Origin of the sequence: Pseudomonas sp. NFACC04-2 (assembly GCF_900119265.1) — a bacterium.
GTDB lineage: Bacteria > Pseudomonadota > Gammaproteobacteria > Pseudomonadales > Pseudomonadaceae > Aquipseudomonas > Aquipseudomonas fluorescens_AA.
Genome location: NZ_FPJC01000002.1, coordinates 401705 through 515435 on the forward strand (window position 1 = coordinate 401705; position 113731 = coordinate 515435).

Consider the following 113731-nt stretch of genomic DNA (forward strand, 5'->3'; position numbering starts at 1 on the left):
TCTCGACGTTGACCGACTGGTAGCCATACTGCGGGTCCATGATCGGCGGCAGTACCAGGCTGGCCGGGTCGGCGCGGGAGAAGCCGCCGTTACGGTCGATGGACCATTGCATCGGCGTACGCACGCCATCGCGGTCGCCCAGGTAGATGTTGTCGCCCATGCCGATTTCATCACCGTAGTACAGCGTCGGTGTGCCGGGCATCGACAACAGCAGGCTGTTGAGCAACTCCACGCGACGACGGTCGCGCTCCACCAGCGGCGCCAGGCGCCGACGAATGCCTAAGTTGATGCGCGCCCGACGGTCGGCTGCGTAATAGTTCCACAGGTAGTCGCGCTCCTTGTCGGTGACCATCTCCAGGGTCAGTTCATCGTGGTTGCGCAGGAAAATCGCCCACTGGCAATTGGCGGGGATCTCCGGGGTCTGGCGCAGGATGTCGGTGATGGGGAAACGATCTTCCTGGGCCAGTGCCATGTACATACGCGGCATCAACGGGAAGTGAAAAGCCATGTGGCATTCGTCACCGTTCATCCCTTGGGCGTCGACATCACCGAAGTACAACTGGGTGTCTTCCGGCCACTGATTGGCTTCGGCCAGCAGCATGCGGTCAGGATAGTTGGCGTCGATTTCGGCACGGATCAGCTTCAGGACATCATGGGTCTCGGGCAGGTTCTCGTTGTTGGTGCCGTCGCGCTCGATCAGGTACGGGATGGCGTCCAGGCGCAGGCCGTCGATGCCCATGTCCAGCCAGTAGCGCATCACCGACAACACGGCCTTGATGACCTGCGGGTTGTCGAAGTTGAGGTCGGGCTGGTGGGAGTAGAAACGGTGCCAGAAATACTGGCCCGCCACCGGGTCCCAGGTCCAGTTGGACTTTTCGGTGTCGAGGAAGATGATCCGCGTGCCATCGTACTTGTGGTCGTCATCGGACCAGACATAGAAGTCACGCGCCTTCGAACCCGGCTTGGCCTTGCGCGCGCGCTGGAACCAGGGGTGCTGGTCCGACGTGTGGTTGATGACCAGCTCGGTGATCACCCGCAGATTGCGCTTGTGGGCCTCGGCAATGAACCGACGGGCATCGGCCATAGTGCCGTAGTCGGGGCTGACGCCACGGTACTCGGCAATGTCATAACCGTCGTCTCGCCGGGGAGAAGGATAGAACGGCAGCAGCCAGATGGTGTTGACGCCCAGATCGGCAATGTAGTCGAGTTTCTCGATCAGGCCGGGGAAATCACCGATCCCGTCGTTATTAGAGTCGAAATAGGATTTAACGTGGACTTGGTAAATCACCGCATCCTTGTACCAGAGCGGATCCTTGATGAAGGTGGCAGACCGGGGTTTCTTCGCCATTTGCAACTCCTGATAATTCATTAAAGCCGCGGGACACAGGCTTGAAAGGTCTGTTATGCGGGATCTTTCGTGGCGAAGGGATAAATCCCCTCGCCACAACAGCCTCACTCAACATTGCACTGCGTTACGCCACGCTGATCCGCCAAATACCGAACGGCTGGTACGCCGGATCGATGCGCATGAACTGGTACTTGCCGTACCAGGTCCAGCGATGCCCGTTCATCAAATCCTCGCCCTGGGTCTGGGCGTCGTCGGGCAGGCCCATTTCCCACAGCGGCAATTCGAAATTGGCTTCCTGCGGGTTGTGCGGATCAAGGCTCACCGCCACCAGGATGAAATTGCTGCCGTCGGCGGTGCGCTTGCCGAAATAGAGAATGTTGTCGTTCCACGCGTTGTAGATTTTCAGGCCCAAGTGGGTATGCAGCGCCGGGTTCTGTCGGCGGATGCGGTTGAGCTGGGCGATCTCGGCAATGATGTTGCCCGGCGCGGTGAAGTCGCGAGGACGGATCTCGTACTTCTCCGAATCGAGGTATTCCTCTTTGCCCGGTACCGGGGCCGATTCGCATAGTTCGAAGCCCGAATACATGCCCCACAGACCCGAGCCCATGGTGGCCAGGGCTGCGCGGATCAAGAAGCCCGGGCGCCCCGACTCATGGAGAAAGGCCGGGTTGATGTCGGGCGTATTGACGAAAAAATTCGGTCGGTAGCATTCACGCCAAGGCGATTCGTTGAGCTCGCTGAAATAGGTCGCTAGCTCGGCCTTGGTGTTGCGCCAGGTGAAATAGGTGTAGCTCTGGGAATAACCGACCTTGCCCAGTCGCGCCATCATGGCCGGGGTGGTGAACGCCTCAGCCAGGAAGATCACTTCGGGGTATTGAGCGCGGACATCGGCGATCAGCCATTGCCAGAACGGCAGGGGTTTGGTGTGAGGGTTGTCGACGCGGAATATCTTCACGCCTTCCTTGACCCAGCCCACCACGATGTCCCGCAGTTCCATCCACAGGCTGGGAATCGCGTCGGCCGCGTAGAAATCGACATTGACGATGTCCTGGTATTTCTTCGGCGGGTTTTCCGCGTATTTGATCGTGCCGTCCGGCCGCCAGCTGAACCAGCCCGGGTGCTGCTTGAGCCAAGGGTGGTCCTGGGAACACTGGATCGCGAAGTCGAGGGCAATCTCCAGGCCGTGCTGCGCGGCGGCCTCCACCAGGCGTCGGAAATCCTCGCGGCTGCCCAATTGCGGGTGAATGGCCTCGTGCCCGCCCTCCTCGCTGCCGATGGCATAGGGGCTGCCCGGGTCGTCGGGACCGGCAGTGAGGGAATTGTTCGGGCCCTTGCGGAAACTGCGACCGATGGGGTGGATCGGCGGGAAGTACAGCACGTCGAACCCCATGTCCTGGATCACCGCCAGGCGTGAATGCACATCATTGAACGTGCCATGGCGCTGGGGATCGTCGGTGATCGAGCGGGGAAACAGCTCATACCAACTGGCAAACTCGGACAGCTTGCGCTCCACATCCAACGGGTATTCGGGGCTGATGCTCAAGTAAGGTCGATGATCGGCCAGGGACATCAGGTCGGCGCTGCGCGGTGCCAGGAACAGCGCCACCTGCTCCGTCGGCAACAGGCCGGAAAGCTCGTGGTGCAAGGCCGCCAGTTGCTCGCTCAGTTCTCCCGTGCTGCGCTCGGCGGCCATTTGCACTTGGTTGCGTCCTTCCTGCAACTCCAGGCTGATCGGCACCCCGGCACCGAACTTCTTCTCCAGTTCATAGCGGAAACTGGCGAACTGATCGATCCAGGCCTCGATGCAAAAGACATAGCGACCTTGCTCCGGCACGTTGAACTGGCCGCGCCAGCCGTTATTGCCCAGGTCGCTCATGACCTCGCTGTTCCATACCTCATCCTGCAGCGAACGCCAGCGAATGCGCACCGCCAACTTGTCGTGGCCGTCGGCGAACACTTTACTGGTCACCGTCACGTCCTGCCCGGCCACGGCCTTGACGGCAAATTGCCCGCCGTCGATCACCGGCATGGTGTTTTCAATCGCGATACGCGGTAACAACAAGGCTTGAGACAACGGCAAATGCGGGTTGTAGGCCAGGTCAGACGGGTGTTCAGCAGTCATCGAGCATCGCTCCTTTTACGCCCCATGGACGCGCTTGTGGCGGTAAAGGCCCAACGGGTCCCTGAAAAAAACTCACTTAAACTCCGAACCGGGGCGACGGCTAAAAGTTCAGCGGGATTTGCCCTCGATGTATCGGGATCGAACCCGGCACAGGGTGGTCAACAACAATAAGCACGACTCAAGCCATGTGCGTTACGGAGATCCATTCCTGATGAATATTCCCATCCCGGCCGAAACACCCGATCCAAACATCGACGACCCGACCTTGCCCCCGCCCGGTCCTGATCCGGAACCGATTCCAGAGAAAGACCCGCCGTTGGCTCCACAACCGCCCAAGGGCGACCCGCCCAGCGAGGCGCCGCCGGAGCGGGTCTGATTTAACGACTCGATGCCAATCCCTTGACCCTGTGGGAGCCAGCTCGCCCTCACAGGCCTTACATTCAAGCCGATGGCTTGTCGCCCTTCTCCAGCGCCCGAACAATGACCGGCATCACACTGAAGATGGCCAGGGCCAACACCGTACTGAGTACCGCAGTCGCTTCCCGGCCCAGTCCGGCGGCGACGCCGATCGCCGCGGTCATCCACAGGCCGGCGGCGGTGGTCAGGCCTTTGACATGACTTTCATCGCCGTCGCTGTTTTTCAGGATCGTGCCGGCACCGAGAAAACCGATGCCGGCGACCACCCCTTGTATCACCCGGCTCATGGCGTCGGCCTGGGACCCGGACATCTGTGGCACCAACACGAACAACGCCGCTCCCAGCGCCACGAGCATGTGGGTTCGCACGCCGGCAGCCTTGCCCTTGTGTTCACGCTCGAAACCCAGGATGCCGCCCAGCAGCGCCGCCATGACCAGCCGCACCGTGACCCGGGTCATCTGCTGGGCATCGGTGATGTCGGCGAATTCCGCTTGCAGGGTTATCCAGACTTCATGCCACCAAGCTTCCATGGACCGTCCTCTTTCTCATTGGATAAACGATGGACCGCAAGCGAAGCCAGAGGTGCACCCGACCGCTGATCAGCCACAACGAACCCTGGCTTGGCCGCGCGACCTAACGTTCATGACCCCTGAAGGAGGAACACCATGACTGTCCGTATCGATGAGAACCAGACCTGCCATTTCGAAACCCCCGACGGCACCGAACAGCGCCCCGCCAGCGAGCTGACCATCATCACCGACCCGGACAAGGCCATGTCAGTCGTGGAGCTCAATGGCGACCGGTTCTATATCACCGAGGCCGAGGCCGATGCACTGACCGTGGCCGGCGCAGTCGACGGGCGCAAGCATCTGAAGGCCAGCGACAGCGGCTCGGCGATCTGACGCCACCCACCAACTGCGACTGTACGAACTGAGTAGGAGCTGTCGAGCGAAGCGAGGCTGCGATCTTTCCATTCCTCATTGAGTCCAAAGCGAAAGATCAAGATAAAAAGATCGCAGGCTTCGCCAGCTCCTACAGAGCCCAACGGGGGCAAGGTGTTGTTCGCTCGCCCCCCGATGCATCAAAGTGTCGCAGGGCTTGGGCTTTGCGGCATCTGATCCGGTTTTTATCGAAACACCTGAGTCTGTTATGCAAACAGTTCCATGGTCATAGTGCGCCGGCCAGATAGAGGCTGATGAGCGACCGACCATGAGCGATAGAATCCCCGCCCAGTTGATACAGACGTTCGAACCTGCGCCAACGAAGATCAAGGCCAGGACCACCGACAACCTGATCCACACCCGCAGCTTCACCGGTTTGTTCCGCACCTTGCGCATCAGCGGTGCGGGGGTTCTGTTCCTGCTGTTCTTTGGCACGGTGTGGTTGAACTGGGGTAACCGCCAGGCGGTGCTCTGGGACCTTTCCGAAAGCAAATTCCACATTTTTGGCGCAACCTTCTGGCCCCAGGATTTCATCCTGCTGTCGGCGCTGTTGATCATCGCCGCTTTCGGCCTGTTCGCGATCACCGTGTTCGCCGGGCGTGTGTGGTGCGGCTACACCTGCCCACAGAGCTCCTGGACCTGGCTGTTCATGTGGTGCGAGAAAATCACCGAAGGCGAACGCAACCAGCGGATCAAGCTGCAAGCGGCCCCCTGGGGCCTGAACAAACTGTTGCGCCGCAGCGCCAAGCACACCTTGTGGCTGGCCATCAGCCTGCTCACCGGCCTGACGTTCGTGGGCTACTTCACGCCGATCCGCCCCTTGGCCGAAGAGCTGCTGACGTTGCAAATGGCTGGCGTGAGCCTGTTCTGGGTGCTGTTCTTTACCGCCGCCACCTACCTCAACGCCGGCTGGCTGCGGGAAGCGGTGTGCATGCATATGTGCCCCTATGCACGTTTTCAGAGCGTGATGTTCGACAAGGACACGTTGACCATCTCCTACGACACGGCCCGTGGCGAAATCCGCGGCCCGCGCAAGCGCGAGGTGAAGCCGGCCAATATTGGCCTGGGGGACTGCATCGACTGCCAGATGTGCGTGCAGGTCTGTCCCACCGGCATCGACATCCGCGACGGCTTGCAGATGGAATGCATCGGCTGCGCGGCGTGCATCGACGCCTGCGACTCGATCATGGACAAGATGGGCTACGCCCGTGGCCTGATCAAATACACCTCGGAGCATCAATTGCAGGGGGGCAAGACTCATCTGCTCAGACCTCGGCTGATCGGCTATACCGCCGTGCTCCTGGTGATGATCGGCGCGCTGGCCCTGGCGCTGGTGGAGCGGCCCATGGTGTCGCTGGACGTCAGCAAGGACCGTGGCCTGTTCCGCGAAAACAGCGCGGGCCAGATCGAAAACATCTACAGCCTGAAAATCATCAACAAGACCCAGCAACGCCAGGACTATCAGCTGTCCCTGGTGGACGGTGACGGTTTTGTCCTGCAAGGCAAGACGCAACTGAGTCTGGCGCCCGGGGAAATCGTCGATGTGCCGGTGTCGGTGGCGATGCTCAGCGAGCGGCCTCGCAGCGGCTCCCAGGAAATGACCTTCAAGGTAGCCGACAGCGATGAACCCGGCATCTACAGCCTGGCCAAGAGCCGTTTTGTCGCGCCGATGAATCGTTGAAGCTTTAAGATGCCGTGCGCCCTGTGGGAGCGAGCTTGCTCGCGATAGCGGTGGTTCATGTGCCTCCGTCATCGTCGGAACGCCGCCCGGAGCAAGCTCGCCCCACAGTGAAGTCCACACATGCCACCCAAGACTGGGCCCGCCATGAAACGCTATGAAAAATTCGCCGACGACATCGCTGAACTGATCCGCTCCGGCATGCTGGGGCCCGGCCAGCGCGTACCCTCGGTGCGTTATGCCAGCCAGACCTACGGCGTCAGCCCGTCCACCGTGTTCCAGGCCTATTATCTGCTGGAGCGCCGCGGCCTGATCCGCGCCCGGCCACGCTCGGGCTATTTCGTCAACACCCATGCGCCGAGCCCGTTTTCCGAACCGGCCATCAGCCCCCAGGTGCACGAATCCACCGAAGTGGACGTCAGCGAACTGGTGTTTTCGGTGCTGGACTCGATCAAGGACCCGGCCACCGTACCGTTCGGCTCGGCATTCCCCAGCCCGATGCTGTTTCCGTTGCAACGCTTGTCTCGCTCGCTGTCCAGCGCCACACGGGACATGGACCCACGGGTAGTGGTCACGGACATGTCGCCAGGTAATCCACAATTGCGTCGACAGATCGCGTTGCGCTACATGGTCGGCGGATTGATGCTGCCCATGGAGGAACTGCTGGTCACCAACGGCGCCCTGGAAGCCTTGAACCTGTGCCTGCAAGCCGTGACCGAACCCGGCGACCTGGTGGCGATCGAGGCGCCGGCGTTCTATGCCAGCCTGCAGGTATTGGAACGGCTCAAGCTCAAGGCCGTGGAAATCCCCGTCCACCCACGCGACGGCATCGACCTGGACGTGTTGGAACAGACCCTCGAACGCCATCCGATCAAGGCCTGCTGGTGCATGACCAGTTTCCAGAACCCCATGGGCGCGACCATGCCCGAGGCAAGGAAAAAGGCCTTGGTGGAACTGTTGCGCCGCCACCAAGTGCCGTTGATCGAAGACGACGTTTACGCCGAGCTCTACTACGGCCAACAGGCCCCCAAACCCGCCAAGGCATTCGACACCGAAGGGCTGGTGATGCATTGCGGTTCATTCGCCAAGAGCCTGGCGCCGGGCTATCGCATCGGCTGGGTCGCGGCCGGGCGCTACGCGCAGAAGATCGAACGGCTCAAGCTCATGACCTCGCTGTGCGCCTCGATGCCGGCCCAGGCCGCCATCGCCGACTACCTGCAGCACGGCGGCTACGACCGTCACCTGCGCAAACTGCGCTATGCCCTGGAAGAACAGCAGAGCGCGATGCTCGCCTCCATTGCCCGCTATTTCCCAGCCCAGACCCGGGTCAGCCAGCCAGCGGGCGGTTACTTCCTGTGGCTGGAACTGCCGGCGCAGATGGATTCGCTGAAACTGTTCCAGATGGCCCTGGCCCAAGGCATCAGCATCGCCCCGGGGCCGATCTTCTCACCGACCCGGCGTTTCAGGAATTGCATCCGCTTGAATTACGGCAGCCCGTGGACCGAGACCTCGGAAAAAGCCATGGAGACGTTGGGGCGGATTATTCGATCGTTTTGATAGGGGGTTGTCGGTAAGGACGCCATCGCGAGCAAGCTCGCTCCCACATTGGAACACCGTCCCCTGTGAGAGCGAGCTTGCTCGCGATGGGGCCAGACCAGACAACCCGGGGGTCAGCGCCCACCCCCCAGGTCCACAAATGTCCCGGTGGCGTAGGAAGCCTTGTCCGACAGCAGCCAGATAATCGCCTCCGCGACTTCATCCGGCCGCCCGCCCCGGGCCATGGGAATCGCCGATTCCAGCTTGCTGACCCGATCCGGATCGCCGCTCAGGGCATGAAAGTCGGTGTAGATATAGCCGGGGCGCACCGCGTTGACGCGGATGCCTTCGCCGGCGACTTCTTTGGACAGGCCGACGGTGAACGTGTCCAAGGCGCCCTTGGAGGCCGCGTAGTCGATGTACTCGTTGGGTGAGCCCAGGCGCGCGGCCACCGACGAGACGTTGACGATGCTGCCGCCCTGCCCGCCATGCCGGGGAGACATGCGCAGCACCGCGTGCTTGGCGCAGAGCATCGGGCCCAGCACGTTGGTCTTCAGAATCTTGAGAATGCGAAATTCGGACATCTCATCGAGCCGGGACTTGTGGGCGACCGTGCCAGCGTTGTTCACCAGGGCGGTGACACGGCCGAGCTCGGCATCCACCCGACTGAACAGGGCGATCACTTCGTCCTCGATGCTGATATCGGCGCGCACGGCAATCGCCTGCGCGCCCTTGGCCCGGACCTGTTCGAGCACCTCTTGCGCGGCGCTTTCGTCGGACTGGTAGTTGATGCAGATCCGATAGCCCAACTCGGCAGCCAACAGCGCCGTGGCCGCCCCGATTCCGCGGCCGCCACCGGTGATGACGATGACTTTATCCACGCTTGCTTCTCCCATTCCACGGATAGACGTCCGGCCCAAGGATAGCGTTCACGTCACGCTTTGCACAAACCGCGGCGCCTACCGGGCCAAGGCGCGCAGATCCAGGCGTCCGTCCCGCAACGGCGGGCACCAGTAATAGCCGCCGGTGATCGGTCGGCTCATGCGGTACAAGCCGTCGGTGATGCCGTCTTCCAGGCCACTCATGCGCCGCAATTGGGCCTCGAAGGCATCGAGGGAGAAACCGAACGCCAGGAACATCAGCCCTGCACGGTCGCCTTCGATCCAGGGCATGGACCGACGGACCACGAATGCCTCCGGGGCAAAGCTTTCCTGGGCGGTGCGCTTGACGTGGGCCGATTCCGGCGCGTCATCGATTTCTTCGTTGTCGCTCAGGCGCCGGCCCATGATGTTGTCGCGCTCATGGGGCTGCATCGCCGCGAAACCGTCCAGGTCGTGCTGCCACTGCTGGATCGCGGCGAAACTGCCACCGCGGACCCCGTCGGCGCCCTGGGCCAGGGCGGCGGCGATGGCCGCTTCGTCGTGGGGGTTTTCGGTGCCGTCTTCATAGCCGGTCAGGTCATGGCCGGTCATGTGGCGGAAAGTTTCGTTCATCTGCACCAGGCGCAGCGCCGGGGCCAGTGCCGCTTCGATGACGCGGCTGCGGTGCATCAGCTCGCCGCGGTCTTCACCGTGCAACCAGCACCACAGGGCGTGTTGGGTCGAGGGGTTGTCCACGCCCACGCCGGCCAGCGCCGGAAAAGCCCGCAGGCCAGCAATCTGGGCGCCCAGCGCCTGGACCAGCGATTCGCCAAAGCCGATCACGGCACGGTTATCGAGCAACAACAGGAGTTTGTCTAGCGCAGCCGGCAATGCCTCGACCGATTCCAGGGCAAAAAACAAATGACGGGCCTGAGGCGGAACAGGGGTGGCGAGAATGCCGGGCTGGTAGTAACTCATGTGAACTCCTTTAGAAAGAGCCGCGAGTTTACCCGGCGTCTGCCGCTTTGTGTGGTTTGGCTTGAGGTCCGGTGGCGTCGGGCAACCCGACCGTTTTGTGGGAAGGTTCCCGTGGCCCCGTCAGACAACTCAGAAACATCCCCCCGGCCCGATAGCCTCGGATTGCCGGGCCGCCAAAAACGCCCTAGATTGAGCCCCCTCCAGGAAGGCCAACGAGAACGCTGCACCATGCCAATTGCCAGATCGATAATCGTGGGGATTTTTGTCCTGGTCTGCGGGACGTCCGTAAGCTTTGCCCAGGAACGCATTGAAGACACGGTCAATGCCGTCATCCAGCCCTTGATGAAACAACAGGACATCGCCGGCATGGCCGTGGCGATCACCTACAACGGTCAACGCCATTATTTCAACTACGGCGTGGTCTCCAAGGACACGAAAAAGCCGGTCACCGACCAGACCCTTTTCGAAATCGGCTCGGTCAGCAAGACCTTCACCGCCACCCTCGGCGCCTATGCCCAGGCCCAGGGCAAACTGTCCCTGGCGGATCCGGCCAGTCGCTTTGCGCCGGAGCTGCGCGACAGCGCCTTGGAGGGCACCCGCCTGCTCGACCTTGCCACCTACACTGCCGGCGGCCTGCCATTGCAGTTTCCCGACGAGGCGGATCATCCGGACCGGATGTTCAGTTACTACAAGAACTGGAAACCGCTCTACCCGGCCGGCACCCAGCGGCTCTACTCAAACCCGAGCATCGGCCTGTTCGGCTATCTGGCGGCCCGCAGCCTGGGCCGGCCATTTGACGAGGTGATGGAGCGCACGCTGATGCCTGGGTTGGGCCTCAAGCACAGCTATGTGCGGGTGCCGCAGGATCAGATGGGCCGATACGCCCAAGGCTATGCAAAGGACGGCAAGCCTGTGCGAGTCGGCGCCGGCGCATTGGATTCCGAAGCCTACGGGGTCAAGATCAGTTCAACGGACCTGATTCGTTTCGTCGAGGCCAACCTGCGACCTGAAAAACTGGACGCGGACCTGAAGCAAGCCATCGCCACGACGCATACGGGTTTCTATAAGGTTGGCGGAATGAATCAGGGGCTCGGATGGGAGTTCTACCCCGCGCCGTTCACCTTGGACGACCTGCTCGCTGGCAACACACCGCAGATGGCCCTGGCCCCACAAAAAGCCGAATCTCTCGACCCGCCCCATCCGGCGCCGGACGGCGCCTGGATCAACAAGACCGGATCCACCAACGGTTTCGGCGCGTACGCAGCGTTCGTGCCCGGGAAGGACATGGGGATCGTCATGCTTGCCAACAGGAACTACCCGATCGAGGAACGGGTGAAGGCGGCACACCGGATCCTGATGGCGTTGGATGGCCTATAACAAGGGCTTTCGGCGCTATTGGAAATCAATCCTCCAATGGCTTAACCACCGCCGGCTTGGTTGCCTTGCCAGGCTTGGTGCCTTTCGCATCCTTGGCCGGTGCGGGCTCCGGAGCGGGAGGGGGGGCCGGGGGGGTCGCTTCTTTTTCCGCGACGGGAAGTTTATCGACGGTGTCGAAGAGGTCTTTCAATTCGATCGCCCCGGAATGCTCAAGCTTCTTTTCCCCGTCCTTGCCCACCAGGATGATCTTGGTCTGGGCCCCGGCGCCCAGCTTGAGGGAGCGGATCAGCGCCATGGTGCTTTGCGGGTCCAGGTCCTTGCCATCGCGCTGCCCAATGGTATTGAGCACGGTGTAGAGCACCATGTTGCGCTCGGAAAAACCCTGCTTGCCTGCCGGCTCATCCAAGGCCTTTTTCAGGCTGACCCAGACCGGGTCGACCGTACTCGGCGCGATGACGATCAGGGGGCGTGCCCTGCCTGCATCCGCCACCAGGGGTGAGTCGCCATCGGCAGCGAACAGGGGGCCGGCGATGGCCAGCAAGGTAGCGAAGGTCAACGACCGAATGAGCATGCGCCTCTCCTTTTGATATTTACGCTGTACTGATTGCACAGGGCGGCGATTGTTCCGCGAGAGTCGCTCAATACTGCGCCTGCCTGCCTTGAAGCTTAGGCCAGGGGAATCATTGCGCAACCGTAAGGAGAGTGCGGCGCGAGAGTTGGGATGGGGACCACTGTGGGAGCGAGCTTGCCCGCGATAGCGATCGAACCGTCGACTTCGATGTCGACTGTCATGCCGCTATCGCGAGCAAGCTCGCTCCCACATTTGACCGGGGTGATCGTTCTAGAACGCCAGCTTGAACCCGATCATCGCCAGCATCACCGCCAGGCAAGGGCGCAGCAGCTCATCGGAGATACGTCCCGACAAATGACTACCCAGGTAGATCCCCGGCAACGAACCAATCAGCAGGAAGCCCAGGATGTGCCAGTCCATGTTGCCCATGCTCGCATGGCCCAGGCCAGCGACCAGGGTCAGCGGCACGGCGTGGGCGATCTCGGTGCCCACCAGGCGCTTGGTGACCAGGAACGGGTAGAGAATGAACAGCGCGACGGTGCCCAGGGCGCCGGCGCCAATGGACGTCAACGCGACCATCGTCCCCAGCACGAGACCGGTGATGACCGTCAGCACATTGAGACGCGCGCCAGAGGGATTGTAGTGACCACCGGCACGGTCGTGGGCGAATTGCAGCAGACGCTTCTTGAACAGGATTGCCAGGGCAGTGGCGAACAACACGAAGCCTAAGGCTTGCTTGATCACCGCGTTCATGGCGTCCGGCGAGCTGTGCAGGCTGCTGAGGAACCACAAGGTCAAGCCGACCGCCGGCACGCTGCCCAACGTCAACCAGCCGGTGATGGCCCAGTCGATGTTGCGGTTCTTGGCATGAACCAACACACCGCCAGACTTGGTAATGGCCGCATACAGCAGGTCCGTACCCACTGCCGTCGCCGGGTTGATACCAAACCACAACAGGATCGGGGTCATCAGCGAACCACCGCCGACGCCGGTCATTCCAACGATGAAGCCGACCACCAGGCCCGCAACGACTAAACCGACATTACCGAAATCCATTAAACCCGTCTCAGCACGACCGCATGAAAAATCTGGCCGCGAGCATAGCGATTTTTCTTATAACTCCCTATATCGATATGATCTATCTTTATTCCTTTTCACCTCTATTCACTGAACCGGCAGGAAATTGAGGAACAGCAGGCTCTGGGCATAATTCAAACCGATACGCCGGTAGCGCTCGTCGAGCATCTGGGTCAGCAGGTCCAATCGGGCAACAATTTTCCCGAACTCGACGGCGAAACTCAGGTTGCTGCCCTCCTCCGAAATCTCATTGGAAAACAGCAGCGGCTTGCCGTCCTTGTTCTGCCGCTGGCTAAGCAGCCAAGTGGCTTTTTCGATGTTGCGCGCCGCATTGCTGACAAAACGCGGGTCGATGGTGTCGGTCATGTAGAACTCGAGGCGATTGCCATGAGCGGTGACCAGCATGCTGCCGATGGCATAGATGAACGCCCCGACCCGATCACCGAGAAACTCCGGGCTCATGGCATAGCTCAGGGCGGCCAGGTCCTTCTTGCCACCCAGGGTCGGCAAGGGTTGTTGCTGCTCGATGGCCATGCGCACCTGTTTTTCCGCGGTGCGGGCGTCAAGAAAGCCGGATTTGCGCAACTCCTCGGGGTTGCGCAGGTAAAGCTTGCTCATCAGCAGGTAGAGGCTTTGCAGGTTGTCGTGCATGGCCAACGTTGCCATGCGGTCGACACTGGTCTGCAAGAACTCCTGGGGCTTGGCATTGCTGAACTGCGTGACCATGTCCTGCCCCTGCTGATGGCTGCAGCCGCCGCTGAGCAGCATCGACACACCGAGCAACCCTGCCATGCAGGCACGGTGCAACCTCGTCACAGAAGAAAAAACACCGGCCATCGAGTCTCGATCTGGGCTGGGGGAAGCGACGGGGGTCGCCGCTTCCAGGCCATGGATAGAGCGGCAAAAATCGCAAAAGTGCAGTGCCCAGAGAAAATCCTCGCCCTTTAGTAAAGTCTTTTTTGTCTAATTAGTATTACTTTTTAATTGATAAATCTTCATTTATGGCTATAAATCCCTTTTCATCCTTTAAATAGAAAGACTACTAGACACAAAAGCCTTCATCGCTGTCCGACCAGTAACGGACTCGACCCGCGTTAAAACAACAACAAAACAACAGGAAGGAAGGTCACCATGCTTGAATCAAAACAACTGCTCACGGCCCTCGGAGTGTCTCTGATGATCGCCACCTCGGCTTCCCAGGCTGCCGGCCTGACCAATGAACGCGGTGCGTTCGGCAAGACCGACGACGGCACGGCGGTGGAAAAATTCGTACTGCGCAACAGCCATGGCATGGAGGCCACGGTCATCACCTATGGCGGCATCCTCCAGTCATTGAGCGTGCCGGACAAAAACGGCAAGGTCGCCGACATCGTGCTCGGCTTCGACGATGTGCAGGGTTACCAGAAGAATGGCAGCGTGTATTTCGGCGCGACCATCGGCCGTTTCGGCAATCGCCTGGCAGACGGGGCTTTCGAGCTGGACGGCAAGCGTTACCAAGTGCCGCAGAACGACCATGGCAACTCCTTGCACGGCGGGCCGCAAGGGTTCGACAAGCGTGTCTGGAAGGCCCAACCCCATAATGCCAAGGACTCGGTGGGCGTCACCCTGACCTACCTGTCACCCGATGGCGAGATGGGCTTTCCCGGTACACTGAAAACCGACGTCACCTATAGCCTCAACGAACAGAACGAGTTGCGCATTGAGTACAAGGCCACCACCGACAAGCCCACGGTGCTGAACCTGACCAACCACAGCTATTTCAACCTGGCCGGGGCAGGCAACGGCGACATACTCGAGCAGGTCGCGACCCTGCACGCGGCCCACTACACTCCAGTCACCGGCAAACTCATTCCCACCGGCGAACTGGCCCCGGTGGCTGGCACGCCGATGGACTTCACCCAACCCACCGCCATCGGCACCCATATCAAGGCTGATCACCCACAACTCAAGTTCGCCGAACCGAAACAGGGCGGCTTCGACTTCAACTGGGCACTAGACGCCAAGGGTGACGTGACCAAACTGGCCGCCGAGGTGTATGACACGGAGTCCGGACGACGCCTGCAGTTGTACACCACCGAGCCTGGCGTGCAGTTCTACACCAGCAACTTCCTCGATGGCACCGTCAAGGGCAAACAAGGCAAGGTCTATCCGCATTGGGGCGCGTTCACCCTGGAAACCCAGCACTATCCCGACTCGCCCAACCAGCCGAACTTCCCTTCGACGCGACTTGATCCGGGCCAGACCTACACCCAGACCATGGTGTTGAGGTTCTCCGCGAAGTAACTCCCCGCCGAATCGTTCCCATGCTCTTGTGGGAGCGAGCTTGCTCGCGATAGCGGTGTGTCTGCCTGTGATGATGCTGGATGGGCCGACGCCTTCGCGAGCAAGCTCGCTCCCACGGGTTGGTGTTGAGTTCGGATGCTGCGGGCTCGCGCAGAGCATGGGAACGATCCATCCGGGAACACTTGGTCTATCCTGCTGCCACACGTCAAAGCAAAAAAAACAGGAGATAGGCATGAGGACGCTGGAATTGGCGGGTGTGTCCGTACCGGTAATCGGCCAGGGCACCTGGCGCATGGGTGAAGAACCGTCCCATCACAAGAAAGAAGTAGCGGCCCTGCGGTTGGGGATCGAACTGGGCATGACCCTGATCGACACGGCGGAGATGTATGCCGAAGGCGGTGCGGAGACCGTCGTTGGCGAAGCGATCACCGGCCTGCGTGACCAGGTGTTCCTGGTGAGCAAGGTCTATCCCCACAACGCCAGTCGCAAAGGCATCCCCCTGGCCTGCGAACGCAGCTTGCGCCGGCTCGACACCGATTACATCGACCTTTATCTGTTGCACTGGCGCGGGCAGTACCCCTTGGCAGAAACCGTCGAAGCGTTCGAACGCCTGCGCGAAGAAGGAAAGATCGGCCGTTGGGGTGTGTCGAACTTTGACGTCGATGACCTCGAGGAGTTGGCCTCGCCGGCCTGCGCCACCAACCAAGTGCTGTACAACCTGCAGGAGCGCGGCATCGAATTCGACCTGCTGCCCTGGTGCCAGCAACGACGCATGCCGATCATGGCTTACTGCCCGGTCGGCCAGGGCGGGCACCTGCTCAAGGATCACACTCTGGAAAAAATCGCCGAACGCCATCGGGCAACACCGGCGCAGATCGCACTGGCCTGGCTGTTGCGCCAGGACAGTGTCATTGCCATTCCCAAGGCCGTACAGCCTGAGCACGTACGCCTGAATGCCGAGGCGACGAACCTGAAGCTTGAACCGCAGGATTTGGCGGCCCTTGACCTGATGTTTCCCCAGCCTCAGAGCAAGCAGCGGTTGGCGATGGTCTGACGCCTAAATACGGACCATCGGGAACACACTGATTTGTGGCGAAGGGATTTATCCCCGCTCAAATGCGCAGCACTCGCAACTTTATCGGTACTACGAAATCTCAGGGGCCGCTGAGCGCCCCAACGGGGATAAATCCCCTCGCCACAGATCCACCACGTCTCCGGTCCAAAGACTTCTGCAGGAATACACGGAAATCTCAGAACAACCCCATCTGCCCCCCCACCAACGTCGAAAAATCATCGTCCACAAACGGCAGGATCGCATCCGCCACCGGTTGCAGCTGTTTGCTCACGTAGTGATCGTAATCAATCGGCGCACTGCGAATTTCCAGCGGCTCGGGGCCGGCGACGGTGATGACGTAGCTGATCCAGCCGCCATTCTGGTACTGCCGCGGACGGCCCTGGCGCTGGTTGAACTCATCGGCCAGCCGCGCGGCCCGCACGTGGGGTGGGACGTTGCGCTCGTAATCTTCCAGCGGCCGCCGCAGGCGCTTGCGGTAGACCAGCCGATCATCGAACGCACCGGCCAGGGTCTGCTGCACATAATCACGCACATACTCCTGGTAGGGCTGGCGGTGGAAGATCCGCCCGTACAATTCCTGCTGGAACTGCCGGGCCAGCGGCGACCAGTCGGTACGCACGGTTTCCAGGCCTTTGTAGACGATTTCATCGCTGCCGTCGGCGCGGGTCACCAGCCCGGCGTAGCGTTTCTTGCTGCCCTCCTCGGCCCCCCGGATGGTCGGCATCAGAAAGCGCTTGAAGTGCGTTTCGAACTGCAGCTCCAGCGCGCTCTCCAACCCGAACTCGGCACGCACCTGCTCACGCCACCATTGGTTGACGTGTGCCACCAACTCCCGACCAATCCTGGCCGCTTCCTCCTGACCATGGGCACGACGCAACCAGACGAACGTCGAGTCGGTATCGCCATAGATCACCACATGGCCCTGGGCTTCGATCAACTGGCGGGTGCGCTGCATGATCTGGTGGCCGCGCAGGGTAATGGACGAGGCCAGGCGCGGATCGAAGAAGCGACAACCACTGGAGCCGAGCACGCCATAAAAGGCGTTCATGATGATTTTCAACGCCTGGGACAGCGGCGCATTGTGTTCGCGCTTGGCGGTCTCCCGGCCTTCGGACACCCGCGCGACGATGGCCGGCAGGCAATGTCGAGTCCGGGAAAAGCGCGCCCCGCGAAAGCCCGGCACCGACTCACGGTCATCCGGGTGGCGCAGCCCTTCGATCAAGCCCACCGGGTCGATCAGGAAGGTGCGGATGATCGACGGATACAGGCTCTTGTAGTCCAGCACCAGCACCGACTCGTAGAGCCCTGGCTGGGAATCCATGACAAAACCACCCGGGCTGGCCTCGGGCGGACGCTGGCCGAGATTGGGGGCAACAAAACCCTGGCGGTGCATCAGCGGCATGTACAGGTGCGTGAAGGCCGCCACCGAACCGCCGCTACGGTCCGCTGGCAGGCCGGTGACGCTGGCCCGTTCCAGCAGGAACTTGAGTAGCTCGGTCTTGGCGAAGATCCGCGTCACCAGCTCGCAGTCCTTGAGGTTGTAGCGGGCCAGGGCCGGCTTGTCCTCGGCGAACATGCGGTTGATCTCGTCCATGCGCTGGTACGGGTTGTCGATGGACTTGCCCTCCCCCAGCAGCGTCTGGGCGACGTTTTCCAGGCTGAACGACGGGAAGCTCCAGGTCGCCGAGCGCAGGGACTCGATCCCGTCGATGATCAACCGGCCGGCCGCCGAGGCGAAGAAGTGATTATTGCGCGCGCCGTGCTCGCGCCATTGCATTTCTTCGCCGCCGCGCCCCAGGCGCAACGGCACCGCCAGTCGCCGGGCATGTTCATGCAGCACCCGCAGGTCGAATTGCACCAGGTTCCAGCCAATGATCGCGTCAGGGTCGAAACGGGCGAACCAGTCGTTGAGTTTCTTCAGCAGAAGCGTGCGCGACTCGCAGTATTCCAGCTGGAAATCCACGCCGCTATCGTCGCCATTAGGCGGCCCGAGCATATAGACCTGGCGCTCGCCGCAGCCTTCCAGGGCAATGGAATACAAATCGCCCTGGGCGGTGGTTTCGATGTCCAGGGACACCAGGCGCAACGGTGGACGGTAGTCGGGCGCCGGTTTCATCTGGGCATCCACCAGCAGGCCATCGGCGGCCGGCGTACCGCCGAACCACACCGGGGCGGTGATGAAGCGCTCCATCAGGTAGCGCTCCGGTGGCCGGATGTCCGCTTCGAACACCTCCACACCGGCGCGGCGCAAGGTGCCGTCCAGGCGCATCAGTTGGGCGTGTTGCTGGCAATACAGGCCCAGCACCGGGCGATGCTCGAAATCCAGCAGGTCCAGGGGGCGTAGCTCTATCTCCTTCTCCCCTTGCAGCAAGGCTTCGAGCTGGCCGCGCTGGATCTGCGGCACGAAGGCCACCGACGTCTGCACCGGCAGGCGCACATGCCGGGGACCGGCGTCGGTCGCCAGCCAGAATTCGACTTCGGTGCCGGCCGGGGTGTCGCGCCAATGCCGGGTCAGGACGAAGCCCTGCTGTAAATCCACCGCTGAAACCTCGAATTTTGCGTAGGCGACGATTCTACCTGTGGCGAGGGGATTTATCCCCGCTGGGCTGCGAAGCAGTCCAAAAACCTGCCAGCGCGGTGTGTCAGGTCGATGTCATCAGCTTATTGGGGCTGCTGCGCAGCCCAACGGGGATAAATCCCCTCGCCACAACAGCGCCTGACCACGGGATGGGTGGTAATTTCCCGGGCAATGACGCTTTTGGACGATTGGCCGCCGCTTTACCGCTTGCTCTGCGCCGTTGGGTCTACGATGCTTTAACAACCAGCAAAAACAACACCCCGAGGCTTCCCCATGAAAACCGTCGCGCAGTTGCTCCGGCTAAAAGACGATAAGAACCAGCAAGTGCACACCATCTCACCGGACGACATGGTATTGCAGGCCCTGATGCGCATGGCCGAGAAGAACGTCGGCGCCTTGCTGGTGGTGAAGGACGAGAAAGTGCTTGGGATCATCAGCGAGCGCGACTATGCACGCAAAATGGTCCTGCACGGTCGCTCGTCAGTGGGCACGAAAGTGAGCGACATCATGGTATCCCCCGTGATCACCATCGACCCGCATCAGAATGTCGAGACCTGCCTGAGCATCATGACTGACAAGCACTTGCGACATTTGCCGGTGGTAGAAGACGGCAAGCTCGTCGGCCTGCTGTCCATTGGCGACCTGGTCAAGGAAGCCATCGCCGAACAGGCCGACCTGATCCGACAACTGGAGCAATACATTCGCGGCGAATGATCCTTTCCATCGGGTTGCTCATTCTCAACACACTTCTATATTGAAGGGGTTGTTCCTGCGAGCATCCCGATGGCCGCCACCGACCGACTGATCATTTGTGAACATTGCGATGCGGTGTACGAGCCGGTTGTGCTCGCCCCGCATCAGAAAGCCACGTGCGTGCGCTGCCACGCGGTGATCCAGCGCTACAACGGCCTGACCATCGAACAGCGCCTGGCCTTGAGCCTGACGGCCGCGGTGCTGTGGGCGTTCGCCAACCTCTACCCGGTGATGAGCATCCGTCTCCAGGGCCTGAGCAACAGCGCGACGTTGTGGGATTCCATCGTGGCGCTGAGCCAGGGTCCCATCACCTTCATCGCCCTGGTGACAGCGGTGGCGATCATCGTTGCACCGGCCTTCCAACTGGCGCTTCTGCTCTGGGTACTGAGCCATGCCTACCTCCAGCGGCGGGCGCCTGGATTCAGCCTGTGCATGCGCAGCCTGGAAACCCTGCGGCCCTGGAGCATGCTGGAGGTGTGCCTGCTGGGCGCGCTGGTGGCGGTGATCAAGCTCGCCGGCCTGCTGGATGTGCTCCCGGGTATCGGCCTGTTCGCCCTGGCGGCCTTGAGCCTGCTGATGATCCGTATTGCCGGGCGCGATGTCCGCGACCTGTGGGACAGCCTATGAACGGCCGGCCGCAGGACACCCCGCCAGAGGCCCGCGACCTGAACCTCTGCCTGTGCCACAGTTGCGGCCTGGCCTGCGACATGGCCGACGGCCCCCAGACCTGCCCGCGTTGCGACGCCGCCCTGCACCGCCGCAAACCCGACGCCATCACCCGCACCTGGGCCTACATGCTCGCGGCGCTGGTGTTCTATATCCCGGCCAACCTGCTGCCGGTCATGAACACCCAGATGCTCGGCGAAGGTGCCGACAGCACCATCATCAGCGGGGTCATCGAGTTCTGGCACAGCGGCGCCTGGGACATCGCGCTGATCATCTTCATCGCCAGCATCGCGGTGCCCGGCATCAAGTTCGTGGTACTGACCCTGCTGCTGGTGACCGTACAACGACGCAGTACCTGGGCCCAGGTCCAGCGGGCGAAGCTGTACCGGCTGGTGGAAGTCATCGGCTATTGGTCGATGCTCGATGTGCTGGTGGTGGCCCTGGTGGCCGCCCTGGTCAAGTTCCAGGCACTGAGCGATATCGAGCCTCGACCGGGTATCCTGTTCTTCGGCCTCGTGGTGCTGTTCACCATGCTCTCGGCCATGAGTTTCGACCCCCGACTGATCTGGGACACTCAACCATCCGAGGAGGTCATGAATGAAGTCGCAAGCCACTGACGGGCAACAACCCGCCCCCGGCCGGGCCCACGTCACCACCCGCCGCTGGACGGTGTCGCTGGTGTGGATCGTGCCGATCATCGCGGTGCTGGTGGGTGTTTCCCTGGTGGTCCACAACTGGCTGCAGGAAGGCCCGACCATCACCATCACCTTCAAGACCGGCCAGGGCCTGACCGCCAACAAGACCCAGGTGAAATACCGCAACGTGGTCATCGGCCAGGTCACCGACGTGCAACTGAGCCAGGACCAGAAGAACGTCACCGCCACGGTCAAGCTCGCCAAGACCGCCGACACCTTCACCCATGAAGACTCGGTGTTCTGGGTCGTACGGCCGCGCATCGGGGCCGGCGGGATCTCGGGGATTGACACACTGCTGTCCGGTGATTTCATCGGTGCCGACGCCGGCCAGTCAAAAGTACGCGCCAAGTCCTTCACGGGGCTGGAGAACCCGCCGCCGATCACTTATGGCGAACCGGGCAAGCGCTTCACCCTGCACGCCCAGGACCTCGGCTCGCTGGACATCGGCTCGCCGGTGTACCTGCGCAAGATCCCGGTGGGCCAGGTGGTGTCCTACGCCTTGGACGCCGACGGCAAAGGCGTCAACATCGACGTGTTCGTCAACGCGCCCAACGATGTGTATGTCACCGAAAACACCCGGTTCTGGAACGTCAGCGGCGTGGACGTGAACGTCGGCGCCAACGGTTTCGCCGTCAAGACCGAATCGCTCTCGGCCTTGTTGCTGGGCGGCATCGCGTTCCGGGCACCGGAGTACAGCCCCAATGACACCGCCGCCAGTGAAGACAAGACTTTCGAGCTGTTTGCCGACCAGCAGAGCGCCCTCGCCCCACCCGATGGCAAGGGCCAATACCTGGCCTTGCGTTTCGACCAGGCCCTGCGCGGGTTGCGCGTCGGTGCGCCGGTAGAGTTCCTCGGCGTGGAAGTCGGCAGGGTGGTGGCCATCAACCTCGATTTCGATGAGAAGCAACGCAGCTTTCCGGTCAACGTCGGCGTGGTGATCTACCCTCAGCGCCTGGGCAAGGCCCATGAAAAACTGCTCAAGTCGCTCAATCATGATCCCGAAGACGAAGCGGCCGGTGCCCGCCTGATCGGCAGCTTCGTCGAGCGCGGCCTGCGCGCCCAGGCCCGCAGCGGCAACCTGCTGACCGGGCAGTTGTACATCTCGCTGGACTTCTACCCCAAGGCCGAAAAAGTGGCCTTCGACCCCAGCGCCCGCCCCGTGCGTATCCCGACCCTCCCGGGCAGCCTCCAGCAATTGCAGGAACAGCTGCAGACGATGGTCGAACGGATCAACAAGCTGCCACTGGAGAGTATCGCCGGCAACCTGGATGGCAATCTGGTGGAGCTGCGCAAAGGCCTGGCCCAGTTCAACAGCAAGACCCTGCCAAGCGTGCAACACACCTTGCAAGACGTCAGCAAGACCCTGCAATCGGCCAATTCGACCCTGGCCGAAGATTCCCCCCAGCGCGAACAACTGACCCAGACCCTGGACGACCTGGGGCGCATGTCGCGCTCGCTGCGCGAGCTGTCGGACTACCTGAGCCGGCATCCCGAATCGCTGCTTCGCGGTCGTCCCAAGGACGCACCGGCACAGAACCTCACATTGCCGGTGAAAGAATGAGTACAGGAGCCCGTCCCATGCCACTGACGCTGAAATTCACCTTGGTCGCCGTGGCACTGCTGCTCGGCGCCTGTCGCAGCGATCCGATTCATTACCACACCCTTAGCCCGGCTCAGCCGACAGGCCCGTCACGCTCCGGCGTGGATATCCAGATCGAACAAGTGAGCGTCCCACCCCAGGTGGATCGCACCCAAATGGTCATTCGCCAGGGCAACAGCGGATTGGCGATCCTGGAAACCGAATGGTGGGGCGCCAGCCTGGCAGATGAACTGCACAGCAGCCTGGACGAACAACTGAACAACCCTGGCGCGCCGAAATCATCGCTGCGGGTGGACGTGCAGCGCTTTGATTCGATCCCCGGCCGCTATGCCCGCATGGACGTGCAATGGCGCCTGCGCAACCTGGGTGGCGATACCCGCCTCCTCACCTGTCGCAGCAGCTTGCAAACGCCAGCGGGGGCCAGTATCGACGAACTGGTGACGGCGCATCAGCAGAACGTCCAGCAATTTGTCGGCTTGGTTGAGCAGGCGGCTGTACGCAAGGCTTGTCCTTGACCCGTAGGCGCTGCCGAAGGCTGCGATCTTTTGATCATTTGATTTTTCGCTTGAGATTCCAGCGTTAGCGCAAAGATCGCAGCCTCGCTTCGCTCGGCAGCGCCTACAAAGGCCAATGCAACGACAGCATCGGTGCAACGCGCGGATGGTGATCGATGCGCTCCAACAATCCGTAAAACTCCGGACGGGCGTTCAGCATTGCCTCCCGCGTGTTTCTCCACTTCGTGATCACCGCCGCCAGGATATCCATCGCCCCCGGCTCGGCACCGCCGAGAAAGGGCCGAGCCGGGAACTGATCGGCAAACAGCGCCCAGTTGCGATACAGCCGTTGCTGGGTGCCCGCTACCAAGCGCTGCCGAGTCGCTTCGTCCGCATCGTCCAGCCAGCGTTCCGGAAAATCGATGATGCCGATGGGCGTGTAGCAATTGGCTGCGATATAGACCAGCCCCCGTATGGCTTGCGCACGCTGGGTTGGGTCATCAGGGAGCAGCTTCGAGGCCGGAAAGGTCAGCCCGAGGTGAATCAGGATCGCCGCCGCTTCGGTCAGCACCGAGCCGTCCGGCAACTGCAAGGTCGGGACCTGCTTCTGAGGGTTGAGTGCCTCGAGTGCTTTCGCGGCGTCGCTGTCCTGGGTCGAATAGGCATCGACCCGCCGATACGCCACATTACAAAGATCCAGGGCAATCTCCACCGCCGCAGAACCGGATTGCCTGTAACCGAATAACTGATACATGAACTTGCCTCCTGCCTGTGGTTACCCGGTAGAGCCCACAAACCTGGCTGTGTTCCACCCGGAGGACGACACGCACGTTGTGGCCCAGCTTCGCTGGATCAACCGACATCGATGGACTGACGAGCTATCACTGTCGTCGATGTTCACCATCATGCCAATGAAGTTCTCTTGATGGTCGCCCGGGACAACAATGGCCCCACACAAAACCACTGCACCCCCGGAGCACACCATCATGAAACGCCAAGTCATCCTCAGCCTCGCTTTCTCCGTACTGGCCGCCAACGTATTTGCCGCCTCCTCGCAACCCGTCGTCGCCGAAGGCGGTTCTGATCGCCTGATCGAAAACCGTGTCGCCGAAGGTGGCTCTGACCGCCTGCTGGAACGCCGCGTCGCCGAAGGTGGCTCCGATCGTCTGCTGGAACGCCGCGTCGCCGAAGGTGGCTCTGACCGCCTGCTGGAACGCCGTGTCGCTGAAGGTGGCTCTGACCGCCTGCTGGAACGCCGTGTCGCCGAAGGTGGCTCTGACCGTCTGCTGGAACGCCGCGTCGCCGAAGGTGGCTCCGATCGTTTGATCGAGAACCGTGTCGCTGAAGGCGGTGCCGATCGTCTGCTGGAACGCCGCGTTGCCGAAGGTGGCTCCGATCGTCTGATCGAAAACCGCGTATGAGTTGCTTGACCGCAATGCCTGGAAATATCGCAAATGATGGGCAACACACCCCGTGGCGAGGGAGCTTGCTCCCGCTCGGGCGCGCAGCGGCCGCAACCTTCACGCAGTCGCTGCGCAGTTCACCCGATACACCGTTGCAGAACACTCCCAATCCAAACCCATCACAATAAAAGCCCGGCCTCATCCGCCGGGCTTTTTCATGCCTCAACGCCTGGCTAGCGCCCCGCCGCCCGCGCCATGCAGCGCTGATAACGCTCATCCACCCGCTTGGCGAACCACGCTGTGGTCAGCTTGCGCGTGATTTTCGGGCTCTTGAGCACGATCCCCGGCAATACCGCCCGCGGCAACGGCTTGCCCTCGGCCCGCTCAGCCAGTTCGAACACACGCTTGTAGAGCGTGCTGTCCTCGAAGGCCAGGCTGTCGCCCTGCTCCAATTGATCGCGAATGGTCGGGTTGCGCATTCCCAACGACTTGCCCAGCGTGCGTACCGCCAACTCCGTGCTGCCCGGCATGATTGAATCATGGGCAACCAGATCGCCATCCAGCGCCAGGGAGATGCCCGACGCTACACTCACCGCATGCTGGAAAGCCGCGTTGCGACTGGCGTACCACCCGGCATTGAAATCGGCGAAACGATACAACGGCTCGGTATAGTTCACCGGATAGCCCAGCAAATGCGCGATACCGAAATACATCCCGCCACGGCGACTGAACACTTCGCGACGAATCGAGCCATCCACTGTGTAGGGATAATCCCGCGCATTGGCTTGGGCAAACGCGATACTGACCTGCATCGGCCCACCCGTGTGCACCGGATTGAAACCGCCGAACAGCGTCTTGCCCAGCGGCACCATGCCAATGAAGTCATCGAAGATCCCGCTCAGCTCTTTCTCGCTACGGGCCGCGTTGAGCCTGTCGCTGTAGCTTTTGCCATTGGGCGAGCGCACCTGGAGCGCGCCGCTGACCAGCAGCTCCGGAATGTGCACCTTCGCCGCACGGCGGTTGATCTCCTGACGGGCGATTTTGCCCAGCCCCGGCACCGGTGGGTCGGCCTGGAACGTCGACTCCTGCTCGGTCACCGCCAGGACCGCACAGATATTCTGCGTCGTGGACGGAATCTGCTGGGCCGCAAAGGCCACGTAGATGTCAGTCGCCCAACCTTCACGATCCGCCGTCTTGACCGGCAACAACTGCACGATCTGCTTCTTGACCTCGGCGGGCTGGCGCTCGGGCTCCTGCAACTGACGGCTGCCGCAACCGGCCAGGGCCAGCAATGCCGCGAGACTGATCATCAACTGGTTGAATTGCATGGTGCTCCATCGCGTTCGTTATTCCGGAGCAACCATACGATCAAAAGCGGATGCGGGCTATGCCCAATGTGGGAGCGAGCTTGCTCGCGATGACGGTGGCACAGGCGCCCTCCATGCAAGCTGACCCACCGCTATCGCGAGCAAGCTCGCTCCCACAGGGATCAGATCCCGCTCAGCGCCAGGTCCATGGCGAAATAGGTGAAGATCAGGTCTGCCCCCGCCCGCTTGATTGCGCCAAGGCTCTCGCGTACCACCCGGGCTTCGTCGATGGCGCCGGCCTGGGCGGCGAATTTGATCATCGCGTATTCGCCACTGACCTGGTAAGCCGACAGCGGCAGGTTCGAAGCCTGGCGAATATCGCGGATGATGTCGAGGTAGGCACCGGCCGGCTTGACCATCAGCGCATCGGCACCTTCCTGCTCATCGAGCAGGGATTCACGCAGGGCTTCGCGGCGGTTCATCGGGTTCATCTGGTAGCTCTTGCGGTCACCTTTCAGCGCACTGCCGCCGGCCTCGCGGAACGGCCCATACAGCGCCGAGGCGAATTTGGTCGAATAGGCCATGATCGCCGTCTGGCTGAAACCGGCTTCATCCAAAGCCTTGCGAATCGCCTGCACCTGGCCGTCCATGGCCGCCGACGGCGCGATCACATCGGCACCGGCGCGGGCCGCCGCCACGGCTTGCTTGCCCAGGTTGATCAAGGTCCGGTCGTTGTCCACTTCATCGCCGTGGAGCACGCCACAGTGACCATGGTCGGTGTATTCACAGAAGCAGGTGTCGGACATCACGATCATTTCCGGCACCGCGTCCTTGCAGATCCCGGCCATGCGTGACACCAGGCCGCGCTCACGCCAGGTGTCGCTGCCATCATTGTCCAGGTGATGGGACACACCAAAGGTCATCACCGACTTGATGCCAGCACGGGCATAGCGCTCGATCTCACCGGCCAGCTTCGACTCAGGGATGCGCACCACGCCGGGCATGCTCTTGATCGGTACGAAATCGTCGATTTCTTCTTCGACGAAGATCGGCAACACCAGATCATTCAGGGTTAATTCGGTTTCCTGGAACAGGCTGCGCAGGCTTGCATTGCGACGCAGGCGGCGTGGACGTGCTTCGGGGAACTGGCTGGACATGGGACTCCTGGGCAAAAAATGCGGCTCGATCACAGGGAGCGAAGCTTATGCCCAGGCCAGCCAGGGCACAAACGCCAGCTGGAAAACAGAGTGTTACCAGCCGGGTAATAATCGCCTCCTCACAAGGTCAACGAGCCATTGATGCACGTCACCACCGCGCCACCAACCCAGACCTCTTCCCCCAACTGCTCGACATGAATTCGCCCGGCCCGGCCCATCGTCAGCCCCTGGCTGACCACGTAGGACGCAGGCGCCAACCCTTTGCCGAGCATCCATTGCGCAAGCCCGGCGTTCAGGCTGCCGGTGGCCGGATCCTCGGGCATGCCATCACCGGCGATGAAGCCGCGCACTTCGAAGTGGGCCTCATCGCCATCCACGGCCCGATCCCAGGGTGCGATCACGCCCACGGCCAGGTCCAGCAACTGCTGGTAATCAGGCTCGAGCGTCAGGACTTGCTGGCGATCCTTGAGCATCACCGCCAGCCAGCCGGCACCGTTATCGACCCATTGCGCCTCGACAATCGCCTGCGCTGCTAGCCCCAGCCCCTTGCGCACCCGCTCCAGCAGTTCGGCTTCCAGCGGACCGGACTTGAGCAAGGGCGGCGCGAGGAACGCCAATCCATGATCGCTGCGGCGCACCCTGACCAGGCCGACGCCACATTCCTGCACGATCTCCAGCCCCTTGGGCACGCCTCCGGCTTCCAGCCAGGCGTGACAACTGCCCAGGGTCGGATGCCCGGCAAACGGCAACTCGGTGGAGGTGGTGAAAATACGCACCCGGTAATCGGCTTCCGGGTGCTGCGGCGCCAGCAGGAACGTGGTTTCGCTGAGGTTGGTCCAGTTGGCAAAAGCGGCCATGCGCGAGTCACTGAGCCCATCGGCTCCCAGCACCACCGCCAGCGGATTGCCCTTGAGCGGTGCATCGCTGAACACATCCAGTTGCTTGTAATCGAATCGGCTGGTCGTCGGCTTGCTCATTCCGGAATCTTCAACCCACGGGCCACGGCCGGCCGCGCCAGGAAGCGCTCCAATACCCGCGTCACATTGGGGAAGTGCTGGATGCCCACCAAATCACCGGCTTCATAAAAACCGATCAAATTGCGCACCCAAGGAAACGTGGCGATATCGGCAATGGTGTAGCGCTCGCCCATGATCCAGTCCCGCCCCTGCAGACGGCCATCGAGCACCTTGAGCAGGCGCCTGCTTTCTTCGACATAACGATCACGTGGCCGCTTGTCCTCGTAGTCCTTGCCGGCGAACTTGTTGAAGAACCCCAACTGCCCGAACATTGGCCCGATCCCACCCATCTGGAACATCAGCCACTGGATCGTCTCGTAGCGCGCCGCCGACTCCTGGGCCAGCAACTGTCCGCTCTTGTCCGCCAGATAAATCAGGATCGCCCCCGACTCAAACAACGCCAACGGCTGGTCCCCTGGTCCATGGGGATCGAGAATCGCCGGGATCTTGTTGTTGGGGTTCAGGGAAAGGAACTCGGGCGACAGCTGGTCGTTGCTGGCGAAGTCCACTTTGTGGGGCTCGTAGGGCAGGCCGGTCTCTTCCAGCATGATCGAGACCTTCACGCCGTTGGGGGTTGGCAGGGAGTAGAGCTGGATCCACTCCGGGTATTGGGCGGGCCATTTTTGGGTGACGAGGTATGGCGTCAAGTCGGGCATGGGGTCGGCTCGGAAATGAAGGAAACCCCGAGGATAATCCAAGATGTTGGGGACGACATCACTGCCCGTCACACAATTCACGTCGTCCCTTCTTAATTCAGCAACATCCTGTCGTTAACGTTCGTCCCATCTCCTGACGGAGATCGCTACAGTGCACCGGAATCGAACCAAAGCGCTCGAAGGGACTCTGAGCAATGCCCCCAAAGAACCAACGAGGCGTAACGACAGGGAAAACACCCGAGGCCAAGCGCTTCGCGGTGCCAGGGTTTGTCAGCCTGACTCAAGCGTGCTGAAGACTATTATTCGATGATGAACCCACTGAATTTCGCCAGACGCTTCAAACACCGTTCGTGGCTGATGCTGCCAACGCTGCTTGTGGTCTGTGGCCTGGTGCTGTCGCTGGAATCCAGCGTCAGCCGCGCCCAACCAGCCGACGGAGTACAGACGCTGGTGTTCCTGCGCCACGCCGAGAAACCCGCCGGTGGCCTGGGCCAGCTCAACTGCCAGGGCCTCAACCGCGCCATCGACCTGGCCACCCTGCTGCCGGAAAAATTCGGCAAGGCCGACTACGTGTTCGCGGCCAACCCGACCCGCAATGTCGAAGAGGGTGAACTGGACAACTCCTACAGCTATATTCGCCCGCTGATGACCATCAGCCCCAGCGCCATCAAGCTCGGGCTGCCGGTAAACATCAATTTTTCAGCCAACGACACCAGCGACCTGGCTGACGAGTTGCTGCACGACAAGTATCACAACTCCACCATCTATACCGCCTGGTCCCATGGCTACCTGCCGGAGCTGATCAACAAGGTCGCCGCAGAGGCGGTGGGCAAGAAGCAGACCATTACCGAAGACTGGGCCTCCGGGGACTTTGATTCGCTGTATGTGCTGACCCTGACCTGGCACAACGGCAAGGCCAGCCTTACCAGCCAGAGCTACAAGCAAGGTTTGGACAATGGCCAGCAAACCTGTCCGACCTGATCACCAGTGTGGGAGCGAGCTTGCTCGCGATAGCGGTGGGTCAGCTTGCATCAAGGGTGCCTGTGTCGCCGCCATCGCGAACAAGCTCGCTCCCACAGGTCACCCTCCCCGGGCCGCCCGCTCGCGCAAGTACTCCAGCACCGCCGCCTGCTCGCCCGAGAACTCGATCCGCAAGCCCTTCTTTTCCCGCTGGAACACGTACATCGGGTCGTAATACTCACGCAGCAAACCCTCGATCCAACCGCGATGCACATCGACGGCGCCGCTGTGGGCCTGCTCGGCCAGGGCTGTTTCCAGGATGTCTTTCAAGCGCCGGTGACGGTCGCCACCCAGGCGTTTGTGGATGTTGTCCAGGCTTGCCAGCAATCGCTCGGAAAACAGCGAAAAACCTTCGTCGCCATGTACCACGACAAATTCCGCACACAGGTCAATGACGTAATCCTGCAGGATCCGATCGACCCGGCCCTCCAGGCTGTCTTCCAGCCAGACCATCGGAACCCGCTGCATGCGCTGGTACAAGGACAGCGGCAAGGCGCAGCTGCCGACCGCACGGCTCTCATCTTCCAGCACAAACTGTTCGATGCCGCCGGCGCGTTTTTTCAGCACATCCACGGCCAGGCGGTTTTCAAAATCGATGTTGGAAGGCTGGCCGGTGGCGCGTTTGCCGAAGCTCGAACCGCGATGGTTGGCATACCCTTCCAGATCCAGGCTGTTGCCCAGTTGGCCCAGCACTTCGGTCTTGCCGGTACCAGTCATGCCGCCCAGCAGCACCAGGTCGCACTCGGCGACCGCCTGTTCGATGGTGTCCAGCAAGAACGTGCGCATGGCCTTGTAGCCACCGCCGACCCGAGGGTAATCAATGCCCGCTTCGTCCTTGAGCCATTGCTGGACGATCTGCGAACGCAAGCCGCCGCGAAAGCAATACAACAGACCATCGGGGTGGGCCTTGGCGAACGCCGCCCAAGCCTGGATGCGTTGGGCCTTGGTCTCACCGGACACCAGTTGATGCCCCAGGACGATAGCGGCCTGTTGCCCCTGTTGTTTGTAGCAGGTCCCGACACGTTGCCGTTCGTTGTCGGTCATCAACGGCAAATTGACCACGCCGGGGAAAGCGCCCTTGATGAATTCGACAGGGGCGCGCGTGTCCATCATCGGTCGGTCATGGAGGAAGATGTCGCGGTAATCGGTGATGTCATGGCTCATCAAGACACCTCGACCGCGTAACGCTGTCGTTCGACCAACTCGCCGATGGGCTCCAGCGCAAGGCCGAGTTCAGTGGCCACCCGCAGGAATTCGTCCTCGCCTTCGGGGGTGACGGCAATCAACAGGCCGCCGCTGGTCTGCGGGTCGCACAGCACTCGCTTGTGCAACTCCTGGACCCGACCGACCTTGCTGGCGTAGCTGTCGTAGTTGCGCAGCGTACCGCCCGGCACACATCCCAGGTCCAGATAGTATTCGACGCCCGGCAGACGCGGCACCGCGTCATAGCGGATGCGCGCGGTCAACTGGCTGCCGTCGGCCATTTCCACCAGGTGCCCGAGCAGGCCGAAACCGGTGACGTCGGTCATCGCCGTCACGCCATCGAGCTTGCCGAAGCGGCTGCCGGGTTTATTGAGGGTGCACATCCAGTCACGGGCCAGGCCAACATCGGCGGCGCGCAGCTTGCCTTTCTTTTCCGCCGTGGTGAGGATGCCGATGCCCAGGGGCTTGGTCAGGTACAGGCGGCAACCGGCGGTGGCCGTGTCGTTGCGTTTCATATGGCGCTTTTGCACCAGGCCCGTGACTGCCAGGCCGAAGATCGGCTCGGGCGCATCGATCGAATGCCCGCCAGCCAGAGGAATACCGGCCTCGTCACACACGGAACGACCGCCGCGAATCACCTCCCGGGCAATCTCCGGGGCCAGTACGTTGACCGGCCAGCCAAGAATCGCGATGGCCATCAGCGGATCACCGCCCATGGCGTAGATGTCGCTGATGGCATTGGTGGCGGCGATGCGACCGAAATCGAAGGGATCGTCGACAATCGGCATGAAAAAATCGGTGGTCGAGACCACCCCACGCTCTTCGTCGATGGCATACACCGCAGCGTCGTCGCGAGAAGCATTGCCGACCCACAGCTTGGGATCGAGGTTCTGCGCACCACTGCCGGCCAGGATCACTTCCAGCACTTGGGGCGAAATCTTGCAGCCGCAACCGGCGCCGTGGCTGTACTGGGTCAGGCGAATCGGCTCGCTCATGGGCATATCTCCGGTCAGTCAAGGGGGTCGATTCTAACAGCAACGTCGCCGACTCAGTGCCGTGCCGAGCATTCGCCCGTGCAACACTTTGGTGCTGCTTCAGGCGGGCATGAAGCATTCGGCGCACCTAGCCTGACCAAAAGGACAGGAAAATCGCCTCAATCTCAAGCTTTTCAAGCCACTGCATAAAATTGGTATGGGATGTGCAAACGTTTGCGCATTCGCTCTCCTCCAGCGGATCGACGTTTTTTTCAATCACGGAACACGGGCTTCGGCCCGCACGAACAAGGACTTTCCATGCACTTCACTTCCCGGTGTCGCGCCACGCCCGGCGTATGGGCAACCACCCTGCTACTGACCGCCGTTACCGGACTACTCAGCGCCACGACCCACGCCCAACCCACCGAGGTGTCCGCCCAAGGCGAAACCCTCAGTCCTGAAGCCACCCCGTCGAAAAAAGGCGTCTACCTGTCGGACTGGTACAACCAGGACCTGACGCTCATCGGCAGCAAGGACATCAGCTTCGGCCCGCAACCGGTCGACGATGTCTATCTGGAATATGAATACTTCGGACGCAAGGGGCCCTTCGAGCTCTATGGCTACGTCGACATCCCGAAGATTTTCAACATTGGCAACAGCCACGACAAAGGTGCGTGGGACCACGGCTCACCCGTGTTCATGGAGCACGAACCGCGGATTTCCATCGACTACCTGGCCGGCCGCAGCCTGGCCATCGGGCCGTTCAAGGAATGGTATGTGGCGTTCGACTGGATCTACGACCACGGCAGCAACAGCGCCAATCGCGCGAACACCCTGTACAGCGGCCTGGGCACCGACATCGACACTCACTCGAAAGTCAACTTGTCGGCCAACTTCTATGGCCGTTATCAATGGGAAAACTATGGCGCCAGCAATGAATATTCCTGGGACGGCTACCGCGCTCAACTCAAGTACATCGTGCCGATCAGCCAGTTCAGCAATGGTGCCTCGCTGACGTACATTGGCTTCACCAACTTCGACTTCGGTTCGGACCTGCACAAGGACAACCCGGCCCGCACCGCCAACGCCACGGTCGCCACCAATGTCTTGCTGTACGCGTTCACCCACGTACGCTTCACTCTGGTGGGCCGCTACTTCCACAACGGCGGCAACTGGCAGGATGGCAGTGAACTCAACTTTGGCGATGGCAACTTCCGCGCCCGCTCCGATGGGTGGGGGTATTACGCCGGAGTCGGTTATCAATTCTGAGCAAACCGTCGCAGTACCCTTTCGAATCCATGGAGGTCACGAACACATGATCAATCGCCTGTTTGCTTCAATCGGCCTGGCAAGTACTGCACTCTTTGCGGCAAGCGCCGGGGCCGCTCCGCCACTTCAACCCAAAGTGATGCTGATCACGATGTTCGCCCCCGAAGCGCAGAACTGGATCGATCGCTTGCAGCTCAAGGATGAAATCCGTGTACCGGGGCTGTCCGCCGAGTACCCGACGATCCGCTGCAATGCCGAACGGGTCTGCCTGCTGATCACCGGCATGGGCCAGACCAACGCGGCGGCTTCGACCCTGGCCCTGGCGCTCTCCCCGACCTTCGACCTGCGCAAGAGCTATTTCCTGGTGGCTGGGATCGCCGGCATCAACCCGCACCACGGCACACTTGGCACAACCGCCTGGGCCCATTACCTGGTGGAGTTCGGTACTCAATGGGAGCTGGATTCACGGGATGCGCCCAAGGACTGGCCCACCGGCTACCTGGGCATCAACACCAAGGGGCCGAACGAAAAGCCGCCGCTGGACTACAAGACAGAAGTCTTCGAACTCAACCCGGCCCTGCAAGCCAAGGCCTTTGCGCTCAGCCAGCAGGTGACCTTGGCCGAAAGCAAGGAATCGGCAGCCTGGCGCTTGAAGTATCCGTATGCCCCGGCCAACCAGCCGCCGGTGGTGACCCGCTGTGACACCCTGGCCGGCAACACTTGGTTCTCGGGCACGCGCCTGAGCGAGCGCGCCGAAGTCTGGACCCGCCTGCTCACCGACAACAAAGGCGTCTACTGCACGACCCAACAGGAAGACAACTCGACTTACGAGGCCTTGCTGCGGGCCAGCCGTGAAGGTCGGGTGGACATCAACCGGCTGGCTGTGCTGCGGGCCGGATCCGATTTCGACCGCCCCGAGCCCGGTGGCAATGAAGTGGACAACCTGCTCAAGTACGCCGACCAGGGCGCCTTCGTCCCGGCGTTGGAAAATCTGTTCCGCACCGGCAACCCGCTGGTGCAGGACATCGTGAAGAACTGGTCGGCGTGGAAGAACGGCGTGCCAGGCCTCTGATTGCTCCTCCGTGGCGAGGGAGCTTGCTCCCGCTGGGCTGCGCAGCGGCCCCTGGCTCTTAGCGGCTGCTGCGCACCCGAGCGGGAGCAAGCTCCCTCGCCACGGGGCTATCGAGCTGAACCCCAGGGCTGTTCCCAACGGCTCAGCCAATGGAATTTTCCGTCCCGGGCAGGATCATTTGAACATCAGCCGCGCGCCCCCAGGAGACCGCCGATGCCTCTCACACCCTCCGCCGCCGACAGCACTCACCTGGACTACGGTCTCGACACCCTGTTCGGCCGCCAGACCAAAAGTATCGACTGCCAATACGCCGTCCAGCGCCTCGACGAGGACAAGCCGGTGTGGTTCGCGCTGCACGTTCAACCGCCGATGCCGGACGACCTGGACAAGGCCGAGATCGTGGTGTTCAGCGCCGAGGGCCGACGCCTGAGCGGAATCGTGCGCAGCGCTGAACGCCTGGCCGATGGCAGCCTGCAACTCAACGTGGAACCCGACTGAACCGTTCAGGCCTGACGGGCATTGCTGCGATACATGAACACCAGCGCCAATGCCAGGCAGGCCATGGCAAGGACTCGACTGCCGGACAATTCGATGGCCGGGTTGCCCAGCCAGCCGAAATTGTCGATCAGCATGCCCATGCCCAGTTGCCCGACAATGACCGCCACGGTGGCCACGGCCGTGCCAACCCTGGGCACCGCGCCCACCATCACTATCATGTACACGACACCGAACAAGGCCCCGCTGAGTTGCCATTTCGGCATGTCCAACAGCGTCAACCCGTGGGCCGGTTCGAAAAACACGATCAGCAGCCCGGTGGTCACCGTGCCCACCGTGAACGTCAGCAAGCTGCTGCGCAACACACCGACCGTCTGGCCCAGGCGCCCGTTGATAGCCGCCTGCACACTCAATACCGCACCGGCCGCGACGACCAGCAGCAACAACACAAACAGGTTCATGTTCAACCTCGGGCAATCAGGACAAGGGCGACGACAATCAGGGCCAACGCCAGCCAGCGCTCGCCATTGACCCGCTTGCGGGCCGTGCCGAACCAGCCGAAATGATCGATCAGGACACTTTTGCCCACCTGGCCGGAGAGAATCGCGATCATGGTCATGGCGATGCCGATGTGCGGCGTGGCGAGTGTCAGCACCACCACATAAATCGGACCGAGGAAACCGCCGATCAATTGCCAGCGTGGCAACTCATGCAAGGCTGGGCCTTGCTGCCGGCCACTGAGTAATAACAGCAGGAAAAGAATCGCCGAACCGACGCCGAAGATGCTCAGCGTGGCCCACAGATGCCCGACCTGGGCCCCGAGCGGCCCGAGCAGGCCGGCTTCCACCGACAAGCCCATGCCGGCCAGGATCACCAGGGGCAGCAATAGCCAGCGCAGCAATGTCCGGGGTCTGGCGGGCGTCGATACCGGCACGGCCTCGCTCAGTGAAGATGTTTGCATGATCAGAACCTGTTCAGTGGAAAGATGGCCGGCATTATCGGCTGGTGTCGCTGTGCAATAAATGTGAGTATCCCGACAACACTTTTGCGCAATACGCACAGGAACGCCCGCACCATGCACGGTCTCAATGAACTGGGCTTCAAGGCATTGCGATTGTTCGTTGCCGTGCTCGATCACGGCAATTTTTCGGAAGTCGCACGGCGCGAAGGCCTGGCGCCATCCTCGATTTCCCGGCAGATCCAGTTGATGGAACAGGCCCTGAACCAACAGTTGCTCTATCGCCACACCCGCGCCGTTTCACCCACCGAGGCTGGCCGCCTGTTGGGGCATCATGCACGACTGCTGCTGGTGCAACTGGAGGAAGCCGAGCAGGCGCTGCAGGAGCAACACAGCGAGCCGTCCGGACTGGTGCGGATCAACGCCCCGGTGGTGTTTGGCCAGCGCCACCTGACACCGTGGTTGGGGCAGCTATGCGAGCGTTATCCGAAGCTGCAACTGGAGATCCAGCAGACCGACAGCTACGTCGATCCACTGCAGGAAGGCGCCGACCTGCTGTTCCGCATCGGTGCGCTGCACGATTCGAGCATGCAGGCGCGCATCCTCGCGCCCCATCGCTTCCAGATCGCCGCCAGCCCGACCTACCTGGCCCGCCACGGCGCGCCACTCAAGCCCCAAGACCTGGCTCACCACCAGTGCCTGGCCTACAAAGGCGTGACCGGTCAGCAGCGCTGGTTCTTCCGCCGCCCGGGCCAGGCCTGGACACCCTACAGCGTCAGCGGCCCGATCACCGGCAACCACGCCGATACCTTGACCCAGGCCGCCGAACAAGGCCTGGGGCTGGTGATGTTCCCTTCGTGGCTGATCGGCGAAGCCGTGCGTAACGGCACGCTGGTCCCGGTGCTACAGGATTACCAGGCGTCCAACAGCCTCGAACCGCAACAGATCGCCATCCTCTGGCCGGGCAGTCGACGCCTGTCGGTGAAGGTCCGCACGGTCATCGATTTCTTCCTCGAGTGTTTTGGCGAAGTGCCCTACTGGGATCGCTGAACACGGCGCGGCCTCAGTCGAACTTGACCAGGTTCAGCACCGGCAGCGGGCCGCCCGGGAATTGGGTCAAGCGTGCGCCGACACTCAAAGGGCCCAGGTCCACGCCGAAAAAGCCCAGGCGCTCGATCAACTGCGCGACTTCACTCCGTGCCTGCGCGTCGTCACCGGTCAGGAACAGCACCCGCTTGCCGCCTTCGGACGCCGGGTCTGCCTCCAGCAGGCGCGCCAGCAGATGATTGAAGGCCTTGACCACCCGCGCGCCCGGCACCCACTCGCTGAATACCTCGGTCGAAGCCCGGCCCTGGAGATCCACGGCCTTGAACCCGGGCACTTCGATCGCGTTGTTGGCGTCGATCACGATGCGCCCGGCAAAATCCGGCAGACCGCCCAGCGCCTGGGGCAACTTCGACCAGTTGACCGCCACCAGCACCATCGGCTGGGCGGCGGCCTCCCCCACGGTCCCGGCGCGCACGCTTGGACCGAGGTCAGCCACAAGTTCGGCCAGGCTTTGCGGGCCTCGGCTGTTGGCAATCACGACATTGATGTTCTGGCGGGCCAGGGCGCGGGCGAAAGCACTGCCGATGGCGCCAGCGCCAATGATGCCGATAGTGTCGATGTCGCTCATGTTTTGTGTCCTCAAAGTTGGATAAGCCTGGCGGTGATGTCCGCCGTTGAGGTACATGATGGCCTTGCCATTACCCATTGATTAGCCGGTAATATGGCGAATCATTTTCAAGTATTACTATCAGGTCGACTGACATGGAAAGCCTCGCCAACCTCGAATGCTTTGTCCGCAGCGCCGAAACCGGCAGTTTCTCGGCGGCCGCGAGGCTACTCGCCCTGACGCCCGCTGCCGTGAGCCGCAACGTGGCGATGCTGGAGCGCAACCTGGGGGTGCGGCTGTTCCAGCGCTCGACCCGCAAGCTGTCCCTGACCGAAACGGGGGAACATTTCCTGGCCAGCATCGGCGGCAACCTGCACGCCCTGCAGGCGGCCATTGGTGCGGTGACCACGGAGCGCGGCGAACCGGCCGGCGTCTTGCGCGTCAGCCTCTCGCCAAGTTTTGGCATCGGCCAGATACTGCCGTTGATGCCGCAATGGCTGGCCCGCTACCCGCTGATTCGTCCGGACTGGCATTTCGAAAACCGCCCGGTGGACCTGATCGCCGAAAGTTTCGACGCGGCCATCGGAGGCGGCTTCGCACTGACGCCCGGGGTGGTATCGCGCACCCTGGCGCCCGCGCACCTGATTGCCGTCGCCAGCCCCGCCTATCTGGCCGGACGCACCCTGCCCCGGCAACCCGAGGACCTGGCCGGCCTGGACAACATCGTGCTGCGGGCCAGCCGCACCGGCCGGGTGCGCCAGACCGTGCTGCGCAACGCCGCCGGGTGCGAATGCGCCGTGCAACTGGCCGAATCCATGATCTTCAATGATCCGGTCGCCATGCGAGAGGCCGCCTTGCTTGGCCTGGGCGTGACCCTGCTGGTGGTGCCCGACGCCTTGCCCTGGCTGGAACGTGGCGAATTGGTGCGACTGTTACCGGATTGGTACGTCGATCTGGGGGTGATTTCCCTCTACTACCCCAGTCGCACGCTGATGCCGGCCAAGACCCGGGCCTTTATCGACTTCATCACCGAGCACTTCGAGCGCGAGGCGTTGGCTCGGCGCTTCAGGGCCGGGCCGGGTTGAACATCGGCGACACGCATTGATGGCGCATCGGCTGTCGGTGGCTGACCTGGGCGAGGCGGTGCTAACGTGACGGCCCACCTCCGACAAGGATGATCGCGTGCTGCTGCTCAAACTGCTGGTGATTCCCGCCTTCCTGCTGCTGATTTCCCGGGCGGGAAGGTGTTGGGGACCGAGCGTGGCCGGCTGGCTGTCGGGACTGCCGGTGGTGGTGGGGCCGATTCTGCTGTTCCTGGCCTTGGAACAAGGCGAGGTGTTCGCCGCGCAGTCGGCGACTGCGGCGCTGGCGGCGATGTTCGCGATGATTGCCTTCTGCGTGGTGTACGCCCAGGTCGCCCAGTATCGCAACTGGCCCTGGGCGCTGGGCATCGCGCTAGGCGTCTGGGCCTTGGTGGCGTTGATCCTGTCCTGGCTACCGGCTTCGCTGCCGCTGTCGGGCCTGATCGCCCTGGTCGCGCTGCTGGGGGCGCCGTATCTGTTCCCGACGGTCCGGCCGGTGATGAACGGGCCGACGGCCAAATCCGACAAATTGCTGCTACGCATGATCGCTGGCGCACTATTGACCCTGGCAGTGACGCTGCTGGCCAGCACCGTGGGCGAACGCTGGAGCGGGCTGCTGGCGGTGTTCCCGGTGCTGGGCAGTGTCATGGCGGTGTTCTCCCAACAAACCCGCGGGCCGGACTTCACCGCCGCGCTGCTGCGGGCCACGGCCACCGGCATGTATTGTTTCGCCGCCTTCTGCCTGACCCTGGCTCTCGCCCTGCCGGTGCTGGGCATGCCGGCCTTTGCCTTGGGCGTCGCGGTGTCGATGGCCATGTTGCTGGTGACCCGCCGCCTGCTGGTGCAGGCCGCATCGCCAAAATGACGGTCTCTTGCTGGAGTCCGGTACGACGCCCATGGGATGATCGGCCTTCAAGCGCGACCTTCTGTGGAGATTTTCAATGTCATTGCTGACTAAACAAGCCGCCGCCCTGTTGCTGGGGGCCTTCGCCAGCCTGGTCGTGGTATCCGCCCTGGCGGCCCCGGCCAAACCTGCCAGCGATGCACCGGCTCAGAAGGTGTCGATGCTGGGCGGCAAGTTCGCCTTCACCTTGCCCAAGGGGTTTACGGCGACGCCATTGCCCGCTGGCGAAGCCGCCCAGGGCACCGCCGGGGCGACGGGGACGATGTACAGCAATGCCACCAGCAAGACCGTGGTGATCGCAGCGGAAAACATCATCATCGACGGTGCGAACGTGAAAGATGACGATGGCGCGTTCCTCGACACCACCATGGCCGACTTCGCCGCCCAGCGCCTCAAGTCCTTGCCGGATGCCAAGATCCTCAGCGAAAAAAGCCTGAAACAAAAAGGCACCGGCCTGGGCCTGCGCCAGCTCGACACCCGCGCGACCCAGGGCGGTGGGCCGACCCTCGACACCACCTTGCTGGGTGCCTCCGGCATGCGCATGGCAGTGGTGCAGATCATCTCCCGGGCCAGCGACAAGACCGGCCATGAAGCCTTGGTGAAACAGATCGCCAGCGGTCAATAAGCGCCCCGGAACATGCGGGAGCGAGCTTGCTCGCGATGGCGTCGGTACACCTGGCATCGATGCAAGCTGACTCTTCCCTATCGCGAGCCCCCCGCTCCCACAGGGATTTAGAGTGATCGGGGATTGAGCCGCTCCAGCCAAGCCCGCAGGTCCTGCACCTCCAGGGCACTGATGCTGTGGCCGACCCCGGGGTAGGCATGAAATTCCGGCTCCAGCGCCAGGGTCTTGAGGAAGGTGTTGGCCTCGGTGCCATCGTGGTAGGGAATGATTGGGTCTGCCGTGCCATGGCCGATGAACACCGCCAGTGTCCGTCGTGACTCGTCGGGGGTCAGTTCCGCCCGCAGCACCGACAGGACCCGTCCGCCCATCGCGGCGATGCCGCCGACGGCTTCGGGGTGTCGCAAGGCCACTTCGTAGCTCATCATCGCTCCCTGGCTGAACCCCACCAGATAGACCTTGCTCGCGTCGGTCGAATACTTGGCCCGGGCTTTGTCGATGAACTCCAGCAGCATCTGGCCGCTCGCCTTCAGGTCGGAGGTGTCACCGTCGTAGGCGCCCTCGCCCTTCTTGGCGAACCACTGGTAACGGTCCTGCTCCATGCTCTTCGGCGCCCGCACCGAGAGGTAGTTGTAATCCTGCGGCAACTCGTCCTTCAGTGCGAACAGGTCCTGCTCGTTACTGCCGGAACCGTGCAGGAAGATCACCAGCGGTCGGTTCCGCGCCTGCTCATCGACTTGGGCCAAGTAGTTGAGCGGCAAGTCCGTGTGCAGCGAAGGTTGAGCCTGCAACCCGGACGAGACCAGCAACAGGAACAGGGCGAGCGCTTTGAACATCGATCTTCCTCCATCGTTTCGATAGCCGCACGGCAAGGCCCGTGCGGTGAGGTAGACAGCAGTTATCAGTCGTTGATCAATTTCCCCGTACGAATCGGTTCACGCCCGGCGACTTTTGCCTGCCAGATCCCGGGCTGCGTGTAGCGTCCACGGTCCAGGGCAAACAGCACACCACTGGTGCCGGCCCGCACGGTGGTGACCCGATCATTCAGCGGGTCGACCACTTCGAACAACGGATCGCCCCGCTCCACCCATTCACCAGCCTCCCGCAGGAAACTCACCACGCCATGGTGCGGCGCGAACAGGTATTGCGTGCCCTCGAACGGAAAGCCCTCGCAGCATTCGCTGGGAGCGGGCGGCCAGTCCCCAGCGATAAGTCCCTGCTCGGCGAGAAACCCGAGGATGGCTTCACAATTGGCCTGGGCCTGCTCCACACGGGTATCGCCCATGCTGCCCAACTCCAGCGTCGTCGCCAGGTTCGCCGGTGGGATCGCCGCCGCAGGAAAGGCCTTGGCCAGGCGCAACCAGGGCGAGGAGCAGGACTCATCGAACGAACTGCCGCCCGAATCCTCGCACAGCAACGCCACACCGGCTTTCAAGCGTGCGGCCAAAGAACGCCATTGCGGCCACTGCTGTGGCAAGGCATACAAATGGATCGCCGCCTCGAAATCGCAATGCAGGTCCAAGGTGATGTCGGCGTCGCAGGCATGGCGCAGCAGCAGGCGATGCAGCGCTTCGAGTTGCGAAGGGGGTGGCGACAGGTCATCGAGGACCTCGGCCATGGTCTGGCGGATCAAGGTGATATTGGCGGCCGGGTCATCCCCCAGGCGATCACCGATGCGTTGCGCCACCGGCGCACTGAGTTCCACGAAGGAACGGTTGAAATTCTTGCCGCTGCCCAGTTCGAAACGCCCCATGTGGGCGCTTTGCAGGTGTTGATCCAGACCGATAGGGTTGGCCACCGGCACCAGCTCGATCACCCCCTTGAGCATGCCCTGGGTCTCAAGATCGTTGAGCCGCTGCTTCAGCTCCCAGGCAGTACGCATGCCGGGCAATTCATCGGCGTGCAGGCTGGCCTGGATATAGGCCTTGCGCGGCCCATGGCCGTAGCGAAACACACTGAGCCGGCGCTCGGTGCCCAGGTGGCTCCATGGCAGGGTATGGTCGATGCGTTGCATGAAATCTCCGAATGACCCGGTGTAGGAGCTGTCGAGTGCAACGAGGCTGCGATCTTTCCCCAGACAGTTGAATCTTAAAGCGCAAGATCAAAAGATTAAAAGATCGCAGCCTTCGGCAGCTCCTACCGATTAATGCCCGTAGACGTCAAAGGCAAAATATTTGTCCTGCACTTTCTTGTACGTGCCGTTGGCGCGGATTTCGGTGATGGCCGCGTTGAATTGATCGGCCAGGGCCTTATCACCCTTGCGCACCGCAATGCCGGCACCGCCGCCGAAGTATTTCGCATCTTCATAGGTCGGGCCGACGAAGGCGAAGCCTTTGCCTGCGTCGGTTTTCAGGAAACCTTCGTCGAGGTTCACCGAGTCGGCCAGCATGGCATCGAGGCGGCCGGCGACCATGTCCAGATTGGCTTCCTGCTGGGAGCTGTAGCGCACCAGGTCGATACCGGCGGGCACCAGCACTTCGGTAGCGAAACGGTCATGGGTGCTGGCGCGCAGCACACCGACTTTCTTGCTCTTGAGTTCGGTCAGCGGATCCTTGACGCTGGAGCCCTCCTTCATCACGAAGCGCGCTGGGGTGTGGTAGTACTTGATGGTGAAATCGACGTTTTTCTTGCGGTCGTCGGTGATGGTCATGGACGACAGGATCGCGTCGATTTTCTTCACTTTCAGCGCAGGGATCAGGCCATCGAACTCCTGCTCGACCCAGACGCACTTGACCTTCATCTGTTCACACAGCGCATCGCCGATATCGACATCGAAGCCGGCCAGCTTGCCGTCGGGGGTTTTCATCGAAAAAGGCGGGTAACCGGCTTCGATCCCGAGGCGGATCGGCTTGGCGTCTTCGGCCACGGCCGACAGGGATAACACGGACAGTGCCAGGGCACCGAACATGGCTAGCTTCTTCATTTTCGCTCCTGAGTGTGCAGGGGTTTTATTGGTCATTATTGGCAGATTCGTAGGCAGCGTTCGGTCAACGAGGAACCGAAGTGGGCGGGAGTCTAGAGGGGTGTCCAGGAGGGGAATTGTGTGGAGGCGACAAATAGTTACGAAAACAGCTTGATTTGTGTGTATATCCGTTGCTGCGGTAACGGCTACTTAGGGTTCCGCCCTTACGGCGGGTCACTTTTGGAAGAGCGCCAAAAGTAACCAAAAACGCTCTGCCCCACCACTCGGCACCTCGCCTAGGCTCGGTGTGCCCTCACTCCGGCATTGTTCCGTGGGCCCGCCGCGAAGGGCCATCCATGGCCCAGCGCGGCTATCCCGGCATCCATGCCGGGATAGCCGCGCTGGGCAAAAAGTCAGCAGTCACAACGAATAGCCTGATCCGCCACACGCTCCACCAAACCGTTCAGACGAAATCCTTCATCGAGCCAACCCATAACCCCGCCAATCATCTCCTTCACCGGATACCCCAAGGTCGCCAGACGCACCGCTGCCTTGTTCGCGCCATTGCAATGCGGACCGGCGCAATACACCACGAACAGAGTGGTCTTGGGGTAGGCAGCCAAAGCCTCGGCAGTGAGCGTCCGGCTTGGCAGGTTGATCGCCCCGGGTACGTGGCCGCGTTCGTAAGCCAGCGGTCCGCGTACATCCACCAGCACAAAGTCGACATTGCCGGCCTGTTGGCTGGCGTGAACGTCGGAACAATCCGTTTCGAATGACAGGCGACGGCTGAAATGCTGTAGGGCGATATCGGAAGGGGCAGCAGGCACTTCGCGAACCAGGCTGGTCATGGGGCGTACTCCAAGGTTAGATAAAGGCGTGAAGAGACTTTATCCCCCCGATGCTTGCGGCTACAGTGGCGTACAAGACACTCTGTGGGAATTTTCCGACAAATGCAGCCTCTCCCAGGTTTGGTCGCGATCCTCGCCTACGACGGCCTATGCACTTTTGAATTCGGGGTTGCCGTCGAGATCTTCGGATTGGAGCGGCCGGAATTCGATTTCCCCTGGTACGAGCATCGGATCGTCGCGATCGATGACGGCCCGATGCGCGCCATGGGTGGCTTCCAGGTGTTGGCCGATGGCGGCATGGAACTGCTCGAAACCGCCCGGACCATTGTCGTTCCAGGCTGGCGCAGCCGCAGCGAGCCACCGTACGAGGCGTTGCTCGATGCTCTACGCCGGGCCCACGCCCGTGGGGCGCGCCTGCTGTCGATCTGCTCCGGGGCCTTCGTACTGGCCGCCGCCGGGCTACTCGATGGCCTGGGCGCCACGACTCACTGGCGCTACACCGACGAACTGGCCGAGAGCTTTCCCGCCGTCCGGGTCGACCCGGATGTGCTGTACGTGGATTCAGGACAGGTCATTACTTCGGCGGGCAGCGCCGCCGGGATCGATGCCTGTCTGCACCTGGTGGCGCGGGATTATGGCGTCCAGGTCGCCAACACCGTGGCGCGCCGGTTGGTGATGTCACCGCAACGTACGGGCGGCCAGGCGCAGTTCATTCCCTCGCCGGTCAGCCGTACGCCACGCAGCGACCTGTCGAGCCTCATGCAATGGGCCCGCGAGCGCCTGCACGAACCCCTCGGTGTGCGCGAACTGGCCAGCCAGGCGGCCATGAGCGAACGTACTTTCCTGCGCCACTTCACCCAGGCCTGCGGCGTGTCGCCCAAGGCCTGGCTGCAACACGAACGCCTGGCCCGGGCCCGCGAGCTGCTGGAAAGCACTGGCGACAACACCGACAACATCGCGCAACTGTGTGGCTACCGTTCGGTGGAGAGCTTTCGCGTAGCGTTTCGCAGCGTCGTGGGGTTGGCGCCGTCGGTGTATCGGGAGCGGTTTGGGCGGGGGTGAAATCAAGTGCCAAACAATAGGGCTGCTGTGGCGAGGGGATCTATCCCCACAGGTTGATATGCAAGCGTCATTGAGGCCTGTGCAACAAATAAGTATCCATGATCCACCCATTGGCTTTTCGCGCGGCCTTGCGGGTGCGTTCGATGTCATCGGCCACGTCCCCCAGCCGGCCGGCGATCAGGATTTCATCCGGCGTCCCCACATAGGCGCCCCAGTAAATCTGCGTATCGGGATCGCTCACCTGACGATAGGCATCCTCGGCATCGAGCATCACCACCATGCTCGCCGCGTCGCCCACCTGACCCGCCGCCAAACGGCGTCCGGTGGTGATTTCCAGCGCACCACCAATGCTGTTCAACGGCACTTTGTGCCGGGCGGCCAGGGCCTGGACACTGGTGATGCCGGGGATCACCTCGAACTCGAAGGCGCAACGGCCCCCGTCGAGAATAGCCTGCAGGATGCGCACGGTACTGTCGTACAACGCCGGATCGCCCCACACCAGGAAACCGCCCCGCTGCCCGTCGGACAGTTCTTCATCGATCAACCGTTCGAAGGTGGCCTGTTTCGCATGGTTCAGCGCTTCGACGCTGTCCTTGTAGTCCAGGTCGCCGCGTTGGCGTTCCGGGCTGTAGGTTTCGACGAAACGGTAGGTGCGATCCACGATATAGCGTCGACAGATTTCGCGCCGCAGGTCCAACAGTTTGTCCTTGGCCGGGCCCTTGTCCATGAGGAAGACCACGTCCAAACGGTTCAAGGCTTTCACGGCCTGCATCGTCAGGTGATCCGGATCGCCCGCCCCGATGCCAATGACTGACAACATCTTCATCGCGGCGACTCCTGGCCAGGTTCCTGGGTGCGCAAGCGCCATACGCCGTTGAAGCGCAACTCCAGGGTGGACAACGGTTCAATGTCGATTCGATTGAATGTGGCGGCCGGGCAGCCCAGAACGTTCATCAAGGCTGCGCGGATCACGAAGGGATGGGTGACGGCCAGCAGATGCCCCGGTCGGGTTTCCAGGCTGACCAGCCAATCCCCGACACGGCGACACAACCGGGCGACGGATTCACCGCCATGGGGGGCCGCCTCGGCATCGTCGAGCCAGGTTTGCAGGGCCTGGGGTTCCACCTCGAGTAATTCATCGATGGACAACCCGCGCCAGCGTCCCAGATCGCAATCGGCCAGGGCCGGGTCCACCTGGGACTCTTCGCCGAACAGCGCGGCCGTCTGGCGAGTGCGCAGTTCCGGCCCGCACAGCAGTTGCCGGACGTTTCGATAGCCATGCTCGACCTGCCCGCGTCGCCTCAGCCAGTCAGCGTCCAGCGCCTCGTCCGTACTGAAGCGCGCTTGTTTCTGGGCAACGGTGCGGGCGTGGCAGATCAACGTCAGGCGAGTGGTTTGCACACTGGGTTCTCGGGTAATCGAACGGGTCGCATGGACGGGATATTCACGGGTTTAGTTGTACAGCACCTTATACGAAATCAAATAAGTGAGACAAAAAAGCGTTATGTCCGACATGTCCAAGGGGCAACGACTGACATACTCATTCCACCTGGCCGAGACCAACTCCCACGGGCTTTTCGCACAACTTTGGAGCATTTTAAACGGAACGTAAAAACCACTGGACATGTAGCACCAGCTACATAAATACTATTTTTAGGAGTTATGAAAGAAATTCAACATTCATCCAGGCAAGGAGCACGGATGCCGCCCCTCAGAGACCTGATCACCGATCCCGGCCTAGTGTTGACGCCGTCGGAACGCAAGGTCGTACGTGCCCTGCTCGATCACTACCCACGCAACGGCCTCGGTCCGATGTCACGCCTGGCAGACCACGCCGGCGTCAGCGACCCGACCATCGTGCGGCTGGTGAAAAAACTCGGGTTTGGCGGTTATGCCGAATTTCAGGATGCGCTGCTCAGTGACATGGACCATCGCCTGCGCTCCCCTCGCACGTTGCTGCAACCGCGGGCCAAATTGCAGCAAGGCGATACCTGGAGCCAGTACCTGGCCGCCAGCCAACGCAACCTCGTCGACACCCAGGCCCTGACCCAACCCGAAGACGTGCGCATTCTCGTGCAGTGGTTGCTCGACAGCCGCCACCAGGTGCATTGTTTCGGCGGGCGCTTCAGCAGCTTCCTGGCCCACTACCTGTTCAACCATTTGCGATTGCTGCGCGCCGGCTGTTTTGCCCTGGAAGATAACGCCCAACTGCCTGACCGCCTGTTCGATGTGCAGCGCCAGGACGTGGTGCTGATTTTCGATTACCGTCGCTACCAGGCCCAGGCCCTGCGCGTGGCCAGCGCGGCCAAGGCGCGGCACGCCCGGGTCGTCCTGTTCAGCGACGTCTATGCTTCGCCGTTGCGCGAGCTGGCCGACCTGATCATCAGCGCCCCGGTGGAATCGGCTTCGGCCTTCGACAGCCTGGTGCCGGCGCTGGCCCAGGTCGAGGCCCTGATCGCCTGCCTGACCCTGCAATGCCCCGAGCTGGCCGAACGCCTGGAAGGCATCGACGCCCTGCGCACGGAATTCAACACGCACCTGTTGGAGGAAAAATAAGGATGTTCTCGCTCCCCCACCGCTCGCCCCGGGATTTACCGTTCGTTCGCGAGCACACGGCCTTGCTGCTGGTAGACATGCAACGCGCCTGGCTGGAACCGCAATTCGATGCTCACCTGCACAGCTCCGAGGCCGAGTATTTCCTCCAGCGGGCCCGCCAGCAGGTCATACCCAACCAGCAGCGCTTGCTTGATGCGATGCGAGACGCGGGGCACAACGTATTGCACACCCACATCGAAAGCCTCACCGCCGATGGCCGCGACCGCTCCCTGGATCACAAGCTGTCGGACATGCACCTGCCCAAGGGCAGCCCCGAGGCGCAGATCATTGCCGAACTGGCGCCGGGGGAAAACGAAATCGTGCTGCCCAAGACCTCCTCCGGGGTGTTCAATTCCACCAACATCGATTACGTGCTGCGCAACCTACAGACCCGGCACCTGATCGTCGCCGGAATCGTCACCGACCAGTGCGTCGACATGGCCGTGCGTGACGCCGCCGACCGCGGCTACCTGGTCACGCTGGTGGAAGATGCCTGTGCGACCTACACCGAACAACGGCACCTGGCGTGCCTGAACGCGATCAAGGGCTATTGCTGGATCACCGACACCGACACCGTACTCGCTCGTTTGCAGGAGATGCAGCCATGAGCCGTCTCGATGCCGCTGCCCTCCTCGCGCCGCTGCCGGTCACGACCCTGGTGACCACCGACCTGATCGGCGTGACCCGCGGGCGCTCGTTTCCCAGCGATGAGTTGCCCCACTACATCACCGCCGGGTGCGGCTGGGTGCCGGCCAACAGCGCGTTGACGCCCCAGGATGTCATCGCCTCGACCAACCCCTGGGGCGCCTATGGTGACCTGCGACTGGTCCCGGACCTGTCCAGTCGGGTGACCGTCAACAATGGCCCCGACACCCAGGCGTCTGCCCTGGACTTCATCCATTGCAATATTCGGGAGACCGACGGCCGGCCCTGGAGCGCCTGCCCGCGCACGCTGCTGCAGGACGAAGTGGAGCGTTATCGCAGCGAACTGGGCCTGCAGATTTTCGCCGCGTTCGAGCATGAACTCAACCTGGTTGCCACGCCTGCGCAGCCTGATCGCCTGGCCTTCAGCCTCCAGGCCCAGCGCCAGCAGGCCGGGTTCGCCGGGTGGCTGCTCAGTGCCCTGCGGGCTGGCGGCGTCGAACCGGAAATGTTCCTGCCGGAATACGGCAAGCAGCAATACGAGATCACCTGCCGCCCGACCCTGGGCGTGGCCGCTGCCGATCGGGCAGTGAACGTACGGGAAATCACCCGCGAGATCGCCCGGCAGATGGGCCTGGACGTGAGCTTCGCCCCCAAGACCTCGGAAAATGCCGTGTGCAACGGCGTGCATCTGCATCTGAGCCTGCAAGACCTGAGCGCAGACCCGGTACTGCATGACGCCGCCAGCAGCAATGGCTTGTCCAGCCTCGGCCAGCATTGGGCCGCGGGTGTGCTGCATTATCTGCCGGCGCTGTGCGCGCTGACCGCGCCGACGCCGTTGTCCTACGAGCGCCTGCAACCTCATCATTGGAGCGCATCCTATGCGTGCCTGGGACAGCGCAACCGCGAAGCGGCGCTGCGCATCTGTCCGACCGTGAGCCTGGGTGACAAGCCGCTGGCGAACCAGTACAACCTGGAGTTTCGCGCCATGGACGCCACCGCCTCACCGCACCTGGCGATGGCCGCGCTGTTGATTGCCGGGCGACTGGGCATCCAGCACCGATGGGCATTGAACGCTGTCACCGATGAAATACCCGATGAGCTGGATGAAACACAACGTCGCGCCCGTGGCATTATCGCCCTGCCGACAACCCTGGCCCAGGCACTGGACTGCCTGCGCCACAGCGGGGCGCTGCTCGAGGCCCTGCCCGGCCCGCTGGTCGAAACCTATTTCGCCTTGAAGGCCCAGGAGTTGGCCTTGACTCAGGCGCTTTCACCTGCCGAACGTTGCGAGCACTATGCACGAATCTATTGAATGTGCTGAATCGGGCCTCTACACCAGGCCGGCCTATCGACTGACCCGGGAGGAGTCCGACCACCCGGTGCTGCTGGTGTGTGAACACGCCAGCCGTTTCATTCCCGTGGCGCTGAATGACCTGGGCCTGGATGAAACCGCGTCCCAGGAACACATCGCCTGGGACATCGGTGCCCTGCTCCTGGCCGAACGCCTGTCCGAAACCCTCGGCGCGACCTTGCTGTCGGCCAATTACTCACGGCTGTTGATCGACCTCAACCGCCCGCTGCACGTACCGGACAGCATTCCGGCCCAGAGCGAGATCTACCAGGTCCCGGGCAACCACGACCTGGACGAAGCCACGCGCGAATATCGCCAGCAGTGCCTGTTTCATCCTTTCCATGATCGCTTGCGGGCGCTGATCGACCGCCGCCTGGCCGCCAATCGGCCGGTGCGCGTGGTGGGCATCCACAGTTTCACCCCGGTGTTCTATGGCCAGCCACGCGCCTTGGAGGCCGGCGTGCTGTTCGGCGAAGCCAAGGAATACGCCCAGCGCATCGTCGACGGACTGAGCCGGCATTCGCTGCGGGCAGCGGGCAACCAGCCCTACAAGATCAACCCCCTGACCGACATGACGGTCCCGGTGCACGGCGATGGCCGCGGCCTGGATTCGGTGCTGATCGAAGTGCGCAACGACCAGCTGCGCAGCCCCGAAGGGGTACGGACCTGGAGCGCCTACCTGGCGCCCTTGCTGTAGCGGCAGCGGCAGCGGCAGCGGCAGCGGCAGCGGCAGCGGCAAGTTTCCAGCGACAGACAGCAAGCAAGCGCAACCCACACAGCTGAAAAGGAAAACGGCTCATGAGCATTGAGGCATTTGGCTACAAACAGGAATTGAAACGCGGCCTGTCGCTGACAGACCTGGTGGTATACGGGATGATTTTCATGATCCCCATCGCACCGTTCGGCGTGTTTGGCTACGTCAACGCCGAGGCACCGGGGATGGTGCCGCTGGCGTACATCATCGGCATGGTGGCGATGCTGTTTACCGCCTTGAGCTACGGCAGCATGGCCCGGGCCTTTCCGGTGGCGGGTTCGGTCTATTCCTACGCGCAACGAGGCCTTAACCCACACGTCGGGTTCATCGCTGGCTGGCTGATGCTGCTGGACTACCTGCTGATCCCGCCGCTGCTCTATGTGTACGCCGCCATGGCGCTGAACCATTTGTTCCCGGACATTCCCAAGGTCGGTTTCATCCTGGCATTCCTGGTGAGCGCGACCTTCGTCAACCTGCGGGGTATCACGTTCACTGCACGGATGAATATCATTTTCCTGCTGGCACAGTTGGTGGTGCTGGGGATTTTCCTGTTCTACGCCTGGACTGCCCTGCACGGCGGGGCCGGTCACGGCCAACTGACCCTGGCGCCGCTGTACAGCCCGGAACACTTCAACTTCGCCCTGTTGATGCAAGCCGTGTCCATCGCAGTCCTGTCGTTCCTGGGCTTCGACGCCATTTCCACCCTGGCAGAAGAAATCAAGGGCGACCCGGGCCGCAGCGTCGGCAAGGCTGCCTTGGTGACCTTGCTGGTGATGGGGGCGATTTTCGTGGTGCAGACCTGGATCGCCACCGATCTGGCGGCCGGCATGGGCTTCAAATCCGCCGATACCGCCTTCTATGAAATCGCCGAATTGGCGGCCGGCAGTTGGCTGGCCACCTTGACCGCGGTGGCCACCGCCCTGGCCTGGGGCGTAGCGGTGGCGATCACCTCCCAGGCAGCGGTGTCGCGCCTGTTGTTCGGCATGGCCCGGGACGGCCAGTTGCCCAAGGTGCTGGCCAAGGTCCATCCGAAACACAACACCCCCTACATGAGCATCTACCTGGTGGCGGTGCTGTCGTTGCTGATCTGCTATCTATTCATCAACGCCGTGGACACCCTGACCTCCCTGGTCAACTTCGGCGCCCTGAGCGGCTTCATGTTGCTGCACATCACGGTCATCAACCATTACTGGCGCCGCCAGCGGTCCGGCCAATTGATTCGTCACTTGATCTGCCCGCTGGTGGGCTTCGTGATCGTCGCGGCCATCATGTACAACATGGGCGTGGCCGCGCAGAAACTCGGCCTGATCTGGATCGCCGCGGGTGTGGTCTATCTGTGCTTGCTCAACAAATTCGGCAGTCGTACCGCCCTGCCCGATCCGGCGGGTCAATGAGAAGCGGCGGTCGAAGGGTTCGGCCAGCCGTGGCTGTAACGCGTGGACATCGACAGTGATCGTCAAGCCCGGTGCCGGTTACCGGGCTCTCTGGGAACAGGAGTGCAATCCATGCTGGCCTTACGTCCAGTTCAAATAGCCGATCTGCCGCAACTGCAACAATTGGCCCGTGACAGCCTGGTGGGCGTCACGTCGCTGCCGGACGATACCCGGCGGCTGGAGGAAAAAATCCTCGATTCATGCGCCTCGTTCGCAGCCGATGCGCAAGGGCCGGGGGCAGAGAATTACTTTTTCGTCTTGCAGGACATGGAATCCGGGCGCCTGGTCGGTTGTTCGGAAATCCTCTCCAGCACCGGTTGCAACGAACCGTTCTACAGCCTGCGCAACCGGCCGTTTTCCAGCGAATCCCGGGAATTGAACATCCAGCACGGCGTACCCGCGTTGTCACTGTGCCAGGACCTCAACGGGCAAACATTGCTGCGTGGCTTCCACATCGACGCCGAACGGGTGCGCACGCCGGAATCAGAGCTGCTGTCCCGGGCCCGCCTGATGTTCATCGCCGCCCACCCCCAGCGTTTTGCCGAATCGGTCATCACCGAAATCGTCGGTTTCAGCAGCGAAGACGGCCAGTCACCCTTCTGGGACGCCATCGGCCAGCATTTCTTCGACCTGCCCTACGTCGAAGCCGAACGGTTGTGTGGCTTGCAAAGCCGGACCTTTCTCGCCGAGCTGATGCCGCAGTACCCGATCTATGTGCCCATGCTGCCGCCCGCAGCCCAGGCCTGCATCGGCCGGGTGCATCCCGACGGCCAGGAAGCCTTCGACATCCTCGAGCGCGAAGGTTTCGAGACCAATAGCTACGTCGACATCTTCGACGGCGGGCCGACCTTGCATGCCCGTATCGCCAATATCCGCTCCATCACCCAGAGTCGCACCACTACGGCCAGGCAGAGCCCGCAGATTGACGCACGGGGCCTGTACCTGGTGAGCAACGAGCGCCTTGGCAACTACCGGGCCATCGTCGCCGAGCTGGACGTCGGTGCCGACGGCCCTGTGGACCTGTCGCCCGCCATGCTGACGGCCCTGGACATTCAGGATGGCGCGCGGATCCGGGTGATTGCCCTATGAACCTCACTCGATTCCATGGCCTGCACCGACGTTTGGACCGACACAATGAAGGAGCTGCATCATGATTGTCCGTCCGGTGGCCATCACCGATCTGCCTGCCTTGCTGGACCTGGCCCGTTGCGCGGGCCCGGGGTTCACCAGCCTGCCGGCCAACGAAGAGCGTCTGGCCCACCGCATTCGCTGGGCCCAGCGGACCTTCGCCGGCCAAGTCGAACGTGCCGACGCTGACTACCTGTTCGTGCTCGAAGACGATGATCGGCAGGTGGTGGGCATCAGCGCCCTGACCGGGGCGGTGGGACTGCGTGAGCCCTGGTACAACTATCGGGTCGGGGTCACGGTCAGCTCGGCGCCGGAGTTAGGAATCCAGCGGCAGATCCCGACGCTGTTTCTCAACAACGAGATGTCCGGGCAATCGGAAATCTGCTCGTTGTTCCTGCACCCCGAGCAACGCCACGGGTACAACGGACGCCTGCTGTCCCTGGCGCGCCTGCTGTTCGTGGCCGAGTTTTCCCAGCTGTTCGGCGAAAAACTCATTGCCGAGCTGCGAGGCCATGCCGACGAACAAGGCTGTTCGCCGTTCTGGGACAGCCTGGGACGGCATTTTTTCCAGAAGGATTTCAGCTACGCCGACCAGTTGTCCGGGATGGGCAACAAGTCGTTCATCGCCGAGCTGATGCCACGCCAGCCGCTGTACACCTGCCTGCTCACCGAACAGGCCCAGGCGGTGATCGGCAAGGCTCACCCGAACACCGAACCGGCCCTGAAGATCCTCAGTGCCGAAGGTTTCAGCCATAGGGGCTACATCGACATTTTCGACGGCGGCCCGGTGATCGAAGCGCCGGTGTCGAAAATCCGCAGCGTACGCGACAGCCAGGCGCTGACCCTCGCCATTGGCACCCCGGACGAACGGGCGCCGGTGTGGCTGATCCACAACCGGCGTCTGGAAAACTGCCGCGTCACCAGCGCCCGCGCACACTTGCATGGCCACAGCCTGCTCGTCGATCGCCTCACCGCCAAACGCCTGCAGGTCCAACCGGGTGATACGGTGCGCGCCGTGGCGCTGCTCAGGCAGGGGCAGCAGGCAGTGGCGGCATAGCCTTTCTCGCGCCTCGTACATCGATATCCGATCACCGCCGCCCGGCGGCCGGTCCCATCGCCCTGCCAAAAGCGCAGAAACGTTCATCTATAACCTTGAACCACAGCCACGACTTCGAGATGCATGCCGTTGGCTACAGCGGTGACAGCTATACCACTATCACCCGCGAGATACTCTACGACCTACCGCTGCAAAAGAATAAGAGACCGCGCCAGGGTGAAGAGCGCAGACGGAGCGATACACAAAGGACGCTTTCGCTGGCCGCAGACTTACCGGGTTGACGACCTTTTGCCATGCAGCCAAAGCATCGCCCATACACATTCGTCATCATCTTTACGCTTGCCACGTGATAGCCTTTGGCTCTTTCGGCGTTGACACTTTTGTTCAAGCCTTTCCATTCCATTGGTGGAACTCATATGTCCAGGCTTTCCCATCAAGATTTGCGTCGTAACTTTCGTCAACTGCTGGCTTCCAAGACCTGCTACCACACCGCCTCGGTGTTTGACCCGATGTCGGCGCGCATCGCCGCCGACTTGGGTTTTGAAGTAGGCATCCTGGGAGGCTCGGTCGCGTCGTTGCAAGTATTGGGCGCGCCGGACTTCGCCCTGATCACCCTCAGCGAATTTGCCGAACAGGCCACCCGTATCGGTCGCGTGGCCCAGTTGCCGGTCATTGCCGATGCCGATCATGGCTACGGCAATGCCCTGAACGTGATGCGCACCATCATCGAACTGGAACGGGCCGGCGTCGCGGCGCTGACCATCGAAGACACCTTGCTGCCGGCCCAGTTCGGACGTAAATCCACCGACCTGATCGGTGTAGCCGAAGGCGTCGGCAAGATTCGGGCAGCGCTGGAGGCACGCGTCGATCCGGAAATGGCGATCATCGCCCGGACCAACGCCGGGATTTTGCCGGTCCAGGAAATCATCAGCCGGACCCAGCAATATGAGCGTGCCGGGGCCGACGGGATTTGCATGGTGGGCGTGCAAGACTTCGATCATCTGGAAAAAATCAGTGAAAACCTGACGGTGCCGTTGATGCTTGTCACCTACGGCAATCCACTGCTGCGCGACGACAAGCGCCTGGCCGACCTGGGCGTACGCGTGACCATCGATGGCCACGGCGCCTACTTCGCCGCGATCAAGGCCACCTATGACAGCCTTCGCGAACAACGGCAGATCTTCACCCAGGCGTCAGACCTCAGCGCCACCGAACTGACCCACACCTACACCCAGCCCGAGGACTACATCCGTTGGGCCGAGGAGTACATGAGCGTCAAGGAATAAGAAGGCTCACTGTCCTGGAAACCGCCATCGCGAGCTCGCTCCCACAGTGGGTTGGCGGTGCGACGTCTATGTGGGAGCGAGCTTGCTCGCGATAGCGGCGGTTCAGCTTGCATGAGTGTTGGATGTGCCAACGCCATCGCGAGCAGGCTCGCTCCCACAGGGGATTTTTGTGAGCGCGATGGCGTTGCCCAGGGTGAAAGAGGCCTCAGCGGCCGCTACGCAACATCTCCTTGGGCACGTACTTGCCGATCTCGAACTTGCCAATGGCGGCGCGGTGGACTTCATCCGGGCCGTCGGCCAGGCGCAGGGTGCGCTGCATGGCGTACATGTAGGCCAGCGGGAAATCGTTGGAAACCCCGGCGCCACCGTGGATCTGGATCGCCCGATCGATGACCTTCAAGGCCACGTTCGGCGCGACCACCTTGATCTGGGCGATTTCACTCTTGGCCACTTTATTGCCGACGGTGTCCATCATATACGCCGCCTTCAACGTCAGCAGGCGCGCCATGTCGATCTCCATCCGCGAGTCGGCGATCTTATCGATGTTACCGCCCAGGCGCGCCAACGGCTGGCCGAAAGCGGTGCGGCTGATGGCACGCTTGCACATCAATTCCAGTGCGCGCTCGGCCATGCCGATGGAACGCATGCAGTGGTGAATCCGGCCTGGGCCGAGTCGACCCTGGGCTATTTCAAAACCGCGGCCTTCGCCCAGCAGGACGTTTTCGTACGGCACCCGCACGTTCTCGAACAGCACTTCGGCATGCCCGTGAGGCGCATCGTCATAGCCAAACACCGGCAACGGACGGACGATCTTGACCCCGGGGGTGTCCACTGGAACCAGGATCATCGAATGCTGGGCATGGCGCGGCGCATCGGGGTTGCTCAGGCCCATGAAGATCAGGATCTTGCAGCGCGGGTCGCAGGCGCCCGAGGTCCACCATTTCTTGCCGTTGATCACCCACTGGTCGCCGTCACGCTCGGCGCGGGCAGCCATGTTGGTGGCGTCCGAAGAGGCCACGTCCGGCTCGGTCATGGCAAAGGCCGAACGAATCTCGCCACGCAACAGCGGCTCGAGCCAGCGTTGCTTCTGTTCTTCGTTGGCGTAGCGCACCAGCACTTCCATGTTACCGGTGTCCGGCGCCGAGCAGTTGAACGGCTCCGGCCCCAGCAGCGAGCGCCCCATGATCTCTGCAAGCGGCGCATATTCCAGATTGGTCAGGCCGGCGCCCAGCTCGGATTCCGGCAGAAACAGGTTCCACAGGCCTTCTGCCTTGGCCTTGGCCTTGAGCTCTTCCATGATGGCCGTGGGTTGCCAGCGGTCGCCCTCGGCCACTTGTCGTTCGAACACCGCTTCGGCCGGGTAGACGTAGGCGTCCATGAACGCCGTGACGCGTTCACGCAGTTCCTGAACCTTGGGGGAATAGGCAAAATCCATGAGCAGCACCTTCTTGGCAGAGGTTGTTTTAGGTCATGAAATCGATGCTAGTTCAGCTACGAAAATTTACCTAACCTATTCTCGGCGTGTATTAACATTCATCACCGATATATGTTTCACTGATTCGCATCGCCACCCGGCACCTCACAACAAGCCCAAGAACAAGAGTGCAGCGCCATGAATCTGAGCAAGGTCGACCTCAACCTTTTCATTGTCTTCGATGCGATCTACACCGAAGCCAACCTGACCCGCGCCGGGCAGATCGTCGGCATCACTCAGCCAGCCGTGTCCAATGCCCTGGCGCGTCTGCGCGAGACCTTCAACGACCCGCTCTTCGTGCGCACCGCCCAAGGGATGGTGCCGACGCCGATGGCCCAGAACATCATCGGCCCGGTGCGCAATGCCTTATCGTTGCTGCGGGTGTCGGTACAGGAAAGCCGGATCTTCAACCCGCTGCAGGCCGTCAAGACCTACCGCATCAGCATGACCGACCTCACCGAAGGCGTGATCCTGCCGCTGCTGTTCCAGCGCTTGCGCCGACTGGCGCCAACCGTGGCGATCGAGAGCTTCCTGTCCAAGCGTCGTGAAACCACCAAGGAACTGGCCGCAGGCCGCCTTGACTTCGCCGTGGACGCGCCGCTCAACACCGACCCACAGGTGCGCCACGTCAAGTTGATGGAAGATCGCTACGTGTGCGCCATGCGCAAGGGCCATCCGCTGGCGGGCAAGGAAAAGATCAACCTCGATGATTACCTGGCCCAGACCCACGTGCACATTTCCAGCCGCCGCAACGGGCTGGGTTACGTCGACCTGGCCCTTGGCAAGATGGGCATCCAGCGCAAGATCGCCCTGCGTTCCCAGCATTACCTGATGGCCTCCCAGGTGCTGCAGCAGACCGACATGGTCATGACCGTCCCCGAGCGCTTTGCACGGCGTCACGATTTGCATGCCTTCCTGCTCCCGGTCAACGACGTGCCGCCGGTGGAGACCCATCTCTACTGGCACGAAAGCACCGACCAGGACCCGGCCAACCGCTGGATGCGCGAGCAGATGATCGAGCTGTGCCAACAGGTGACGGCCCATGAGAAGAAGCTCGATCAGGTTTAAAACATCAGAACTGTGGGAGCGAGCTTGCTCGCGATAGCGGTAGACCTGCCAATATCAATGGCGACTGGTCCGACGCCATCGCGAGCAAGCTCGCTCCCACAGGTTTTGTGTGCGGAACCCCATTGCTTGACGCGAACGTCAACCTGCCTTTAGCTTAGCGCCAGCCCCTTTCGTTTCGAGCGCTTCCATGAGCAGCCAGACCTACAGCATCTCCGACCTCGCCCGCGAATTGGACATCACCACCCGGGCCATCCGTTTCTATGAAGAACAAGGCCTGTTGAGCCCTGAGCGACGGGGCCAGGAGCGCATTTATTCGCCGCGGGACAAGGTCAGCCTGAAGCTGATCCTGCGCGGCAAGCGCATTGGCTTTTCCCTGGCCGAGTGCCGCGAGTTGATCGAACTCTATGACCCCTCTAGCGGCAACCAAAAACAGCTGCACAGCATGCTGGCGAAAATCGCCGAGCGCCGGGAACAGCTCGAACAGCAATTGCTGGACATCGAACAGATGAAGCTGGAACTCGACACCGCCGAAGAACGCTGTATCCAGGCGTTGGAGCAGACGATCGAGGGCGAGGAAATCGTCCAGTAACACTCTCCCTGTGGGAGCGAGCTTGCTCGCGATGGCGGCACATTCAACATCAATGCAAGCTGATCCACCGCTATCGCGAGCAAGCTCGCTCCCACAGTGGGTTCATCATCGCGTTCGACATATTGGCAACTCACTACAGGTCAATCCCCATGTCCCTCCCCTCCTTTGTACGCTTGATCGAAGTCGGCCCCCGCGACGGACTGCAGAACGAAGCACAACCCATCAGCGTCGCCGACAAGGTGCGCCTGGTGGATGCCCTGAGCGCCGCCGGCCTGGGTTATATCGAGGTCGGCAGTTTTGTCTCGCCCAAGTGGGTGCCGCAAATGGCCGGGTCCGCCGAGGTGTTCGCGCAGATCCAGCGCAAGCCCGGTGTGACCTATGGCGCCCTGGCGCCGAACCTGCGGGGGTTTGAAGATGCACTGGCGGCGGGCGTGAAAGAGGTGGCGGTATTCGCCGCCGCGTCCGAAGCGTTTTCCCAGCGCAACATCAACTGCTCCATCAAGGAAAGCCTGGAGCGCTTCGCGCCGATCATGGAGGCCGCAAAACAGCACGGTGTCAGTGTGCGCGGCTACGTGTCCTGCGTGCTGGGTTGCCCCTATGAAGGGGCGGTCAAGCCTGAGCAGGTGGCGTGGGTCGCCCGGGAGCTGTATGCGATGGGCTGCTACGAGGTATCCCTGGGCGACACCATCGGCACAGGTACCGCTGGCGCCACACGCAGGCTATTCGAAGTGGTCGGCGCCGAGGTACCCCGGGACAAACTCGCTGGACACTTCCACGATACCTACGGCCAGGCCATGGCCAATGTCTACGCCAGCCTGCTGGAAGGCATCGCGGTGTTCGACAGCTCCATCGCCGGCCTTGGCGGCTGCCCGTACGCCAAGGGCGCCAGCGGTAACGTCGCCACCGAAGACGTGCTGTACCTGCTCGATGGGTTGGGTATCGAAACCGGTGTCGACCTGGACGCACTGATCGCCGCGGGCCGGCAGATTTGTGATGTGCTCGGCCGCCCGAGCGGTTCGCGCGTGGCCAAGGCCCGCAACGCACAGTGAGGTGTTACCGCCGGCTTTGTAGCAGCGGCGAAACGAGTAACACGGAAACAATTTGTCAGGTTTGGTCGGTCATACTTTTTAGCCAAAAATCGCAACTACTTGATTTATATAGATTTTAAAAAGTTGGCACGCCACCTGCTATATCTCTTGCATAACAAGAATAAAAAAACGCAGCAAACCCAATAAAAACAAGACGAAACGACTCTGACATAACAAAAACAACACGGCAGAGACGCAGCTAACAGATTTTTTTGGAGAAGATGTGCTTTTCAGGGTGCTTCCAGGAGCAACCCGCAACCGGGCAGAGAACAATAAAACTACCTTCAGGTAGCTCCCGAATCGGTTGGATCGCCAGGCGAAAAAGCAGATCAGCGCTCAAAAAAATACGTTTGCTCTTGATCCCGGATGGGGATCGCCAAAAACAGCGGTAAAGGGCCACGGCTACCAAAAACAACAACAGGCCGCCCCTCAATAATAAAAAAAGAGCACGCGACGACAAAATTAAAGGGGAGCTTCGGCTCCCCTTTGTGCTTTCTGCCGTTTGAATTTTTCTTGTGGGAGCGGGCTTGCTCGCGAAAGCGGTGTGCCACGCAACATAAATGTTGACCATGCCGCCGTCTTCGCGAGCAAGCCCGCTCCCACAGATGTGCCTCAGCCGTCGCTATCGCGCAGTTCTTCGATGCTGATCTCGCGCATACGGAATTTCTGGACCTTGCCGGTGACGGTCATGGGGAATTCTTCGACGAATTTGAAATGACGCGGCGTCTTGAAGTGGGCGATGCGCTCCTTGCACCAGGCTTGCAGCTCTTGCTCGGTGGCGCTGTGACCAGGATGGAACTTGATCCACGCCACGATTTCTTCGCCATAGCGTGAACACGGGATGCCGATCACTTGCACATCTGCCACCGCCGGATGGGTGAAGAAGAACTCCTCCAGCTCACGCGGGTAAATATTCTCCCCGCCACGGATGATCATGTCCTTGTTACGCCCGACGATGCAGACGTAGCCCTGCTCATCCATGGTCGCCAAGTCGCCGGTGTGCATCCAGCCATCCGGGTCGATGGCATCGGCGGTGCCCTTGGGGTTGTTCCAGTAGCCGAGCATCACGCTGTAGCCACGGGTACATAATTCGCCGACAGCGCCACGCGGAACGAGATTGCCCGCCTCATCGATAATCTTGCTTTCCAGTTGCGGCTGGGTGCGGCCGACGGTGGTTACACGCAGTTCCAGTTCGTCTGAAGGCCCGGTCTGCAACGACACCGGGCTGGTTTCCGTCATGCCGTAGGCAATCTGCACTTCGGCCATGTGCATTTCGTTGATGACCCGTCGCATCACTTCGATGGGACAGGTGGCCCCGGCCATGATGCCGGTGCGCAGGCTGGACAGGTCGTATTCGCCCCGCTGCGGCTGGTCCAGCAGGGCAATGAACATCGTGGGCACGCCATACAACGCAGTGGCTTTTTCCTCGGCCACGGCCCTGAGCGTCAGCAACGGGTCGAAGGCATCATTGGGGTAGATCATGGTGCTGCCATGGGTCATGCAGCCCAGGTTACCCATGACCATGCCGAAGCAATGGTAGAGCGGCACCGGGATCACCAGCCGGTCACCAGCCGTCAGGCCCAGGCTTTCGCCAACCATGTACCCGTTGTTGAGAATGTTGTGATGGCTGAGGGTTGCGCCTTTGGGAAAGCCCGTGGTGCCGGAGGTGTACTGGATATTCACCGGCTGATCGAACCGCAGGCTGGATTGGCGCTCGGCCAGTTGTCCAGGCGTCACCGCCGCGCCCAGGGCGGCCAGTTGCGACCAGGGCAGGAAGCCTGACGGAGGCTGGGAATCGAGGCTGATCACACCGCGCAACTCCGGCAGGCGCTCGCTCTGCATCTGGCCGATCGGTTGCTCTGCCAGCTCCGGCACCAGCGCTTGCAGCATGGCGTGATAATCCGAGGTCTTGAACGCGCCGGCGCACACCAACCATTGGCATCCGGATTGTTTGAGCACGTATTCGAGTTCGGAAACGCGATAGGCCGGATTGATGTTGACCAGAATCACACCGAGCTTCGCACTGGCGAACTGGCTGATACACCACTGGGCGCAATTGGGCGCCCACACGCCGAGGCGATCACCGGTTTTCAAGCCCAGGGCCAACAAGGCTCGGGCGTGCAGATCGACAGCCTCGGCCAGTTGTTGCCAGGTATAGCGTAGCGATTGATGACGAACCACCAACGCCTCGCCCACCGGATAACGGGCCACCGTCTGGTCGAAAACCTCGCCGATGGTTTGGGCCAGCAAGGCCTTGGCTGTGGAACCACGGGTATAGCTGAGCTGCGAATGCGAACCGGGTTGATCCATGACGCCCCCTCTTGTCTTTATTAGTGGGTGTAGCGGTAACCTGATGCAACAACATGCCTTGGTGGGCACTTACTCTGGCCCAAGTTGACGTTAACGTAAAGGGCGATTGACAGCGTCTCGCCCCAGGCTTACGTTAACGTAAAGGTGAGAGCCACTCCCCGCTCTCCGCACCCGATAAAAAAGCCAAAGGTGTCCCATGAGCTATCCATCCCTGAACTTTGCCCTCGGCGAAACCATCGACATGTTGCGCGATCAGGTGCAGGCCTTCGTCAAGGCCGAGCTGGCCCCCCGGGCAGCGCAGATCGATATCGACAACCTGTTTCCCGCCGACATGTGGCGCAAGTTCGGTGACATGGGCCTGCTGGGCATCACCGTACCGGAAGAATACGGCGGCGCTGGCCTGGGCTACCTGGCCCACGTGGTGGCGATGGAAGAAATCAGCCGCGGCTCGGCCTCGGTCGCCCTCTCCTACGGTGCCCATTCCAACCTCTGCGTGAACCAGATCAACCGCAACGGCAATCACGAACAGAAAACCAAGTACCTGCCCAAGCTGATCAGCGGCGAACACGTCGGCGCCCTGGCGATGAGCGAACCGAACGCCGGCTCCGACGTGGTTTCGATGAAACTGCGAGCCGACAAGCGTGGCGACCGTTACGTGCTCAACGGCAGCAAGACCTGGATCACCAACGGCCCCGATGCCAACACCTACGTGATCTACGCCAAGACCGACCTGGAAAAGGGTCCCCACGGCATCACCGCTTTCATCGTCGAGCGCGACTGGAAAGGTTTCAGCCGCAGCAACAAATTCGACAAGCTCGGCATGCGCGGTTCCAACACCTGCGAGCTGTTTTTCGATGACGTCGAAGTGCCCGAGGAAAACATCCTCGGCGTGCTCAACGGCGGTGTGAAAGTGCTGATGAGCGGCCTCGACTACGAGCGCGTGGTGCTCTCGGGCGGCCCGACCGGGATCATGCAGGCCTGCATGGACCTGATCGTGCCCTACATCCACGACCGCAAACAGTTCGGCCAGAGCATCGGCGAATTCCAGCTGATCCAGGGCAAGGTCGCCGACATGTACACCCAGCTCAACGCCAGCCGCGCCTACCTGTATGCGGTGGCCCAGGCTTGTGAACGCGGCGAAACCACTCGCAAGGACGCCGCCGGGGTGATTCTCTACAGCGCCGAACGCGCCACGCAAATGGCCCTCGACGCCATCCAGATTCTGGGCGGCAACGGCTACATCAACGAATTCCCGGCTGGACGTCTGCTGCGTGACGCCAAGCTGTACGAAATCGGCGCGGGCACCAGTGAGATTCGCCGGATGTTGATCGGCCGCGAACTGTTCAACGAAACCCGCTAACGGAGCTGACCATGGCCACGCTGCACACTCAGCTTAACTCGCGTTCGCCGGAGTTCATCGCCAACCGCGAGGCGATGCTCGGACACGTCGAGGCCCTGCGCACCCTGCTCGCGCAAATCCGCCAGGGCGGCGGCCTCAAGGCCCAGGAGCGGCACACCTCGCGGGGCAAGTTGCTCCCCCGTGAACGCATCAATCGGTTGCTGGATCCGGGCTCGCCGTTTTTGGAAATCAGCCCATTGGCGGCCCACCAAGTCTATGGCGAAGACGTGCCGGCGGCTGGCGTGATTGCCGGCATCGGCCGCGTGGAAGGCGTCGAATGCATGATTGTCGCCAACGACGCGACGGTCAAAGGAGGCTCCTACTATCCACTGACGGTGAAAAAGCACCTGCGCGCCCAGACCATTGCCCAGCAGAATCGCCTGCCGTGCATTTACCTGGTGGATTCCGGCGGCGCCAACCTGCCGCGCCAGGATGAAGTGTTTCCGGACCGCGAGCACTTCGGCCGGATCTTCTTCAACCAGGCCAACATGAGTGCCCAGGGCATCCCCCAGATCGCCGTGGTCATGGGTTCCTGCACCGCCGGCGGTGCCTATGTGCCGGCCATGGCGGACGAGGCGATCATGGTCCGCCAGCAGGCGACGATATTCCTCGCCGGCCCACCGCTGGTGAAGGCCGCCACCGGCGAGGTGGTCAGTGCCGAGGACCTGGGTGGCGCCGATGTGCACTGCAAGATTTCCGGGGTCGCCGACCACTACGCCGAGAGCGACGAACACGCCCTGGCCATGGCCCGACGCAGCATTGCCAATCTCAACTGGCGCAAACTCGGTGAGCTGCAGCAACGCCAGCCCATCGCCCCGCTTTATTCGAGTGACGAGCTGTACGGTGTGGTGTCGGCCGATGCCAAGCAGCCGTTCGATGTGCGGGAGGTGATCGCACGCCTGGTGGACGGTTCGGTGTTCGATGAGTTCAAGGCGCTGTTCGGGACGACACTGGTGTGCGGCTTCGCCCATCTGCATGGCTACCCGGTCGCGATCCTGGCCAACAATGGCATCCTCTTCGCCGAGGCCGCGCAGAAAGGCGCGCATTTCATCGAGCTGGCGTGTCAGCGAGGGATCCCGCTGCTGTTCCTGCAGAACATCACCGGTTTCATGGTCGGGCAGAAATACGAAGCCGGCGGGATCGCCAAACATGGCGCAAAACTGGTGACCGCGGTGGCCTGTGCCAAGGTGCCGAAATTCACCGTGATCATCGGCGGCAGTTTCGGCGCGGGTAACTACGGCATGTGCGGCCGCGCCTATGACCCGCGATTCCTGTGGATGTGGCCAAACGCACGGATTGGCGTAATGGGGGCCGAGCAGGCGGCCGGCGTGCTGGTGCAGGTCAAGCGTGAACAGGCCGAACGCAGTGGCTATCCCTTCAGCGCCGAACAGGAAGCCGAGATCAAGCAACCGATCCTCGATCAGTACGAAGAACAGGGTCACCCCTATTACTCCAGCGCACGGCTGTGGGACGACGGCGTCATCGACCCGGCCCAGACCCGCGATGTACTGGGCCTGGCCTTGTCCGCGTCACTGAACGCGCCTATCGAACCGAGCCGCTTCGGCGTGTTCCGGATGTAAACGAGGAATGTCCATGGATAACTTCAACACCCTCGAACTGCTCAGCGACCCACGGGGCGTTGCCACCCTGTGGCTCAGCCGCGAGTCGAAAAACAACGCGTTCAACGCCGAAATGATCCGCGAACTGATCCTCGCCCTGGACCACGTCAGCAGCGACCCTAACCTGCGCTTCCTGCTGATCCGCGGTCGCGGCAAGCATTTCAGCGCCGGCGCCGACCTGGCCTGGATGCAGCAATCGGCCGAGCTCGACTACCACACCAACCTCGATGACGCCCGGGAACTGGCAGAGCTGATGTACAACCTCGCCAAACTGAAAATTCCTACGCTGGCCGTCGTCCAGGGTGCCGCGTTTGGTGGCGCGCTGGGGCTTATCAGTGCTTGCGACATGGCCATAGGCGCCGATGAAGCACAGTTCTGCCTGTCGGAAGTGCGCATTGGCCTGGCACCGGCGGTGATCAGCCCGTTCGTGGTGCAAGCCATCGGCGAGCGGGCGGCGCGTCGTTATGCCCTGACTGCTGAACGCTTCGACGGGCAACGTGCGAAAGAGATCGGTTTGCTGTCGGAAAGTTACCCGGCCGAGACCCTGGACCAGCAGGTCGAACAGTGGATCGACAACCTGCTGCTCAACAGTCCGGCCGCCATGCGCGCGAGCAAGGAACTGCTGCGTGAAGTCGGCAACGGCGCCCTTACCCCGGCGCTGCGGCGCTACACCGAAAACGCCATCGCCCGCATCCGCGTCAGTCCGGAGGGCCAGGAAGGCCTGCGAGCCTTCCTGCAAAAACGTGCGCCAAACTGGCAAGCCGAGTCGAATAATAACAAGGAGCCGCGTCGATGAGCGCCCCTGCCCTCACCACGTTGCTGGTGGCCAACCGTGGCGAAATCGCCTGCCGCGTAATGCGCACCGCCAAAGCCATGGGCCTGACCACCGTTGCGGTACACAGCGCCACCGACCGTGATGCCCGTCACAGCCGTGAAGCCGACATTCGCGTCGATCTGGGCGGCAGCAAGGCCGCCGACAGTTACCTGCAAATCGACAAACTGATCGCCGCAGCGAAAGCCAGCGGCGCCCAAGCCATCCACCCCGGTTATGGTTTTCTGTCCGAAAACGCCGGGTTCGCCCGGGCGATTGAAAACGCCGGGCTGATCTTCCTCGGCCCACCGGCTTCGGCCATCGACGCCATGGGCAGCAAGTCGGCGGCCAAGACGCTGATGGAAACCGCCGGCGTACCCCTGGTGCCCGGTTATCACGGCGAAGCCCAGGACCTGGAGACCTTTCGCGACGCCGCCGAGCGCATCGGCTATCCGGTATTGCTAAAGGCCACTGCCGGCGGTGGCGGCAAGGGCATGAAAGTCGTCGAGGACGTCAACCAACTGGCCGAAGCCCTGGCCTCGGCCCAGCGCGAAGCACAGTCCTCGTTCGGCGATTCACGGATGCTGGTGGAAAAATACCTGCTCAAGCCGCGCCATGTGGAGATCCAGGTATTTGCCGATCAACACAGCAACTGCCTGTACCTCAACGAGCGCGATTGCTCGATCCAACGCCGCCACCAGAAAGTCGTGGAAGAAGCCCCCGCCCCCGGCCTGACCCCGCAACTGCGCCGGGCGATGGGGGAAGCCGCCGTGCGCGCGGCCCAAGCGATCGGTTATGTCGGGGCCGGTACGGTGGAGTTCCTGCTGGATGCCCGGGGCGAGTTTTTCTTCATGGAAATGAACACTCGGCTACAGGTCGAGCATCCGGTCACCGAGGCGATCACCGGGCTGGACCTGGTGGCCTGGCAGATCCGCGTCGCCCAAGGCGAGCCATTGCCCATCACTCAAGCGCAAGTGCCGCTGCTCGGTCACGCCATCGAAGTGCGGTTGTATGCCGAGGACCCGGGCAACGATTTCCTGCCGGCCACCGGGCGCCTGGCGTTGTATCGCGAGTCGGCCGAGGGGCCGGGTCGGCGCATCGACAGCGGGGTTGAAGAAGGCGATGAAATCTCGCCGTTCTACGACCCAATGCTCGGCAAGCTGATTGCGTGGGGTGAAGACCGTGAGCAGGCGCGTTTGCGGCTGTTGAGCATGCTCGATGAATTTGTCATTGGCGGGCTGAAAACCAACATCGGGTTTCTGCGCCGAATCGTCGCCCATCCCGCCTTCGCGGCGGCAGAGTTGGACACCGGATTTATCCCACGTTACCAGGCGCAATTACTGCCAGAGCCCGGCGAATTGGATGACGCATTCTGGTTCGCCGCCGCCCAGGGGATCGCCTTGAGCCTGGCACCGCATGTACGCGGCGATGACGCCGGCTCACCGTGGGCCAGCACCACCGGGATGCGCCTGGGGTTGCCGAGGGAAACCACCTTGCACCTGAGCTGTGAAGGCCAGGATCGTGCGCTGACGCTGGACGTCACAGCCCATTGCGCGGAGCTCAAGGGTGAGCGACTGACGATCGAGCACCGCGGTGTGCGCCGCAGCCATCGGGCCATTCGCCAGGGCGACAGCCTGTACCTGAAATGGGAAGGTGACTTGCGCCGGATCGACCTGCACGACCCGCTGGCCGCCGCCGAAGCCAGCCACAGCCATCAAGGCGGCCTGGCTGCGCCCATGAACGGCAGCATCGTGCGGGTCTTGGTGAGTGTCGGCCAGACAGTGGAAGCCGGAGCTCAACTGGTGGTACTGGAGGCCATGAAAATGGAGCACAGCATTCGTGCGCCCAAGGCTGGTGTGGTCAAGGCGCTGTATTGCCAGGAAGGTGAAATGGTCAGCGAGGGCAGTGCCCTGGTAGCGTTCGAAGAATAGGCATCGGCCCGCTCCCAGGGCCGATCCAGTCAGAACCTGATGGTGGCCTGCACCACCACACCGATGATGCGGCATTGCTCGGTGTACAGGTTTTTCGGGTAAGTCGGATTGAGCGGAACCAGGTAACGCTGCCCGCTCTCTTCGATCAATTTGCGAAAGGTCGCGTCACTGCTACCGGGCAGGCAGGCGACCACCAGTTTGCCGGGCACCGCCTCGATGGCCGGATCCACCAGGATCGACATGCCCTCGGGAATGCTCAACCCACTGGGTGCGGTCATCGCATCGCCCACCACCACCAGCCAGAATGCATCGCCCAGTGCGTGGTAGTCCGTCAGTTCGTAGCGCACCTGGCTGTAGGCGCCGGGATCGCCTTCGCGAACCTCGCCAACCTCGTGCCACTCACTGACCGGATAACGGAAGTACGGGTTGTACTTCTGCGCCAGGGCCATGCCTTCTTCGGTGGAGGTGTCCGGCTCGCGGATCACCATGGCCACTTCCAGAAACTCCAGCCCCAGCTCCCGCAGGACCCGGTTCATATCGTCGACACTGGGCTGCCGGCGCTTGGTCAGCCAATGGCCGACGCCGCCCTGGGACATTCCCAACCGCTCTGCAAGCACCACTTGCGTGATGCGCAGCTCCTTCATCTTGGCCTTGACCAACTCTATCCATTTATCCATGTGCGGCACGATACGTGGGTGGCTCCGACCCGCAAAACACAAATTGTAGTATTTAAATTGTCGTCACAATTACGGTAAGTACTATTCTGGATCCAGGCGTTCAGCCCCTCACACGGAGATTTTCATCACCATGGACACACCCAATACAGACCAGCCCAGCAGCCCTTTCGACGGCACGTTCCCTTCACTGCAGGATTGCCCCGCGGCCAAACGCGCCCTCGATTACTACTTGAAACCAGGTGTTTCGCCAGCCCAGGCAGAACATCGCTTTTTCGAGGTCAGCCACAGCGTCAGCGCGGAAGAAGCCCTGGTCCATGCGTGTGACCTGCTGCGCTGTGCAGCGGCGACCGCCCATGAGTCGGCCAACCAGCTGGAGGGTTCGAGCCGCGACCTGGCATTTTCGGTGGTGCACATGATCGATCTGGTCAAGGTGATGCTTGACCGATCCCTGGATGGCTACCCTACTCGCTAGCGGTAACCCTTGGGAATGTCGTTGCGAACGCGGACGACGAGAAAAATTTTCCAATCAATGCGATAAAACCATTTGACTTGCAAATGATAATGATTATTATTGCATCAGCTGGTCGCGAGATCAGTCGATAGACCAGAAGACCTTAGGTCGGACTTCTGGATTATCTCCTCATCAGGCTAATCACGGTTTTTGACCCGGCTTTTTGCCGGGTCTTTTTTTTGCCGATTTTTCGGCTTATGTCTTCAGGCTAATGAAGTCTTTTGGGGTGCTGCCAATTCGTTGGCGGCGATGATAGCAAATGAATATCCGTTTACAAGCGTCCCCCCGCCACACGGGCGAAAACTATCGACAACCAGCACTTGAGAATCAATTGCAGACTCTCTAAGCTGGCTCGGCGTCCAGGGAGGACGCCCCCTCGTTTACGGGACCTAAATCGTCCCGGTTCCCCTTTCTTGCGTGTTTCTTGCGTGTAAAGTAACGGCCATGAAAATCCTTTTCAGGAATCGTGACCGTGGCTAAATCTTCCTTTGATATCAGCGCCAATTTCGACAGCGGCAACATCGAAGTCGTCGACATCAGCAACCCGTTGCAGTCGTTGCTCAAGATCAGGCCCGACACCCGCAGCGCCCATTTCCAGTGGTTTCACTTCAAGGCCAGCGGCTTGCACGTCGGCCAGGAGCATTCGTTCCGCCTGCTGAACGCCAGTCAATCGTCTTACAACAAGGCGTGGACGGGCTACCAGACCGTCGCCTCCTACGATCATGTCAATTGGTTCCGCATTCCGACCCAGTTTGAAGGCGACGCCCTGCGCTTTCATCTGGAAGCCGAACAACCCCACGCCTGGTTCGCCTACTTCGAACCCTACAGCCGTGGCCGTCATGACTGGCTGATCGAACAAGCGCAGCACAAGGCCGGCACCGAGCTATTGGCCGTTGGTAAAAGCGTGGAAGGCCGTGACATTCAATTGTTGCGCAAGGGCAACGGTGCCGAAGGCCGGCGCAAAATCTGGATCATCGCCCAGCAGCACCCCGGGGAACACATGGCCGAATGGTTTATGGAAGGCGTGATCGAACGCCTCCAGCAGCATGACGATGGGCAACTGAACCGGTTGCTCGCCAAGGCCGACCTGTACCTGGTGCCGAACATGAACCCGGACGGCGCGTTTCACGGTCATCTGCGGACCAACGCCATGGGCCAGGACCTCAACCGCGCCTGGCAGAACGCCAGTCCGGAAATCAGCCCCGAAGTCTTTTTCGTACAGCAGCAAATGGAAAAGTACGGCGTCGATCTGTTCCTTGACGCTCATGGCGATGAGGAAATTCCCCATGTCTTCACCGCCGGTTGCGAAGGCAACCCGGGCTACACCCCGCGCATCACCGAACTCGAAGAGCGCTTTCGCAGCCATCTCAAGCACCAGACCAAAGACTTCCAGACCGCTCACGGCTACACCCGCGACGAACCGGGCCAGGCCAACATGACCCTGGCCTGCAACGCGGTCGGGCAGAAATATGACTGCCTGTCCCTGACCCTGGAAATGCCATTCAAGGACCACGATGATCACCCAAACCCGATCACCGGCTGGTCCGGCAAACGTTCGATGCAGCTGGGCAAGGATGTGTTGAGCACCATAGAAGCCATGGTTGACGAATTGCGTTAATCCAGCGACCTGATCAACCCTATCCAAAGTGGACACGCTGGGTGGGAGCAAGCTTTGCTCCCACCATCATCCAAGTCCCCTGAATCCCTGTGGGAGCGAGCTCGCTCGCGATAGCGGCGGGTCAGCTTGCAGAGATGTTGGCTGTACTGCCGTCATCGCGAGCAAGCTCGCTCCCACAGTATTTCGAGTCGTTCACCAACTTCAGCCCTTGCCGCGCAACATGCTGTCCAACACCTCGTCCCGGCGCACCCACGCGTGAAACAGCGCCGCCGCCAGATGAACCAGCACAGTCAGGAACAACAAGTAAGCCAGGTACCCGTGGGCCTTGCGCAGCAGTGCGAACGTCTGGGCGTGGGCGGGCAGGATCGAGGGCAGTTGCAGCCAGTTACCGAGCATCACCGGATCCCCCGCCGCCGAAATCATGCCCCAACCCAACAGTGGCAAAGCCAGCATCAAGGCGTACAACAGCACATGGGAGGCGTTTGCCGCCAACACCTGCCAGCCCGGCAGATCGGCCGGCAGCGGCGGCTGGCGGGTAGTGAAACGCACCACCAGGCGCACGATCACCAACAGCAAAATCGCGATGCCCAATGGTTTGTGCAACTGCAGCAGCCATTCATGACGTGCGGATACCGAAGCGACCATGCCGGCGCCGATAAACAGCATGGCGATGATCATCAATGCCATCAGCCAGTGCAGCAGCCGAGCCAGCGGTGCGAAGTGACGAGGGGCGCTCATGGGCGGGACTCCTGGGTGGCGGGCAATTGGCTCACTTCGCTGGTACGACGCAGATAGGAACTGGCATAAGCAGCGGAACGTGCGACCAACAACGGATCGTCAGACCCTTCGATCCCTTGGGGCAGGATCAGCGGGTCATAGTTGATGTCGCGGCATTCGCCGTTGTCCTGCGCCTGAGTGCGCTCCAGCACCAGCGTGCCGGCGTTGAGCACCTTGCGGTCAGCGGGCCAGGCCTTGCTGGCGTCGTTCACCGGGTCCCCCGGGTTGGCCAAGGTGATGTTCAGTTGCCAGCGCAACGGCCCGGCGGCGAGACGCTTCGCCAGGTCTTGCTCAAGGAAGTCGGCGCCCTGGGGTGGCGTCGCATCGGCAGCGTCCTGGCCCAGCGGTACCACGCCCCAGCGCACGGCCTGGCGCTGCCCGGCGGGGTTGACCAGATAGAAGGCGTTGATGCCGTTGTAGGTTTCGGTGGCGTAGCTGGCCGACGGCTTGGCGGTTTTGATCCATTGCAGGAATGGCGCTGCCTCGGGATGCACGGCAAAAAACGCCGGTACGGCCGCGGGATTCGGTTTCCCTGTGGCAGGGTCCGGCGACTGGGCTTGTTGGAGTTGGTAAAAGGCTTCGGGGGTGCCCACCGGAAACACGGGCATGCTGTTCATGCCGGTGCGCCATTGCTGGCCGTTGGCCTGGGTAAAACGCAACGCCAGGCTGCGAATCGGCACACTGCCGTCCGGTGCATAAGGGTTGCCGCTGGGTAAAGCGAAACGCCCAACCACAGGCGTTTGCGGCAGCGAGAACACCTGGGCGCTGGAATAGGCGCTGGCCTCGCCCGAGCTTTGGAAATAACCCGCGACGCAGACCCCTTTCGAGTGGTTGCGTCGAAAGCCCGGATGAACGCCGTTGTTTTTTTCCAAGACATTGACCAACGCTTCCGGTGTCAGGCGCTGTGGGTCAAGGCTGCCATTAACGTAAGCAAACAGCCCGGCCAGTGCGACAACAACCACGGCAATACCGCTCAGGCGCAGTGTCAGGGCGGCGGCACTCAAGGGCGGCCGGCCCGTCGAGGGAGAAGGATCAACCATGAGAAAGCTCCAGGGCTCGAGGCCATTTGTTGGAAAGGACACGTCAGACGAAGACCTGGCAGGTTTATTCCCACACCTCGTATTTATTTTTCCTGCACTGGAATAATCTCGTTCGCGGATCGTCTTTCCAGTCCCGACGCAGTGACTGCCTACAGAAGCCACCTTCCATGAATGCACTCGACGAACAGTTGCGCGAACTCATCCCCAGGCTACGGCGTTTTGCCGTATCGCTGACGCGCAACCCGAGCAACGCCGACGACTTGGTGCAGATGTGCCTGGAACGGGCGTTGTCCAAATGGCACGACAAGCGCCCGGACGGTGATTTGCGAGCCTGGCTGTTTTCGATCCTGTATCGGCAGTTTCTCGACGGCCATCGCCGCTCCCGCCGGTACGCGCGCATGCTGGAGTTTTTCACCGGCCGCGACGATGTCCACCCTTCGGCCGAGCGCAGTGTAATCGCACAGTCGTCTTTGCAGGCCTTCGATCAGCTCACCACGGAACAGCGTGCGCTGTTGTTGTGGGTGTCGGTGGAAGGCTTGAGCTACCAGCAAGTCGCCGACATCCTCGGCGTACCGACCGGCACGGTGATGTCCCGCCTGTCCCGCGCCCGCCAGGCCCTGCGCCAACTCAGCGATGGCGAAATCACCCGCCCCACCCTGCGGATACTCAAATGATCAGCATGCCCCCCAGCGACAGCGACCTGCACGCCTACGTCGATCGCCACCTGAGCGAGGCCGACCAGCGCCTGATCGAGACCTACCTGGCCAACCAGCCCGAAGTCGCCGCCCGCATCCGGGCTTGGCAACAGGACGCACAGCACCTGCGCACGGCTCTGAGCGGAGCCTTGCAACAACCGCCCAACCCGGACCTCGACCCGGCCATGATTCGCCAACGCCTGACACATCGCGCCCATCGCCACCTGGCCAGCGCCGCGGTGTTGTTGCTGGCGGTCAGCGTGGGTGGCTTCGGTGGCTGGCAGGCGCGGCAAATGACCCTGCTCAGCGCCGTTGCGCCCATGGCCGATGCCCTCCAGGCGTACCGGTTGATTGCCCAGCAGGGCATTCTTCCAGCCGATTACCAGAGCGGCGACGAGCAGCACATGCAAAATTGGCTCGACCGCTACTTCACCCAGGCCGACCGGCTGCCCAACCTGTCCAGCGCCGGCTTCAAACCGGTCAGCGGGCGATTGCTCAGCACCGAGCAAGGCGCGGCGGCGATGGTGGTCTATCAGGACCCGAGCGGTCAGAAAATCAGCTTCTACGTGCGCCCACCCGGCCCGAAAAACTTCCTGTTGCCCCGGGGCAGTCGCCGCGATGGCGAGTTGCAAGCCGAATACTGGTCCGGGCAGGGGTACAACTATGCGATGGTCATACCCAGTGACACGCCGACGATGCAAAGACTTAAGCAGACATTGGACTTCTGAGCATCACCATCCCCTGTGGGAGCGGGCTTGCTCGCGAAGGCGGTGTGTCAGGCGACATCATCTTGGCAGATACACCGCTTTCGCGAGCAAGCCCGCTCCCACAAGGGATTTGTGGAAGGCTTCAAGGTGTGTTCAACCCTGCCCAAACACCTGCGAAGGCCTGCGCAACAATGGGTCGAACGGGTTGATCCGCGGCCCGATCAGGGCCGCCTCACGCTTGAGCATGTCCACCACCGTCGGCAGGCGATCGGGCCCCAACCGGTCGCTCACAGTTGCCACGCTCAAGGCGGCCACAGCCCGGCCATCACGGTCCAGGATCGGCACGGCCACCCCGGCCATGCCTTGCAATACACCGGTGTTGCGCCCGGCGTAGCCCAGCGCGCGCACGTTCTCCACTTCCGAACGCAGGAAGACTTCGTCGTACAGATGGAAATCCTTGAGCCGTGGCAGGTTGTATTGAATCACCGTGTCGCGCTCCTCTTCCGGCAGGAAGGCCAGGATCGCCAGGCTGCCCTGCCCCACGCCCAACGCCACGCGGCCACCAATGTCACCGGTGAACGTGCGGATCGGAAACGGCCCCTCGCTGCGGTCCAGGCAGATGGCATCGAAACCACTGCGGGCGAGCAAAAACAGCGAGTCCCCCAAGGACGCTGACAACCGCAGCATGGCCGGGCGCATCAGGTCGCGCAGGTTGCCGGTATTGCCGGCGCGGGCCGCCAGGGCGAAGAACTCCAGGCTCAAGCGATAACGTTTGCTGCGGGCATCCTGCTCGACCATGCCCTCGTCCATCAGGCTGCGCAGCAAGCGATGCGTGGTGGGCTGGGACAGGCCGATGCGTTGGGCCAATTGCGTCACTCGCTCGCCGCCTTCGGCGGTGTCACCCAAGCTGCGCAACACGGCAAACAGCCTGGAGACCGCTCCGACACCGACTTCGCCTCGCTCATTATTCCGTTCAGCGGAATCGATCATGCTATTTCTCATTATTAAATTTACCCACTGAATAAAACTGAAAATAGTCTTCATCTCAGTGAAATAGTCCATTGAGCCCATCCTATTCTTCGTCCTACTCTTCGTCCAGACAGGGGCGATTCGAACAACAGCGGCAGCCGACTCGAGGTCGAGCGCCAACGCACCCCAGCAGCACCCTTTCGTATCTGCCCATATAAAAAAGCGCGCCCTTGCGGCGACGCATAACAATCCCAGGTGGAGCGCAGCGATGGCTTTTGTGCAACTTGAAGGACTTGGCAAACGCTACGGCGACATCGACGCCGTGGTCGCCACCAACCTGTCGGTGGAAAAAGGCGAGTTTGTCTCGCTACTGGGGCCCTCCGGCTGCGGCAAGACCACGACCCTGCAAATGATTGCCGGCTTCGTCGAAGTCAGCAGCGGGCGCATCCTGCTGGACGGTCGCGACATTACCCACGCCAAGCCCGCCAGCCGTGGTCTGGGGGTGGTGTTCCAGAGCTACGCGCTGTTCCCCCATATGACCGTCAAGGACAACGTCGCTTTCGGACTGCGCATGCGCAACGTGTCCAGCGCCGAACTGCATCAACGGGTGGACCGGGTGTTGAAACTGGTCCGCCTGGACCGCCACGCCGACCGCTACCCCCGAGAACTCTCGGGCGGTCAGCGCCAACGCGTGGCACTGGCCCGGGCCTTGGTGATCGAACCGCCCGTGCTGTTGCTCGACGAGCCGCTGTCCAACCTCGACGCCAACTTGCGCGAAGAGATGCAATACGAAATTCGCCGCATCCAGCGCGAAGTCGGAATCACCACGCTGATGGTGACCCACGACCAGTCCGAAGCCCTGTCGATCAGTGACCGAGTCGTGGTGATGCAGGCCGGGCGCATCACCCAGATCGACGCGCCGTACACCCTTTACGAGCACCCGCGCACCGAGTTCATTTCCAGCTTCGTCGGCAAAGCCAACCTGCTGCCTGGCGTGCGGGACAGTGCGGGCGTCGTTCAAGCCTGCAGCCAGGCCGATGGCGAGCTGACCCTGAGCCTGCGCCCGGAAAAAATCGACCTGTGCGAGGCCGGTTCAGGGCGACTGCAAGGCACCCTCGTCAGCCGTTTCTTCCTGGGCAGCCAATGGCTGTACGGCGTGTCCACCGGCCTGGGTGAACTCTGCGTGGTGCGCCGCAACGACGGCTCGGCGCCCTTGGTCGAAGGCACGGCGGTGGGCCTGGACTGGGATCCGGCCCTGTTGCGGGTACTGAGCGTGGACGAGGTATCGGCATGAAGCTGATCGATGCGATGCGCCGTGGTCGGCAAGGCTACCTGATGTCCGCACCGGCCTTGGCCCTGTACCTGGGCTTGCTGGTGATTCCCCTGGGCTTGACCGTGGTCCTGTCGTTCAACGTCTTCGACTACAGTTCGGGCATCGACGGCGACGCCTACACCCTCGAGCACTACACCAGCCTGCTGGGTGATCCGTACTTCTACGAAATCTTTCTGCGTACATTCTGGATCAGCGCCCTGACCACTGTTTTGTGCGTACTGATCGGCGTGCCCGAGGCGTACATCCTCAGCCGCATGGGCGCGCCTTGGCGCTCGATTTTCCTGATCCTGATTCTCACGCCGCTGCTGATTTCGGTGGTGGTGCGAGCCTTCGGCTGGAGCCTGTTGCTCGGCGCTGACGGCCTGATCAACCAGGCCCTGCAAGCCTTCGGTGGCGCGCCGATGAAGCTGCTCTATACACCGTTCGCCGTGGTCATCGCCCTGGTCCACGTGATGTTGCCGTTCATGATCATTCCAGTCTGGACCTCGTTGCAGAAACTCGACCCGGCCGCCGAACAAGCCGCGCTGTCCCTGGGGGCGAGCCAGTTCACGGTGATCCGCAAAGTCGTGTTGCCGCAAATCATGCCCGGCGTGCTGTCCGGCACCCTCATTGTGTTCGGCCTCGCCGCCAGCTCCTTCGCGATCCCCGGCCTGCTCGGCGGACGGCGCCTGAAGATGGTCGCCACGTTGATCTACGACCAGTACCTCTCGGAGCTGAACTGGCCGATGGGCGCAGCCATTGCCGTCGCGCTGCTGCTGCTCAACCTGCTGATCATGCTGTCGTGGAACCGGTTGATCGAAGGCCGCTACAAGAAGTCATTGGGATAATTAGTCATGTCCAGAAACGGTCCTTTCGCGCTGTTGTTCCACGCCTTGGTGGTGGTCTTCATGCTCGCGCCACTGGTGGTGGTCTGCCTCGTCGCTTTCACCCCGGAAAACACCCTGAGCCTGCCGACCACCGAGTTTTCCCTGCGCTGGTTTCGCGCGGTGTTCGAACGCGCGGATTTTGTCGACGCGTTCTACAACAGCTTGGTCCTGGCGTTCTGCGCGGCCTCCCTGGCGACGCTGATCGCGGTGCCGGCGGCCCTGGCGATCACCCGGCTGGAGTTCCCGGGGCGGGATTTCTTCAACGGCCTGTTCCTGTCGCCGATCATCATTCCGCACCTGGTGCTGGGGGTCGCCTTGCTGCGCCTGTTTGCACTGATGGGCGTGAACGGCAGCTTCGCCTGGCTGATCTTCGCCCATGTGCTGGTGATCACGCCGTATGTGCTGCGCCTGGTGCTGGCCTCGGCCATCGGTCTGGACCGCAGCGCCGAACAGGCCGCGCAATCGTTGGGGGCCGGGCGCTTCACGCTGTTCCGGCAAATCACCTTGCCAATGATCCTGCCGGGGGTCGCCGGGGGCTGGCTGCTGGCGTTCATCAATAGTTTCGATGAAGTCACGCTGTCGATCTTCGTCACCTCGCCGGCCACGCAAACCTTGCCGGTGCGCATGTACGTGTACGCCACCGAATCCATCGATCCGATGATGGCGGCGGTGTCGGCGCTGGTCATCGGGCTCACCGCGCTGACCATGATTCTGCTCGACCGGGTCTATGGTCTGGACCGGGTCCTGGTAGGCAAACAATGAGGGTGTCATGGCACTGCTGAAACGACTGGCCGAAGGCGACCGCCCGGCCCTGGACTTTACCCTCGACGGTCAGCCCGCCACCGGGCTGTTGGGGGACACGCTGCTGACCGCCGTGCTGACCTGCAGCGAACACCTGCGCGGCAGTGACTTCAGCGCCGAGCCCCGGGCCGGCTTCTGCCTGATGGGTGCCTGCCAGGACTGCTGGGTGCGCCTGGGCGATGGCCGCCGCGTGCGCGCCTGCTCGACCCTACTCGAAGCCGGGCAGGACATCCGCCGCGAACCGGGGCGCCAGGTATGAACACGCTCGACAGGAATGGCCTCATCGCGAGCAAGCTCGCTCCCACAGGGGATTTGCGGCGTGCACAAGATAAAGCATCACCCCAAATCAAATGTGGGAGCGGGCTTGCTCGCGAAAGCGGTCTATCTGCCGAAACCGTCGTTAGATGTGCCGCCGTCATCGCGAGCAAGCCCGCTCCCACAGGGGTACCGTGGCGTGCACAAAACCAGACGCCACAACCGATCTATTGTGGAAGCGAGCTTGCTCGCGATGGCGGCTTCGACAACCCCAAAAATCCCCCGGCCCTGCTCGTGAGGTGGCGATGAAACCGATAGCCATCATCGGCGCCGGCCCGGCCGGTATCCGCGCCGCGCAGACCCTGGTCACCCATGGCCTGTACCCGGTCCTGCTGGACGAGGCCGCTCGCGGTGGCGGCCAGATCTATCGGCGCCAACCGGCCAATTTCAAGCGCTCGCCTGGCAAGCCCTATGGCTTCGAAGCACACAAGGCCAACGCCATCCACCAGACGCTCGACGCATTGCGCAAACAACTCGATTACCGCCCCGACACCCTGGTGTGGAACGCCGAGGCCGGCTTGCTCGATACCCTGCATGAAGGCCGCGCCGACCGCCTCGAGTACGCCAGCGTGATCGTCGCAACCGGCGCCACCGACCGGATCCTGCCCGTGCCGGGATGGACCCTGCCCGGGGTCTACAGCCTGGGCGCGGCGCAGATTGCCCTGAAGTTCCAGGGCTGCGCCATCGGCGAACGGGTGGTGTTCGCTGGCAGCGGTCCCTTGTTGTATCTGGTGGCCTATCAATACGCCCGGGCCGGCGCCAATGTGGTCGCCGTCCTCGACAGTTCGCCCTTCAGCGCCCAAGTCCGTGCCCTGCCCGGCCTGCTGGCACAACCGGCCACCCTCGCCAAGGGCCTCTACTACCGCGCCTGGCTGGCCGCCCGCGGCATCGCCGTGCATCAAGGCGCAAGCCTGACGCGTCTCGACGGACAACGGCGAGTGCAGTCGCTGCGATGGCGCAACGCAAGCGGCGAGCACACCCTCGACTGTGACGCAGTGGCCTTCGCCCATGGCTTGCGCAGCGAAACCCAGCTGGCCGACCTGTTGGGCTGCGAGTTTGCCTGGAATGCCCTCAACCGCACCTGGCTGCCCCAACGGGACCGCGCCGGACGCAGCAGCGTACCGGGGGTTTACCTGGCCGGTGACGGTGCCGGAATCATGGGTGCCGACGCGGCGGAAATGGCCGGTGAACGGGCGGCCCTGGCCTTGCTCGAAGACCTCGGCTACTCGACCGACCCGCAGCGTTGCACGCAACTGGAAGAAGCCCTTGAGCGCATCGGCCGATTCCGGGAAGGCCTGGAGCGCGCCTTTGCCTTTCCTGAACACTGGGCCGCCGACGCTGCCGATCATCTGATGATCTGCCGCTGCGAAGAAGTCAGCGCCGGCGATATCCGCCGGGTAGTGGGCGAAGGTCATTGGGAGATCAACCGGGTCAAGGCCCATTGCCGGGTCGGCATGGGCCGCTGCCAGGGGCGGATGTGCGGCGCCGCTGCCGCGGAGATCATTGCCTGCGAAAGTGGCCGCACCGTCGCCAGCATCGGCCGCTTGCGGGCCCAGGCACCGATCAAGCCCGTGCCGTTCGGCCTGGAGGTCGAGCCATGATCGAAGTGGATGCAGTGATCGTTGGTGGCGGTATCGTGGGCGCCTCGGCCGCGTTGTTCCTGAGCCAGGCCGGACGCCGGGTGGCGTTGCTGGAGCGCGACTTCTGCGGCTCGCACTCCAGCGGCGTGAACTACGGCGGTGTGCGCCGCCAGGGCCGCCCCCTGTCGCAACTGCCCCTGTCGCAACGAGCCCATGAGATCTGGCACCAGTTGCCCCAGTTGATCGGCATCGACGGCGAGTACCAGCGCAGCGGTCATCTGAAGCTGGCCCGCAGCGCTGAAGACCTGCAAGCGCTGCACGACTACGCCGTCGCCAGCCAAGGTTTCGGCCTGGATTTGCAACTGCTCGATCGCACGGCCCTGCGCGCGCGCTTTCCGTGGGTCGGCGCCGTCGCGGTGGGTGCGTCGCTGTGCCCGGATGACGGCCATGCCAATCCGCGCCTGGTATCCCCAGCCTTCGCCCAGGCCGCTCGCCGGCAGGGTGCGCAAATCCATGAACAATGCACCGTCAGCACCGTGGCGCACGACGGCCAGCGCTTTGTCGTACAGACCGCAACGGGCCTGACGTTCCACGCGCCCTGGCTGCTGAACTGCGCCGGAGCCTGGGCCAGCCAGTTCGCCGCGCAATTCGGCGAAGCGGTGCCGATGCACGCCGGGCACCCAGCGATGCTGGTCACCGAACCCTTGCCCCTGATCATGGATGCCAGCACCGGCGTCGAGGGTGGCGGTATCTATGCCCGCCAGGTCTCGCGCGGCAATTGCGTGCTGGGAGGCGGCCAAGGCTTTGCCCTGGATGCCGCTCGCGCCCGGCCCGGCCAGAACGCCGTGCTGGAAATCCTGCGCCAAGCCGTCGAGCTCTATCCGTTTTTGGAAGGCGCCCAGGCGATTCGTACCTGGAGCGGCACCGAAGGTTACCTGCCCGATCGCCAACCGGTGATCGGCCACAGCAGCACCCAGCCCGGTCTATTGCACGCGTTCGGCTTTGCCGGCGCGGGCTTCCAGATCGGCCCGGCGGTGGGCCAGGCGCTCGCCGAGATCATCTGCAGCGGGGCTTCGACCACGCCGCTGGATGCGTTTTCCATCACCCGGTTTCACTCCATCTCCGTTGCTTGATAGAGGAAGGTCGCGCCAATGAATAACGTAAAACGCAGTGCACTGTTCGGTTTCTGCTCGCTGGGTTCCGCTTGCCTGGGCGCCCTGCTCCCGGTCACCCAGGCGTTGGCCGAGCCGACGCTTTACCTGGGCATGAACGGCGGCACCATGGAGCGGCTCTACGCCGACAAAGTCTTGCCGGCGTTCGAGAAAGCCAACAATGTCAAAGTGGTCATCGTGCCCGGTACCTCCGCCGACATCCTGGCGAAAGTCCAGGCCAGCAAAGGCAACCCACAGATGCACGTGATGTTCCTCGATGACGGCATCATGTACCGCGCCATCGCCATGGGACTGTGCGACAAGCTCGAGGACAGCCCTACCCTGGCGCAGATCCCGGCCAAGGGGCGTATCAAGGATCAGGCCGTGGCCGTCAGCCTCGGGGTAACGGGGCTGGCCTACAACACCCGGCTGTTCAAGGAAAAAGGCTGGAATACGCCCACTTCATGGATGGACCTGGCCGATCCGCGCTTCAAGGACAAAGTGGTGTTCCAGTCGATGGCCTCGTCCACCTTCGGCCTGCACGGCTTTTTGATGTTCAACCGGATCCAGGGCGGCAGCGAAACCGACGTCGAGCCAGGTTTCAAGGCGTGGCCGAACACGGTGGGGCGCAACGTGCTGGAGTACATCCCGAGCTCGGCGAAGATATCCGAAATGCTGCAGACCGACGAAGCCGCGCTGTTCCCGCTGACACCGACCCAGGTGACCGCGTTGAAACTCAAGGGCATGCCCGTCGAATATGCCCAGCCGAAGGAAGGCGCCGTGGTCCTCAACGTCGCCGAATGCACCATCGCGCAAAACACCCAGCCGGAACTGGCGCAAAAGCTCGCCGCTTTCCTGCTGACCCCGCAAGCCCAGGCCATTGCCCTGGAAGAAGGCGACCAAATCCCTTCCAACCCCAACACCCCGACCACCGACAAGACCCGTGGCCAGGTGGAGGCGATGAAGCAATACCTGGAAACAGCGATTGCCGTGGATTGGGACCAAGTCAACGAACAACGCCCGGCCTGGAACGCCCGTTGGAACCGCAGCATCGAGCGCTAGAGGGAATTTTGCAGTTATCATGCGGCCATCTCACAATCAATTGAACCGATGACCTGTGGCGAGGCAACTTGCTCCCGCGCCACAGGTGTGTCCGCGTTTTTTCTTCTTGACCGACAGCGAACCCTGCCATGCACACCCTCGCCCAACTACGCGCCGGCCAGCTCTCGGGCATCACCCGGCTGGACCTGGCCTGCGGCTTGACGGAGTTTCCCCGGGAAATCTTCGAGCTGACCGATTCCCTCGAGATCCTCAACCTCAGCGGCAATCAGTTGGACAAGCTGCCCGACGACCTGCATCGACTGACTCGCCTGCGCGTGCTGTTCTGTTCCGACAACCGCTTCACTGAACTGCCCGAATGCCTGGGCCGTTGCAACGCGTTGACCATGGTCGGTTTCAAGGCCAACCGCATCACCCGCGTCACGGGCGCCGCGCTGCCACCACGGCTGCGCTGGCTAATCCTGACCGACAACGACGTCAGTCACTTGCCGGATGAGCTGGGCCAACGCCTGCACCTGCAAAAACTGATGCTGGCCGGCAACCGCTTGCAGCAGTTGCCGGCGAGCCTGGGCCAGTGCCATCGCCTGGAACTGCTGCGCATCGCCGCCAACCAACTGACCGAACTGCCGCAATGGTTGCTGGAGCTGCCAAGCCTCAGTTGGCTGGCCTACGCCGGCAACCCACTGGAAACCCAGGCCGATGCCGCAGCCTTGAACACCGCCCACCCCATCGACTGGTCGCAACTGACGCTGCAACGACCACTGGGCGAAGGCGCCTCCGGGGTGATTCACCAAGCGCTCTGGCAGGCGCCCGGCCAGGTGGAACGAAACGTCGCGGTCAAGCTGTACAAAGGCCAGATGACCAGCGACGGCTCCCCCCTGCATGAAATGCATGCCTGCATCACGGCCGGTCGACACCCTAACCTGATTGACGTGTTGGGCCAGGTCTGCGGGCACCCCGAGCAACAGGCCGGGCTGGTCATGGCACTGATCGAGCCCAGCTATCGTAACCTCGCCGGGCTGCCGAGCCTGGCGTCATGCACCCGCGACGTGTATGCCGATGAACTGCGCCTGAGCGCCCCGGTGGCCTTGCGCGTCGCCCACGGCATCGCCTCGGTGGCGGCGCACCTGCACCGCCAGGGCATCACCCATGGGGATCTGTACGGGCACAATATCCTGTGCAATGACCAGGGCGATTGCCTGCTGGGGGACTTTGGCGCGGCGTCGTTTCACCCCACTGCAGACACCGTGCAAACCCGCGCACTGCAACGCATCGAGGTACGGGCCTTCGGGATTTTGCTGGGGGAATTGCTGGCGCGGATCGAACCGACGCTCAGTGCGCAGGACCTTGCATGGCTGCTGGATTTGGAGGCGCGCTGCTGTCAGCCGGAGGTGCTGGCACGGCCAGGGTTCGATGAAATCGAAGGCTTACTGGGCGACCGTGGCGAGGGAGCGAACTCCCTCACCACAGGGCATTGCGGGTAGTGCTTAACCCGCCAACCCGACAAACATGTCCTGCACGTCATCATGGTTGTCGAGGCCTTCGAGGAAGGCTTCGACTTCAGCCATCTGTTCGTCGGTCAAGCCGCTGACCGGGTTCTTCGGCTGGTAGCCCAGCTTGGCCGACAACACGGTGAAGCCCTGCTCCGGCAAAGCCTTCTGCACGGCATCGAGGTCGGCAGGATCGGTGAGAAACAACGTCGCGCCGTCTTCGCCCGGCTCGAAATCCTGGGCACCAGCCTCGATGGCGGCCATTTCCGGATCGGCGTCCGGGCTGTCCGGCGCGGCTTCGATCATGCCGACGTGGTTGAAGTCCCACGCCACCGAACCCGAGGCGCCCAGTTGGCCCTTGCGGAACGCGACGCGAATTTCGGCGACGGTACGGTTGATGTTGTCGGTCACGCATTCAACGATCAGCGGCACCTGGTGCGGCGCGAACCCTTCGTAGGTGACGCGGTGGTATTGCACGGTTTCACCGAGCTGGCCAGAACCTTTCTTGATCGCACGTTCCAGGGTCTCGCGGGGCATCGAGGCCTTCTTCGCCTGCTCGACCACCAGACGCAAATGCGCGTTGGTAGCGGTATCAGCACCGTTACGTGCGGCAATGGTGATTTCCTTCACCAGTTTGCCGAAGATCTTGCCCTTTGCGTTGGCAGCCGCTTCTTTGTGTTTAACCTTCCACTGTGCGCCCATTACTCACTCTCTTGTCTGACGCGCCGAGACATCTGCCGGCCGGCGCTGTGGCGCAAGTTTATACGGCCTAAACCGGCTGATCGACCAAAAAATTCACCCCGCCGGATCGACATTTTCACAGTGTGTTGTAGGGCTTTTCTGAAATAGCGGCTCGCAAGCACCGTTCCCTCCCGCGGTTTCGTACCCTCTGGGCCTCTGTTCCTGCCAGTAGGAGGCGCGATGCGCAACGACATGGAAAGTCCCTTCAGCCTGACGCTCACGCAAAACGACTTGCAACTGCAAGTCTTGCGCTTCAATGGCCGCGAAGCCCTCAACCAGCCATACCGCTTTGACCTCGAACTGATCGGCCTGGCCCCACCGATAAACCCCGACCTGTTATTGGGGCATCCGGCGTTCCTGCGCCTGGACGGCGAGTCGGGCATCCATGGGATGATCCACAGCGTCAGCCTGAGTGCCTCGGCACCGCGGCGCATCGGCTATCGCGTGACGTTGGTTCCCTATCTGCTGCGATTGGAACAAGGTCCGCAGCGCCGGGTTTTCCATCGGCTCAGCGTGGTGCAACTGCTGCAACGCCTGCTGGAAGACAACGCTCTGCCCGCCGACAGTTACCGTTTCGAGCTGCCCCATGGGCAGTATCCGTGTCGCCCATTCTGCATCCAGTACGACGAAAGCGACCTGGCCCTCCTGCAACGGCTGTGTGAGGAAGAAGGTATTCATTACCACTTCGAACACACTCCCCAGGGCCACATCCTGGTGTTTGCCGAAGACCCGAAAAGCTTCCCCGCACGCCCCATCGAGCTGCCCCTGCGCCCGAACGACAACTCAATACCGGCCATCAAACGCTTGTACATGCGCCACCACGCGATGGTCCCTGGCGTGCCTGTCGGGTTCCGTGACCGGGGGGCGAACGAAACCGAGGCACCGGCGGCGAATCAACCCCTCGAACAGATCGACCATGAGGCCATGCACGGCGACCCGGCCCTGACTCACCGTTACCAGGCCGGACGCCGCCATCTGGAACGGTTGCGCTGCCGGCAACGGGAAATCCATGGCCACAGTGATCAACTGGCCCTGCACAGCGGCGACATCGTGCAGATCTGCGAACACCCGGTATCCACCTTCAACGATCAATGGCTGATCACCGAGGTCCAGCATCGCGGGCGGCAGTTTTCGATCCTTGAACCGGACCTGCCCACCACTCCGTCGGCCCGTGACTACCGCAACCGCTTCACCGCCATTCCCTGGTCCACCGTGTTCAGGCCGGCCCTCAAGCATCCCAAACCGTGCATTCCCGGGTATCACCTGGCCCATGTGCTCGGTCGCACCGGCCAGCCGGCCCCGTTCGATGAGCGCGGCCAAGTGAGTGTCAGCCTCTGGGCACCGGACCAGGAAGGCATCACGCTGCCCGTGTCGCGACTGAGGCTGGGCGACAGCCCTCCCCTGATGGCCGGCAGCGAAGTGCTGGTGAGTTTTCTCGATGGCGATCCCGACCGACCGGTGCTGTGCCCAGGGGCTGTCGATACCGGCGCAGGACACGCCGCCCCACCGAAACCGTCCCGTGGCAATCACGACGCCGGGCTGCTGTTGGACTGGCTGCTGAACCCGCCAGACTTCACACCCTGATCCTGCCCTTTGGCTTCTTGCCGGCAAACCTGATCTGGCTCATGCAAACCCAGCGAAACGGGCTTACAGTAAAGACACGCCGCGCTAGACGGCGCTCGACCCTGATGTTGGAGATACCCGCGATGCCCTGGAAAAACTCGGAAAGCCGCTACAGTACCGTCACGGTAACCTTGCATTGGCTGATGCTGGTCCTGCTGGCCGTGGTTTATGCCTGCATTGAGTTGCGGGGAATTTTTCCCAAGGGCAGCGGCGGCCGGACATTGATCAAGGAAGCGCATTTCATGCTCGGCCTAACGGTGTTCGTGCTGGTCTGGCTACGCCTGTTCGCCCGCAGCATGGGCAAGGCGCCGGCGATTTTCCCGGCATCGCCTGCGTGGCAAACCGTCCTCGCCCGCCTGATGCACTGGGCGCTGTACCTGTTCATGATCGCCATGCCGCTGCTGGGCTGGCTGATCACCAGCGCCGAAGGGCACCAAGTGATGTTCTACGGTTTCGATCTGCCGTTGCTCATCAATCAAGACAAGGAGTTCGCCAAGCAACTGGAAGGCTGGCACGTGCTGGGCGGTACCATCGGCTATTGGTTGATTGGCCTGCATGCCTTGGCGGGGCTGTATCACCACTACGTGGTACGGGACAACACGCTGCTGCGGATGATGCCCAAACGCGGCTGATTGCCCGTCAATCGAACCCTCGGCGGCCTTGCAAACCGCCGGTGTGGACAAAGACCAGGCGCGTGCCGGGGGCAAAGCCCCCCGCCTCGACCCGCGCCTTGAGCACCATCAAGGCCTTGCCGGTGTACAACGGCTCCAGTTCGATGGCCGTCGTGGTTTCGATGAAGGCCGTGAGCTCGGCATCGACCCGGGCGAACCCGCCACGGCTGCCGTCGAACAACTCATGACGCGGGCTGCAAAGCCCCGCTTCCCCCACGATGCGCTCGACCTGCCGGGCCACGCCATGGTCCGGGGGCACGGCCAGCACGCCGTAGACCGGGCGCTCGCCCGCTTCGGCCAGCACCAGTCCGGCCAGCGACGTCCCAGTGCCGCAGGCCAACCACCAGCCGTGATAATCCGCCCATCCCAACGCTGCCAGTTGTTCACGGACACTGGCCACCCATGTCATGCAACCTTGCGCCCCAGGCAATCCCGAACCGCCCTCGGGCACCGGATGCAAATGTGGATAGCGAATCTGCCACGGCTCCCAGAAATCCGCGGCGTGCCGCTCCCGGTATCCGCCATAACCCAACCAGTGCAGGTCCATGCCAAACGCTTTCAGGTCGCGCACCGTCGGCGTGTCCAGGGGATGGCCGCGCAACAGCCCGAACGTGGGAAAGCCGAAGCGCTTGCCGGCCGCCGCCAACGCATGTAAATGGTTGGAATAGGCACCGCCCAGGCTCATGACCCCTTCGGCACCGGCCTCATGGGCGGCGCGCAGATGCGGGAGCAGCTTGAACCACTTGTTGCCGCTGATCAGCGGATCGATCCGGTCCAGGCGCAACACCGCCACTTCGACACCGGCACGGGCGAGCCAGTCCAGGTGAAGGGGTTCGAGTCGAGGCTGGGGATGCCAGTCGAGGGCGGGAAGCAGCATGGCGGCAGGCCGGGTGGAAACAGGCCGGTATCTTAACAGCTTGGTGGCGGGTGACTTCAGGTTCACCCTCCCCACTGTGGGAGCGAGCTTGCATGCGATAGCGACAGATCAGCCAACATCCATGCAACCGACTCACCGCAATCGCGAGCAAGCTCGCTCCCACAAGGGTTTTCCTGGGATTGAGCCTTACAACTGCGCCGCCAACCGCGAACCCTGGTTGATCGCCCGCTTGGCATCCAGTTCCGCCGCCACGTCGGCACCGCCAATGAGGTGAACGGTCTGCCCCGCCGCTTCCAGGCCTTCCTGCAACTCGCGCAGCGGATCCTGGCCGGCGCAGATCACGATGTTATCCACGGCCAGCACTTGCGGCTCGCCGGTTTCGCCGATGCGAATGTGCAGTCCCTCATCGTCGATCTTCAGGTACTCGACGCTGTTGAGCATCTGCACCTGCTTGTTCTTCAGGCCCGTGCGATGGATCCAGCCGGTGGTCTTGCCCAGGCCGTCACCGACCTTCGAGGTCTTGCGTTGCAGCAGGAACACCTGGCGCGCCGGTGCATGGGGTTCAGCCTTGATCCCGGCCACGCCGCCGCGGGCCTCAAGATGGGTGTCGATGCCCCACTCCTTCCAGAACGCCTCACGGTCCTGGCTGGTGGCGACGCCCTGGTGAACCAGGAACTCCGACACGTCGAAGCCAATACCGCCGGCACCGATCACCGCGACGCTGCGGCCCACCGGCTTGCGCTCGAGGATCACGTCCAGGTAGCTCAAGACCTTGGCATGCTCCACCCCGGGAATCGCCGGCACGCGTGGGGCGATGCCAGTGGCGAGGATGATCTCGTCGTAACCGCCCGCCACCAATTGCGCTACATCCACCCGGGTGTCGAGGCACAGCTCGACATGGCTGGTCTGCAATTTGCGCTTGAAGTAGCGCAGGGTTTCGAAGAACTCTTCCTTGCCCGGCACGCGCTTGGCGATGTTGAACTGACCACCGATTTCACTGGCCGAATCGAACAGCGTCACCTGGTGCCCACGTTCGGCCGCCACCGTGGCCGCGGACAACCCGGCGGGGCCGGCACCGACCACGGCGATTTTCTTCACCTGTGTCACCGGCAAGTAGTTCAGCTCGGTTTCATGGCAGGCCCGTGGGTTGACCAGGCAACTGGTGAGCTTGCCGCCGAAGGTGTGGTCCAGGCACGCCTGGTTGCAGCCGATGCAGGTGTTGATTTCATCGCCGCGACCGGCAGCGGCCTTGTTGACGAACTCTGGATCGGCCAGGAACGGCCGCGCCATGGAGACCATGTCGGCATCGCCTTCGGCCAGGATCTGCTCGGCTACTTCCGGGGTGTTGATGCGGTTGGTGGTAATCAGCGGGATACTCACCGAACCGCGCAGCTTGGCCGTGACTTTGCTGAACGCCGCCCGCGGAACCTTGGTGGCGATGGTGGGAATTCGTGCTTCATGCCAACCGATACCGGTGTTGATGATCGTCGCGCCGGCCTGCTCGATGGCCTTGGCCAACTGGACGACTTCGTCCCAGGTGCTGCCGCCGTCCACCAGATCGAGCATCGACAGGCGAAAGATGATGATGAAATTCGGGCCCACCGCTTCGCGCACTCGACGGACGATTTCCACTGGCAGACGCATGCGGTTTTCATAGCTGCCGCCCCAACGGTCGGTGCGGTGGTTAGTGTGGGCCGCCAGGAACTGGTTAATGAAATAACCTTCCGACCCCATAATCTCGACGCCGTCGTATTCGGCCTTCTGAGCCAGGACCGAGCACGTGACGAAATCGCTGATCTGCTTCTCGATACCCTCCTCGTCCAATTCCTTGGGCTTGAACGGGTTGATCGGCGCCTGGATCGCGCTCGGCGCCACTTGCTTGGGGCTATAGGCATAGCGCCCGGCGTGAAGAATCTGCATGCAGATCTTGCCACCGGCCTCGTGCACGGCCCGGGTCACGATCCGGTGCTTGAGCGCCTCTTCTTCCGTGGTCAGCTTGGCCGCGCCGGAATAGACACCGCCCTCGTCGTTCGGCCCGATCCCACCGGTGACCATCAGGCCCACGCCACCCCGGGCGCGCTCGGCAAAATACGCCGCCATGCGTTCGAAGCCGCCGGGTTTCTCTTCCAGGCCGGTGTGCATCGAGCCCATCAGGGTCCGGTTGCGCAACGTGGTGAAACCCAGGTCCAGCGGGGCCAGCAGATGCGGGTAATGGGAGGCGGTCATCGGTAACTCCACAACGGGCGATCACGGAAAAAGCGCAAGCTCTGCGGCTTGCGTCTGTCATGGCCCACAGCGTAAGAGTCCGGATGCGGGCGCTCAATGACCGTAACTGACAAGTTAATGATCCAAATGTGCAGAGCGTCGATCAGCTGTGCGTGACTCTCAGCGCAATGCACCAGTCCTATCAACGCTGGCCCAGGTGCTCAAACCTGAAATAACCCTAATAAAACGGTCGCCCTCGCATGCATCCCCAACGAAAAATGCTGCACAACGAATTGCACGCCCGCCCGTCGCTGTATTTCGACGAACCGGCTCACGTCTTTCACCTGGCGTTTCTGGGCGACAACGCCCAGTGCGACGCGCTGCTCGAGCGACTGTGCCCTGATACCGTCACCGCGCAGGCCGCACAAGGCATCACCCGCCTGGAAGGACATCCGCTGAAGTGGGAACGCCACGCCGAGTTCTTCACGCTGACCCTGGTCGTGCCGGCCAGCAGCAATGAGTTGCAATGGACGACGCTGCCGGAAAGCCTTGCCCGGGGGATCGAAGGTCACGCCCAGCACCTCATCAATGCCGTTCAGGTGGTGGTGCGCGCAGAAGCCGGTCTCGACCTGCCCAGCTACGGTTTCAAGGATCCTTGCGGTTCATGCGTGGGCGGTGGCGATGCCGTGGTCTGGAGCGATTTTCGCCTGACCGAGGACGGCACCAATCGCCTGCTCTTCATCAACCGACGGCTCAACGCGTATCGCCAGGGGCGCATGATCCGGCGCCTGCTGGAAATCGAGACCTATCGCATGATGGCATCCTTGTCGCTCAATATCGCCAAGGCGCTGGACCCGCAACTGAACGAATTCGATCGCACCCTGGTGAGCCTGTCCGAACGCAACGCCAATGCCAGCGGCGTACATGCCAAGGCCCTGCTGGAGGACATCGCCCTGCTGTCTCGCCAGGTGGTCAGCAGTACGGTCAGGAATCGCCACCGTTTCAGCGCGACCCGCGCCTACGCACAATTGGTATTCGAACGCCTGGGGGAGTTGCGTGAAAGTCACCTGGGGGATTGCCAGCGGCTGGGCGTGTTCATCGAGCGGCGCTTCAAACCCACGGTGCGTTATTGCGCAGCCACCGAACAGCGCCTCGAACAACTGGCCATGAGCGTCGCCAACCTGGGCGATCTGCTGCAAGCCCGCGTGCAAGTGGAGATGGAAGACCAGAACGCCGAGATCCTGCGCAGCCTCAATGCCCGTGCCGATGCACAGATCAAGATCCAACGCGCGGTGGAAGGCCTGTCGATCATTGCCATCACCTACTACCTGATCAACCTGTTCAAGTTGGTCTATAGCGGGTTGCAAACCCTGGGCGCAAACCTCTCGGCCCGTGACGCGCTGCTGGGCATGACACCGCCGGTGCTGTTGATCATGCTGCTGATTCTGCTCCGGATCAGAAAGGCCAAAAGTCACTAGCGCGTCTGGTCAGCACAAAAGGGTGTCCAAGACGCCTTGGACACCCTTTGTGTGTGCTTGCCGTGCGTACAAATCAGCGCTCGCCCTTCGCTAATCCCTTGTTTTACCGTACCCTGCCCCGTAGCTCCTGATGAAAAATCACGAACCTGCACACGGCCGCTGACTGTTCCCCCATGCGCAAATTTCTGTACCTGCTGTTTTCACTGGCCTTGATTGCCGTCCTGGTCACTTACGCACTGTGGACGACCGATCGTCCGGCGGGTCATTACCTGTCAGACCTGCGTATCAACCTGGCGGTCGACCAGGGCACGCCCGCCGACCGCGGCAATCTGCTGGGCATCCAGCCCGAACTGTTCCCCACCGACTACCAGAGCCCCGAGCGCCTGCACCGCAAACTGGCGGCCTACCTGCAGGCGGCTCGCGACCAGGGTTTTCTCAATGCCAAGACCGTGGTGGTCCTGCCCGAGCACATCGGCACCTGGCTGATGGTCGGTGGCGAAAAAGACGAGTTGTACCAGGCCACCACCCTGAAGGAAGCCATGCACTGGCTGGCGGTCAGCAATCCGCTGGCGTTTATCCAGGCACTCGTCGGCGCTCAAGGCGATAACCGCCTGGAGGATGCCTACCTGCGCATGAAGGCCGATAACATGGCCCGCGACTATCAAGCGCTGTTCGGCGGACTGGCCAAGGAGTTCGGCATCACCCTGGTGGCCGGCTCCATCGTGCTGCCCGAGCCCAGCGTCAGCGACGGCGAGCTGAAGATTGGCCGCGGCGCGTTGTACAACAGCAGCCTGGTGTTCAGCAGCGATGGCCGACCGATCGGCCAACCGCAACGCCAACGACATCCGGTATTCGAACAGCAGGATGTGCTGGGCGCCGACCATCCGGTCCCCCCGCTCGTCATCGACACCCCTGCCGGGCGCCTGGGCGTGCTGATTGGCAGCGACAGCTGGTACCCGCTCCACTACCGGCAGCTCAACGAACAGGGCGCGCAACTGATCGCGGTGCCCGCCTTCGTCATCGGTCGCGGCGCCTGGGAAAAACCCTGGAGCGGTTATAAAGGCCTGTCCACACCGAGCGAAGTGAGCCTCAAGCCCGGTGAAGTGAGCGAGGGGCAAGCCTGGCATCGCCTGACACTGACCGGCCAATTGCCCATTAGCCAGGCCCGGGGCGGTGTCAGCGTATTCCTGCGTGGCCAGTTCTGGGACAGCGGCAGCGCCGGCCAGAGTTTCATCAGCCACAACGGCCAGCACTTCCCCGATGGCGAAGCCCGGGGCGCGCGCCTGCTTAACCTGTGGTTATGACCATGAAACCGCAGCCGATGCGCCTGGGGGACCTGTCAGTTGGCTTCGTCCACAGCCTGGCTGAGGCAATTGCCAGCCATGGGCAAGACCCCAAACCTTTGCTGGAGCAGTACGGCCTCGATGCCGCGCGCCTGGCCGAGCCCGGCGCACGCCTGTCGATCCCACGCTACATGCGCCTGGGCCATGCCGCGATTCAACAGACCCAGGACCCGGCCCTAGGCTTGCGCATGGGCCAGCTCGGGCGCTTGAGCCAGGCCGGGCTGGCGGGCGTTACCGCTGCCCAGGCGCCGACCGTGCGCGAGGCGGCCCGCTGCATGATCCGCTTCGAGCCGCTGTATGGCTCCAACTACCGCGGCCAATCGAGTTTTCATGAGGATGCCCGCGGCGCTTGGCTACGGTTCTATTCCATCAGCCCGTACAACGCCTACAACCGCTTCGTGGTGGATTCGATCATCGCCGGCTGGCTGGCCCAACTGTCGAGCGTCAGCGGCATCGCGCTGCGGCCCGAACGCATCGAAATCGAATTCGAGGAACCGGCGTACCTGGAGGCTTACCGCACGCTCGGAGACTGCCCGATCCAGTTTGGCGCCGAACAGAATCAACTGCGACTGGGCCTGGACAGCCTCGCCCAGCGCAACCCACAGCATTGCCCCAGCACCTGGCACCACCTGGTTCAATTGTGTGAACGGGAACTGGAACAACTGACGCGCACCCGCAGTCTGCGTGAGCGCATCATCCAACTGCTGGGACCGTTGCTCAGCGGGGGCCGGGAACCCGACCTGGAAGAAGTGGCGGCCCGCCTGAAACTGCCGACCTGGACCTTGCGGCGCAAGCTGGCCGAGGAAGGCACGCAATTTCGCGCCATCCTCAACGACACCCGCCGCGACCTGGCCATGACCTACATACGCGATACCGAACTGGCGTTCGGCGAAATCGCCTACTTGTTGGGGTTTGCCTCAGCCGAGGCCTTTCAACGAGCCTTCAAGCGCTGGAACGACCAGACGCCTGGGGAATTTCGTCGGAGTCACAGAGGGCGTTGAGCTTCAAGTGCTAGCTTGCTCTCACAACTCCGTTGCATCTTCGGCGGGTTCCAGCGGGTCCAGTTCATAGGCCTGGTATTCCAGCAGCTCTTCCTGATAATCGTCCATTACGTGTCCTTCCCCTGTCATTGAATCCAATGCCTGATGGCGCTGGCATCAGCATAAAGCTGCTTTATGAACAAAACATGAAGCAAAGGCTTCATGAATTAAACGTAGCACAGGGTCGGGAAATTACCGCGTGAAGTGTGACAGGGCGTAACACCCTGCCACGGGGCTCTCAGGAAGCCGGAAGCGGCTGGATCGGCTCGCTCGGGGCCGGTAACGAGCTGGACGGTGGCGGCGGCGGTGTCACGGTTTCCGACGTCGGCGCGGACTCGAACGACTCTGGCGCAATCGGCGCTGGCTCGCTCGGCGGTGCGACGGGCTCCGACACCGCAGGGGCGGTTTCGACAGGGGCCGGCGCAGCCTCCCCTACCGGCGTGACCGCGGCGGGCGCAGGCGCAACCGGCTCCGACGCAGGTGCTGCAGCTGGAGCCGGAGCCGGCATCAAGGCGGCCGGCTCAACCTTGGTTTCCGGGACGCCCAGCTCCGTTTTAGGCTTATCGGTATTCTCAGCCTTCTCGGCAGCTTTCTTCGCTTCGGGGGGCAGGAACAGCTCCACCAAGGCAAAGAAACGCTCATAGAACTTGGCCGCCGACACGGTTTCGCTGGCGACCTTGACCATCGAATCATCCGAAGAGCCGATCGGCATCGACACCGAACCCAGCACGCCCACACCGAGGCTGGCGGAGTTGTTGGTTTTCTTCAGGGCATAACGGTCCTGCAAGGCGTTGGCGAACATGGTCGCACGGTGTCCGGCACCGCCGTCCTCGGCACAGACCAGGTTGAAACTGATCTCCATGTGGGTCTCGCCGGTCTGTTGGAAACTCTTGTGGCCACTGACCAGCTTCGGATCGCTGCTGGTGATGATGTAGCCCTGGCTGAGCAACGCCCGGCGTCCGGCCTCGCAGGTCGCCGTGTCGCTTACTGCGTACGTGCGCGAGAACGTGCCGGAATCATCGAAGTTCTCGTGCTCGTAGATGGCGGCTTTCTTCGACGAGCAACCGGCTGCGGCGGCCAGCACCAATGCAAGCCCGACGGTGCGCATGTGAAATGATTTGAACATTGAACATCCTGAGAGAAACGGTCCGGGGCGTATTGTGCAACAGAACGCGACCTGGCAGCGTGGCTAATCTTGTTTCAAGGGGGTTACAAGTTTACTGGGGGTTGTTTGCAGGAAAAAGACGCTAATCCGGTAGATCGACGAACACCCGCTTTTGGGCAACAAGCAGATACAAAAACCCTGGCATTTTGGCCCGATGCCGTTCAGTTGAGCCGTTGCCGAAGAAATGGATATCCCCCAAAAAAACCAAAAAAAACGGCGCTTCCCATTTCTGAAGAAGCGCCGTTTTTAAGTCAGCTGCATCACATCACAGCCAGGTTTGAAAAAGCATCAAGCGATTAGAAACGCTTGATATCCGCCTGACTCTCCAACTGCTTGCGATAGGCCGCGAAGTCCTGCTGACCCACACGGGACGCAAGGTAACGACGATATTCCGCCTTCTCTTCGTCAGTCGGCGCCGCCGCTTCGTTCACGCCGTTCAGACGCACGATCACCAGGCTGCCGTCAGGCAAGGTCACGCTGCTGAACGTCGGCTTGTCCTTGGACTCAGGCTTGGGCATGCGGAACAGTGCTTGCAGAACCGCCGGGTCGATGCCTTCCTGGTTGCGGGTGGCCGCCTCGGTGGCTTTCCAGCCTTGGCCGTCAACCGGTTTGTCCAATGCTGTCTTGCCGTCGCGCAGGCTGGCGATCAGCTCGTCGGCGCGGGTCTTGGCCGCGGCGCTGGCATGTTCCTTGGCCAGTTGAGCACGAATCGGCCCGGCCACTTTTTCCAGCGGCAGTTGCTCAGGCTTGCGGTGCTCCTTGGCACGCAGCACCACGACAGTTTCCGGGTCCAGCTCGATGGCGGTGCTGTTGGCACCTTCATCCAGCACTTCCGGGCTGAACGCGGCAGTGACCACGGCGCGATTGGCCGCAATCCCTTCACCGCCTTCACGACCGAACGGGGCCGATGTGTGAACGGTCAGCTTCAGGTCCTGTGCCGGCTGCGCCAGGTCGGATGCTTCGAACGAGGCATCCTCCAGTTGCTTGGTCGCTTCCACGAAACGCTGCTCCACCTGCTGAGTCTTCAGCTCGCGAGTCAGCTTATCCTTGAGACTGGCAAAGGTCGGCACCTCAGGCGCTTCGACACCCAGCAGCTTGATCAGGTGCAGGCCGAAATCGGTGCGGACCGGTGCTGAGACCTGGTCCTTGCTCAAAGCGTACAAGGCCTTTTCGAATTCCGGATCGTAGACGCCTGGGCCGGCATAGCCGAGATCGCCGCCGTTGTTCGCCGAACCCGGATCCTGGGAAAACTCCTTCGCCAGGGCTTCAAACGACTCGCCTTTGGCCAGGCGAGCCTGGATCTCTTCGATCTTCGCCTTGGCCTGGGCTTCGGTCACCTTGTCGTTCACTTCGATCAGGATGTGCGCAGCGCGACGCTGTTCGGACAGGTTGGCGATTTCTTTCTGATAGGCCGCTTGCAGGTCTTCGTCCTTGACGCTGACCTGATCGAAGAAAGAGGCTTTCTTCAGCTCGAGGTAATCGATGACCACCTGGTCAGGCGTCATGAACTCCTTGGCGTGTTGGTCGTAGTAAGCCTTGACCTCATCATCGGTCAGCTTGACCGACGCAGGATCGGCCTTGATGTTCAAGGTGGCGAAATCACGGGTCTGCTTTTCCAGGCGGGCGAATGCCAACACTTGGGCATCGGTGACAAAACCGCTGCCCGCCAGGCCGGCGCGCAACTGACCGATCAGCATTTCCTGAGCCAGCATCTGGCGGAATTGCATACGGCTGTAACCCAGCTGGCGGATCACCTGATCAAAACGCTCGGCGCTGAATTTGCCATCAACCTGGAACTCAGGCGTTTGCAGGATGACTTGATCAAGCGCAGCTTCCGAGAAAGCGAATTTCGCATCGTGTGCGCCTTGCAACAGCAACTTGCGATCGATCAGGCCTTTGAGCGCCGAATCGCGCAGCATTTTTTCGTCCAGCAGGGAAGCGTCGAAATCCTTGCCCAACTGTTGCATGAGCTGACGGCGTTGCATGTCGACCGCCTGGCTCAGCTCGTTCTGGCTGATTTTTTCGCCGTTGACCTTGGCCGCGTCATTGCTGTTGGTGGTGGCTTGAAAAATGGCATCGAAACCGGTCAACGCCATCAATGCGACGATGACCCCGATGATGGTCTTGGCAATCCAGCCTTGTGAATTGTCCCTGATATTCTGCAGCATGCGTCCCCCAGAAACGGTTGAACTTCAAATTTAGGCAACCGTGGAGCGTGGGTAGAATCCGGATAGAAGAAAGGCGCATCCGAGGATGCGCCTTCTCGTAACTGGCGGAGCGGACCGGGCTCGAACCTGCAAGCCCTGGCGTCACAAACCGGTAGCAACCGGTCGCATTACCGCTCCGCTGCCAAGCCAGGCATGACCCCGACCCGGATAAACTCAATGAAACCTTAGTTAACGGCTTCTTTCAGCGCTTTACCAGCTTTGAAACCTGGCTTTTTGGCAGCAGGAATCTCCAGCGTCTTGCCGGTCTGCGGGTTGCGACCGGTACGAGCTGGGCGATCAGTCACGGAGAAGGTGCCGAAACCAACCAGAACAACGGAGTCGCCAGCCTTGAGAGCGCCAGTGACGGATTCGATTACAGCGTCCAGCGCACGGCCAGCAGCAGCTTTCGGGATATCAGCGGATGCAGCGATAGCATCAATCAGTTCCGACTTGTTCACTCTAAGTCCCCTTATATCTATTTGAGATGATTCTAAGTTTTTTTGGTGAAAGCAAAAACGAGTGCTGAATGGCCTGCAGACACTTAAGAGCCGCTTTATAACAAGGGCTCTAAAAAACTGTCAAGGAAGGCCCCCCAGACAAATGCGTATTAATGCGTGCTAATTCTTTCCTTAGAGTCAGACTCTCGCTTTTCTTCCTTTGCGACAATCTCCGGAGCCACATCCGGCAAGGGCTCCGGCGCGTATTGCAGCGCAATTTGCAGGACTTCGTCAATCCATTTAACCGGTTTGATCTGAAGATCTTGCTTGATGTTGTCAGGAATTTCCTTCAGATCGCGGACATTCTCTTCAGGAATGATCACGATCTTGATCCCGCCACGGTGTGCCGCCAGCAGTTTTTCCTTCAGGCCGCCAATCGCCAGGACCTGGCCGCGCAGCGTGATTTCACCCGTCATGGCGACGTCGGCGCGCACCGGGATGCCGGTCAATGCCGAGACCAGGGCCGTGCACATGCCTACGCCGGCGCTTGGGCCGTCCTTGGGCGTAGCCCCTTCAGGCATGTGGATGTGCGTGTCGCGCTTTTCATGGAAGTCCAGGGGAATGCCCAGGCTCCGGGCACGACTGCGCACCACCGTCAGCGCTGCGGTGATCGACTCGACCATCACGTCGCCCAGGGAACCGGTCTTGATCAATTGCCCCTTGCCCGGTACCACCGCCGCTTCGATGGTCAGCAATTCACCGCCGACCTGAGTCCACGCCAGGCCAGTCACCTGGCCGATCTGGTCCTGCTGCTCGGCCAGGCCGTAGCGGAACTTGCGCACACCCAGGAAGTGCTCCAGCAGGTCCGCAGTGACCTTGACCGCGAAGCGTTTTTCCAGCGCATGTTCCTTGACCGCCTTGCGGCAGACCTTGGCAATCTGTCGCTCCAGGCCACGCACGCCGGCTTCGCGAGTGTAGTAGCGGATGATGTCGCGAATCGCTTCCTCGTCGAATTCCAGCTCGCCTTTTTTCAGGCCGTTGGCCTGGATCTGCTTGGGCGAAAGGTACTTCACGGCGATGTTGATCTTCTCGTCCTCGGTGTAGCCCGGCAGACGAATCACCTCCATCCGGTCCAGCAATGCCGGCGGAATGTTCATGGAGTTGGAGGTGCAGAGGAACATCACGTCCGACAGGTCGTAGTCGACCTCGAGGTAGTGATCGTTGAAGTTGTGATTCTGCTCAGGATCGAGCACTTCGAGCAACGCAGAGGCGGGATCGCCGCGCATGTCGCTGCCCATCTTGTCGATTTCGTCCAACAGGAACAGCGGATTGCGCACGCCGACCTTTGTCATTTTTTGAATCAATCTTCCTGGCATAGAACCGATGTAGGTCCGGCGATGACCACGAATTTCCGCCTCGTCACGCACACCACCCAAAGCCATGCGTACAAATTTGCGGTTGGTCGCATGGGCAATCGACTCCGCGAGGGAGGTTTTACCGACCCCGGGAGGACCGACCAGGCACAGGACCGGGCCGCGAATCTTTTTCACGCGTTTCTGTACGGCGAGATACTCAAGGATGCGTTCCTTGACCTCTTCCAGACCGTAATGGTCGGCGTCGAGGATGTCTTCGGCGCGTGCCAGGTCCAGACGCACCTTGCTCTGGGCTTTCCACGGCACCTGGACCAGCCAGTCGATGTAGGAGCGCACCACGGTGGCCTCGGCAGACATCGGCGACATTTGCTTGAGCTTGTTCAACTCAGCCTGAGCCTTGGCCAAGGCATCCTTGGGCAAGCCAGCGGCATCGATGCGCTTTTTCAGCTCTTCGATTTCGTTGTGACCTTCGTCGCCATCGCCCAGCTCTTTCTGAATGGCCTTCATCTGCTCGTTCAGGTAGTACTCGCGCTGGCTGCGCTCCATCTGCTTCTTGACGCGACCGCGAATGCGTTTCTCGACCTGCAACAGATCGATCTCACCGTCGAGCAATGCCAGCACGTGCTCGACACGGGCCGACAGGTCGATGATCTCGAGGATTTCCTGCTTCTGCTCGATCTTGAGGGCCATGTGGGCCGCCATCGTATCGACCAGCCGCCCAGGCTCGTCGATGCTGTTGAGCGACGACAGGACCTCTGCAGGCACCTTCTTGCCCAGTTGCACGTATTGTTCGAACTGCGACAGCAGGCTGCGGACAAACACCTCTGATTCACGCTCGGGCGCATCGACTTCTTCGATCAGCGACACTTCGGCCCGGCAATGGCCGTCCACTTCGCTGAAACGCTCGACAGTACCGCGCTGCTCGCCTTCGACCAGGACCTTGACGGTACCGTCGGGCAACTTGAGCAATTGCAGAACCGTTGCAATCGTACCTACGCGATACAGTGCATCTTCGCCGGGATCATCGTCGGCTGGATTTCTCTGAGCCAGCAGAAGAATCTGCTTGTCACCCGTCATCGCAGCCTCGAGGGCTTCGATGGACTTCTCGCGCCCCACGAACAGCGGGATAACCATGTGCGGATACACCACGACATCGCGCAATGGCAGGAGAGGCAATTCGATGGTTGTCTTCATGATTTCGCCTCTACGGCGGCCCTAGGGCCGGAAACAGATGGAAGTAAGCTTGAAACCAAGATGGGGGCAGCCTTGAAAAAAAACAAGCGCTAAGACACGTCTAAAACACGCTAAAAGCAAAGGGGCCCGAAGGCCCCTTCTTTATTCCGGCAGCGGGACGCTTATGCGTCCGGTGCGGCCTTGGCAGCCGGCTCACTGTTTTCATAGATATACAGTGGCTTGGACTTGCCTTCTATAACGCTTTCGTCGATCACGACTTTACTCACCTCGGACTGCGAGGGGATTTCATACATCGTGTCGAGCAATACGCCTTCGAGAATCGAGCGCAACCCACGGGCACCGGTCTTACGCTCCAGGGCACGTTTGGCGACCGATTTCAGCGCGTCGGAACGGAATTCCAGGTCTACACCTTCCATTTCGAACAGCTTGGCATACTGCTTGGTCAGGGCGTTTTTCGGCTCGGTCAGAATCTGCATCAACGCCGCTTCATCCAACTCATCCAGCGTCGCCAGGACTGGCAGACGACCGACGAATTCCGGGATCAGACCGAACTTGACCAGATCGTCAGGCTCGACTTCACGCAGGGACTCACCGACCTTCTTGCCCTCTTCCTTGCTGCGTACTTCGGCATTGAAACCGATGCCACCACGGGTGGAACGGTTTTGAATAACCTTTTCCAGTCCGGAGAACGCACCACCGCAGATGAACAGTATGTTACGGGTGTCGACCTGCAGGAATTCCTGCTGCGGATGCTTGCGACCACCTTGGGGTGGAACGGAAGCGACCGTACCTTCGATCAACTTGAGCAAGGCCTGCTGCACGCCTTCACCGGAAACATCCCGGGTGATGGACGGGTTGTCGGACTTGCGGGAAATCTTGTCGATTTCATCGATGTAGACAATACCCATCTGGGCTTTTTCCACATCGTAGTCGCACTTCTGCAACAACTTCTGAATGATGTTCTCGACGTCTTCACCTACATAACCCGCCTCGGTGAGGGTGGTTGCGTCGGCGATGGTGAACGGAACGTTCAGCAAACGAGCCAGGGTTTCGGCAAGCAGGGTCTTACCCGAGCCTGTCGGGCCAATCAGCAGGATGTTGCTCTTGCCGAGTTCGACCTCGTCATTCTTTTTGTCACGCTGGTTCAGGCGCTTGTAGTGGTTGTACACCGCTACGGCCAGTACCTTTTTCGCACGTTCCTGACCAATCACATACTGATCAAGGATGCCGCTGATTTCTTTAGGCGAAGGCAATTTATGCGCGCTGCTTTCGGCCTGGGCTTCCTGCACCTCCTCGCGGATGATGTCATTGCACAGGTCGACGCACTCGTCGCAAATGAAGACCGAGGGGCCGGCAATCAATTTGCGCACTTCATGCTGGCTTTTGCCACAGAAGGAGCAATAGAGCAGTTTGCCGTTGTCCTCGCCGTTGCGGGTGTCAGTCATTCGATCGATCCAAATCCGATAGGCTTGCAACACAAGATGAAGGCAATTGCGGGCTTTTTCAAGCCCGCAGGCGGCCGGTCATCCCAACCACCTGCATTTTGAGCGGCTTAGGCAGGCATTTGACGCTTGTTGATCACAGAGTCGATCAGGCCGTATTCGGCTGCACGCTCGGCGCTCATGAAGTTGTCACGTTCGGTGTCGCGCTCAATGGTTTCGAGGCTCTGGCCGGTGTGATGGGCCAGCAACGAGTTCAGGCGCGAACGAATGTGGAGGATTTCCTTGGCATGGATGTCGATATCCGACGCCTGGCCCTGGAAGCCACCCAATGGCTGGTGAATCATCATCCGCGAGTTAGGCAGGCAGTGACGCTTGCCCGCTGCGCCACCGGCGAGCAGGAAGGCCCCCATGCTGCAGGCCTGACCGATGCAGATGGTGGAGACGTCAGGCTTGATGAACTGCATGGTGTCGTAGATCGACATGCCCGCAGTCACCGAACCGCCAGGTGAGTTGATGTACAGATGGATATCCTTGTCCGGGTTTTCCGCTTCAAGGAACAACAGCTGCGCCGCGACCAGGTTGGCCATGTAGTCTTCAACGGGGCCGATCAGGAAGATGACGCGTTCCTTGAGCAGACGCGAGTAGATGTCATAGGCACGTTCGCCGCGGGCGGACTGCTCGATAACCATCGGGACCAGGCCGCCTGCGGCCTGGATGTCAGAGCTCTGCTGATAAAAAGAATTGCGGGACATGTCTCGCAGTCACTCCCAAATAGTTATGTCTTGAATACGCATAAGCCAGCGCGAAGGCTGGCTTATGGGTGTGTATTTCTTACCGCAAAACAATCAATCGGCTTGTGGAGCTTCCACCGGCTTGACCGCTTCTTCGTAAGAGACCGCTTTATCGGTCACGCTAGCTTTCTGCAGAACAGTATCCACAACTTGTTCTTCCAGCACAACCGAACGGACTTCGTTCAGTTGCTGGTCGTTCTTGTAGTACCAGGACACGACTTGCTCAGGCTCTTGATAGGCCGAGGCCATTTCCTGGATCAGCTCACGAACGCGGGCTTCGTCAGGCTTGAGCTCGAACTGCTTGACCACTTCGGCAACGATCAGGCCCAGCACGACGCGGCGCTTGGCCTGCTCTTCGAACAGCTCGGCCGGCAGTTGGTCCGGCTTGATGTTGCCGCCGAACTGCTGAACAGCCTGAACGCGCAGACGGTTCACTTCGTTGTCCAGCAGGGCCTTTGGCACTTCGATCGGGTTGGAGGCCAGCAGGCCGTCCATGACCTGGTTCTTGACCTTGGACTTGATGGCCTGGCGCAGCTCGCGCTCCATGTTCTTGCGAACTTCGGTGCGGAAACCTTCCAGACCGGTTTCCTTGATGCCGAACTGGGCGAAGAACTCTTCGTTCAGCTCAGGCAGTTTCGGCTCGGAAACGCTGTTGACGGTCACGGTGAACTCGGCGGCTTTGCCAGCCAGGTCCAGGTTCTGGTAATCCTCAGGGAAGGTCACGTTCAGAACGCGCTCTTCACCGGCCTTGGCGCCAACCAGGCCATCTTCGAAGCCAGGAATCATGCGACCGGAGCCCAGTACCAGCTGGGTGGCCTTGGCGGAACCGCCAGCGAACACTTCACCGTCGACCTTGCCGACGAAATCGATGTTCAGCTGGTCTTCGTTCTGGGCAGCACGCTCGGTCACTTCGAAACGGGTGTTCTGCTTGCGCAGGATGTCCAGCATCTTGTCCAGGTCGGCATCCGACACGTCAGCGCTCAGGCGCTCGACAGCGATGGACTCGAAACCGGCAACCGTGAACTCCGGGAATACTTCGAACGTGGCGACGAATTCCAGGTCCTTGCCTTTTTCCAGCACTTTAGGCTCGACGGACGGTGCGCCAGCCGGGTTCAGCTTCTGCTCGACGACCGCTTCGTAGAACGAAGACTGGATCACGTCGCCCACGGCTTCCTGACGCGCATCAGCTTCGTAACGCTGACGGATCACGCTCATTGGCACTTTGCCTGGGCGGAAACCTGGGATTTTGGCCTTTTGGGCAGTCTGCTGCAGACGCTTGTTGACCTGAGTCTCGATGCGCTCAGCCGGCACGGTGATGCTCATGCGGCGCTCAAGAGCAGAAGTATTTTCAACAGAAACTTGCATGGATATTCCTCGTTGCACAGACGTTGGCCGGGCGTTTCCGACCCCAGAATCAAGGGCATGCATTCTAGTAGGTCAAACTCAAGAAGTCACCCTACTGAAAACGCGCTGGAAACAGGCGCCGGATTTAGGCTGGGGCAAATGGTCATGCCCCACCCGGATTGCAAATACCGTCGATTCAGTCCAAGGCTCTGCGCCAACGCTTCTATATATAGAAGCGGCTTGTCCGGTCGCGCAGCACCCCGCCCCACAAGGAGACCAACGGGCATACCGCGCATCATCACGAAACACATTCGCGACAAACCGACCGTTGCGCACAACCGCAAAAACAGTATCGACGCCAAACACAGAACCACTGGAAACAAAAACGGCGCAGTCCCTTTCAGGGACTGCGCCGTTTTCTGCTATTTAAATAGCCACTTGTATGGTGCGGACGGAGAGACTCGAACTCTCACACCTTGCGGCGCTGGAACCTAAATCCAGTGTGTCTACCAATTCCACCACATCCGCGTATCAAGCTTTTAAAGCAAAGGCGCCAGATTGTTAGATCTGGCGCCTTTCTAGAATATGGGGTGGACGATGGGGATCGAACCCACGACAACGGGAGTCACAATCCCGTGCTCTACCAACTGAGCTACGCCCACCATATTGCCTTGTTGCCTTACTTGTGCCAAAGCTGCCTAATTGGCGCACCCGGCAGGACTCGAACCTGCGACCATCCGCTTAGAAGGCGGATGCTCTATCCAGCTGAGCTACGGGCGCCTTTTTAATCTGTATTCTTGGACGATTACAAACTAAGTGCTTTCAGTTTTGCCGAGTTGAAACAACCAACTCCGCTCCACCTTCTTAACCAGTGCTAGGCTGTGCCCGACAAGTGCGACGAATGTTATAGACGGCCTGATAGGTCGTCAACTCTTTTTTAAAAAAAATTCATTTAATTAAAGGGGTTAGGGGAATTTGCAGACCAAGCGCCTTTGCCCTCACGCCCCGGCATGCGAGAATGCGTTCTCTTTTTTTCCCCTCTCGATGGTTAACCACGCGCAATGACTGCACAACTTATCGACGGCAAATCGATCGCCGCCAGCCTGCGCCAGCAGATCGCCCAACGAGTCACCGAGCGCCGCCAGCAAGGCCTGCGTACGCCCGGCCTTGCGGTGATCCTGGTCGGCAGCGATCCTGCCTCTCAGGTTTATGTCTCGCACAAGCGTAAAGACTGTGAAGAGGTCGGCTTCCTTTCCCAGGCCTACGACCTGCCTTCCGAAACCACCCAGCAAGCGTTGGCCGATCTGATCGATCGCCTGAACGACGACCCGAACATCGACGGCGTGCTGCTCCAGTTGCCGCTGCCTGAACACCTCGACGCCTCCAAGCTGCTGGAGCGTATCCGCCCGGACAAAGACGTCGACGGTTTCCATCCTTATAACGTCGGCCGCCTGGCCCAGCGTATCCCACTGCTTCGTCCCTGCACCCCCAAAGGCATCATGACCTTGCTGGAAAGCACGGGCGTGGACCTGTATGGCCTCGATGCCGTGGTGGTGGGGGCGTCCAACATCGTCGGCCGTCCGATGGCCATGGAGTTGCTGCTGGCCGGCTGCACCGTGACCGTAACCCATCGCTTCACCAAGGACCTGGCCGGCCATGTCGGCCGTGCCGATCTGGTGGTGGTGGCCGCCGGCAAACCCGGGCTGGTCAGGGGCGAATGGATCAAGGAAGGCGCCATCGTCATTGACGTGGGCATCAATCGCCAGGACGACGGCAAGCTGGTGGGTGACGTGGTCTACGAGACCGCCCTGCCCCGCGCTGGCTGGATCACCCCGGTACCCGGCGGCGTAGGCCCGATGACCCGCGCCTGCCTGCTGGAAAACACGTTGTACGCGGCCGAGACGCTGCATAGCTGATCGACACGCCAACAAAGACCCTGTGGGAGCGATCTTGCTCGCGATAGCGGTGCACCGGCCAACATCCAAGTTGACTGACACACTGCTATCGCGCGCAAGCTAGCTCCCACAGGTGTTTCCGGGGTCCGGACTTAGTCGCCAGGTATCAATCGCGCAAACTACAAAATTTTCAGATTTGATTCGCCAGAATCCCCCTTCATTAAACTTTATTTATTCACAAGCCTTGGCGATACAGGCATATAGCGCCGCCATCGCCCATACTCCTAAAATGCGACGTTTTTTTTAAAAGTCGTTGCTCAACGGCACCTTCAACTCCATCGAGTCTACTCGCGTGAAAATCCGTCTTTCGATCATCAGCCTGTTCATCGCTTTCACAGGCCCCTTCATCACGCAAAATGCCGTTGCACAGGAAACCATCGCGGCCCCTCGGGATGCGGCCAAGCTGCAAGTCGCCTCGGGCAGCGCGATGCTGTTGGATTTGCAGACCGATAAAGTCGTTTATTCGAGCAATCCGGACGTGGTAGTGCCCATCGCTTCGGTGACCAAATTAATGACCGGCCTGATTGTGCTGGATGCCAAACAGAACCTGGACGAATACATTTCCATCACCATCGCCAATACCCCAGAGATGAAGGGCGTGTTTTCCCGGGTCAAGCTCAACAGCGAACTGTCGCGCCGCGACGTACTGCTGATCGCCCTGATGTCTTCGGAAAACCGCGCCGCCGCCAGCCTCGCCCACCACTACCCGGGCGGCTATGCGGCGTTCATCGCCGCCATGAACGCCAAGGCCAAGGCACTGGGCATGACCAGCACCCATTACGTCGAACCCACAGGCCTGTCGATCAACAACGTCTCCACCGCCCGGGACCTGACCAAGCTGTTGATCGCCGCCCGCAAGTACCCGCTGCTGAGCGAACTGAGCACGACCAAGGAAAAGACCGTTACCTTCCGCAAGCCTGTGTACAGCCTGGGATTTCGCAACACCGACCATCTGGTCCACAAAGCCAACTGGGATATCCAGTTGACCAAGACCGGCTTCACCAACCAAGCCGGCCACTGCCTGGTGCTGGTGACGAAAATGGGCAATCGCCCGATGGCGCTGGTGATCCTCGACGCCTTTGGCAAGTACACGCACTTCGCCGACGCCAGCCGGATTCGTAGCTGGGTGGAAACCGGAAAAAGCGCCGCCGTGCCCGCGGTGGCCCTGCAATACAAGGCCGCCAAGAATCTCAAGAGCCGCCAAAGTGGCGTGGTGGAAGCATCCAAGTAATCCAACGGCACAATAAAAAGCCCCGACTCGTCGGGGCTTTTTTATTTATGGCTTCAAGTCACCCAGCGGATCATAGGACTTGGGCTTGCGTTCATCCTTCTTGTCCAGGGGCGCCTTGGCCGGCCCTACCGGGTCGACCTGAGGATCCTCAAGGTCCGGCGAGTCCGGATCGAATCCCAGGTCATCACCGCTGGAATGCTCTGATGAATGTGGCCCCGTAGGTGTTTTCGACTGTGCCATGCGTGCCTCCTCCAATCACGGTCGGAAAAATCCCCAACCCTGACGATAAGAGCCTCAAGCCCGCCGGGTCGTGCCCGGCAAGTGACGAACGGGGCGATCGATCAATGCGCAGCGCCCAGGGCCTTGGTGGCCCGCGCCGCGGCTTGCTCCTGCCCTGCCCCACCCAGATCAGCCGCCGCTTTCAGCCAACGCTGCGCGTCGACATTGGCGGGAAGCTGTGTGGGTCGCTGGACCAGCACCGCCCAACCGCCCGCGCTCTGGAAGGCCGATTCGAAGGCACTGAAGCTCATCAACTGCCGCCGGTTCATGCCGGCACGTAGCAACACCGTCTGCTTCTGGCGGTTGTAGCCGGCGAGGATCCCATACCGAGGCGTGGCCCAGAACGCCGAACCGTCGATATAGCGCACCAGCACCGGATAGCCCGCCGCGACCTGCTCCAACAGCGCAGGCAGCTTGGCGTCCAGGGGATACACCAGCAACCCGTACTCCCGCGCCAGGGTGGGCATATTCTGCTGCAAACCGGCTTCGCCACCGGGCAGGTGCAATGGTTTTTCCAGCAGCCCCGGGGTGATGACAGTGCCTTGCAACGTCAGCAAGGCGGCCAGGGACTGCGGAGCCCCCTGATACATTTCGCCACGATAGAACGGCACGCTGTTGAGCTCCACCCGCTCGGGCAGGCGCTGGATCTGCGGCGATACGCTGCCCGCGCAACCCGCCAGGGCGACGAGGCAGGACACCGCCAGTACCAGTGATCGAAACGATGAAATGACCGGCGACATGACGACTCTCTTGTTCAGGCACCCGGCATCCGGGCCGGGCTTGGGTCGACGATCATAAGGTGCGCACAGCCCTGGGTATAGCCATAACCATCGTTTTACGGCGGCAATAGAACGAACCGATCCGAACCCCAACGCCATGGATCGATTAGCTGCAACACTTGAGCGACTAGACTGTCCATTGTACTAGGTGCGATATCCCGAACCGGGGATAGAAGGAGGCACAAATGAGCCTGACGACGACAATCCTGATGCTGATATTCGGCTGGCTGAGCGTAGCCACGGCCATGCTGTGGGGGGTGCTTCGAATCGCTCGGCGCCATCATCATGCGCCACCTGCGCCATCGGAAAAGGCCGCCAAACCTGCCCGGCGCCACGCCGCCGCACACTGACCTTTCACTTTCAAACCCGTAGCGCTCATCCAAAAAAAAGCCACCCGGGCCTGGACCCGGGTGGCTTGTGTGTGTATGGAATCAAGCCTTGTCGGCCACCGCCTTTTCCCTGGCCCGACGGGACAACATGTTCAACACCTCGATCGCCGCCGAGAACGCCATGGCCGCGTAGATATAACCTTTCGGTACATGGGCACCGAAGCCTTCGGCGATCAGCGTCATGCCGATCATGATCAGGAAGCCCAGGGCCAGCATGACCACGGTCGGGTTGTCATTGATAAACTTGGCCAGCGGTTCAGCCGCCAACAGCATCACCAGCACCGATACAACGACGGCAATGATCATGATCGGCAAATGCTCGGTCATGCCCACAGCGGTGATGATGCTGTCGATGGAAAACACCAGGTCCAACATCAGGATCTGACCGATGGCCGCGGCAAAGCCCAGGGTCACGCCGGACGTGGCCGACTTGGGATCATTTGGCGCTGGGTCCATGCTGTGGTGGATTTCAGTGGTCGCTTTCCACAACAGGAACAAGCCACCGGCGATCAGGATCATGTCTTTCCAGGAGAACGCCTGGCCCAGGATTTCGATGACCGGTTCGGTCAACTGCACAATGAAGGCAATGGTGCTCAACAAGCCCAGGCGCAGGATCAGTGCCATGCCGATACCGATCCGCCGCGCCTTGGCACGATGCTGTACGGGCAGCTTGTTAGTCAGAATCGAAATGAAGATCAGGTTATCGATGCCAAGCACGATTTCCATCACGACCAGAGTCGCCAGGGCAATCCACGCGGTGGGGCTGGCGGCGAGCTGTAAAAGATAATCCATGGGTCAGTCCTGACTGATGTGACGCGTTAAATGGTTTTGGTAGGGGTTTGTGTTTCGTCAGCTTCTTCCGCCGGCTTTTTCTTCGGGCTGATCAAGCCACCGGTGGCTTCGCTGATCGCCTGTTCGGCGGCCTTGTGGGTATCGTCGATGGCCTGCTTGGCGGTTTCCGCGGCCTGTCCCATCAGTTGCTGGGCACTTTTTTCAGCCTGTTCACAACCCGCCAGTGTCGTTACGGACATCACCAACAGGGCTGCCAGCCCCAGAGATTTGTATGTCATGGAATGAATGCCTCTTGGGAGAATAAAAGGAGCACGAAAGTGGCCCACCAATGGCGAGGCATTCTAGAGACGCGGATACTTCAGGAAAATTCGTATTTTTAGCGGTTATACTTCGGTTTTTACGAATCAATGTGAACCCATGCTCAATTATCGGCAACTGCATTACTTCTGGGTGGTGGCGAAAACCGGCAGCATCGTGCGCGCGTGCGAACAGTTGAACCTGACGCCACAGACCATCAGCGGCCAGATTTCATTGTTCGAGCAGACGTACAACATCAAATTGTTTCGTCGTGTCGGGCGGCAACTGGAACTGACCGAAGCCGGCCGCCAGACGCTCCCCTACGCCGAACACATGTTCCAATTGGGCGGTGAGCTGGAACTGATGCTGCGGGCCCAGCCCAACGAACAGCAAACCCTGTTCCGGGTCGGGGTGGCGGATGTGGTGCCCAAATCCATCGTCTATCGACTGCTGGCACCGACCATGGAGTTGAGTGAGCCGCTGCGCATCACCTGCCGCGAGGACAAGCTCGAACGGCTCCTGGCGGACCTGGCGATCCAGCGTCTGGACTTGGTGATTTCCGACAGCCCGATGCCGACCCACCTGGACATCAAGGGCTACAGCCAGAAACTGGGGGAATGCGGGATCAGTTTTTTCGCTACCGCCGCGCTGGCCGAACGCTACGGGCAGGATTTCCCCCATGGCCTGCATGACGCCCCGCTATTGATTCCCGGGCCGGAAACCGTGGTGCGCAGCCGCTTGCAACGCTGGTTCGCCGAACAACAGATCCAGCCGCGCATCGTCGGTGAATTCGACGACAGCGCACTGATGCAGGCCTTCGGTCAATCCGGCAGCGGGATTTTCATCGGCCCGAGCGTGATCGCCGAAGAGGTCAAGCGCCAATACGGCGTAGAAGTGATCGGCCAGACCGATGCGGTGAGTGAATCCTTCTACGCCATTTCCGTGGAACGCAAGGTCAGCCATCCCGGCATCGTTGCGATTGCCGAAGGTGCGCGTCGCGAGTTGTTCAGTGCTTAGCCATCCATGCAAGTCGCGCGGGGCTTGACGGTCATCAGCAGCAACGCCAGCAGAATCGATACAAAGATGAACCCGGCTGCCGCGAACCCGACACTGCCCAGGCCCAGGTTATCAATGACTCGGCCACCGACCATCGCCCCCAGGCCAATCCCCAGGTTGGCCCCGGCAATGTTCAACGAGGCGGCAAACGCCGGGGCCTGCGGGGCCGCCTTCATCAGCCGCACATGACTGACCAGGAACAACGCGGCCTGGGTCACGCCCCAGATGCCCATCGCCGCCGCCAGCGCGAGGGGCGAATGAATGCTCGGCACCAACGCCACCATGCCGCCGATCAGGAACAGGCAGAACACCATCGACGCAATCAACGGATGCCGGTCCACCGCACGGCCGCCCAGGGAATTGCCCAACAACCCGACTGCGCCAAAGCCCATCAGGCACCAGCCCACCAGGGTGCCATCGAATCCGGCGAGGCGCTCGAGGATATCCGCCAGATAGGTGTAGGCGGTGAACATGCCGCTGAACACCAGGATCGACAACAGCACGTGCCCCTGCATCAGTGGGCTGCGCAGAATCTTCAATTGGGAGCGGAAGCTCACCTGATGCTGGTGCAAATTGGTTTTCGGCAAATAGATAAACAGCAACAGGGCCTTGGCGAAGGCAATGACCGCCAGGATCGCAAACGCGCTGCGCCAGCCAAACGCATCGGCAATCAACGTGCCCACTGGGATGCCAAACACTGTGGCGCAGACGATGCCGAAGCCGATCCGGGCGATGGCTCGCCCAGCCAACTGCGGCCCGACAATGTCCACCGCCGTTTCACTGGCCAGCGCCCAGAACACCGGCAGGCCCAGGGCGGGGATCAACCGGGCAATGGCCATCACCCAGATGTTGGGGGCGAAGGTGGCCAGCAGGTTGGCCAGGCCGAACATCACCAGCACGCTGATAAACAGCTTGCGCCGCTCGAAGCGAGCGAACCAGGCGGTCAGGAATGGCCCGAATGCCGCCACCGTAAACGCAAACAACGTCACCAGCAGCCCAGCCTGGGGAATGGTGACGTGCAGGTCCCGGGCGATGGACGGTAACAGGCCAACGATGACGAATTCCGTGGTCAGCACGGTAAAACCGGCGGCCGACAACAGAAAAATGGGTAACAACATGCAGAACTCCAGCAAAACGACGACACCAGCGCGAGTGGCCTGTGTGGTTAGTTCGTTAGTTCAAGTTCGGATGACAGGAGTCCATAGCCAAGGCGCTGCGACGAGTCATAGCCCGCTATGGCGAGGAGCAGCAACGCAGGATATGGGCTTCTGGCGCCGAACTTGACTAACAGAACTGACCACACAGGCCACTAAAGGCCCGCTGGCGGAAAGAAAGTGAGAACGACAAAGCCTAACAGAATGCGCGCCTCATACAAACGCTCGGCATGACCCGGATAAGGGTGACGGACTGTCACAGGTCCGTCAGATTTTTCATCGGCTGTGATAAAGTCCGCGGCCTGCAAATGCCGTACTTTCTCTCGGTCCGCTCATGTGGCCTGCCCGCTTGTTGCCCTGATTCGTCGACCGTTGAACACAATAAAATCAGAGATGCCGCTATGACAGCTTCGTCCGTTACCCCTTTGCAACGCCTCAAACGCACCAGCCTGGTGGCGCAAATCATCATTGGCCTGATCGCCGGTATTGTCCTGGCATGGCTGGCGCCCGACCTGGCGAAATCCACCGCATTCATTGGCAAGGTCTTCGTGTCCGCGCTCAAGGCCGTGGCGCCGATTTTGGTGTTCGTACTGGTCATGGCGTCCATCGCCAACCACAAACACGGCCAGGAAACCCATATCCGTCCCATCCTGTTCCTCTACCTGCTGGGCACCTTCGCCGCAGCGGTGGTCGCTGTGGTTGCCAGTACGCTGTTTCCGTCCAGCCTGGTGCTGTCGACCCAAGACGTCGCGGTCACGGCGCCCGGTGGCATCAGCGAGGTGCTGCAAAGCCTGCTGCTGAGCGTGGTGGATAACCCGGTCCGGGCGCTGATGGACGGTAACTTCATCGGCATCCTGGCCTGGGCCATCGGCATGGGCATCGCCATCCGCCATGCGGGCCAGACCACACGTACCGTGCTCGAAGACCTGTCCAACGGCGTGACCGTGATCGTGCGCCTGGTCATCCGCTTCGCCCCGCTGGGGATTTTCGGGCTGGTGGCCTCGACCCTGGCCACATCCGGCTTCGGCGCCCTGCTCGGCTACTTGCAACTGCTCACCGTACTGATCGGTTGCATGCTGTTCGTGGCGTTAGTGGTCAACCCACTCATCGTGTTCTGGAAACTGCGTCGCAACCCTTACCCACTGGTGTTCACCTGCCTGCGGGAAAGTGGCATCACGGCGTTTTTCACGCGCAGCTCGGCGGCGAATATTCCGGTGAACCTGGAACTGAGCAAACGCCTGGGCCTGCACGAAGACACCTATTCGGTATCGATCCCGCTGGGCGCGACCATCAATATGGCCGGCGCCGCCATCACCATCACCGTACTGACCCTGGCGGCCGTGCACACCCTGGGTATTGCGGTGGATCTGCCAACGGCCGTGCTGCTGAGCGTTGTCGCCGCCATTTGCGCGTGCGGTGCATCCGGGGTGGCTGGCGGTTCGCTGTTGCTGATTCCCCTGGCGTGCAGCCTGTTTGGCATTCCCAGTGAAATCGCCATGCAAGTGGTCGCGGTGGGTTTCATCATCGGAGTCCTGCAGGACTCGGCGGAGACAGCGTTGAACTCGTCGACGGATGTGCTGTTCACGGCAGCGGCGTGCCTGGGTGAGGAAGAGAAGCTCGCCCGTACAGCTTAACCACCGTGGAGGCTGTTCGGTCGCCATCGTCGGATCGCCCCCGGAGCAAGCTCCTGTGGGAGCGAGCTTGCTCGCGATAGCGGCGCCGAGGATGTAACAGACAGCCACAAAAAAGCCCGGGAACGGCCCACACCGTCCCGGGCTTTTTCATGCCCGCGGGGTTAGAACGCGCCCATGTAATCGCGCTTGCCCACTTCCACGCCATTGTGGCGCAGCAATGCATAAGTGGTGGTGACGTGGAAGAAGAACTGCGGCAAACCGTAGGTCAGTAGATAGTTCTGGCCGCTGAAGCGTTTTTCCTTCGGCGTCCCCGGACGGGTAACGATTTCGATGCCTTCCTTGCCATCGATCTGCGCAGGGCTGATGCCGTCGATAAAGGCCAATACCTTGGCGATCAGGGCTTGCAGCTCGGCGAACGTGGTCTCGCTGTCCTCATACTTCGGCACCTCGACCTCGGCCAGGCGTGCGGACACACCCTTGGCGAAATCCACCGCGATCTGCACTTGGCGCACCAGCGGGAACATGTCCGGGTACAGGCGGGCTTGCAGGAAAGCGTTCGGGTCGATGTTCTTCGCGGTGGCGTGGGCTTCGGCCTTGTTCAGAACGTCGCTCAACGCGTTGAGCATCTGCTTGAAAACCGGGACGGAAGCGGCGTACAGGGAAATAGTCATGGCAATCTCATGCAGGTGGCAGGAAAGAATGAATCAAACGGCTGCGATTATAGCCACGCCTTGTTGTGCGGCTTGTCTTTTATTGCGCAAGGATTAGGCTAGGCGGCTTCCACAGCATAGGGAACGCGCGATGAGCATCGAAGAACAACAGCAGGCTGAAGAACCACGGCTCAATAGCACTGAAATCCGCATCCTCGGCGCGCTGGTCGAGAAACAGGCCACCAACCCCGAGACCTATCCGCTGACCCTCAACGCCCTGGTATTGGCCTGCAACCAGAAAACCAGCCGCGAACCAGTGATGAACCTCAACCCGGGCCAGGTCGGCCAGAGCCTGCGGGCGCTGGAAGGTCGCGGTTTTACCAAGCTGGTGATGGGCAGCCGCGCCGATCGCTGGGAGCATCGGGTCGACAAAGCCCTGGAGCTGGTACCGGCCCAAGTGGTCCTGATGGGCCTGCTGTTCCTGCGTGGCCCGCAAACGGTCAATGAGCTGTTGACCCGCAGCGGACGGATGCACGACTTCGAAGACGCCGAACAAGTGGTGCACCAGCTCGAACGTCTGATTGCCCGCGGACTGGCGTTGCTGGTGCCACGCCAGGCCGGCCAGCGCGAAGACCGCTATGTGCACGCCATGGGCGACCCGGCGGACATCGAAGCGATTCTCGCCGCCCGCCAGCACCCGGTGGAGCGTGGCGCCGGCGGCGGTGTCTCGCTGGAACGCATCGAAGAGCTCGAAGCGCGGATCGCGGCACTGGAAGAACGCCTGGCGCGGCTGGAATAGCAGCG

Annotated in this window: 108 protein-coding genes, 3 tRNA genes and 1 pseudogene (1 of these 112 only partly in view); 61 read left to right on the top strand and 51 right to left on the bottom strand. The window is 61.5% G+C overall.

What is annotated here, in order from left to right; genetic code table 11:
* Positions 1-1348 carry the 5' end (the start) of a maltose alpha-D-glucosyltransferase gene (gene treS, locus BT125_RS04010; RefSeq protein WP_072405273.1) on the bottom strand. The gene continues 1997 nt to the left of window position 1, outside the view, so only the first 1348 of its 3345 coding nucleotides appear in the window; it begins with the start codon at positions 1346-1348; its stop codon lies beyond the left edge, outside the window.
* Between the two features lie 124 nt (positions 1349-1472).
* A complete protein-coding gene (locus BT125_RS04015) occupies positions 1473-3470 on the bottom strand; it encodes an alpha-1,4-glucan--maltose-1-phosphate maltosyltransferase (RefSeq protein ID WP_072405274.1) in 1998 nt (665 codons plus the stop codon).
* A gap of 211 nt (positions 3471-3681) precedes the next feature.
* Here BT125_RS04015 and BT125_RS29410 point away from each other — a divergent pair, with 211 nt between their 5' ends.
* On the top strand, positions 3682-3846 hold the full coding sequence (locus BT125_RS29410) for a hypothetical protein (RefSeq protein ID WP_170866802.1): 165 nt from the start codon (positions 3682-3684) through the stop codon (positions 3844-3846).
* A gap of 64 nt (positions 3847-3910) precedes the next feature.
* Here BT125_RS29410 and BT125_RS04020 read toward each other — a convergent pair whose 3' ends face one another.
* A complete protein-coding gene (locus BT125_RS04020; protein ID WP_072405275.1) occupies positions 3911-4417 on the bottom strand; it encodes an MgtC/SapB family protein in 507 nt (168 codons plus the stop codon).
* Positions 4418-4552: 135 nt separating this feature from the next.
* On the opposite strand from BT125_RS04020, the gene BT125_RS04025 reads away from it, so the two are divergent.
* The 3 genes from BT125_RS04025 to mapR all read left to right on the top strand — a co-directional run bounded on the left by BT125_RS04025 (position 4553) and on the right by mapR (position 8063).
* Complete coding sequence (locus tag BT125_RS04025; RefSeq protein WP_060738240.1) at positions 4553-4789, top strand: DUF3203 family protein; 237 nt, start codon at positions 4553-4555, stop codon at positions 4787-4789.
* A 307-nt stretch (positions 4790-5096) separates the two neighbouring features.
* Positions 5097-6509, top strand: coding sequence for a cytochrome c oxidase accessory protein CcoG (gene ccoG / locus BT125_RS04030; RefSeq protein ID WP_072405276.1), 1413 nt, complete (start codon positions 5097-5099; stop codon positions 6507-6509).
* Between the two features lie 144 nt (positions 6510-6653).
* Entirely contained in the window at positions 6654-8063 is a 1410-nt protein-coding gene (gene mapR / locus BT125_RS04035) for a GntR family transcriptional regulator MpaR (protein WP_072405277.1), read from the top strand.
* Positions 8064-8176: 113 nt separating this feature from the next.
* On the opposite strand, the gene BT125_RS04040 is transcribed toward mapR, so the two are convergent.
* Positions 8177-8923 carry an SDR family oxidoreductase gene (locus BT125_RS04040; protein WP_072405278.1) on the bottom strand — a complete coding sequence of 249 codons (747 nt, stop codon included), beginning with the start codon at positions 8921-8923 and terminating at the stop codon, positions 8177-8179.
* Positions 8924-9001: 78 nt separating this feature from the next.
* Positions 9002-9880 (bottom strand): Dyp-type peroxidase, encoded by an 879-nt coding sequence (locus BT125_RS04045; protein WP_072405279.1) that lies wholly within the window; start codon positions 9878-9880, stop codon positions 9002-9004.
* Between the two features lie 228 nt (positions 9881-10108).
* Between BT125_RS04045 and ampC the strand changes: the two genes are divergently transcribed.
* Entirely contained in the window at positions 10109-11257 is a 1149-nt protein-coding gene (ampC, locus tag BT125_RS04050; protein ID WP_072405280.1) for a class C beta-lactamase, read from the top strand.
* A 25-nt stretch (positions 11258-11282) separates the two neighbouring features.
* Here ampC and BT125_RS04055 read toward each other — a convergent pair whose 3' ends face one another.
* The 3 genes from BT125_RS04055 to BT125_RS04065 form a co-directional block, all read right to left on the bottom strand.
* On the bottom strand, positions 11283-11828 hold the full coding sequence (locus BT125_RS04055) for a DUF4174 domain-containing protein (protein WP_072405281.1): 546 nt from the start codon (positions 11826-11828) through the stop codon (positions 11283-11285).
* A gap of 270 nt (positions 11829-12098) precedes the next feature.
* Positions 12099-12884 carry a sulfite exporter TauE/SafE family protein gene (locus BT125_RS04060; RefSeq protein ID WP_053183477.1) on the bottom strand — a complete coding sequence of 262 codons (786 nt, stop codon included), beginning with the start codon at positions 12882-12884 and terminating at the stop codon, positions 12099-12101.
* A 108-nt stretch (positions 12885-12992) separates the two neighbouring features.
* A complete protein-coding gene (locus BT125_RS04065) occupies positions 12993-13697 on the bottom strand; it encodes a hypothetical protein (protein WP_371857783.1) in 705 nt (234 codons plus the stop codon).
* 339 nt (positions 13698-14036) lie between these two features.
* Here BT125_RS04065 and BT125_RS04070 point away from each other — a divergent pair, with 339 nt between their 5' ends.
* Both BT125_RS04070 and BT125_RS04075 read left to right on the top strand, forming a co-directional pair.
* Complete coding sequence (locus tag BT125_RS04070) at positions 14037-15188, top strand: aldose epimerase family protein (protein ID WP_072405283.1); 1152 nt, start codon at positions 14037-14039, stop codon at positions 15186-15188.
* Between the two features lie 232 nt (positions 15189-15420).
* Positions 15421-16242, top strand: a complete 822-nt coding sequence (locus BT125_RS04075; RefSeq protein ID WP_072405284.1) for an aldo/keto reductase — start codon at positions 15421-15423, stop codon at positions 16240-16242.
* Positions 16243-16438: 196 nt separating this feature from the next.
* Here BT125_RS04075 and BT125_RS04080 read toward each other — a convergent pair whose 3' ends face one another.
* A complete protein-coding gene (locus BT125_RS04080) occupies positions 16439-18802 on the bottom strand; it encodes a DNA polymerase II (RefSeq protein ID WP_072405285.1) in 2364 nt (787 codons plus the stop codon).
* Positions 18803-19114: 312 nt separating this feature from the next.
* On the opposite strand from BT125_RS04080, the gene BT125_RS04085 reads away from it, so the two are divergent.
* The 5 genes from BT125_RS04085 to BT125_RS04105 all read left to right on the top strand — a co-directional run bounded on the left by BT125_RS04085 (position 19115) and on the right by BT125_RS04105 (position 23070).
* Positions 19115-19555 carry a CBS domain-containing protein gene (locus tag BT125_RS04085; protein ID WP_060738251.1) on the top strand — a complete coding sequence of 147 codons (441 nt, stop codon included), beginning with the start codon at positions 19115-19117 and terminating at the stop codon, positions 19553-19555.
* Between the two features lie 69 nt (positions 19556-19624).
* A complete protein-coding gene (locus tag BT125_RS04090) occupies positions 19625-20221 on the top strand; it encodes a paraquat-inducible protein A (protein WP_072405286.1) in 597 nt (198 codons plus the stop codon).
* The gene (locus BT125_RS04095; protein WP_072405287.1) at positions 20218-20877 is read left to right on the top strand and encodes a paraquat-inducible protein A; all 660 of its coding nucleotides are present in this window, start codon (positions 20218-20220) and stop codon (positions 20875-20877) included. The genes BT125_RS04090 and BT125_RS04095 overlap by 4 nt, the downstream gene beginning before the upstream one ends.
* On the top strand, positions 20858-22516 hold the full coding sequence (locus tag BT125_RS04100; protein WP_072405288.1) for a PqiB family protein: 1659 nt from the start codon (positions 20858-20860) through the stop codon (positions 22514-22516). The genes BT125_RS04095 and BT125_RS04100 overlap by 20 nt, the downstream gene beginning before the upstream one ends.
* Positions 22517-22533: 17 nt before the next feature.
* Complete coding sequence (locus BT125_RS04105; RefSeq protein WP_072405289.1) at positions 22534-23070, top strand: PqiC family protein; 537 nt, start codon at positions 22534-22536, stop codon at positions 23068-23070.
* A 103-nt stretch (positions 23071-23173) separates the two neighbouring features.
* Here BT125_RS04105 and BT125_RS04110 read toward each other — a convergent pair whose 3' ends face one another.
* On the bottom strand, positions 23174-23803 hold the full coding sequence (locus tag BT125_RS04110) for a glutathione S-transferase family protein (protein ID WP_072405290.1): 630 nt from the start codon (positions 23801-23803) through the stop codon (positions 23174-23176).
* Positions 23804-24035: 232 nt separating this feature from the next.
* Here BT125_RS04110 and BT125_RS04115 point away from each other — a divergent pair, with 232 nt between their 5' ends.
* A complete protein-coding gene (locus tag BT125_RS04115) occupies positions 24036-24470 on the top strand; it encodes a phage infection protein (protein ID WP_072405291.1) in 435 nt (144 codons plus the stop codon).
* A 215-nt stretch (positions 24471-24685) separates the two neighbouring features.
* Here the strand turns inward: BT125_RS04115 and BT125_RS04120 are convergent, their stop codons facing one another.
* From BT125_RS04120 to BT125_RS04135, 4 genes are all read right to left on the bottom strand, one after another.
* Positions 24686-25780, bottom strand: a complete 1095-nt coding sequence (locus BT125_RS04120) for a DUF1615 domain-containing protein (protein WP_072405292.1) — start codon at positions 25778-25780, stop codon at positions 24686-24688.
* Between the two features lie 161 nt (positions 25781-25941).
* Positions 25942-26916, bottom strand: a complete 975-nt coding sequence (gene hemB / locus BT125_RS04125) for a porphobilinogen synthase (RefSeq protein ID WP_072405293.1) — start codon at positions 26914-26916, stop codon at positions 25942-25944.
* A gap of 119 nt (positions 26917-27035) precedes the next feature.
* Positions 27036-27893, bottom strand: a complete 858-nt coding sequence (locus tag BT125_RS04130; RefSeq protein WP_072405294.1) for a PhzF family phenazine biosynthesis protein — start codon at positions 27891-27893, stop codon at positions 27036-27038.
* Positions 27890-28588, bottom strand: coding sequence for a glutathione S-transferase family protein (locus tag BT125_RS04135; protein WP_072405295.1), 699 nt, complete (start codon positions 28586-28588; stop codon positions 27890-27892). The genes BT125_RS04130 and BT125_RS04135 overlap by 4 nt, the downstream gene beginning before the upstream one ends.
* 306 nt (positions 28589-28894) lie before the next feature.
* On the opposite strand from BT125_RS04135, the gene BT125_RS04140 reads away from it, so the two are divergent.
* Positions 28895-29569: a histidine phosphatase family protein gene (locus BT125_RS04140; RefSeq protein WP_072405296.1), complete on the top strand. Its 675-nt coding sequence runs from the start codon at positions 28895-28897 to the stop codon at positions 29567-29569.
* Between the two features lie 99 nt (positions 29570-29668).
* On the opposite strand, the gene mnmH is transcribed toward BT125_RS04140, so the two are convergent.
* A complete protein-coding gene (gene mnmH / locus BT125_RS04145) occupies positions 29669-30772 on the bottom strand; it encodes a tRNA 2-selenouridine(34) synthase MnmH (RefSeq protein ID WP_072405297.1) in 1104 nt (367 codons plus the stop codon).
* Positions 30772-31806 (bottom strand): selenide, water dikinase SelD, encoded by a 1035-nt coding sequence (selD, locus tag BT125_RS04150; protein WP_072405298.1) that lies wholly within the window; start codon positions 31804-31806, stop codon positions 30772-30774. The genes mnmH and selD overlap by 1 nt, the downstream gene beginning before the upstream one ends.
* A 297-nt stretch (positions 31807-32103) precedes the next feature.
* On the opposite strand from selD, the gene BT125_RS04155 reads away from it, so the two are divergent.
* From BT125_RS04155 to BT125_RS04165, 3 genes are all read left to right on the top strand, one after another.
* Positions 32104-33054 carry a nucleoside-specific channel-forming protein Tsx gene (locus BT125_RS04155; RefSeq protein WP_072405299.1) on the top strand — a complete coding sequence of 317 codons (951 nt, stop codon included), beginning with the start codon at positions 32104-32106 and terminating at the stop codon, positions 33052-33054.
* A gap of 46 nt (positions 33055-33100) precedes the next feature.
* The gene (locus tag BT125_RS04160; RefSeq protein WP_072405300.1) at positions 33101-34126 is read left to right on the top strand and encodes a purine-nucleoside phosphorylase; all 1026 of its coding nucleotides are present in this window, start codon (positions 33101-33103) and stop codon (positions 34124-34126) included.
* Positions 34127-34339: 213 nt separating this feature from the next.
* A complete protein-coding gene (locus tag BT125_RS04165; protein WP_072405301.1) occupies positions 34340-34624 on the top strand; it encodes a hypothetical protein in 285 nt (94 codons plus the stop codon).
* 5 nt (positions 34625-34629) lie between these two features.
* On the opposite strand, the gene BT125_RS04170 is transcribed toward BT125_RS04165, so the two are convergent.
* Both BT125_RS04170 and BT125_RS04175 read right to left on the bottom strand, forming a co-directional pair.
* Positions 34630-35082: a DMT family transporter gene (locus BT125_RS04170; RefSeq protein ID WP_072405302.1), complete on the bottom strand. Its 453-nt coding sequence runs from the start codon at positions 35080-35082 to the stop codon at positions 34630-34632.
* 2 nt (positions 35083-35084) lie between these two features.
* Entirely contained in the window at positions 35085-35582 is a 498-nt protein-coding gene (locus BT125_RS04175) for a DMT family transporter (protein WP_072405303.1), read from the bottom strand.
* Between the two features lie 114 nt (positions 35583-35696).
* Here BT125_RS04175 and BT125_RS04180 point away from each other — a divergent pair, with 114 nt between their 5' ends.
* Positions 35697-36629 (top strand): LysR family transcriptional regulator, encoded by a 933-nt coding sequence (locus tag BT125_RS04180; RefSeq protein WP_072405304.1) that lies wholly within the window; start codon positions 35697-35699, stop codon positions 36627-36629.
* A 13-nt stretch (positions 36630-36642) separates the two neighbouring features.
* On the opposite strand, the gene BT125_RS04185 is transcribed toward BT125_RS04180, so the two are convergent.
* Positions 36643-37245, bottom strand: coding sequence for an NADPH-dependent F420 reductase (locus BT125_RS04185; protein WP_072405391.1), 603 nt, complete (start codon positions 37243-37245; stop codon positions 36643-36645).
* 143 nt (positions 37246-37388) lie between these two features.
* On the opposite strand from BT125_RS04185, the gene BT125_RS04190 reads away from it, so the two are divergent.
* The 3 genes from BT125_RS04190 (at position 37389) to BT125_RS04200 (ending at position 39844) form a co-directional block, all read left to right on the top strand.
* Positions 37389-38318 (top strand): LysR family transcriptional regulator, encoded by a 930-nt coding sequence (locus BT125_RS04190; RefSeq protein WP_072405305.1) that lies wholly within the window; start codon positions 37389-37391, stop codon positions 38316-38318.
* Between the two features lie 97 nt (positions 38319-38415).
* Positions 38416-39180, top strand: coding sequence for a hypothetical protein (locus tag BT125_RS04195; protein ID WP_072405306.1), 765 nt, complete (start codon positions 38416-38418; stop codon positions 39178-39180).
* Between the two features lie 76 nt (positions 39181-39256).
* Entirely contained in the window at positions 39257-39844 is a 588-nt protein-coding gene (locus BT125_RS04200) for a DcrB/PsbP domain-containing protein (RefSeq protein ID WP_072405307.1), read from the top strand.
* 107 nt (positions 39845-39951) lie between these two features.
* On the opposite strand, the gene BT125_RS04205 is transcribed toward BT125_RS04200, so the two are convergent.
* The 4 genes from BT125_RS04205 to BT125_RS04225 all read right to left on the bottom strand — a co-directional run bounded on the left by BT125_RS04205 (position 39952) and on the right by BT125_RS04225 (position 43591).
* Positions 39952-40677: an alpha/beta hydrolase gene (locus tag BT125_RS04205; RefSeq protein WP_072405308.1), complete on the bottom strand. Its 726-nt coding sequence runs from the start codon at positions 40675-40677 to the stop codon at positions 39952-39954.
* 65 nt (positions 40678-40742) lie between these two features.
* On the bottom strand, positions 40743-41855 hold the full coding sequence (locus tag BT125_RS04210) for a M14 family metallopeptidase (RefSeq protein ID WP_072405309.1): 1113 nt from the start codon (positions 41853-41855) through the stop codon (positions 40743-40745).
* 129 nt (positions 41856-41984) lie between these two features.
* Positions 41985-42764, bottom strand: coding sequence for an ABC transporter substrate-binding protein (locus BT125_RS04215; RefSeq protein WP_072405310.1), 780 nt, complete (start codon positions 42762-42764; stop codon positions 41985-41987).
* Positions 42765-43156: 392 nt separating this feature from the next.
* Complete coding sequence (locus tag BT125_RS04225; protein WP_072405311.1) at positions 43157-43591, bottom strand: rhodanese-like domain-containing protein; 435 nt, start codon at positions 43589-43591, stop codon at positions 43157-43159.
* A gap of 102 nt (positions 43592-43693) precedes the next feature.
* On the opposite strand from BT125_RS04225, the gene ftrA reads away from it, so the two are divergent.
* Positions 43694-44653 carry a transcriptional regulator FtrA gene (gene ftrA / locus BT125_RS04230; RefSeq protein ID WP_072405312.1) on the top strand — a complete coding sequence of 320 codons (960 nt, stop codon included), beginning with the start codon at positions 43694-43696 and terminating at the stop codon, positions 44651-44653.
* Between the two features lie 67 nt (positions 44654-44720).
* On the opposite strand, the gene cobF is transcribed toward ftrA, so the two are convergent.
* Together cobF and BT125_RS04240 are read right to left on the bottom strand one after the other, a co-directional pair.
* Positions 44721-45479 (bottom strand): precorrin-6A synthase (deacetylating), encoded by a 759-nt coding sequence (cobF, locus tag BT125_RS04235; RefSeq protein WP_072405313.1) that lies wholly within the window; start codon positions 45477-45479, stop codon positions 44721-44723.
* A complete protein-coding gene (locus BT125_RS04240) occupies positions 45476-46054 on the bottom strand; it encodes a histidine phosphatase family protein (RefSeq protein WP_072405314.1) in 579 nt (192 codons plus the stop codon). Before BT125_RS04240 ends, cobF begins: the two co-directional genes overlap by 4 nt.
* Before the next feature lie 300 nt (positions 46055-46354).
* Between BT125_RS04240 and BT125_RS04245 the strand changes: the two genes are divergently transcribed.
* The 9 genes and pseudogenes from BT125_RS04245 to BT125_RS04285 all read left to right on the top strand — a co-directional run bounded on the left by BT125_RS04245 (position 46355) and on the right by BT125_RS04285 (position 54902).
* Positions 46355-47209, top strand: a complete 855-nt coding sequence (locus tag BT125_RS04245; protein WP_072405315.1) for a MurR/RpiR family transcriptional regulator — start codon at positions 46355-46357, stop codon at positions 47207-47209.
* Between the two features lie 2 nt (positions 47210-47211).
* Positions 47212-47856, top strand: a complete 645-nt coding sequence (locus tag BT125_RS04250; protein WP_072405316.1) for a cysteine hydrolase family protein — start codon at positions 47212-47214, stop codon at positions 47854-47856.
* Positions 47853-49205, top strand: a complete 1353-nt coding sequence (locus BT125_RS04255; RefSeq protein ID WP_072405317.1) for a type I glutamate--ammonia ligase — start codon at positions 47853-47855, stop codon at positions 49203-49205. Before BT125_RS04250 ends, BT125_RS04255 begins: the two co-directional genes overlap by 4 nt.
* Positions 49189-49941, top strand: a complete 753-nt coding sequence (locus BT125_RS04260) for an N-formylglutamate amidohydrolase (protein ID WP_072405318.1) — start codon at positions 49189-49191, stop codon at positions 49939-49941. Before BT125_RS04255 ends, BT125_RS04260 begins: the two co-directional genes overlap by 17 nt.
* A gap of 101 nt (positions 49942-50042) precedes the next feature.
* Positions 50043-51392 (top strand): APC family permease, encoded by a 1350-nt coding sequence (locus BT125_RS04265; RefSeq protein WP_072405319.1) that lies wholly within the window; start codon positions 50043-50045, stop codon positions 51390-51392.
* Positions 51393-51503: 111 nt separating this feature from the next.
* Entirely contained in the window at positions 51504-52520 is a 1017-nt protein-coding gene (locus tag BT125_RS04270; RefSeq protein WP_072405320.1) for an arginine N-succinyltransferase, read from the top strand.
* A gap of 61 nt (positions 52521-52581) precedes the next feature.
* Entirely contained in the window at positions 52582-53616 is a 1035-nt protein-coding gene (astA, locus tag BT125_RS04275) for an arginine N-succinyltransferase (RefSeq protein ID WP_072405321.1), read from the top strand.
* A 73-nt stretch (positions 53617-53689) separates the two neighbouring features.
* Positions 53690-53846, top strand: a pseudogene (locus BT125_RS29630) (transposase); the annotation flags it as partial.
* A 186-nt stretch (positions 53847-54032) separates the two neighbouring features.
* Positions 54033-54902, top strand: coding sequence for an isocitrate lyase/PEP mutase family protein (locus BT125_RS04285; RefSeq protein WP_060738292.1), 870 nt, complete (start codon positions 54033-54035; stop codon positions 54900-54902).
* 205 nt (positions 54903-55107) lie between these two features.
* Here BT125_RS04285 and BT125_RS04290 read toward each other — a convergent pair whose 3' ends face one another.
* Positions 55108-56337 (bottom strand): acyl-CoA dehydrogenase, encoded by a 1230-nt coding sequence (locus BT125_RS04290; protein ID WP_072405322.1) that lies wholly within the window; start codon positions 56335-56337, stop codon positions 55108-55110.
* 177 nt (positions 56338-56514) lie between these two features.
* Here BT125_RS04290 and BT125_RS04295 point away from each other — a divergent pair, with 177 nt between their 5' ends.
* From BT125_RS04295 to BT125_RS04305, 3 genes are all read left to right on the top strand, one after another.
* On the top strand, positions 56515-57444 hold the full coding sequence (locus BT125_RS04295; RefSeq protein ID WP_072405323.1) for a LysR family transcriptional regulator: 930 nt from the start codon (positions 56515-56517) through the stop codon (positions 57442-57444).
* Positions 57445-57631: 187 nt separating this feature from the next.
* Entirely contained in the window at positions 57632-58033 is a 402-nt protein-coding gene (locus BT125_RS04300; protein ID WP_072405324.1) for a MerR family transcriptional regulator, read from the top strand.
* Between the two features lie 149 nt (positions 58034-58182).
* Entirely contained in the window at positions 58183-59082 is a 900-nt protein-coding gene (locus tag BT125_RS04305) for a hydroxymethylglutaryl-CoA lyase (RefSeq protein WP_072405325.1), read from the top strand.
* A 238-nt stretch (positions 59083-59320) separates the two neighbouring features.
* Here the strand turns inward: BT125_RS04305 and BT125_RS28550 are convergent, their stop codons facing one another.
* Positions 59321-59692 (bottom strand): hypothetical protein, encoded by a 372-nt coding sequence (locus BT125_RS28550; protein ID WP_139271674.1) that lies wholly within the window; start codon positions 59690-59692, stop codon positions 59321-59323.
* A gap of 41 nt (positions 59693-59733) precedes the next feature.
* The gene (locus BT125_RS04310) at positions 59734-61431 is read right to left on the bottom strand and encodes an AMP-binding protein (protein WP_072405326.1); all 1698 of its coding nucleotides are present in this window, start codon (positions 61429-61431) and stop codon (positions 59734-59736) included.
* A gap of 196 nt (positions 61432-61627) precedes the next feature.
* On the opposite strand from BT125_RS04310, the gene BT125_RS04315 reads away from it, so the two are divergent.
* From BT125_RS04315 to BT125_RS04330, 4 genes are read left to right on the top strand one after another with little or no spacing between them, the layout of a single operon-like run.
* Entirely contained in the window at positions 61628-62791 is a 1164-nt protein-coding gene (locus BT125_RS04315) for an isovaleryl-CoA dehydrogenase (protein WP_072405327.1), read from the top strand.
* An 11-nt stretch (positions 62792-62802) separates the two neighbouring features.
* Positions 62803-64410, top strand: coding sequence for a carboxyl transferase domain-containing protein (locus tag BT125_RS04320; RefSeq protein WP_072405328.1), 1608 nt, complete (start codon positions 62803-62805; stop codon positions 64408-64410).
* Positions 64411-64423: 13 nt separating this feature from the next.
* Entirely contained in the window at positions 64424-65245 is an 822-nt protein-coding gene (locus tag BT125_RS04325; RefSeq protein WP_072405329.1) for a gamma-carboxygeranoyl-CoA hydratase, read from the top strand.
* Positions 65242-67191 carry an acetyl/propionyl/methylcrotonyl-CoA carboxylase subunit alpha gene (locus BT125_RS04330; RefSeq protein ID WP_072405330.1) on the top strand — a complete coding sequence of 650 codons (1950 nt, stop codon included), beginning with the start codon at positions 65242-65244 and terminating at the stop codon, positions 67189-67191. Before BT125_RS04325 ends, BT125_RS04330 begins: the two co-directional genes overlap by 4 nt.
* A 29-nt stretch (positions 67192-67220) precedes the next feature.
* Here BT125_RS04330 and BT125_RS04335 read toward each other — a convergent pair whose 3' ends face one another.
* Positions 67221-67868 (bottom strand): LexA family protein, encoded by a 648-nt coding sequence (locus BT125_RS04335; protein ID WP_072405331.1) that lies wholly within the window; start codon positions 67866-67868, stop codon positions 67221-67223.
* 130 nt (positions 67869-67998) lie between these two features.
* Here BT125_RS04335 and BT125_RS04340 point away from each other — a divergent pair, with 130 nt between their 5' ends.
* Both BT125_RS04340 and BT125_RS04345 read left to right on the top strand, forming a co-directional pair.
* A complete protein-coding gene (locus BT125_RS04340) occupies positions 67999-68340 on the top strand; it encodes a DUF6124 family protein (protein ID WP_072405332.1) in 342 nt (113 codons plus the stop codon).
* Positions 68341-68845: 505 nt separating this feature from the next.
* On the top strand, positions 68846-69997 hold the full coding sequence (locus BT125_RS04345; RefSeq protein WP_072405333.1) for a M14 family metallopeptidase: 1152 nt from the start codon (positions 68846-68848) through the stop codon (positions 69995-69997).
* A gap of 201 nt (positions 69998-70198) precedes the next feature.
* On the opposite strand, the gene BT125_RS04350 is transcribed toward BT125_RS04345, so the two are convergent.
* Both BT125_RS04350 and BT125_RS04355 read right to left on the bottom strand, forming a co-directional pair.
* A complete protein-coding gene (locus tag BT125_RS04350) occupies positions 70199-70735 on the bottom strand; it encodes a cytochrome b (protein WP_072405334.1) in 537 nt (178 codons plus the stop codon).
* Positions 70732-71814, bottom strand: coding sequence for a catalase family peroxidase (locus BT125_RS04355; protein ID WP_072405335.1), 1083 nt, complete (start codon positions 71812-71814; stop codon positions 70732-70734). The genes BT125_RS04350 and BT125_RS04355 overlap by 4 nt, the downstream gene beginning before the upstream one ends.
* A gap of 167 nt (positions 71815-71981) precedes the next feature.
* On the opposite strand from BT125_RS04355, the gene BT125_RS04360 reads away from it, so the two are divergent.
* Together BT125_RS04360 and BT125_RS04365 are read left to right on the top strand one after the other, a co-directional pair.
* Entirely contained in the window at positions 71982-72488 is a 507-nt protein-coding gene (locus BT125_RS04360) for a sigma-70 family RNA polymerase sigma factor (RefSeq protein ID WP_072405336.1), read from the top strand.
* Entirely contained in the window at positions 72485-73237 is a 753-nt protein-coding gene (locus BT125_RS04365; protein WP_072405337.1) for an anti-sigma factor family protein, read from the top strand. The genes BT125_RS04360 and BT125_RS04365 overlap by 4 nt, the downstream gene beginning before the upstream one ends.
* A 132-nt stretch (positions 73238-73369) precedes the next feature.
* On the opposite strand, the gene BT125_RS04370 is transcribed toward BT125_RS04365, so the two are convergent.
* The gene (locus BT125_RS04370; RefSeq protein WP_072405338.1) at positions 73370-74206 is read right to left on the bottom strand and encodes an IclR family transcriptional regulator; all 837 of its coding nucleotides are present in this window, start codon (positions 74204-74206) and stop codon (positions 73370-73372) included.
* 247 nt (positions 74207-74453) lie between these two features.
* Here BT125_RS04370 and BT125_RS04375 point away from each other — a divergent pair, with 247 nt between their 5' ends.
* The 8 genes from BT125_RS04375 to BT125_RS04410 all read left to right on the top strand — a co-directional run bounded on the left by BT125_RS04375 (position 74454) and on the right by BT125_RS04410 (position 82774).
* Complete coding sequence (locus BT125_RS04375) at positions 74454-75479, top strand: ABC transporter ATP-binding protein (RefSeq protein ID WP_072405339.1); 1026 nt, start codon at positions 74454-74456, stop codon at positions 75477-75479.
* Entirely contained in the window at positions 75476-76345 is an 870-nt protein-coding gene (locus BT125_RS04380) for an ABC transporter permease (RefSeq protein ID WP_072405340.1), read from the top strand. The genes BT125_RS04375 and BT125_RS04380 overlap by 4 nt, the downstream gene beginning before the upstream one ends.
* 6 nt (positions 76346-76351) lie before the next feature.
* Positions 76352-77146, top strand: a complete 795-nt coding sequence (locus tag BT125_RS04385) for an ABC transporter permease (protein ID WP_072405341.1) — start codon at positions 76352-76354, stop codon at positions 77144-77146.
* Positions 77147-77153: 7 nt separating this feature from the next.
* Positions 77154-77444: a (2Fe-2S)-binding protein gene (locus tag BT125_RS04390; protein WP_072405342.1), complete on the top strand. Its 291-nt coding sequence runs from the start codon at positions 77154-77156 to the stop codon at positions 77442-77444.
* 301 nt (positions 77445-77745) lie between these two features.
* Entirely contained in the window at positions 77746-79101 is a 1356-nt protein-coding gene (locus tag BT125_RS04395; protein WP_072405343.1) for an FAD/NAD(P)-dependent oxidoreductase, read from the top strand.
* Entirely contained in the window at positions 79098-80213 is a 1116-nt protein-coding gene (locus BT125_RS04400; RefSeq protein WP_072405344.1) for an NAD(P)/FAD-dependent oxidoreductase, read from the top strand. Before BT125_RS04395 ends, BT125_RS04400 begins: the two co-directional genes overlap by 4 nt.
* 18 nt (positions 80214-80231) lie before the next feature.
* Entirely contained in the window at positions 80232-81293 is a 1062-nt protein-coding gene (locus tag BT125_RS04405) for an ABC transporter substrate-binding protein (RefSeq protein WP_072405345.1), read from the top strand.
* Positions 81294-81421: 128 nt separating this feature from the next.
* Positions 81422-82774 (top strand): leucine-rich repeat-containing protein kinase family protein, encoded by a 1353-nt coding sequence (locus tag BT125_RS04410; protein WP_072405346.1) that lies wholly within the window; start codon positions 81422-81424, stop codon positions 82772-82774.
* A 3-nt stretch (positions 82775-82777) separates the two neighbouring features.
* On the opposite strand, the gene BT125_RS04415 is transcribed toward BT125_RS04410, so the two are convergent.
* The gene (locus tag BT125_RS04415) at positions 82778-83482 is read right to left on the bottom strand and encodes a YebC/PmpR family DNA-binding transcriptional regulator (protein ID WP_003183149.1); all 705 of its coding nucleotides are present in this window, start codon (positions 83480-83482) and stop codon (positions 82778-82780) included.
* A 219-nt stretch (positions 83483-83701) separates the two neighbouring features.
* Here BT125_RS04415 and BT125_RS04420 point away from each other — a divergent pair, with 219 nt between their 5' ends.
* Together BT125_RS04420 and BT125_RS04425 are read left to right on the top strand one after the other, a co-directional pair.
* Complete coding sequence (locus tag BT125_RS04420) at positions 83702-85105, top strand: type VI secretion system Vgr family protein (RefSeq protein ID WP_072405347.1); 1404 nt, start codon at positions 83702-83704, stop codon at positions 85103-85105.
* Positions 85106-85227: 122 nt separating this feature from the next.
* Positions 85228-85776: a cytochrome b gene (locus BT125_RS04425; protein WP_072405348.1), complete on the top strand. Its 549-nt coding sequence runs from the start codon at positions 85228-85230 to the stop codon at positions 85774-85776.
* A 7-nt stretch (positions 85777-85783) separates the two neighbouring features.
* On the opposite strand, the gene BT125_RS04430 is transcribed toward BT125_RS04425, so the two are convergent.
* Both BT125_RS04430 and BT125_RS04435 read right to left on the bottom strand, forming a co-directional pair.
* The gene (locus tag BT125_RS04430) at positions 85784-86692 is read right to left on the bottom strand and encodes a 1-aminocyclopropane-1-carboxylate deaminase/D-cysteine desulfhydrase (RefSeq protein WP_072405349.1); all 909 of its coding nucleotides are present in this window, start codon (positions 86690-86692) and stop codon (positions 85784-85786) included.
* 186 nt (positions 86693-86878) lie between these two features.
* Positions 86879-88918 (bottom strand): oxidoreductase, encoded by a 2040-nt coding sequence (locus BT125_RS04435; RefSeq protein WP_072405350.1) that lies wholly within the window; start codon positions 88916-88918, stop codon positions 86879-86881.
* A 239-nt stretch (positions 88919-89157) separates the two neighbouring features.
* Here BT125_RS04435 and BT125_RS04440 point away from each other — a divergent pair, with 239 nt between their 5' ends.
* The 3 genes from BT125_RS04440 (at position 89158) to BT125_RS04450 (ending at position 92719) form a co-directional block, all read left to right on the top strand.
* Positions 89158-90375 carry a DUF3422 domain-containing protein gene (locus BT125_RS04440; RefSeq protein WP_072405351.1) on the top strand — a complete coding sequence of 406 codons (1218 nt, stop codon included), beginning with the start codon at positions 89158-89160 and terminating at the stop codon, positions 90373-90375.
* 173 nt (positions 90376-90548) lie between these two features.
* Positions 90549-91679: a carbon-nitrogen hydrolase family protein gene (locus BT125_RS04445; RefSeq protein ID WP_072405352.1), complete on the top strand. Its 1131-nt coding sequence runs from the start codon at positions 90549-90551 to the stop codon at positions 91677-91679.
* 2 nt (positions 91680-91681) lie between these two features.
* The gene (locus BT125_RS04450; protein ID WP_072405392.1) at positions 91682-92719 is read left to right on the top strand and encodes an AraC family transcriptional regulator; all 1038 of its coding nucleotides are present in this window, start codon (positions 91682-91684) and stop codon (positions 92717-92719) included.
* 277 nt (positions 92720-92996) lie between these two features.
* Here BT125_RS04450 and BT125_RS04455 read toward each other — a convergent pair whose 3' ends face one another.
* The 10 genes from BT125_RS04455 to BT125_RS04505 form a co-directional block, all read right to left on the bottom strand.
* Entirely contained in the window at positions 92997-93884 is an 888-nt protein-coding gene (locus BT125_RS04455) for a DUF2242 domain-containing protein (RefSeq protein ID WP_072405353.1), read from the bottom strand.
* Between the two features lie 335 nt (positions 93885-94219).
* The gene (locus tag BT125_RS04460) at positions 94220-96091 is read right to left on the bottom strand and encodes a SurA N-terminal domain-containing protein (RefSeq protein WP_072405354.1); all 1872 of its coding nucleotides are present in this window, start codon (positions 96089-96091) and stop codon (positions 94220-94222) included.
* Between the two features lie 224 nt (positions 96092-96315).
* Positions 96316-96588 (bottom strand): HU family DNA-binding protein, encoded by a 273-nt coding sequence (locus BT125_RS04470; RefSeq protein ID WP_003183171.1) that lies wholly within the window; start codon positions 96586-96588, stop codon positions 96316-96318.
* 149 nt (positions 96589-96737) lie between these two features.
* A complete protein-coding gene (gene lon / locus BT125_RS04475; RefSeq protein ID WP_014339302.1) occupies positions 96738-99134 on the bottom strand; it encodes an endopeptidase La in 2397 nt (798 codons plus the stop codon).
* A gap of 161 nt (positions 99135-99295) precedes the next feature.
* Positions 99296-100579: an ATP-dependent Clp protease ATP-binding subunit ClpX gene (gene clpX, locus BT125_RS04480; protein ID WP_024778305.1), complete on the bottom strand. Its 1284-nt coding sequence runs from the start codon at positions 100577-100579 to the stop codon at positions 99296-99298.
* A gap of 107 nt (positions 100580-100686) precedes the next feature.
* Complete coding sequence (gene clpP / locus BT125_RS04485) at positions 100687-101328, bottom strand: ATP-dependent Clp endopeptidase proteolytic subunit ClpP (protein WP_003183177.1); 642 nt, start codon at positions 101326-101328, stop codon at positions 100687-100689.
* A gap of 93 nt (positions 101329-101421) precedes the next feature.
* Entirely contained in the window at positions 101422-102732 is a 1311-nt protein-coding gene (tig, locus tag BT125_RS04490; RefSeq protein ID WP_060738324.1) for a trigger factor, read from the bottom strand.
* A 422-nt stretch (positions 102733-103154) separates the two neighbouring features.
* Positions 103155-103239 (bottom strand) — tRNA-Leu (locus BT125_RS04495).
* Positions 103240-103297: 58 nt separating this feature from the next.
* Positions 103298-103373, bottom strand: a tRNA-His gene (locus tag BT125_RS04500).
* Between the two features lie 41 nt (positions 103374-103414).
* A tRNA-Arg gene (locus tag BT125_RS04505) sits at positions 103415-103491 on the bottom strand.
* A gap of 281 nt (positions 103492-103772) precedes the next feature.
* On the opposite strand from BT125_RS04505, the gene folD reads away from it, so the two are divergent.
* Both folD and pbpG read left to right on the top strand, forming a co-directional pair.
* Complete coding sequence (gene folD, locus BT125_RS04510) at positions 103773-104627, top strand: bifunctional methylenetetrahydrofolate dehydrogenase/methenyltetrahydrofolate cyclohydrolase FolD (RefSeq protein ID WP_053120836.1); 855 nt, start codon at positions 103773-103775, stop codon at positions 104625-104627.
* A gap of 331 nt (positions 104628-104958) precedes the next feature.
* Positions 104959-105897, top strand: coding sequence for a D-alanyl-D-alanine endopeptidase (pbpG, locus tag BT125_RS04515; protein ID WP_072405355.1), 939 nt, complete (start codon positions 104959-104961; stop codon positions 105895-105897).
* Positions 105898-105942: 45 nt separating this feature from the next.
* Here the strand turns inward: pbpG and BT125_RS04520 are convergent, their stop codons facing one another.
* Both BT125_RS04520 and BT125_RS04525 read right to left on the bottom strand, forming a co-directional pair.
* Positions 105943-106137: a DUF6021 family protein gene (locus BT125_RS04520; protein WP_072405356.1), complete on the bottom strand. Its 195-nt coding sequence runs from the start codon at positions 106135-106137 to the stop codon at positions 105943-105945.
* Between the two features lie 101 nt (positions 106138-106238).
* A complete protein-coding gene (locus tag BT125_RS04525; RefSeq protein ID WP_072405357.1) occupies positions 106239-106916 on the bottom strand; it encodes a hypothetical protein in 678 nt (225 codons plus the stop codon).
* 224 nt (positions 106917-107140) lie between these two features.
* Here BT125_RS04525 and BT125_RS29415 point away from each other — a divergent pair, with 224 nt between their 5' ends.
* A complete protein-coding gene (locus BT125_RS29415; RefSeq protein ID WP_170842391.1) occupies positions 107141-107305 on the top strand; it encodes a hypothetical protein in 165 nt (54 codons plus the stop codon).
* Between the two features lie 81 nt (positions 107306-107386).
* Here the strand turns inward: BT125_RS29415 and BT125_RS04530 are convergent, their stop codons facing one another.
* On the bottom strand, positions 107387-108136 hold the full coding sequence (locus BT125_RS04530; RefSeq protein ID WP_072405358.1) for a TerC family protein: 750 nt from the start codon (positions 108134-108136) through the stop codon (positions 107387-107389).
* A 26-nt stretch (positions 108137-108162) separates the two neighbouring features.
* Entirely contained in the window at positions 108163-108414 is a 252-nt protein-coding gene (locus BT125_RS04535) for a hypothetical protein (protein WP_072405359.1), read from the bottom strand.
* Between the two features lie 139 nt (positions 108415-108553).
* On the opposite strand from BT125_RS04535, the gene nhaR reads away from it, so the two are divergent.
* Positions 108554-109450: a transcriptional activator NhaR gene (gene nhaR, locus BT125_RS04540; protein ID WP_063322135.1), complete on the top strand. Its 897-nt coding sequence runs from the start codon at positions 108554-108556 to the stop codon at positions 109448-109450.
* On the opposite strand, the gene BT125_RS04545 is transcribed toward nhaR, so the two are convergent.
* Positions 109447-110607: an MFS transporter gene (locus tag BT125_RS04545; protein ID WP_072405360.1), complete on the bottom strand. Its 1161-nt coding sequence runs from the start codon at positions 110605-110607 to the stop codon at positions 109447-109449. The genes nhaR and BT125_RS04545 overlap by 4 nt on opposite strands.
* Before the next feature lie 437 nt (positions 110608-111044).
* Between BT125_RS04545 and sstT the strand changes: the two genes are divergently transcribed.
* On the top strand, positions 111045-112277 hold the full coding sequence (sstT, locus tag BT125_RS04550; protein WP_072405361.1) for a serine/threonine transporter SstT: 1233 nt from the start codon (positions 111045-111047) through the stop codon (positions 112275-112277).
* A gap of 161 nt (positions 112278-112438) precedes the next feature.
* On the opposite strand, the gene BT125_RS04555 is transcribed toward sstT, so the two are convergent.
* Complete coding sequence (locus tag BT125_RS04555; protein ID WP_060738333.1) at positions 112439-112948, bottom strand: DUF1993 domain-containing protein; 510 nt, start codon at positions 112946-112948, stop codon at positions 112439-112441.
* Between the two features lie 130 nt (positions 112949-113078).
* Between BT125_RS04555 and BT125_RS04560 the strand changes: the two genes are divergently transcribed.
* Positions 113079-113726: a YceH family protein gene (locus BT125_RS04560; RefSeq protein ID WP_053120815.1), complete on the top strand. Its 648-nt coding sequence runs from the start codon at positions 113079-113081 to the stop codon at positions 113724-113726.
* Positions 113727-113731 lie beyond the last annotated feature (5 nt).

Coding starts and splice junctions, on each gene's coding strand:
- BT125_RS04015 (WP_072405274.1), bottom strand. CDS start 3,470: ATGACTGCTGAACACCCGTCTGACCTGGCCTACAACCCGCATTTGCCG.
- BT125_RS29410 (WP_170866802.1), top strand. CDS start 3,682: ATGAATATTCCCATCCCGGCCGAAACACCCGATCCAAACATCGACGAC.
- BT125_RS04020 (WP_072405275.1), bottom strand. CDS start 4,417: ATGGAAGCTTGGTGGCATGAAGTCTGGATAACCCTGCAAGCGGAATTC.
- BT125_RS04025 (WP_060738240.1), top strand. CDS start 4,553: ATGACTGTCCGTATCGATGAGAACCAGACCTGCCATTTCGAAACCCCC.
- ccoG (WP_072405276.1), top strand. CDS start 5,097: ATGAGCGATAGAATCCCCGCCCAGTTGATACAGACGTTCGAACCTGCG.
- mapR (WP_072405277.1), top strand. CDS start 6,654: ATGAAACGCTATGAAAAATTCGCCGACGACATCGCTGAACTGATCCGC.
- BT125_RS04045 (WP_072405279.1), bottom strand. CDS start 9,880: ATGAGTTACTACCAGCCCGGCATTCTCGCCACCCCTGTTCCGCCTCAG.
- ampC (WP_072405280.1), top strand. CDS start 10,109: ATGCCAATTGCCAGATCGATAATCGTGGGGATTTTTGTCCTGGTCTGC.
- BT125_RS04055 (WP_072405281.1), bottom strand. CDS start 11,828: ATGCTCATTCGGTCGTTGACCTTCGCTACCTTGCTGGCCATCGCCGGC.
- BT125_RS04060 (WP_053183477.1), bottom strand. CDS start 12,884: ATGGATTTCGGTAATGTCGGTTTAGTCGTTGCGGGCCTGGTGGTCGGC.
- BT125_RS04065 (WP_371857783.1), bottom strand. CDS start 13,697: ATGGCAGGGTTGCTCGGTGTGTCGATGCTGCTCAGCGGCGGCTGCAGC.
- BT125_RS04070 (WP_072405283.1), top strand. CDS start 14,037: ATGCTTGAATCAAAACAACTGCTCACGGCCCTCGGAGTGTCTCTGATG.
- BT125_RS04075 (WP_072405284.1), top strand. CDS start 15,421: ATGAGGACGCTGGAATTGGCGGGTGTGTCCGTACCGGTAATCGGCCAG.
- BT125_RS04085 (WP_060738251.1), top strand. CDS start 19,115: ATGAAAACCGTCGCGCAGTTGCTCCGGCTAAAAGACGATAAGAACCAG.
- BT125_RS04090 (WP_072405286.1), top strand. CDS start 19,625: ATGGCCGCCACCGACCGACTGATCATTTGTGAACATTGCGATGCGGTG.
- BT125_RS04095 (WP_072405287.1), top strand. CDS start 20,218: ATGAACGGCCGGCCGCAGGACACCCCGCCAGAGGCCCGCGACCTGAAC.
- BT125_RS04100 (WP_072405288.1), top strand. CDS start 20,858: ATGAAGTCGCAAGCCACTGACGGGCAACAACCCGCCCCCGGCCGGGCC.
- BT125_RS04105 (WP_072405289.1), top strand. CDS start 22,534: ATGCCACTGACGCTGAAATTCACCTTGGTCGCCGTGGCACTGCTGCTC.
- BT125_RS04110 (WP_072405290.1), bottom strand. CDS start 23,803: ATGTATCAGTTATTCGGTTACAGGCAATCCGGTTCTGCGGCGGTGGAG.
- BT125_RS04115 (WP_072405291.1), top strand. CDS start 24,036: ATGAAACGCCAAGTCATCCTCAGCCTCGCTTTCTCCGTACTGGCCGCC.
- BT125_RS04120 (WP_072405292.1), bottom strand. CDS start 25,780: ATGCAATTCAACCAGTTGATGATCAGTCTCGCGGCATTGCTGGCCCTG.
- hemB (WP_072405293.1), bottom strand. CDS start 26,916: ATGTCCAGCCAGTTCCCCGAAGCACGTCCACGCCGCCTGCGTCGCAAT.
- BT125_RS04130 (WP_072405294.1), bottom strand. CDS start 27,893: ATGAGCAAGCCGACGACCAGCCGATTCGATTACAAGCAACTGGATGTG.
- BT125_RS04135 (WP_072405295.1), bottom strand. CDS start 28,588: ATGCCCGACTTGACGCCATACCTCGTCACCCAAAAATGGCCCGCCCAA.
- BT125_RS04140 (WP_072405296.1), top strand. CDS start 28,895: ATGATGAACCCACTGAATTTCGCCAGACGCTTCAAACACCGTTCGTGG.
- mnmH (WP_072405297.1), bottom strand. CDS start 30,772: ATGAGCCATGACATCACCGATTACCGCGACATCTTCCTCCATGACCGA.
- selD (WP_072405298.1), bottom strand. CDS start 31,806: ATGAGCGAGCCGATTCGCCTGACCCAGTACAGCCACGGCGCCGGTTGC.
- BT125_RS04155 (WP_072405299.1), top strand. CDS start 32,104: ATGCACTTCACTTCCCGGTGTCGCGCCACGCCCGGCGTATGGGCAACC.
- BT125_RS04160 (WP_072405300.1), top strand. CDS start 33,101: ATGATCAATCGCCTGTTTGCTTCAATCGGCCTGGCAAGTACTGCACTC.
- BT125_RS04165 (WP_072405301.1), top strand. CDS start 34,340: ATGCCTCTCACACCCTCCGCCGCCGACAGCACTCACCTGGACTACGGT.
- BT125_RS04170 (WP_072405302.1), bottom strand. CDS start 35,082: ATGAACCTGTTTGTGTTGTTGCTGCTGGTCGTCGCGGCCGGTGCGGTA.
- BT125_RS04175 (WP_072405303.1), bottom strand. CDS start 35,582: ATGCAAACATCTTCACTGAGCGAGGCCGTGCCGGTATCGACGCCCGCC.
- BT125_RS04180 (WP_072405304.1), top strand. CDS start 35,697: ATGCACGGTCTCAATGAACTGGGCTTCAAGGCATTGCGATTGTTCGTT.
- BT125_RS04190 (WP_072405305.1), top strand. CDS start 37,389: ATGGAAAGCCTCGCCAACCTCGAATGCTTTGTCCGCAGCGCCGAAACC.
- BT125_RS04200 (WP_072405307.1), top strand. CDS start 39,257: ATGTCATTGCTGACTAAACAAGCCGCCGCCCTGTTGCTGGGGGCCTTC.
- BT125_RS04205 (WP_072405308.1), bottom strand. CDS start 40,677: ATGTTCAAAGCGCTCGCCCTGTTCCTGTTGCTGGTCTCGTCCGGGTTG.
- BT125_RS04210 (WP_072405309.1), bottom strand. CDS start 41,855: ATGCAACGCATCGACCATACCCTGCCATGGAGCCACCTGGGCACCGAG.
- BT125_RS04215 (WP_072405310.1), bottom strand. CDS start 42,764: ATGAAGAAGCTAGCCATGTTCGGTGCCCTGGCACTGTCCGTGTTATCC.
- BT125_RS04225 (WP_072405311.1), bottom strand. CDS start 43,591: ATGACCAGCCTGGTTCGCGAAGTGCCTGCTGCCCCTTCCGATATCGCC.
- ftrA (WP_072405312.1), top strand. CDS start 43,694: ATGCAGCCTCTCCCAGGTTTGGTCGCGATCCTCGCCTACGACGGCCTA.
- cobF (WP_072405313.1), bottom strand. CDS start 45,479: ATGAAGATGTTGTCAGTCATTGGCATCGGGGCGGGCGATCCGGATCAC.
- BT125_RS04245 (WP_072405315.1), top strand. CDS start 46,355: ATGCCGCCCCTCAGAGACCTGATCACCGATCCCGGCCTAGTGTTGACG.
- BT125_RS04250 (WP_072405316.1), top strand. CDS start 47,212: ATGTTCTCGCTCCCCCACCGCTCGCCCCGGGATTTACCGTTCGTTCGC.
- BT125_RS04255 (WP_072405317.1), top strand. CDS start 47,853: ATGAGCCGTCTCGATGCCGCTGCCCTCCTCGCGCCGCTGCCGGTCACG.
- BT125_RS04260 (WP_072405318.1), top strand. CDS start 49,189: ATGCACGAATCTATTGAATGTGCTGAATCGGGCCTCTACACCAGGCCG.
- BT125_RS04265 (WP_072405319.1), top strand. CDS start 50,043: ATGAGCATTGAGGCATTTGGCTACAAACAGGAATTGAAACGCGGCCTG.
- BT125_RS04270 (WP_072405320.1), top strand. CDS start 51,504: ATGCTGGCCTTACGTCCAGTTCAAATAGCCGATCTGCCGCAACTGCAA.
- astA (WP_072405321.1), top strand. CDS start 52,582: ATGATTGTCCGTCCGGTGGCCATCACCGATCTGCCTGCCTTGCTGGAC.
- BT125_RS04285 (WP_060738292.1), top strand. CDS start 54,033: ATGTCCAGGCTTTCCCATCAAGATTTGCGTCGTAACTTTCGTCAACTG.
- BT125_RS04290 (WP_072405322.1), bottom strand. CDS start 56,337: ATGGATTTTGCCTATTCCCCCAAGGTTCAGGAACTGCGTGAACGCGTC.
- BT125_RS04295 (WP_072405323.1), top strand. CDS start 56,515: ATGAATCTGAGCAAGGTCGACCTCAACCTTTTCATTGTCTTCGATGCG.
- BT125_RS04300 (WP_072405324.1), top strand. CDS start 57,632: ATGAGCAGCCAGACCTACAGCATCTCCGACCTCGCCCGCGAATTGGAC.
- BT125_RS04305 (WP_072405325.1), top strand. CDS start 58,183: ATGTCCCTCCCCTCCTTTGTACGCTTGATCGAAGTCGGCCCCCGCGAC.
- BT125_RS28550 (WP_139271674.1), bottom strand. CDS start 59,692: ATGGTCAACATTTATGTTGCGTGGCACACCGCTTTCGCGAGCAAGCCC.
- BT125_RS04310 (WP_072405326.1), bottom strand. CDS start 61,431: ATGGATCAACCCGGTTCGCATTCGCAGCTCAGCTATACCCGTGGTTCC.
- BT125_RS04315 (WP_072405327.1), top strand. CDS start 61,628: ATGAGCTATCCATCCCTGAACTTTGCCCTCGGCGAAACCATCGACATG.
- BT125_RS04320 (WP_072405328.1), top strand. CDS start 62,803: ATGGCCACGCTGCACACTCAGCTTAACTCGCGTTCGCCGGAGTTCATC.
- BT125_RS04325 (WP_072405329.1), top strand. CDS start 64,424: ATGGATAACTTCAACACCCTCGAACTGCTCAGCGACCCACGGGGCGTT.
- BT125_RS04330 (WP_072405330.1), top strand. CDS start 65,242: ATGAGCGCCCCTGCCCTCACCACGTTGCTGGTGGCCAACCGTGGCGAA.
- BT125_RS04335 (WP_072405331.1), bottom strand. CDS start 67,868: ATGGATAAATGGATAGAGTTGGTCAAGGCCAAGATGAAGGAGCTGCGC.
- BT125_RS04340 (WP_072405332.1), top strand. CDS start 67,999: ATGGACACACCCAATACAGACCAGCCCAGCAGCCCTTTCGACGGCACG.
- BT125_RS04350 (WP_072405334.1), bottom strand. CDS start 70,735: ATGAGCGCCCCTCGTCACTTCGCACCGCTGGCTCGGCTGCTGCACTGG.
- BT125_RS04355 (WP_072405335.1), bottom strand. CDS start 71,814: ATGGTTGATCCTTCTCCCTCGACGGGCCGGCCGCCCTTGAGTGCCGCC.
- BT125_RS04360 (WP_072405336.1), top strand. CDS start 71,982: ATGAATGCACTCGACGAACAGTTGCGCGAACTCATCCCCAGGCTACGG.
- BT125_RS04365 (WP_072405337.1), top strand. CDS start 72,485: ATGATCAGCATGCCCCCCAGCGACAGCGACCTGCACGCCTACGTCGAT.
- BT125_RS04370 (WP_072405338.1), bottom strand. CDS start 74,206: ATGATCGATTCCGCTGAACGGAATAATGAGCGAGGCGAAGTCGGTGTC.
- BT125_RS04375 (WP_072405339.1), top strand. CDS start 74,454: ATGGCTTTTGTGCAACTTGAAGGACTTGGCAAACGCTACGGCGACATC.
- BT125_RS04380 (WP_072405340.1), top strand. CDS start 75,476: ATGAAGCTGATCGATGCGATGCGCCGTGGTCGGCAAGGCTACCTGATG.
- BT125_RS04385 (WP_072405341.1), top strand. CDS start 76,352: ATGTCCAGAAACGGTCCTTTCGCGCTGTTGTTCCACGCCTTGGTGGTG.
- BT125_RS04390 (WP_072405342.1), top strand. CDS start 77,154: ATGGCACTGCTGAAACGACTGGCCGAAGGCGACCGCCCGGCCCTGGAC.
- BT125_RS04395 (WP_072405343.1), top strand. CDS start 77,746: ATGAAACCGATAGCCATCATCGGCGCCGGCCCGGCCGGTATCCGCGCC.
- BT125_RS04400 (WP_072405344.1), top strand. CDS start 79,098: ATGATCGAAGTGGATGCAGTGATCGTTGGTGGCGGTATCGTGGGCGCC.
- BT125_RS04405 (WP_072405345.1), top strand. CDS start 80,232: ATGAATAACGTAAAACGCAGTGCACTGTTCGGTTTCTGCTCGCTGGGT.
- BT125_RS04410 (WP_072405346.1), top strand. CDS start 81,422: ATGCACACCCTCGCCCAACTACGCGCCGGCCAGCTCTCGGGCATCACC.
- BT125_RS04415 (WP_003183149.1), bottom strand. CDS start 83,482: ATGGGCGCACAGTGGAAGGTTAAACACAAAGAAGCGGCTGCCAACGCA.
- BT125_RS04420 (WP_072405347.1), top strand. CDS start 83,702: ATGCGCAACGACATGGAAAGTCCCTTCAGCCTGACGCTCACGCAAAAC.
- BT125_RS04425 (WP_072405348.1), top strand. CDS start 85,228: ATGCCCTGGAAAAACTCGGAAAGCCGCTACAGTACCGTCACGGTAACC.
- BT125_RS04430 (WP_072405349.1), bottom strand. CDS start 86,692: ATGCTGCTTCCCGCCCTCGACTGGCATCCCCAGCCTCGACTCGAACCC.
- BT125_RS04435 (WP_072405350.1), bottom strand. CDS start 88,918: ATGACCGCCTCCCATTACCCGCATCTGCTGGCCCCGCTGGACCTGGGT.
- BT125_RS04440 (WP_072405351.1), top strand. CDS start 89,158: ATGCATCCCCAACGAAAAATGCTGCACAACGAATTGCACGCCCGCCCG.
- BT125_RS04445 (WP_072405352.1), top strand. CDS start 90,549: ATGCGCAAATTTCTGTACCTGCTGTTTTCACTGGCCTTGATTGCCGTC.
- BT125_RS04450 (WP_072405392.1), top strand. CDS start 91,682: ATGAAACCGCAGCCGATGCGCCTGGGGGACCTGTCAGTTGGCTTCGTC.
- BT125_RS04455 (WP_072405353.1), bottom strand. CDS start 93,884: ATGTTCAAATCATTTCACATGCGCACCGTCGGGCTTGCATTGGTGCTG.
- BT125_RS04460 (WP_072405354.1), bottom strand. CDS start 96,091: ATGCTGCAGAATATCAGGGACAATTCACAAGGCTGGATTGCCAAGACC.
- lon (WP_014339302.1), bottom strand. CDS start 99,134: ATGAAGACAACCATCGAATTGCCTCTCCTGCCATTGCGCGATGTCGTG.
- clpX (WP_024778305.1), bottom strand. CDS start 100,579: ATGACTGACACCCGCAACGGCGAGGACAACGGCAAACTGCTCTATTGC.
- clpP (WP_003183177.1), bottom strand. CDS start 101,328: ATGTCCCGCAATTCTTTTTATCAGCAGAGCTCTGACATCCAGGCCGCA.
- tig (WP_060738324.1), bottom strand. CDS start 102,732: ATGCAAGTTTCTGTTGAAAATACTTCTGCTCTTGAGCGCCGCATGAGC.
- folD (WP_053120836.1), top strand. CDS start 103,773: ATGACTGCACAACTTATCGACGGCAAATCGATCGCCGCCAGCCTGCGC.
- BT125_RS04520 (WP_072405356.1), bottom strand. CDS start 106,137: ATGGCACAGTCGAAAACACCTACGGGGCCACATTCATCAGAGCATTCC.
- BT125_RS04525 (WP_072405357.1), bottom strand. CDS start 106,916: ATGTCGCCGGTCATTTCATCGTTTCGATCACTGGTACTGGCGGTGTCC.
- BT125_RS29415 (WP_170842391.1), top strand. CDS start 107,141: ATGAGCCTGACGACGACAATCCTGATGCTGATATTCGGCTGGCTGAGC.
- BT125_RS04530 (WP_072405358.1), bottom strand. CDS start 108,136: ATGGATTATCTTTTACAGCTCGCCGCCAGCCCCACCGCGTGGATTGCC.
- BT125_RS04535 (WP_072405359.1), bottom strand. CDS start 108,414: ATGACATACAAATCTCTGGGGCTGGCAGCCCTGTTGGTGATGTCCGTA.
- nhaR (WP_063322135.1), top strand. CDS start 108,554: ATGCTCAATTATCGGCAACTGCATTACTTCTGGGTGGTGGCGAAAACC.
- BT125_RS04545 (WP_072405360.1), bottom strand. CDS start 110,607: ATGTTGTTACCCATTTTTCTGTTGTCGGCCGCCGGTTTTACCGTGCTG.
- sstT (WP_072405361.1), top strand. CDS start 111,045: ATGACAGCTTCGTCCGTTACCCCTTTGCAACGCCTCAAACGCACCAGC.
- BT125_RS04555 (WP_060738333.1), bottom strand. CDS start 112,948: ATGACTATTTCCCTGTACGCCGCTTCCGTCCCGGTTTTCAAGCAGATG.
- BT125_RS04560 (WP_053120815.1), top strand. CDS start 113,079: ATGAGCATCGAAGAACAACAGCAGGCTGAAGAACCACGGCTCAATAGC.